The following is a 91956-nucleotide window of genomic DNA, read 5'->3' as shown; positions in this document are numbered from 1 at the left end:
GTGGGAGAGTAGGACACCGCCGGACTTAACTTAGAAACACCAGGAAAGCCATCCCTCACGGGATGGCTTTCCTGCGTTAACCCGAAGGTCTTGAGGGTCGGTTGGGAGGAGGTCTAAACTCCGGCGGGGCGACGGAACACTCGCTCCTCAGCTGAAACATTCGGTTGTTCCGGTAAGCTCCGCGAAAAGCGTGCGGAGCCCGCCGCAAAACCCCGAAAACTCGTCACCCCGCGAATATCCCGACGCCACGCCCGCCACCCGAACAATAAGGGCCACGCGCAGTGTGCGTGGCCCGCTGTCACTAAGAATTAAGCGGTGGCAGCACGTTTACTTTTTCGAAAAATCATTCGGTGTGAGGCTGGCGATGCGATGCGCATGAGCGTGGAGCGTGTCCTCGTCGATGTGTAATCCGCTGTCCGTAAAGCGCTGATGTAGAGCGTTTAGAACGAGCGCCTCGTCATGACCCGCCAGGTCGGCTTCTTGTTGCATCAGAATCCCTGCCGCCTTGGCGTCATCCGGTTGGGAATGTTGGTCTTGAACGGGTTCGTCTTGGGTTTCGTTTTCGTGGGTCATTCTGTCTTCTCCTCTTTGGACTGGAGCATTGGGTTTGCGCGCGTCAAAGACTGGACGATCTAGGCGCGACGTTCATCAGCCTGTAGACAAACCACGGTAGTCCTTGAATTCGCGACTGGCCAGTGTGCTGCGCCGGCCGGAGCGCTCCTGGTGGTCTCATCGTGGCGGGGAGGCACGTACCGATAGCTGAAATAGCCGGCGTTTCGCTGGCGTCGAGTCATTCGCTCGAGGAGTCGTGGCGGGTAGAGCTCTTCTGGGTCGCAGCAGTACTCACAGCGTGGAAGGCATGGTTTACGCGCCCGCCATCACCGCCAGCGCATGAAACGAACACGGCCGCCCACCCTTGCGGTTGGAACGGCCGGTTCAGTCGGTTAGCTCAGCGGAAAAGATTACTCGGCACGAGCCACAAAGCGCACCGCCATAGCCTTGTAGCCGGGGGTGTTTGATTCCCGCGCCACAAGCTCGCGGTGCATCAACGCGTTGGCCTCGGGGAAGTACGCCGCCGCACAGCCGCGCGGAGTCGGGTAGAACACGAGACGAAAGTCATCCGCGCGGCGCTCGGCGCCTTGGAAGGTACTAATCACGTCGACCGGCGCACGATCGGAAAACCCCATCTGCGCTGCATCCTCGGCGTTGATGAGAATCACCCGGCGACCGTTGGAGATACCGCGGTAGCGGTCGTCGAGGCCGTAGAACGTCGTGTTGTACTGGTCGTGGCTGCGCATGGTCTGCAAGATCAGGTGGCCGACCGGCGGGGTGAGATATTCCAGCGGGCTCACCGTGAAGCGGGCCAGGCCAATGTCGGTCTTGAAGCTACGGGTATCGCGCGGTGGGTTCGGCAATACAAAGCCGTTTTTGGTCTTGAGCCGGGCGTTGAAGTTGGCGAAACCTGGCAGCACCCGGGAGATGTGGTCACGGATGACGTCGTAGTCCTCGGCCATAGCCTTCCAGTCGATGACGTGGTCGGCGCCGAGGGTGGCGTTAGCCATGCGAGCGATGATCACAGGTTCGGCCAGCATGTGCTCAGAGACCGGCTTCAGGCGCCCCTGGGTGGTGCGCACAACGGACATGGAGTCTTCGACGCTGAGCACCTGACGGCCACCAGGATGTTTGTCGTCCGTGTCCGTTCGGCCAAGGGTCGGCAAAATCAATGAGGTCAGGCCGTGGCGGACGTGCGACCGGTTGGGCTTGGTCGACACGCTCACTGTCAGGCCTACGCGCTGCATCGCTGCTTCGAGTAGATCGGTGTCCGAGCACGCCAACGCGAAGTTTCCGCCCATGGAGATGAAGACGTCAACATTGTTCTTCTCGAACGCGTCCACGGTGTCGACTGAGTCGAGGCCATGTTCGCGTGGAGATTCAATTGAGAATTCTTTGTCGAGGGCCGCGAGCATTGGTTCCTGCGGCTTCTCCCAGACGCCCATAGTGCGGTCGCCCTGCACATTGGAGTGCCCCCGCACTGGGCACGCTCCAGCGCCGGGCTTGCCGAAATTCCCTTGGAGCAGGAGCAGATTGATGATCTCCTTGAGCGTGTTTACCGAGTGCGGCTGCTGCGTAAGGCCGAGCGCCCAGCAGATGATGGTGGCTTTGGAAGCGACCAGCATCTGGGCGACGGTCGCGATTTGCAGACGGGAAAGACCGGTGGCAGCTTCGGTCTGCTCCCAGTCGATAGTCTTGCGGGCGGCCCGGTAAGCGTCGATCCCATCGGTGTTCTCGGCGATGAAAGCGTGATCCACGACCGAGCCCGGAACGCGCTCTTCTTCCTCAAGCAGGAGATGCCCCAGTGCCTGGAACAGGGCCAGGTCGGCCCCGACCTTGATCTGCAGAAATTCGTCGGCGAGGTTCGTGCCGGTTCCGATCAGCCCGGTGGGGGTCTGCGGGTCCTTGAAGTTGAACAGACCGGCTTCGGGGAGGGGGTTCACGGCGACGATTTTTCCGCCATTATCCTTGCATGCGGCCAATGCCGAGAGCATGCGGGGATGGTTTGTGCCGGGGTTCTGTCCGACAACGAAGATGAGCTCGGCCTGGTGGATATCGTCAAGCGACACCGTGCCCTTGCCGATACCGATCGTGGGGTTCAGCGCCGACCCAGAGGATTCATGGCACATGTTTGAACAGTCCGGCAGGTTGTTGGTGCCAATCGACCGGGCAAAGAGCTGGTACATGAACGCTGACTCGTTCGCCGTGCGACCCGAGGTGTAGAACACCGTGCGCTGCGGAGTGCTTTCGCGAATTTTCTGCCCGACGAGCTCGAAGGCGTCGTCCCAGCTGATTTGAGAATAGTGCGTGTCACCGGGACGGATGACCACAGGGTGCGTGATACGGCCTTGGTTGCCCAGCCAGTACTCGGTCTTGGTCGCCAGCTCCTCGACGGAATGCTCCGCCCAGAAATCGGGACCCACCGTGCGCGTGGTGCTCTCCTCGGCCACGGCCTTGGCACCGTTCTCGCAGAATTCCGCTGTCTTGCGGTGCCCCTGGGATTCCGGCCACGCGCATCCAGGGCAGTCGGTCCCGTCACGTTGATTGAGTCGAAGCAAGGAGCGGGCTGTGCGGGACAGTCCGGCCTGAGCGATGCCGCGGTCCAGCGCCACCACGACGGCTTCGACGCCCGCTGCGTGAGTTCTGGGTTTCTTGACGATGAGATTAGCTTCGTTGATGTCTTTTACCGGTGCTGCACGTTTCATACTTCTATCCTGCCCCCAAAAAATAATCGCCGAAACAATGAAACCCCGTGAAAAAAGATTTTCGACGATATGGACATACATTGTTTTCGGACATCTGTTATTTAAAAGAGCTTTCCGCGTCACAGAGTGCGCATGATAGGGCCGCATATCCTGCGGGCCTGCTAATTTCTTTACCTGGATCGGAGCAGATCGGGATCGACAGTGGTGGGCGCTGCCGGGACCCGCCTGCGGCCTAGGGGATTCGGGCGCGTGACTATCTGCAGACATAGTGAAAATGGTTCTTGTCTCCTTCAGGTCGGGACCGAACATTTGCGAAGCTCTCAGTTAGGTGATAAGACTAAAAAGGTGAGTGGGTAACGACTCGACGAAAAGTCGCCTGCTTAGCGTAACGATTCGTTACTCGTGAAAGAAGCCGTCTGAGAGCGGCTGAACACCTATAGCGTCCTAAATGTCACGCTGGCCATTGGTGTCCCGAAATCCGCGTCTGGAGCTTAACTCCTACGCCACGACTTCTTGTGGCGCCCGCCGCCAGACCGATGCCGGCCGCCGTATTGGCTCCAGTCTCCTGCGCCGCAGAACTGGCGACGCCAGAAGAAACGTTGGCGGGAATGTAGTTGCGGTCGCGGTTGCGCAGAGCCGGGCTAGTGATGGGCCGTGCGCCATAAGTGTTCTCATGGGGGACTTATTCAAAACCATCAGAAGGGTAGAACTATGTATTCATCAGCCACTGTGATCGGTGCAACGACAAAAAAACCGACGGCGGGACGGTGGGGGATTGTGATCGCAGCGCTGTTGCTGCAGTTCTCGATTGGCGCCGTCTACGCGTGGAGTGTGTTCAGCTCAGCGTTGCAAAGCCCGGACGCTATGGGGCTCACCAATCCGGAAGCCTCTCTGCCGTTTACCGTGACAATTGGCATGATTTTCATCGGCAGCTACATTGGTGGGAGGATCCAGGACAAGAAGGGGCCGCGGCCGGTGGCGCTTAGCGGCGGCATCATCTACGGTTTCGGATGCATCCTTGCGTCGTTTGCTCTCTCGCATGACAACACCCAGCTGTGGCTCCTGATCCTCGGCTACGGAGTCATCAGCGGGTTCGGCCTCGGCTTGGCGTACATCGTGCCGATTGCAATGTTGCAGAAGTGGTTCCCCGACAAGCGCGGTCTCATTACCGGACTCGCGGTCGCCGGCTTCGGATTTGGTGCGGTCCTGACCGCGCCCATCGCCCAGTGGCTGATCGCCATGACTCCGACGGAACCAAACCGAGCTTTTCTGCCTCTCGGTATCAGTTACCTCGTGCTCGCGCTGATTGGCGCGGCGTTTTTCCGTAACCCACCAGCCGGATACACGGTGCCGGGGTGGGTGTCTGCGTCAACAGGCAAGGCGCACGACAGCTACAAGCAGTTCACCGAAAAAGAGGCCCTACGGACACCGCAGTGGTACTTTCTGGCGGCAATTCTCACCCTTAACGTCACCGTCGGTATTGCGTTGGTCGCCCAGGCCAACTCGAGTGCGATCGACATCGCCGGTTATAGCATCGGTGGTGCTGCAGCGCTCGTCGGAGTGCTGGCGCTGTTCAATGGAGGTGGCCGTGTCTTTTGGGCGTGGGTTTCTGGGAAGACCGGTCGGATGACGACATTCGGTCTGATGCTCGGCTTGCAGGGTGTCTGTTTGCTGGTCATCCCCCACGCCAGCAACGCCGTGCTGTTCTTCGTCCTCGCCGCCATCGTCTACCTTTGCTTCGGGGGCGGGTTCGGCACGATGCCTGCAACGGCGGGCGACTTCTTCGGAGTCAAACACGCTGGTGCGATCTACGGACTCATGATCATCGGGTGGAGCCTCGGCGGGATCATCGGCTCGCCAATCATCGCCGCCCTTATCGGCGCGGACAAGGACTACACGCTGGGCTACACCGTCATGGGCATTATTGCCCTGATGTCGGTGATCGTCCCCATCATCACTAAAATGCCGCGACCAAAGGGTGACGCGTTGAAGTCACCCGCCGGAAGCGCGGTAGACGAACTACCGAGGGTTGTCAGCTAAAAGGAGTGAAGAGTGGCAGTGGTGTCGGGCACACCCGGCACCACTGCCACTCTGTCGCGCAAGATCAGGCGCATCGTTTGCCGGAGACCCATTGCAGGGCACCCAGAATGGCGACGCCTGTTCCGGCCATGCCGACAAACATGCCGATGAGCATCCAGAACAGCAGCGGCTCCAGTCCGCCAACTGTCACGTCGGCCCGCACGATCGTGCCGATAAGAAAACCCAGGATCGGCGTGAACAAGCCGATGAACGATCCAACGAGCATCAGTCGGATGCACCGGGTGCGGTGCGCGGTCGAGCCGGTGCGGTTCTTCTCCCGCAGGACCTCACTCATGAGTAACTCCCTTCCGGAACGGGAACGGCAACCGGCGGGGAGGCCGGTGCCGCCGCGGGCGCCGGGACACTGCCGGCAGTCGGCAGAGACCCGGTGGCCGCCTGCTTGTCGAGCCACCGCGGGATCTTATTCAGGAACGGCCCGATGATATCCATCGGCAGCGGGAAGACCACCGTGGAGTTATGGTCGGCTCCGAGCTCGAGCAGCGTCTGCAAATAGCGCAGCTGCAACGACGCCGGGTTGCGGCTGAGGATCTCGGCTGCTTGACCGAGTTCCTCCGAGGCCTGCAACTCACCGTGTGCGTTGATGATCTTCGCGCGACGCTCCCGCTCGGCTTCTGCCTCGCGGGCCATCGCCCGCTGCATCGCCTGCGGGATCTCCACATCCTTGATCTCGACGACCTTGACCTGAACGCCCCACGGTTCGGTCTGGGCGTTGATGTTGCGGGCGAGATCCTCGTTGAGATCGGCGCGGTGCGCCAGCAGGGTGTCGAGGTCGGCACGCCCGACGACGGACCGCAGTGTGGTCTGCGCCATCTGCGAGGTAGCAACAGCGTGGTTTTCCACTCCCATCACCGACCGAACCGGGTCGGTGACCTGGAACAGCACGACCGCATTAACCCGGGCGGGTACGTTGTCCTTGGTGATGACGTCCTGCGGCGGAATCGTGAGCGTCACGATGCGCAGATCGACGCGGACCATGGTGTCGATCCCGAGGAAGACGATCTGCACTCCGGGCTGGCGAATTGGACGCAACCGCCCAAATCGAAAAGTGACGCCCCGTTCGTATTCCTGCAAGACCTTGAACGAGGCCGCGAACCAGATCAATACCAGGCCGAGCACGATCAGGAGCACAATCAGCCACGCCATCAGCGATTTTTCTCTCGGGTCCCGGCGGTGGCCGCGCCGGGTAGGCCGGGGTCGGCTTCCGCTTCCCGTTCGGTCCAGTGGGTGGAATACGGTGAATGCACGGTGTCTCCTGTCGTTTTGGCGGGGCCGGGAACCTGTCTCGGACCGGTTTTTCTGATGTTGCCGTAGCCGCGGGCGACTTCCCTGAGGCGGCCGGCTTCCCGAGTGGCGACACTCTCGTCGAGACCTTCGTGGCGCAGGTGTGCGGGAAACCCGGCCGGGCTGCGCCGCAGGTGCGACCAGAGCGGCCAGCTACACACGGCGATGGTGACAGCTGCCGCCCCCAGGATCACGAGTTCAACCCCGGTGCGCTGTTGCAGCATCGTGGCTAGCGGCCAGACCAGGCCGAGTACTACCACGACGCAGGCGATTCCCCGGTGGAATCGCTCCGCCTCCGAACTCGGCCAGGGGTCGATGTTGCGGGCAACCTGACGGCCGGTGTCCGAGGTCGTGCAGGTGTCTTTCACCGGGCACGGATTGCACACGGTCGCACTAGCCTGATAGCGCGTCACCCGGTTGTCCGGGTCGAAGGAGATCGGCCACAGCCACTGGTCTTCCGAGCATTTCCAGGCGTCGTGGTCTTCGTGGTAGGTGAAGCCCCCCGACCGCGCGGCGGTCGTCTTGGTAGCGGTCCGCCGCGCGAGAAGGTCGAGGATGTGCGCCACCATCAGCAGAAATCCGCCGTAGGTGAGCGCGAACCAGACCTCCGAATCGATGGCCCCCATCAGGAGCCGTCCACCGGGCGGGTACCATCGTCGGTGTTTGATTCGGTGGCCGATCGGTTGTCCGAGGCGTATCCGCTCGTGCTTCCGGCCGGGGACCCGTCTTCGATCGTCGGTTCGGCACGGTACGCCGAGACGGATGCCGCCGGCTGCGCTTCCACAAACAGCGCCTCCATGGGTACATCCTGGGTACTGCCCTTGATGCGGTAGCGCACGCCGAGCCATGCGATCCAAACAAACGGCATAACACCGCCGACGATGAAGAGTACGTCACCGGGCAACCGCAGCCACTCAAGCACGGCATTACCGGGTTCGGTGATGAAGTTCAGGCTGCGCGCCTCGAAGTACCCGTCGTTGATGGAATGCCACAGTTGAATGACACCGAGCGGCAGCAGGGTCGCGAACGTCATCCACGCCAGCCCGAGGTTGAGGCACCAGAACGACAATTTTGCCAGCCGATCGGGCCAGCGGTTCGCTGGAATCAGATAACGCAAGGCGAACAGAGCCAAGCCGACCCCGAGCATCCCGTAGACACCCATCATGGCGGCATGGGCATGGTTGGCCGTGAGGGCCGTACCGATCTCGTAGTACGAAATGATCGGCAAATTGATCAGGAATCCAAAAATCCCCGCGCCGAGGAAGTTCCAGAACCCGACCGCCACGAGGAACATGACCGCCCAGCGGTGAGGGAACGGGGCCGAGCTGCGGGACTCCTGCCGCGACCCGAGCTGCAGAAAACTCCACGCCTCGATGGTCAGGAAGGTCAGCGGAATCACTTCGAGGGCGGAAAAGAACGCCCCCAGCGCCATGTGCTCTACCGGGGTTCCCGAGAAATACAGGTGATGCATGGTGCCAAGGATTCCGCCGGCGGAGTAGAGAATAACGTCGAGCAGAATGATCTGCATAGCAATTTTGTGCCGTACGACGCCGAGCATCACGAAGATGTACGCGACCATGACGGTCGTGAACAATTCCAGGAAGTCCTCAACCCAGAGATGCACGACCCAGAAACGCCAGAATTCAGCCACGCTGAGGTGCACCTCGGTGCCGGCCAGCATACCCACCGCGTAGAACGCGGGAATCGCGAGGCCCGAATAGAAAAACAGCCATGGCAAGTTGAAACGGTGCTCTGACTTGAGCCGAGCCCGAATACCACGGTAGATAATCACGATCCACAGCGTCAGGCCAACAACGAGCATCCCCTGCCACACCTTCGGCAGGTCAATGTACTCCCACTGCATACCCCAGAAGATCGAGTCCTTAGCCGCTTCGACACCGAAAACACTCATCGCCTCGCCGACGAAGGAGCCCGCGATAACGACAGCGAGCGCGCCAAGCAACCCATAGGCAAGCCAGTGCTGGCGCTTCGGTTCGCGCCCGGAGATGTATGGCGCGAGAAAAATACCAGCGGCGAGGAACGACGCGGCCGTCCACAACAACGAGAGCTGCACATGCCAGGTGCGCGCAAGATTGAACGGCAGAATCTGCGCGAGGTCGATACCGAAGAAGCTGGATAGGTCGGCCCGGTAGTGCTCGATGGCAGCCCCGAGAAACGCCTGAGCGAGGAACATCAGTGCGACGACAAAGAAGAACCAGGCTGTGGCGGACTGCGCCGGGGTCACCTTCACCTCGCCCGGCTGCCGGAATGACAACGCTGGGGTCTCTTCCCCGTGCTGCCAGCCCATTTTCTTGCTCCACCGACCGTACAAGCCAAAAAGCGCGCCGAGGGCGACCAGCAGGGATATCAGCGAGAGCGCACTCCAGACGATGATGTCGGCGGTGGGCGCATTGTCAACGAGCGGTTCCGCTGGCCAGTTATTCGAGTAGGAATAGTCGTGTCCCGGCCGTTCGGCAGCGGATGCCCAGGCCGTCCAAGCAAAGAAAGCCGTGAGCTCGTGCACCTCCGCCGGGTCGGTGATGACGTTGGGAATGAGCCCGTATTGCGTGGTCGGAGAACCGAAATACTCAGCGTAGTGCTGAGTGATGTCCTCAAAGGCGGCGATCTGCAGGTCGGTAAAGATCAGGTCACCCGAGGTGGCGTCGTAGCGGTTGGTGCGCATCATCTCGACCAGTTCGCCCTGCGGGTCCTGCACACCCGAAGCGGTGAGGGCCTCCAGCACGAACTCGGCCGAGCGACGCAGATAGTCGGCGGTGTAATCCGGTCCCAGGTACCCGCCGTGACCCATGATCGAGCCGTACTGCTGCAGTCCGCGACCGGCGAACGTCTGCTGCCCATCAGTGATCTCAGCGCCCGTGAAAACAACCTCACCCTGCGAGTCGACCACCTGTTTCGGCTGGGGCATCGAATCGGTGTAGGTCCTCAATGCGAGAAAACCCATGACGGCAAAACCAAAGACCATCACCAAGGCCACCCCCTGGATCCACCCCTTGGAGACCATCAACTCAGATCGCACCTGTTTTGCTTTTGCTCGAATTCGAACCACGCGGGGAACCTTCCCTCTTGCCTCACGGCTCCCCAGACGGGTCATAGCCGTGCTTTGAGGCTAGTGGAAATAAAAGAATCAAATTGCTTTTTAATGGGTTTCGCTTCGGATCGGCCGTTACAAATAGCTGACGACCTGAATCTGAAGTTCCGCATACGCGTGCGCAATCCCATCGGCGCGGTCCGCCGTCAACGGGCCCGCTCTTCCCAAAAAAGCCTTCCCAGCCAGCTAGCACGTCGAGGCGGCGCTGATCGATGCCCGCCGCGCTGCCCGCAGGTATAGGACGTTTGCGCGTTCGCGTTGGTATCCACTCGGTTGCCGCGCACGGCTAGATTTTCGTCAGTGCCTCGCCCTTATGCATCGCGACATGGTCGGTCGTGTCGCTCGTGATCTCGTACTGCGGATCATCAAGACTGCAACGGCGAATGCGGCCTTTGAATTTTACGTCCTTCGTATGAATCTTCGTGATGGTGCCGTGCACATGACCGACCTCGGAGTTCCAGCGCACGTGATCGTCGACTGAGAATTTTTTCATCATAGGTGTACCTTCCGCTGCCACACTGTTGCCGAATCTCTCCACCATATTCGCAGCACTCCGTCGACCCGATCTGGATTTGTCCCCTTATCGATCACTCTTCCGGTGGGTACCAGACGCGATCACCATCGACCTTGGCAAAGCTGGTCAGGGTGTGCGGCTTGGTCGAGGTCAGGCTCATGATGTCGGCAACCTGAAAGCCCCGAGCCAACAACGCGTCCCCGATCAGTGATCGGTGACAACGCCAGGGCACGGCCTCAGCACACATGACCGCCACAGTCTGCGTCCTCGCCAGCGCCATCAACTCGTCGATACCGGCAACGAACTCGGGCGTTTGCATGTAGTCCGCATAGTTGCGAAAGCTTTTGTTGCGCCACGCTCCGTTGATAGATTCTTCGGACGCCGGGGTGTGCCGTAATCCGCCAAGCTTGGAGAGTCGTTGATAATCGATAGCTGCTTTCGGCATGCTCACGGTAAGTTCGTGCTCCCCAAATTGTGGGTTGTGACGAGACCCCGGAACGGTGCGCACGTCGATGAGTCGTTCGATGCTCCGGGCTTTCAACATTCCAACGAACTCATCAATGGGGTGAGTCGAGTGCCCGATCGTGTACACACAGGTTCCAGCCATGCTCCCATTGAACCGCACGTGCGGAAGCGTGACGCCGTCGCTAACCTGATCAGTGACGAAGCTTCCTCGCTCCAGCCCGCCGGTTCACACGAGCCAGGCGCGGATATCCCTGATAACACCGCTGCCCAAGGGAGTTCTTGAACGAACGGAGAAAGCATGCAACCGATCCCGCATCGTTTCGACCATTCGCGCGCGATTGAAACTGCCGGGGATGGTGGTGTCCCACTGACAGTGTCAGTGCCAGCCAGCGTGGCACGGGCTGGAGTCATCGTGCTTCACGAAATCTGGGGCCTCTCCACGCCAGTTGCCGATCTCGTCGTCCGCCTGGCCGATTGCGGTTACATCACCGCAGCGCCGCACCTTTACCACCGCATCGCAGACCCCGTCGTCACCAGTGGGAAATTCGCACAAGCCCGCCGATACCACAACACCCTCACGAGAGCGGGGCTCATACTTGACATCGAGAGCGCAAAGGCCTGGATTCGTGCCCAGGGAGCACAGAAAATAGCGGTAATTGGGTTCTCCATGGGAGGCACCCTCGCCTTGTGGGCGGCAGCAACATTGCATATCGATGCCGCAGTCACCTTCTACGGCGGCAACTTGGCTTCTCCGCGCTGGCCTGGTGTCCTCAGCGGAATCGATGCGGCACGCGTGCTCAAAGCACCTTGGCTAGGCATATATGCCGGCCAAGACGCCAGTACCCCCGCCCGTGACATTCAACGGATGCGCGAAGTCCTAACCAACAGCGCCACGCAATCCGCGGTGATGGTTTATCCCAAAGTCCGCCACGGCTTCGCCCTGGACCCGGACCTTCCGCGCCACGCCGCAGACGAGGCAGCAGACGCATTCGAGCAAACAGCCCTTTTCCTGAAAACCCATTTACACCAGGCCAACCATCCATTTCCGTAAAGACCGCCACAATCGTCGATACCCGGGGCGTGACATGGGGACGGATGCCTCGGCCTGGACGTCATCCGTCATATGGGGTTAGAGCAGATCGGCGTGGTGGGCGGCGGCCACGTTGGGGTGGGCGCGTAGGCGGTAGCGCAGTGCGTTGTCACCATAGGCGGTTTCGAGAATGGGACTGTTGGTTGGGTCGGCGGAGAGCCCGCGAGCCTCACGAGACAGGCTCTCGTCGAGCTGCAGCCGCGGCATGACGGTGTCCAGTGCGGGGTTGAAGAAGAACGGCACGGAGATGCGGTCGGATCCGTCTTTAGGGGAGAAGACGCGGTGCAGGGTGGCTTTGAGATAGCCATCCGTTGCCAGTTCCAGCATTTCGCCGATATTCACGACGAAGGCACCGTCGAGCGGGGGAGCATCGATCCACTCACCGTCGTGCTCGACTTGCAGACCGTCCTTGTTCGGTTCGACGAGCAGCAGCGTGAGAACTCCGCCGTCGCGGTGCTCGCCCACACCCTGGGCACGTTCAGGCTGACCGGGATAGCGCACGATCTTGGTCAAGAGAAAGGGGTTTTCGGCGAAAGCGGCGTCGAAGACGTTCTCGGGGCTGCCGAGGGCGAGCGCCCAGGCGCGCAGCAGGCGAAGCGCGATGCGGCTCAGCTCCTCATTCCAGCGTAGGGCGACGGTCTTCAGCTCGGGCAAGGACTCCGGCCAAAGGTTCGGGCCCTCGAGGCGCCAATAATCTGGAGTTCCAGCGGCGCGGGGCACGGGCTCGCGGTCTACCCCGATGTCGATCTGCTCGCGCCAATCGACGGCGTTGGCGGTGAGCTCCCCGCCGACGCGGGTATAACCGCGAAACTGCGGACTGTGGATGTTTTCCAACTTGAGTTTCTGCTCGGCTGGCAGATCAAAGAACTCGCGCGACACGGCGAGGAGCTCCTTCCTGAGCTGCGGGTCGACACCGTGGCCGGTCAGATAGAAGAACCCGACCTCGTGGGTGACACGCAGGAGTTCAGCGCGGAATGCCGTAGCTTCGGCCTCGCCAGCGTCGAGTTGAGAGAAATCAAGGATTGGAAGTGAAAGCGCCATGATTTAAGTTTGACACCGAGCAGGCCACGCCGCGAATTGACTAAATGCCACCGGCGAATTTCTACGCCATCCCCACGAGCGGGGCGGGAGGTACGGAGAACCTGGTTCATGTCGAATCGTCGAAAGAGCGGCCGATGATCCTGGCCAGATCACGCACTCCGTGCGGTCCGTACTGTCGAATTAGCGATTCGGGAAGCCGTGGGGGAGGCCGGTCAGGACCGGGGCGAGGCGAGCCAAACGTTCGCGCTCGAGGAGGAGAGCGGTGTATTCACGTTCTCGGCGCACGGCGGCGACTCCAATGAGGAAGAGTTCAGCCGGGACATCGGGTAGTGGGGAGACGAACGGAGTGGCCTCCGCAGCCAGGGTCTGGGCCAGACGTTCGCGGGTCAGCGGGGTCAGGTGAGGTGACTGCCGCAGGAACTGGGCCACGCGCCGCGCGAGCTGGTCGGGCAGCCTGGCGATATCGACGGTCTGCGACCACGGCAGCAGTGATTCAGGCAGCGTTCGCGGGACCTCTTTGTTGCGCGGGACGCGCTCGTGCTGGCTGTACGTGCCAGCCAGGAGGTCGCCGAGGCGCTTCGATCGGCCGTTGAGCAGGGCCGTAATGGCGGCGAGACCACCAACGGTCATGATGATCTCGAGCACGCCCGTCAGGGCTCGAATGAATGCATGGCGCAGGGAGATTGCTCCGCCGTCGTCGCGCACGATGCGAGCGCCGATGGCGAGTTTGCCGAGAGATCGACCGTGCGTCAGGGTTTCGACCAGCACCGGCACGATCAGAACGGAGAAAACGAGGGCCGCAACCGAGATGGCCTGAGTGAGCGCGGTGTCGGTAAAAACCGCGACGGTCATAAAGAAGGCCAAGAGCAGGTACAGGGCGAGATACGCGATCGTATCGATGATCGAGCCGGCAGCGCGCAGAATGACGCTGGCAGGGCGCACGTCGAGCGCGACTGCCTCGCCGGTTACGAGCTCGTCGTCGCGAGTCAGATCGCTGTAGCGGTCGGCACGATCGGTCGTGTTCATGTCTACTATTGAACCAGATGGATCTCGACGCTTACACGGCTGCGCATCGCGCCGACTGGGACCGCCTGACCGAGCTCGGGGCCCGGCGGGCGCTGAACGGTGCCGAAGCTGACGAACTCATCGAGCGCTATCAGGCCGGTGCCACCCAGCTGTCAGCGATCAAGTCGACTGCCGGGTCTACTCTCGAAGGCGACCGGCTGTCAGTTGGCCTCTCTCGCGCCCGGCTGCGTTTCACGGGGGTGAGTGCCAATGTGTTGGCGCAAATTCCGCGATTTTTCGTTGCCCAGCTGCCTGCAGCCCTCTTTCGGCTGCGTTGGCTCACCCTCGCGGTCGCCGCGGTCACCTTCTTGGTCGCGGGCCTGTACGCGGTGTGGGCGTACAACAATCCAGACGTGCTCGCGAATCTGGGAACGGAGGCCCAACTCGCGCAGCTGGCCAACGAGGACTTCGTCGGCTACTACTCGGCGAACCCTGCGGCGTCATTCACCGGATTTGTCTGGACGAACAACGCCTGGATCGCCGCGCAGTGCATCGCCTTTGGCATTACCGGGGTCTACGTGCCGTTCATTATTCTTCAAAACGCCGTGAGCATCGGCACCACAGCGGCGATCATGTTCGCCTACGACAAGGGCGACGTATTCTTTCTCTACATCGCTCCGCACGGGCTGCTCGAACTCACCGCCATCTTCGTGGCAGCGGCCGGCGGGCTGCTCATCTTCTGGGCCTGGATCGCCCCCGGTGCCCGCACCCGCGGGCAGGCACTCGCCGAAGACGGCCGCGCGCTGTTCACGGTGGCAATCGGCCTGGTCTTCGTACTGTTGGTCTCGGGCATCATCGAGGGATTCGTCACCTCGCAGCCGTGGCCATGGCCGATCAAGATCGGTATCGGAGCCATCGCGCTTGGCGCATTCCTGACGTACATGATCGTGCTCGGCGGCCGCGCCACTCGCGCTGGTGAAACCGGCGACCTGAGCGAATTTGAGGCCGGAAGCAGCCGAATCTACGCAGCCTGACGCCCGGACTGCCGAGATCTGACACGGTCATCTCTGGCGCCCCACGGGATCGACCAATGGGACTGATTCTGACACAGACGATTCTTTGCAGCAGTCGGGACGTCAGAGCCGGCCGGCAGCCTTCAGGGCGATGTAACGGTCGGCCAGGGCCGGCGGGAGCTGCTCTGGCGAGGCGGTGACAACATCCGCTCCCAGTCGACGGATAGCGGCCGACACGCGAGCCACGTCGAGCAGGGCCCGTTCCGCCGCCGCCGCCCGGTAAATCTCGTCACGACCGCCGCGGGTGGCTGCGGCGAGCACGGTGGCGGGGTCGAGCACGGAGGCCACGACTACCGTGTGCCGTTTGGTGAGCTGGGGCAGCACCGACAGCAGCCCGGTCGACGCGCCCGCGGCGTCGACCGAGGTGAGCACCACGACCAGGGCATGCTGGCTGGTGATGGACCGCACCTGCCCGGGAACGGCGGCCCAGTCCATCTCGATGAGCTCCGGCTCGATCAGGGCCATCGAATCGACCATCTGCGAGAGCAGAGCGGCCCCGCTGGCACCCTGCACCCGGCCGCGCACCCGGCGATCGAACGCGAGAAAGTCCACCCGGTCGCCGGCAACCGAGGTGAGCGCGGCGAGCAGCAGGGAAGCCTCGAAGGCGGTGTCGAGGCGCGGCTCGTTATCGACCCGCGCCGCCGAGGTTCGACCGGTGTCGAGCAGAATGACGACGCGGCGATCGCGCTCCGGTCGCCAGGTGCGCACCATCACATCGTTGCGCCGGGCAGTGGCGCGCCAGTCGATCGAGCGTACGTCGTCGCCGCGCACGTATTCGCGCAACGAATCGAACTCGGTGCCTTGCCCGCGCACCATCACGCTCGTGCGTCCGTCGAGCTCCTTGAGTCGCGTAATTCTCGAGGGCAGGTGTTTACGGGCGTGAAAGGGAGGCAATACGCGGATGCGCCCCGGCGCGTTCAGCGTGGCCTGGCGGTTCCACAAGCCGAGCGGCCCGCGCGAGCGCACCGTCACCTGTTCGACCCGTCGTTCCCCGCGCCGAAACGGGGTGAGCGTGAGCGAGACGAGCCGCCGTTCCCGGGATGGGATCACAACCCGGCTGCGATTGTGTCCGGCGCCCGCCGACGGTTGCCAGGCATCCCGCACCACGCCGACCAGGCGGCGGCGTCCGGTGTTGGTGAGGTACAGCTCGCTCGTGACGGATTCCCCGAGTCGAACCCGGGCGGGCAGCATCCGTTCGACCGTCACGGCACGCGGAGACGCCGCCAACACGAGGTCAAGGGCGCCAAGCACGAACACCACGAGCAGCCAGAGAAGGAGAACGCCCGTGGCGGCCACGGTATCGAGCCCGAACAGCACGACAGGCACCACGCCGAGGGCGAGGAGAAGAACGAACCGTCCGCTGAGCGTCATCGTTAGATCGGAACCTGAACCTGCTGCAGCACGCCGCGCAGGATGGCATCCACCGAGACACCCTCGAGTTCGGCCTCCGGGCGCAGCTGCAGGCGGTGTCGCCAGACCGGCAACGCCATGGCCTGTACATGATCGGGCGTGATCGAGTCGTAGCCGCTCAGCCAGGCCCAGGCCTTGGTGGCGGCGAGCAGCGCGGTTGTTCCGCGGGGACTGACACCGAGCTTGACCGAGGGACTCGTGCGCGTAGCGCGGGCCAGGTCGACGATGTAGGCGAGCACATCCGCACTCGAACCGACCCGCGACACTGCGGCCTGCGCCGCGGCGAGTTCAACCGCGCCGAGCACCGCGCTCACACCGGCGCCCGCCAGGTCGCGCGGGTTGAAACCGGCGGCGTGCCGGCGCAGCACCTCGATCTCGTCAACCCGCTGGGGGACGTCGAGCACGAGCTTGAGCAGAAACCGGTCCAGCTGCGCCTCCGGCAGCGTATAGGTGCCCTCGTACTCGATCGGGTTCATGGTCGCCGCCACGATGAACGGCTCCGGCAGCGTGAGCGATTCGCCGTCAACGCTCACCTGCCGTTCCTCCATGGCCTCAAGCAGCGCGGACTGCGTCTTCGGCGGCGTGCGGTTGATCTCGTCGGCAAGCATGATGTTGGTGAACACCGGACCCTGCCGGAACTCGAATTCCCCCGCGCGGGCATCGTAGATGAGCGACCCGGTCACGTCCCCTGGCATCAGGTCGGGCGTGAACTGGATGCGCTTAGTGTCAAGGCTCAGCGCGTGGCTGAGCGTGCGCACCAGCAGCGTTTTAGCCACCCCCGGCACACCCTCGAGCAGCACGTGGCCGCGCGCGAGCAGCGCGATGATCAGCCCGGTCACTGCGCCGTCCTGCCCGACGACCGCCTTGCCGACCTCGGAGCGTACCCGGTTGAGCGCGGCCCGCAGCGCTGCGGCATCCTCTGCGGTTGAGGGCGCCACGGCAGCGAGCGAGTCAGCGGGCGTGATGGGGGTGGCAGGAGTGGTCATGGGTCCATTCTTTCGGCTGGAGGGGGTGATGATTCACCAGAAACGGATGCCGACGCCCGAGCAGCCGGCGCGGACCCGGGTTGCACGGCCTGACCGGTCGCGTGTTCGAGAGCCTGCAAAGCGTCCGAGAGCGCCATCAACTGCGCGTCGGATTCAGGAATCGCGCCCACCAACACGCGCCGCACCTCGTCGGGAGCGCGACCGGTGAAATGGGCGACCGATCCGATGACCTCGTCCAGATGTGCGAGGCGGCCGAGGCCCACAGCCAGGGCGAGTCGCTGCACAGCGCCGACCCGCAGGGCGTCCAGCGCCCTCAGCCTGGCATTGCTGCGCGCGTACAACCGGGCTCGACCCTCCATTGTCTCGCTCGCTTTCACCGTGACCGGCAGGTTCTCGGCCACGAGCGGTCCGAACCGCGCAGCCCGCCAGAACGCGGCGGCGACGGCGACGAGCATGAGCAGAACGAGCACGGGAGTGACCCAGCCGGGTGTCAACTCGGCCAGTGACGGGGGCCCGGTTCGGGGCAGATCGGCCAGGGTCGGCAGGTACCAGACCAGCGAGTCGCTCAGCCCTAACAGCCCCAGCGCGAGCGCTGCATTGCCGTAGTGCGCGATGTTCTCATTATTGAATAGGTCTGCGTCAGGCACGAGGGAGATGATCCCACCGGTCGAGTCGTTCTGCACCTGAACCAGCGAGAAGGTAGTGGTCCCGCTGGCAAAACATCCGGTGAGGAGCGGATTCCCAGCATCGGGCGGAATGGACAGCGTGTCCCCGCCCGGCGTGAGTTCCTCGGCTCGATTCGCGGCCGGCACCGAGCAGTCAGCGGTGAGAGTGTCGGATTCGGACACGCCACCGAAGCCGACCGTCGGGGCCAGCGCCTGAAGGGCTAGAAAATCCGGTGCCACGACAACGGTGTGCGCGGCGAGGTCACCCAGTTCGCCCAGCTGGGACTGGTCGAGGTAGCTGTTCTCGTCATACAGGAACACGGTTGAATCCGTTCCGACCGCGGCCCGCACCTCGGCCAGGGAACTGGCGAGCGTCACGGTGACGCCCTGCTGGCGAAGTACCTCGACGAGCGCCATTGAGCCGGCCGGAGAGACGTTGTCCCCGGCGAGGGCCCGGCCAGCAGCCTGAGTACCGCCGGACACGAGCACGGCGACAATCGCGATGGCCAGGATCCCGGCAGCGGCGATGACCCAGAACGAGGAGCGACCCAGCAACGCGCGCAGGGTCGGGGTCGCCACGGTCGTGCCGCCGGCAGCGCCGACGGCAGCACCGGACAAGAGAGCAGGCGCATCCGTTTGGGAGCCGAGCGTTGCGCTCATGACCGACCCGCCTCGGCCAGTGGGGCGAGCGTGGCGGGCGCCGCAGCCCGCAATTCGGCCTCGAGGGCGGCGAGGGCACGGTAGTCGGGCTCGAGACCGACCTGTTCGAGGTAGCGTACCCGGTCGAAGGTGTCCGCAGCGAGGGCCAGTGCCCGGCCGAAGGCCGGAAACGCCAGCTGAGCGCGGGCAGCGAAATCATGCGCGGTCGTGCCGGGCGTGACCGAGAGTACCGTGCGTTCAGCCAGGCCGCGGGCCAGGGCGCGAAAAACTTCCTCGCAGGCCAGGCTCCAGTCGCCGCGACTGGCCGCTGCGTCGGCTGCCGTGCGCATCTCGGAGCTGCTGCGCTGGTCAATTGTGCCGAACAGGTCGGGAGCTGCCCGGCGTCGTCGGGCCAGCCTGGGGGCGCCGAACAACAGCCAGCCCGCCACGAGCGCCGTAAGCGCCAGCACGACCGCGACAATCGGCAGCCAGTCTTTCAGGTTGCCGTCGCCGTTGACCGTTAGCGACTGGAGCCAGTCCAGGAATGCCTGAGATGCCCGGTCGAACCAGGTCGGCCTGGCTGCAGCGTACGGGGCTTTGGCGAGTTCCTCACGCAGCCACTGGCGTGCCTCTGGCGCGTCGGGAACAACGGGAACATCACGCGACATGCCCAGCGTGACGCGGTCAACTAGTGATCCGAGTTGTGCCACGCCCAGCGCGGTCATGCCGCCGGATACCCGGTGCTGGCAGCGGTCGGTGTTAGGTACGGGTCGGGCACGTCGCCGCCCTGCGCCGCCGATTCCACGTAGCGGGCCAGCTCAAGGTCGAGGCCCTCCTTGCGCATGCGCAGGTCGAGGTAGATCAGCGCTATCGCCGCCGATTGCACGACGGCCGCCACCGCGGCCACCGGAATAGCGATGATCAGGGTGAGAGCGGTGATGATATAGGTCGTCTCCTCGCTGAGCGTCCCGTTCGGATCGATCAGCATCGCGCCGAGACCCAGGAGCAGTGACACGGGCGTGGTGACGATCTGGGTGATCACCTGCACGATCAGACCGATCAGCAGCAGCACGCCCAGGGTTCGCCAGAAGTAGCCGCGAGTGAGTGACCACGACCGAACAACGGATGCCCGCACGCTGAGCTTCTCCAGCACGATCAGGCTTGGGACGACACTGGTTTTGGTGTACAGGAACGCGCTCGCGGCTGCGAGCATCAGGCCGCCGAAGATGCCGACCAGAACGCCAGCCACGAAGCCGGCGGTACCGCCGACGCTGATCAGCAGCACGACGAAGGCGGCTATCACGGCCACGCCAATGAACAGTGCCACGGTCAGCAGCGCGGTCCACAGCACCAGCGGCCAGAGGCGGGTTGCCGCTGTGCGCCACAGCGCGCCGAGCCGCAGCTTTTCACCGAGGGTGGCGCGGGCCACTTCGACCACGATGACGGCCTGCAGCAGGGTCGAAGCGATGAGTGACAGGGCGATGGGAATGATGGCGGACAGCGCGCCGGCCAGTACCGAGCCGGCAGTGACGGCATCCTTCTGGTCGAGCGGGGCGCTGTCGATGCGGTCGATGGCCCAGAATGTGACCAGCCCGACGATCAACACGGTGACGAGCATGATCGCGGCCTGAACGATCAGAGCGCTGCCAAAGGTTGCCTTCGGATTGCGACGCAAAACCTGGAACGATGCGCCGAGCAGGGTGCCAAATCCGATCGGTCGCAGCGGAATCAAACCTGGCTTGGGCGGCGGCGTCCAGCCCTGCCCAGGGGCACTGCCCGGGTACGGACTGGCATACGGTCCGGTCTGGTTCGGCGCGTCCTGACCGGGCGCGACGGGTGGGACGAACTCTCCGTAACGCGGCGGAACGGGGGCGTCGGGGGCTTGCCAGGGGTCTGTCACCATTCAATGCTGGCACAGGTGGATGGAGAAATGCGCTCGCAGGCACTCTGTCAGCAGGCTCAGCTACTCTTATGCCAGACTTTGCCCTACTCATCGGGCAATCTGCTGAGCGAACGACATCAGAACACTCGTGACTTAGGTTCTGGAAAGAGACCCATGACTGCACGCATTTTGGTTATCGATGACGATACCGCCCTGTCCGAGATGATCGGCATCGTTTTGCACGGCGAGGGCTTCACTCCGGGTTTTTGTGCCGATGGATCGCTCGCCCTCGAGACGTTTCGTGTCGAGAAGCCTGACCTGGTCTTGCTTGACCTCATGCTGCCCGGCCTCGACGGCATCGAAGTGTGCCGGCTGATCCGCGCAGAATCGGGGGTGCCGATCATCATGCTCACCGCCCGGTCTGACACCACCGACGTGGTCAAGGGGCTCGAGTCCGGTGCCGACGACTACATGGTTAAGCCGTTCAACCCCAAGGAACTCGTCGCCCGCATTCGCACCCGCTTGCGCCCGCCCGCCGCCGATGGTGCGCTAGCCCTGCACATCGGTGACCTCGTGGTGAACGCGGTCGGCCACGAAGTCACCCGCGGAACGACCGCGATCAATCTCACGCCGCTTGAATTCGACCTGCTGCTGGCCCTCGCCTCCAAACCCCAGCAGGTCTTCACCCGCGAAATGTTGCTTGAGCAGGTCTGGGGCTACCACTATAAGGCCGATACCCGGCTCGTAAACGTGCACGTGCAGCGGCTGCGCGCGAAGGTCGAGCACGATCCCGACAATCCCAAGATCGTCATGACGGTACGCGGCGTCGGCTATCGCGCCGGTACGGTCAGCTAGAGACCCCCGACCACAGATGTCCTCCCGGCGACACCCGCTGAATCGGTCTCCCGAGCCGTGCCACAGCTGACCTACTGGAGCAGGCCGCGTAACTGGCCGAGGCTCGTGCGCGCGTCGTGGCGTTCGTCCCTGCAATTTCGTACCGTGACGGTTTCGGTCGCGCTTTCCGGGCTGGCCATTCTGATCGTAGGGGTGTACATGTCGGTCAGCATCGGTAATGACCTGTTTCAATCACGGCTGAGCCAGGTCTTGCTCGAATCAGACCGTGCAACCAGTGCCGCGCAAAGCCTCTTCGATTCCTCCGATGCCACCGACCGGGTGCAGGTTCAGAACTTGCTCAGTTCGGCCCGTACCTCGATCTCCGCTGCCTCGTCGAGCCGACTGGTCGCAGTGCTGCGGGTACCTGGCCAGGAGCCGTCGACCGTCGCGCCGCTCGATTCGTCGACGTTTGGGCAATCGACCGGCGTGGTCGGCGCCGACCTGCGCACCGAGGTGCAGGCGAACGACGGTGATCAGTTTTGGCAATCCGTCACCCTGACCGGTGACGCGGCCACGACCATGCCCGGCATCGTGGTCGGGTCGCAGATCACGGTTCCTGTGGCCGGCCGTTACGAGCTGTACATTGCCTATAGTCTGCAGGATTCCGAAGCGACGCTGCTCTTCGTGCAGCAGACGCTCGGGGTGGCTGGTGTCGCACTCGTGTTGCTGATCGGGGCCGTATCGTGGATCGTCGTGCGGTTTGTCGTCACGCCATTGCGGGTGGCCGCCGAAACGAGCCAGAAACTTGCCTCCGGCGACCTTGAAGTGCGCATACCCGAGAAGGGCGAAGACGTCATCGCCACGCTTGCCCGCTCGTTCAACGGCATGGCCGACAGCTTGCAGAGCCAGATTCGTGAGCTCGCCGACCTGTCCGAGGTGCAGCAACGTTTTGTGTCGGATGTATCACACGAATTGCGAACGCCGCTCACGACCATCCGCTTGGCCGGCGATGTGCTGTACGACCAGCGAGCGACTTTTCCGCCAGCCACCGGTCGCACCGCTGAGCTGCTGCACACTCAGGTGGAACGCTTTGAGTTGCTGCTCAGCGACCTGCTCGAAATCAGCCGGTACGACGCCGGCTCGGTAGAACTCGAGAGTGAACCGACGAACCTCGTCTATCTCGCCGAAGACGCCATCGATAGTCTGAGGTCACTGGCCGAGTCCAAGGGGAGTGACTTGCGGCTGGTAGCGCCGGGCGGGTACCTCAACGCCGACGTTGATCCGCGGCGCATTCGGCGGGTTCTGCACAACCTCATTGGCAACGCCATCGAACACGGTGAGGGAAAACCCGTCATGGTGTCCGTCGACAGCGATGCGAACGCGGTTGCGCTCGCCGTGCGTGACTACGGTCTCGGCATGACCCAGGCCGAGGTCGCGCACGTGTTCGACCGGTTTTGGCGTGCGGATCCGTCTCGCCAACGCACGATCGGAGGCACCGGACTCGGACTGGCCATCTCGCGCGAAGACGCGAGCGTGCACAACGGCTGGCTACAGGTCTGGTCGAGTCCAGGAGAGGGATCGTGTTTTCGGCTGACCCTGCCGCGCACGGCCGGAGCCATGCTCGAATCGTCCCCGATCCCATTGCCACCCGACGACGCCACGGCCGCGCTGGGCGAGATTGGGCATGTTCCAGGGATGGGCGGAGGTCAGCATGACTGATCGCAAAGCGCGCGGTTCAGCCTGGCGGGTCGTTTCGGCACTGTTCGTGTCAGTCAGTCTCGCCGTTGGGCTCGGTGGCTGCACCGGTATCCCTCGCGACGGTGTGGTGCACGCCGGCAATGACATCGCGCCGGACGATAATCCAGCCCCGGTTTTTTTGCCGGCGCTACCGCAGAAGGACGCCTCGCCGGAGTCTATTCTGCGCGGCTTCATCGACGCGTCGTCCAGCCCGGAGAACAACTACGACATCGCCCGCCAGTTTCTGGCTCCGGCGTTTCAGTCCATTTGGGATCCCACCGTAGGCGTCACCGTCGATAACGGTTCTGGGCGTACCCTGACCGTCATCGACGACGCCACCACCACCCTCGTGGCGGTCACACCGATCGCCGAAGTGGACCAGTCGGGGGAATACCGCGAGGTCGACGCGAGCCCGGTACCGTTGCGCTACGAATTTGCGCAGATCGGCGGCCAGTGGCGCATTAGTGCGGCCCCCGACGGTACGGTGATCGACGAAAACACCTTCAATGATGTTTTCAGCGCCCAGCCGGTCTACTTTTATGACCCTGGATTTCGGTTTTTGGTGCCGGACCTGCGCTGGTTTCCGCGCGGCGCATCCGCTCCGACGAAACTGGTCAACGCGGTCTTGAGCGGACCGAGCGCCTGGTTGACCGGCGCCGTGGCCACGGCCTTTCCCGAAGGCTCCGAGCTCACCGCCGACGCCGTGCAGGTCGTCGGGCGTCAGGCCATGGTCGATCTGAACAGCGAAGCCCTCAATGCCGATCGGCAGACCCTTCAACGCATGAAGGCGCAGCTGGTGGCGAGTCTGCCGAGGGGCCTGACAGTTGAAATCACCATTGACCAGAACTCCCAGTCCATCACTGCTCTGGAATCAGGAGCCCCGCTCGTGGACCCACGGGTGGATGCCCGGGCGCTCGTGCTGCGCGGTGACGAGTTCGGATTTCTCGCCGCGACCGGGCAGAGCATCACTGCGCTGGATGGGCTCTCCGACACTATCGCCCAGCTTGCTCCAACCGCTGTGACGCTCGCATCGGGCCAGGCATCGGCGGCCGTACTCGCCCGCGACGGCGTCTACGTCGTCCGGGCCGGCGACGACCCCAAGCTGCTCGACGCGCGGGCGGGGCTGCTCGCACCATCGATCGACAACGACCGCTTTGTCTGGTCGGTGCCGGCAAACGATCCGAGTGCACTCGTTGTCTACAGCCCCACCGGGGAAGCAACCTTGCTGCCGACGCCCTGGCCAGAGGCCACGTCGATCGCGGCACTGAAAGTGTCCCGAGACGGCTCTCGACTGATCGCACTCCTCGGCACCGGTGCCGAGACCCGATTCGTCATCGCTTCCATCATTCGCACCGGCGCAGTGCCGACCGGAATCGGTGCGCCCGTACTGCTGGCGTCGGGCGGCGGAGTCGGGCGCGACGCGACCTGGATCGATGAGTTGACCGTCGCCTCGCTCAGCACGCTGCCCAGCGGCGAAGCCCGCATCGTCGTGCAACAGATTGGTGGCGTCAGTACCATCCTCGAATCCTCCCTGAGCAGTCGCTTCATTGTCGGCAGCAACTCGGTGCGCGATCTGCGAGCCCTCACCGACACGGGCAGCCTCGAGGTGCAACGTGGAGCGGGCTGGCAGGCTCGCATCGATAAAGTCACCCTGCTGGCCACCCAGCAAGGCCTCGGCGGCTAAGCAACCGCCCACTCCTCCCCAGGAGGCTCCGAGGCGCGCTCATCCACCGCTGGCGAGTTCGGGTCGGCCCCGCCGGTATCCGGCGGCACACTGAGGCCATGAGCCGTCAACTGCGCGATCGTCTGGCCGCCGCGGGCCGGGATGCCTGGGCAACCGTGCTGCCGACCGAGTGCAGCGGCTGTGGTGTCGTGGACCGTGCTTTGTGCGCCGCCTGCCGGCGGGCGCTGGCGCCTTGCGTGCACCCGGTCGCCCGTGACGACGCCGTCATCTGGGCGGCACTCACCTACGAGGGTGCTGCCCGCCACGCGATCGCCGCTTACAAAGACGGCGGCCGAACGGATGCTGCCGCCGCGCTTGCGGCGCCGCTGCGAGCGGCCATCGTGGCCGCGCTGGCCGCCGTGCCCGCTGGCCGTGACGGTCGTGATGCTGTGCGTTCTGACTCCGGCCGCGGAATCCAGCTCGTGACCATCCCGTCGTCTCGTCGGGCCTGGCGTGTTCGGGGCTACCACCCGGTCGACGCCCTCCTGCACCGCGCCGGCCTGCACCCGTTTCCGGCGCTCGCGCAGCGCATCGAGGCCCTCGACCAGGTAGGCCTCGGCCGGGCGGCGCGGGCCGCGAACAAAAGCAACAGCCTCGTCGCCAGGCGTCCGCTCGACGGGGTGCTGGTGATCCTCGTCGACGACATCGTGACGACGGGAGCGACCCTGCTCGAGGCACGGCGCGCCGTGTTCGCTGCTGGCGGCATCGTCGTCGGCCTCGCGGCACTGGCAGAAACACGCCGTCTGATGCCCCCGTAGCCGCAGTCTGGGAAAACTGATCGACCAATATTGTGACTTATCTGACTCTCACGGCTACGGTGGAGTCAAAGGCGCGCAATGATCGCCCAGTTTGAGGGCGGTCCGTCAAACTGGAGGTCGTCATGGAAACTAACATCGTCGGACGCAACCTTGGGATCACTGATCGCTTCCGGGATTACGCGACCGAGAAGGCCGAGAAAATTGCCGTTCTCGCCGACAAGGCCCTCGCGCTCGAGATCAAGGTCAGTCGCCACCACGAGAAGAACGGCGCGGCCGTCGGTAACGACCGGGTCGAACTCACCCTGATCGGCAAGGGGCCGTTGGTGCGGGCCGAAGCAGACGGATCCGACAAGTACGCCGCTTTCGACGTGGCGCTGGGTCGTCTGCTTGAGCGCGTTCGCCGTGCCAAGGATCGCAAGAAGGTGCACCGCGGCGGCGCCCACCGGCCCACCTCGCTGCACGAGGCGTCCGCGGTCGGCTTCAGCGTCATCGACATCACACCGGCCAACCCCGAGACGCTCGAGCGGGTGCGCACCGGTGCGATCCCCATCGTGCAGGTGGATGCCCCCGAAGCCTCCGCCGAGGAGGAATACTGCCCCGTCGTCATCCGTCGTAAGGTCTTCGCGGCGGCTCCCATGTCCGTCGATGATGCCCTGTATTTCATGGAGTTGGTCGGCCACGATTTCTACCTGTTCCAGGACATCGAAACCAAGCGTCCCAGTGTGGTTTACCGCCGCAAGGGCTGGGACTACGGAGTCATCGAACTCGACGGTTCGGCCAGTGAGCTGCAGGAGACTGTGCCCGCTACCAGCGGGCGTGCCAACTGACCAACTAGCATTGCCTTAGCCGCCGACCAGGTCGGTGCTCTGGCATCTGCCAGACGAGAGGCGCAGGCTTGTGCTGCGGCAGTCCGATTGGGCTGTCGCAGCGCGTGCCTGCACCGTTTGACTAGTGGAGTACATTCGTGGCGTCAATTCTTGAAAAGGTTCTTCGCGTTGGTGAAGGTCGCGTTCTGCGCCGCCTGGAAAACTACGCGAAAGCCATCAACGCGCTGGAAGAAGACTTCCACGAGCTCACCGACGAGGAGCTCAAAAACGAGACCGTCACCCTGCGGGAACGGTACTCCAACGGAGAATCGCTCGATGATCTGCTGCCCGAGGCCTTCGCCGCCGTGCGTGAGGCGAGCACCCGCACCCTGGGGCTGCGCCACTTCGACGTGCAATTGATGGGTGGCGCCGCTCTTCATTTGGGCAACATTGCCGAGATGAAGACCGGTGAGGGCAAGACCCTGGTCGCCACCACTGCGGCCTACCTCAACGCGATCAGTAGCCGCGGTGTGCACGTCATCACGGTCAACGACTACCTCGCGAGCTACCAGAGCGAGCTCATGGGCCGCGTTTTCCGTGCCCTCGGTATGACAACCGGATGCATCGTCTCCGGTCAGACTCCGGCGCAGCGGCGCGAAATGTATGCCGCTGACATCACCTATGGCACCAACAACGAGTTCGGTTTTGACTACCTGCGCGACAACATGGCGTGGCAGGCCAGCGATATGGTGCAGCGCGGGCACTACTTCGCCATCGTCGACGAAGTCGACTCGATCCTCATCGACGAGGCTCGGACCCCGCTGATCATCTCCGGGCCGGCATCGGGTGAAGCGAACCGCTGGTTCAACGAGTTTGCGAGCCTGGCCAAGCGCCTCATCGCCGACGAGGACTTCGAGGTCGATGAGAAGAAGCGCACCATCGGTGTACTCGAACCCGGCATCGAAAAGGTCGAGGACTACCTCGGCATCGACAACCTCTATGAATCGGCCAACACGCCGCTGATCTCTTTTTTGAACAACGCCATCAAAGCGAATTCTTTGTTCAAGAAGGACAAGGATTATGTCGTCATGAACGGCGAGGTGCTCATCGTCGACGAGCACACTGGCCGTATCCTCATGGGACGCCGCTACAACGAGGGCATCCACCAAGCGATCGAGGCCAAAGAGGGCGTCGCGGTGAAAGCCGAGAACCAGACCCTCGCCACCGTCACCCTGCAGAACTACTTCCGCCTGTACTCGAAGATCTCCGGCATGACGGGTACGGCCGAGACCGAAGCCGCTGAGTTCATGAGCACCTACAAGCTCGGCGTCGTGGCCATTCCCACCAACAAGCCGATGCAGCGCATCGACCAGTCCGACCTGATCTACAAGAATGAAGAGTCCAAGTTTCGTCAGGTCGTTGAAGACATCGCCCAGCGCCACGAAGCCGGACAGCCGGTTCTGGTCGGCACGACCAGCGTCGAGAAGAGCGAATACCTGTCCCGGCTGCTCGCCAAGATGGGTGTGCGCCACGAGGTCCTCAACGCCAAGAACCACGCCCGTGAAGCGGCGATCGTCGCGCAGGCCGGTCGGCTGGGCTCGGTGACCGTCGCCACCAACATGGCCGGTCGTGGCACCGACGTGATGCTCGGTGGTAACGCCGAGTTCCTCGCTGTCGCCGAGATGAACGCGAAGGGCCTCAGCCCGGTAGAAACCCCCGACGAGTATGAACTCGCCTGGGACGACGTGTTCAACGCTGTCAAGGCCGACGTTAGCGAAGAGGCTGAGAAGGTCATCGCCGCCGGCGGTCTGTATGTGCTCGGTACCGAACGGCACGAATCACGCCGCATCGACAACCAGCTGCGCGGACGGAGCGGACGTCAGGGCGACCCGGGCGAGAGCCGGTTCTACCTTTCGCTCACCGACGACCTCATGCGCCTGTTCAACGCCGGTGCAGCCGAAGCCCTGATGGGCCGCCAGGGCGTGCCAGACGACATGGCGATCGAATCCAAGGTGGTCAGCCGCGCCATCCGCAGCGCGCAGTCACAGGTCGAGGGTCGTAACGCCGAGATTCGCAAGAACGTGCTCAAGTACGACGACGTTCTCAACCGTCAACGTGAGGCCATCTACGGCGATCGTCGCCACATCCTCGAAGGTGACGACCTGCACGAACGCACCCAGACTTTCCTCACCAACGTCATAGACGAGGTGCTCGACGTGCACGCTGGCGACGGCAACGGTGACGACTGGGACTTCGACGCGATGTGGACCGAACTGGGGACCCTCTACCCGGTGGGACTGACCATCGACGAGGTCGTTTCTGAGGCCGGCGACAGGGGCAAAATCAATCGCGATTTCATGCGCCGGGAGATTCTTTCCGACGCCAAGCTCGCCTACTCACGTCGTGAAGACTCCCTCGGGGCCCCAGCGATGCGTGAACTGGAACGCCGCGTGGTGCTTTCGGTGATCGACCGCCGCTGGCGCGACCACCTCTATGAGATGGACTACCTGAAAGATGGAATTGGGCTGCGTGCGATGGCGCAGCGCGACCCTCTGGTCGAATACCAGCGCGAGGGTTTCGCGATGTTCCAGCAGATGATGGGCCAGATTCGCGAGGAGACCGTTGGGTTCCTATTCAACCTCGACGTTGAGGTGACTGCCGGCGCTGGTGTCGTCGACGGGCCGGCTATCGCGGCAAAGGGACTCAGCCCGGCGGACTCATCCGACGAGAAGCTCAGCTACACCGCGCCGAGCGATTCCGGCGGAGTCGAGGTGCGCAATCAGCGCGGCCAGATTCAGCAGGCTGCCACTGATCGGGCCAGGCGCACGGCGACGGTCGCGGCGAGCGATAATGAGTCGGCAGATGCGGCTGGCCCGCCCCAGCGCGGAGCGTTTGGGCAGAAAGCCGAGGGTGCCGCCCCGGTGAACCGCGCCGAGCGCCGCGCCCAGGGCAAGAAGACGATCTAGTCCCGGCGAACGGCGACAACGCACGCCCAGTCGTGGCGTGCGTTGTCCTGGGGCGTGCTGCGCATTCGTCTGCCGGCGGTGCTGCCCGTACGTCACATGACTACGAGAACAGTGGCGCGCCAGCGCTGATCCAGGCCCTCCAACTGCACCGAGACGACGTGCGCTCGGCGTTTGTCGTACACCAGGATCACTGCGTTGAAACCGCCGGTGTCGGTTGGCCAGGTCTTGACATGGTCGATCCACAACCGTGGCCGTTCAGCGTCGATTCCTGTGATTGCTCTGGCGCGAGCAGCGATCGACACACGCACTCGCAGACGAGCGTAGACGTCGTCGGTGACCCAGCGCGCCAGTTGCTCGAGGTCCCTGGCTCCGGCGATGACTTCGACAGCCCGCAAGGCCAGGGCGCGCAGGACCTTCTCCGCTTCGGGCCGGTGCGACTGTCCAATCGGCTGTGAGCTGACTCCGCGTGCATCGATGCGGGCCTCCAAGGGGGGCACCTGCGCGCTGGAAGCGCCGGAACCAGATGACGTCATTGTTCCTCCTGATATCAAACGTGCAACTCTTGTGGCGCAAAACCTAATCAGCTTGATTACCGCGCTGTCTAGCGCTTAAAGAGCCTGTGCACAACGCGAGCGAGATCGTCCGGGGTCGGCTACTTTCGACGTGTGCGCTGGGACGATTTGTTTAATGACCTCGAAGGGCAACTCGAACGCGAGCTGCACTCCGAAGCTACTGACCTACGCCTGCAGGAAGAACGTGCGCGGTTGGACAAGCTCTCCCTGCGCACGCGATTGAGTAACGTGGTGCGGTCGGTCGGCCTCGGTGGCACGCTGCAGCTGCGCATCGTGCTGGTCTCCGGTGAAACTATCGCGGTTCGTCCGACGGCACTCGGTCGCGACTGGCTCGCGGCCGATTTACCGGGCGCCGGGAACGGTCGAGTTCAGTGTGTGATCCCTCTCTCGGCTATCGCCGGTGTGGTACTCAGCGACGAGCAGAATCTGGCCTCGATCGCGGTCGAGTCTGAATCCACCGGAAAGCTAATCGACCGCGTCGGATTCCCCTTTGTGCTCCGGGACCTGTGCCGGCGGCGGCGCAGCGTAGAGCTCGAGACCCGCGGTGGTGTCCTGGCCGGCACCATCGACCGCGTCGCGCGTGACCACCTCGATCTGGCGGTGCATCCGCTCGGAACGCTGCGCCGCGCGCCGGAAGTTTTGCATTATCGTCTCGTGCCGTTATGGCAAATTCACGTCATCCGGCTCGGATAGATGTGGATAACTTTTCCATGATTTTCCGCGGTCGGGCACGACAGTGCCCAACGCACCATCAGAAGCGCTACAGACAAGCGAGGTAACGGATGAAAACAACGCGTCCCACACGTACGCGCCGCCGGTTCTGGGTCGATCCCCGATTTGTTATCGGGCTGGTGCTGGTCGCTGCGTCGATCGCGGGAGTCGGCGCGATCGTCGCCGGCAGTGATCGCACCACGGCGGTCTACACCGCACGGCACACACTGACCGTCGGAGACCAGCTCAGGTCGGCCGACCTCGTGGAGAGCCGGGTGCAGCTCGGCGGCACGGCCGACCTGTATCTTGTGCCGGCGGCCGACCTCCAGCGCGGTCTGCTTGTCACCCAGACCATTCTGGCCGGCGAACTCGTGGCACGGTCCGCGGTCGGACAAGCGTTGGGAAGGGACGTGACCAGTGTCGTCGTTGATATCCCCGGAAGGCTGGCTGCGTCCATCGTGGCGGGCTCCGTCGTCGATATCTGGTCGGCGCGGGCAACCGGGCCCAGCGAATACGCTCCGCCGACGATTCTGGTGGGGCAGGCCGTTGTCGTACGTATCGTCGAACCGACCGGCATCATCGCGGCCGACAACGGTCAATCCGTCGAGATGCTCGTGCCCAAGGCCAGTGTGGGTGCGGTGCTGGAAGCGATCATGAACGGTGATGCCCTCGCGATCGTGCCCGTGAACACCCCGGTGGTGCCCTGATGGCCAGGCTCGCGCTCGTGCTGGACCGAGCGACCGAGCAGCAGATGCTGGCTGAGATCGTGGATTGTGGGCACAGCGTTGTCACGCGCGTTGATACCGCCCGGGAGTTCCTCGAGACGCTCTCGCATGGGCAGCCGCACGTCGTCGTCGTCAGCGGTCGCCGGGAATCCTTGACCGGCCAGCTGATCGCCGCGTGCGACGAGCGCGGCATCCGGGTCGTCGCCCTGACCGCGACCGAACAGGAGCGGCGACACGCGGCCACGCTCGGCCTGTACGAAACGGTCGCGATACCCTGCGACTGGTCGGAGATCGAAGACCTGCTCGTGTCGGGCGTTGTCGTTCCGTTGCGGGTGGGGGAACGGCATTTCACCGGCGGCGCGCTCAACACCGGCTCGGTGATCGCGGTGTGGGGCCCGTGCGGCGCCCCAGGGCGCACCACGCTCGCCATCAACATCGCGGCGGAAATCGCGGCAGCTGGCCACACTGTCGTGCTGGCCGACGTCGACACCTACAGCGCCTCGATCGCCCCGAGCCTTGGCATGCTCGATGAAGCACCGGGCTTCGCTGCCGCGTGCCGGCTGGCTGGCAGCGACAGCCTCAACCAGTCCGAGCTTGAACGCATCGCGCAACGCTACAACTCGCCCAAGGGAGCATTCTGGGTGCTTACCGGCCTCGGCAGGCCGTCGCGTTGGCCGGAACTGTCGACCGAACGGGTCACCCGCACCATCGACGCGTTACGCCACTGGGTGGACTACGTGGTGGTGGATACCGGGTTCAGTTTGGAAAGCGATGAAGAACTGACCAGTGACGTGTTGGCACCAAGGCGGAACGCCGCCACCGTCACTGCCCTGCGCGCGGCCGACCACGTCGTCGCCTGCGGGCTGGCGGACCCGGTGGGGATGGCCCGGTTTCTTCGTGCCTGGAGCGATCTCACCGAGGTGATCGGCGCCAGTACGGTCAGCGTTGTGATGAATCAGGTGCGGGCGAGTGCTGTCGGGCTGAATCCGCGGGCACAGGTCACGTCAATGCTGTTGCGTTTCGGCGGCATAGAATCATCGATTCTGGTGCCGCACGACCAGGGTGCCCTGGACGCGGCGGTATTGACCGGCCGAACCCTGCGGGACGCGAGCCCGAAGTCTCCGGCGCGCGTGAGCATCCGTCGTTTTGTTTTGGAGGACCTGATCGTTCTTGCTGCCACGGAATCCACGCGGATGCCGCGGCGCGTCAAGTGGCGGGCACGAAAGGCAGCCCCGGTCATGTGAGGCCACGGCGATGTGAACCCACGGTTACACCTAGGCTATGGAGAGTGTCGACGCTCAGTGATCTCGTACTTGCCCAGGGCCGCAGCAGCGCGGAAGACGTGGACTGGCTGCATATGCTGGTCGCGGACGGCCAGCTGCTGGCCGACCTCGCGTTCGCGGATATCGTCGTGTGGGTTCCGACGACCTCCGACAGTTTCGTCGCGGTAGCGCACGCGCGTCCATCGAGCGCGGCCACCCTGTTTTATCGGGACTTCGTAGGCCAGCACATCAAGGCGGAGTGGCGCAACCAGGTCACTGAAGCCTTCGAGACCGCGAAGATCGTCGACCGCAATGCGCCGGCCTGGTTCGAGGAGACTCCCACCCGCGTGCGGGCCATTCCGGTGCTGCGCCGGCTGAGCACGAGCGGGTCCGAAGTGACGGCTGCCCCGGTGGCGGTGCTCACCCGCCACACCAACCTGAGTGAGGCGCGCACGCCGAGCCGTCAGGAATTGACCTTCAATGACTGCGCGAACGACCTTTTCGCTATGATCGCCTCCGGCGACTTTCCCGATCTCGGGGCGCCGACCGGTCCGCGCCGCGGCGCGCCGCGCGCGTCCGACGGCCTGCTGCGTCTTGACGTCGACGGCCTGACCACCTTTGCCAGCCCAAATGCGCTTTCCGCGTTCAACCGCATGGGTTTCGCCGAAGAGCTCGAGGGGGAGTCGCTCGCCGAGGTCACCACGAGCCTGCTCACCGGCACCGCCGTCGTCGATGAGTCGCTGCCCCTGGTCGTCACCGGGCGGGCGCCGTGGCGCACCGATATCGAGGCGCGCGGGGTGACGGTGTCGCTCCGCGCGATTCCCATTCGCAATCGCGGAGAACGCGTTGGTGCAATCATCTTGTCCCGCGACGTCAGCGAGCTGCGCCACCAGGAACGTGAGCTCATCACCAAGGATGCGACCATCCGGGAGATCCACCACCGGGTTAAGAACAACCTGCAGACCGTGGCCTCCCTGCTGCGCATCCAGGCGAGGCGCACCCAGTCCGACCGGGCGCGCGAGGCACTGACCCAAGCGATGCGGAGGGTTGCCGCCATCGCCGTTGTGCACGACACCCTGTCGGAGGGGCTCAGCCAGATCGTCGACTTCGACGCCGTCTTTGAACGGGTATTGCTGTTGACGGTGGAGGTGGCATCCGCTCACAATACGACCGTGCACCCGAAGTCCTTCGGCAGCTTTGGCACCCTGCCAAGCGCCTATGCGACGCCGCTCGCGCTCGTGTTGACGGAGCTTGTCACCAACGCGGTCGAGCACGGACTCGCCGGACGTGAGGGCGAAGTGTCGATCGAGGCGCAGCGCAGCGACGAGACCCTCACCGTCATGGTGCGCGATACCGGTGCTGGCCTACCGGAGGGCAAGGTGGGCTCCGGCCTCGGCACGCAGATTGTGCGCACACTCATTCAGGGCGAACTTGGTGGCACCATCGACTGGCACACCATGATGGGTAGCGGTACCGAGGTGACGATCGAGATCCCCCTGCGGTTCATGCAGGAAGGCTAGTCCCCGCCTCTTTTGGGATGGGGCCCGGGCCCGAACCGCGAGACCAGTTTATAGACTGGGCCCGCGGCCATAAGTTGGGCCCGGGCCCGGGCCCGGGCCCGGGTGCGGGTGCGGATGCGCGCGGTCGCATGGCCTGCTGGCGGGCACAAAAAAACGAGCCAGCGGCCGCCGGGAGTACCGGACGGCCGTAGGCTCGCGTTCTGGGTTGCGCTGGCTACTAGGAAGCGCGGCGGGCGCGTGCAGCGCGACGTTTGAGTGCGCGGCGCTCGTCTTCGCTCAGACCGCCCCAGACTCCCGAGTCCTGGCCGGTTTCGAGTGCGTACTGGAGGCACACCTCGGTGACGTTGCATCGAGCACACACTGATTTTGCCTTCTCGATCTGGTCCACTGCGGGTCCAGTGTTGCCGACCGGAAAGAAAAGTTCCGGGTCAGCGGTGAGGCAGGCAGCTTTATCGCGCCAGTCCATAGGGATGCTCCTTTTATTACATGGGTGCACGGCCGAGTGGCCAGAGTTGCAGGGGTGATGGCCGGTTGCAGGAAAGTGGAATCTGCGCGATAACCGCGTCGAAACAGCTCACGTCCCTGTGAGCGTCAACCGGGCCTCAAATATCGTCCCATAATAGAGGTATCAAATCAATAGTTCTGTATGGTTTTTCGCTGTGAACAGCGACTCTGGTGCGCGGCGCCCAGCCCGGATCGACCTCCGGGCTATTCGGCGTACCCCCTTATTGGGGGTACTGATCGCACTCCTCGCCCTGGAAGCCCTCGCCGTGTGGGCATTAAGCGCCTGGTGGGTGCTCGAACTGCTCATCGCCACGCCGAACTCGGTGGGAGCCTCGCTCGCCCTGTTGGCCCTCATCGTTGTCGCTGCCCTGTGGGTCAGTGCGATCACGGTCGGCGCTCTCCGTCGGCGTCCGTGGATTCGCGGCGCTGCAGTTACGTGGCAGCTCGTACTGGTCATGATCGCGATCGGTTGTTTTCAAGGGATCTACGCTCGGCCTGACGTCGGCTGGGCACTCCTGTTGCCGTCCATCATCGTGCTCATACTGGTGTTCAACCCGCGTGTCGTCGCCGCGACGAGCCACGAACCCAAGCCCGAAGCCGACTGAGCGGCGCTGTGCGGGCCGTGAAGACCCGATCAGGCCGCACCCGACTAGTCGATGCCGAGCTTCTTGCGTAGGCTCGCTACGTGGCCCGTGGCCTTGACGTTGTACAGGGCGTGGGTGATGATTCCGGCCTCATCAAGCACGAGCGTCGACCGCAGCACGCCGGTCACGATCTTGCCGTACAGGTTTTTCTCCCCATAGGCCCCATAGGCGCGGTGCACGGCGAGGTCGGTGTCGCTGAGCAGTGGAAAGTTCACCGCGTCGTGCTCCTGAAACTTCTTAAGCTTGGCCGGAGCGTCTTTCGAGAGTCCGAGTACCTGGTAGCCAGCCGATTTGAGCGATCCGAGGTTGTCGCGAAAATCGCAGGCCTGGGTCGTGCACCCGGGGGTCATCGCGGCCGGGTAAAAATAGACTACGACCTTGCTGCCCGCGAAGTCGGCCAACGAAACGGATGCCCCGTCCTGGTCGGTCAGGGTGAACTGGGGGGCCGTGTCGCCGACTGCAAGGCGTGCTGAATTCGTCATCCTTCCATCGTAACTGCGCCGGCGATACGAGCTCAGCGAGCGGGCGCGAAGGTGGCGAGAAGGCGCTGCAGGGAGTCCAGACGCACCCGGCCGGTCTCGCCGAGTTCATGAGCCTCGACAGCCTCGATGATGGCGCAGTCCGGCGAGTTCGGCAGGTGCGTGCAGCCGCGCGGGCAGCGCTCGGCGATCGTTGCGAGATCTGTGAAGGCCTTGAGGATGTTGTCGGTGTTGATGTGCCCAAGGCCGAAGGACCGCACACCGGGAGTGTCAATGACCCAGCCGCGGCCGGCATCCGTTTGAAGGCGCAGCGACACGGTCGACGACGAGGTATGGCGGCCACGCCCGGTGACGGTGTTGACGACGCCGATAGCCCGGTTGGTGCCCGGTACCAGCGCGTTTACGAGAGTGGACTTGCCGACTCCGGAGTGCCCGACGAAGACGGTGTCGTGGCCGACCAGCGCCGCCGAGATCGCTTCGATCGGCATGCCGCCCTCGCCGCTTTGAAACACGGGCAAGTCGAGGCCGGCGAAATTGGCCAGGAATACTGAGGGGTCGGCCAGGTCGGTCTTGGTGACGCACAGGATGGGCTTCACGCCGGCGTCAAAGGCCGCGACCAGATACCGATCCACCAAGCGGATGCGCGGTTGGGGGTTGGCTGCAGCGACCACGATCAGCATTTGATCGGCATTGGCCACGATCACGCGCTCGACGGCGTCGGTGTCGTCGGCGCTGCGCCGCAGCAGGGTGCCCCGCGGCACGATTCGTACGATGCGCGCCAGGCTGCCTTCGGCCCCGGTTGTGTCGCCGACGATGTCGACCCGGTCGCCGTTGACGACGGCCTGCTTGCGCAGTTCGCTGGCCCTGGCGGTCGTAATGCGCCGCTCGGTGGGCAGGTTTTCATCGAGCATGACCGTGTAACGGCCGCGGTCGACCGAGAGAATGCGCCCGGTCAGGGCGTCCTCATGGCTTGGACGGGTCTTGGAGCGGGGTTTACTGCCCTTGCGGCCGGGACGCACGTGGACGCTGGACTCGTCGAACTCGGGTTCGTCGTCGTCGGCGGAGGCCCACCAGGTGTCGCCGGGATCTCCGGCGAGGTCGGCGTAATCCGTGTCGGCGTTATCCGTGGACGCTGCGTCGGTGACCACATGCTCGCTGATCCGATCCAGATCGTCGCCCTCGCCCAGGGAACTCTGGTTACCCGTCACGGGCATCTACAGCGCCGCTACGGTGATCATCGCATGCCACAGCTCGGGAAACTGGGGGAGGGTTTTTGCGGTGGTGCCGATATTCTCCACGTCGACGCCGGGTACCGCGAGACCGATCAACGCGCCGGCTGTCGCCATGCGGTGGTCGTCATAACTCAGCCACTGGCCGCCGTGCAGGGGAGCCGGCTCGATCTGCAGGCCATCGGGCAGCTCGGTGACTTTTCCGCCGAGCCGATTGATCTCGGTAGCCAGCGCGGCGAGGCGGTCGGTCTCGTGGTTGCGAATGTGCCCGATTCCGGTGATCGTGCTCGGCGTCTCGGCCAGGGCAGCGAGGGCGACGAGGGTGCAGGCGAGCTCGCCGCCGCTCGAAAGGTCCAGGTTGACGCCGAGAATGCGCTGGCCGCCGGTGGCGGTGAGGCGATCGCCAACGCGGGTGACCGTCGCGCCGAATAGTGGCAACAACTGCTCGAGGTCGGCGCCTACCTGAGTGGTCGTCTGCGGCCAGCCGGTGATGCTGACGCTGCCGCCGGCTACGAGCGCGGCGCAGAGGAACGGTGCGGCGTTGGAAAGATCGGGCTCGATGTCGACCGTACGACCCGCGAGAAGACCGGGTTCGATGATCCATTCGCCGACGTTCGGCGTGGCCACGATGACCCCGCGAGCGCGCAGTACCTCGATGGTCATCTCGATGTGCGGCAGGCTGGGCAGCCGTTCACCGGAGTGGGTGAGGTGCAGCCCCTGGTCGAACCGTGCCCCGGCCAGCAGCAGGCCGGAGACGAACTGGCTGGACGTGCCCGCGTCGATGGTGGTTGCGCCTCCAGTCACCGCTCCGCGGCCGTGAACGGTGAAGGGCAAAGTGCGTTTGCCATCGTCGTTGATGTCACCGCCGAGGTCGCGCAGCGCGCCAATGATGGGACCCATGGGGCGACGGCGGGCACCGACATCGCCGTCGAACGTGGTCGGGCCGAGGGCGAGGGCGGCCAGCGGCGGCAGAAAACGCATGACGGTGCCGGCCAGGCCGCAGTCGATCGTGGTGGAACCAAGCAGTTCCTCGGGCGGGGTCACCAACAGGTCGGAGCCGAACGCGCCGGCGCCGGCCACCGCCTCGATCGTGGCGCCGAGCTGGCGGAGCGCATCGACCATGAGGTCGCTGTCGCGGGAGTGCAGCGGCGACCGCAACAGGGATGGTTCGCTGGCCAAAGCGGATGCGACGAGCTCCCGGTTGGTCAACGATTTCGAGCCCGGCAAGGCCAGCACAGCCTGCAATGGCGCGTCCGTGCTCGGCGCCGGCCACCAGACCTCTTCCTCGGTCGGTGAATTGTCGCCGTACGGATCGAACTCCGGCTTGGAATATCTCGAGATCAGCATCGGTTATCAGAATAGTCGGTGATAACAATATGAGGGAGATCCGTAACGGTGTCAGTGCTTCTGGAGCGACCCCTGGCCGTAGGTAACGGCTTAGAATCATTCGTGATGACTTCAGACACGCCCGCGAACTCGGAAGACCTTTCGAGTAGCGACCCAGAACTCACGACACTGCACCCGACCAAGGCCGAACTGCGCGAGCAGAACCGCGGACTGTTCGAGGAGCAGGCGTTGCCTTTTCTCGATCAGCTGTATGCGGCGGCCATGCGCATGACGCGCAACCCGTCGGATGCGCAGGACCTCGTGCAGGAAACCTTTGTGAAGGCCTTCGCCGCCTTCGCGCAGTACGAGCAGGGAACCAACCTCAAGGCGTGGCTATACCGCATACTCACCAACACCTTCATCAATGCGTACCGCAAGAAGCAGCGTGAGCCCTACCAGGGCACGATTGATGAGTTGGAAGACTGGCAGCTCGGCGGCGCGGAATCGACCACCGCTATGTCGGGGCGTTCGGCCGAGGCCGAGGCTATCGACCATCTGCCAGACAGCGCCGTCAAAGACGCCCTGCAATCCATTCCCGAAGACTTCAGACTCGCCGTGTACTTCGCCGACGTCGAAGGGTTCTCTTACCAGGAGATCGCCGAAATCATGAAAACCCCCATCGGTACCGTAATGAGTCGCCTGCACCGTGGCCGGCGACTCCTGCGCGAGCTGTTGGCTGGCTACGCGGCCGAACGCGGGCTAGGCATGGGCCAGAACCAGAAAACATCCAGGAGCACAGAAAAATGACCGATTGTGGTTGCGAGAAGGCCAAGGCCGAACTCGAAGAATACCTGCACAACGAACTCCGCAAGAATGATGCGGCCGATATTCGGGAGCATCTCGCTAGTTGCCCTGACTGCAGCAGCGAACACCTGGTTGGACGCACCATGACCGAGGTCATGCAGCGTGCCTGCAAGGAAACCGCCCCCGAAGACCTGCGCGATCAGGTTTTGTTAAAACTGCGCTCCCTGCAAGCGTCGCACTAGACAAGATTCCGGCGACGGTTCGACCTGTCCGAGCAGGAACGCGGCACCCGTCGCATCCGATACCCAAGCGAAGGTTCCAAAGTTGGAATCCCACGGTTCTCGCAGTTGTCGCGACCGCGCGGGCCCGCAAATCCAATCGCCCCGCAGACAGCAATGGAGGGTGACTCTCGTCACCCTCCATTGCTACAGCGTTGCTGTGATCGTTAGAGAGTCAGAGCGTCGCGCTGCAGCTTGGCCTGCTCGATTGCGTGGCGCTTAGCCGATCCAGCGGCCGGTGACGCCGATGCTGGACGGGAGAACAAGCGCATGGCGCGCGGGCCGAGTTTGCTGGTCTCCAGGTAGAAGAACGGCCAGGCTCCCTGGTTCTCTGGTTCGTCCTGCACCCAGGCCAGTTCGGCGTTCGGGTACTGGGCGGCTACGTCCTTGAGTTCCACGGCGGGCAGTGGGTAGTACTGCTCAACGCGCACGAGGGCGATCTGGGGGTTGGGGTTCTTCTCGAGCTCGTTCAGCAGGTCGTAGTAGATCTTGCCGGCCATGAACAAAACGCGCTTGACGGCGTTCTTGTCGGCGAGACGGGCATCATCGATGACCGTCTCGAACTTACCGCTGGTCAGCTCGGCCACGGCGCTCGTCGCGCCGCGCAGGCGCAGCATCGACTTGGGCGTGAACACGATCAATGGACGGCGTGGACGCATGTACGCCTGGCGGCGCAGCAGGTGGAAGTACGATGCGGGCGTCGACGGGCGCGCCACGGTCATGTTTCCTTCGGCACACAGCTGCAGGAACCGTTCGATGCGAGCCGACGAGTGGTCGGGGCCCTGGCCCTCGTAGCCGTGCGGCAGCAGCAGCACAACGGATGACCGCTGCCCCCACTTCTGCTCGGCGGACGAGACGAACTGGTCGATGATGGTTTGCGCCCCATTGGCGAAGTCACCGAACTGGGCTTCCCAGAGCACGAGGGCGTCAGCGCGTTCCACCGAGTAGCCGTACTCGAAGCCCATGGCAGCGTATTCGCTCAGCAGGGAGTCGTAGATCCAGAATCGGGCCTGGTTGTCCTTGAGGTTGGCCAGTGGCAGCCATTCCTGGCCGTTCACCCGGTCGTGCAGAACGGCGTGACGCTGCACGAACGTGCCGCGGCGGGCATCCTGCCCGGCGAAACGCACCGGGGTGCCCTCCACCAGCAGCGAGCCAAGCGCGAGCAGCTCGCCGAAGCTCCAGTCGATGTTGCCGTTGCGGCTCATGTCGAGACGCTTCTGCAACAACTGCTGCAGCTTGTTGTGCACCGTGAAACCGACCGGCTTGTTGTTGAACGCGTCACCGATCAGGTGAATGACGCTCTCTGGAACACCGGTCGTCTCTGGCTCGCCAGCGGCGTCTTCGCGGTCCTGTGCCTCAGCTTCAGCCTTCGCCGTGGCCGCCATCTCCGCGGTGATGATCGGAATCGACGCGGTCTGTGCCGCGTGCGTTTCGAGGAAGGCGCGTTCGAGGCGGTCCTGGAAGTCGCGGTGGGCGGCTTCGTATTCGTCGACGGTGATATCGCCACGGCCGACGAGCGCCTCGGTGTAGAGCTTGCGCACGCTGCGCTTGGCTTCGACCAGGTTGTACATCAGCGGCTGGGTCATCGAGGGGTCGTCGCCCTCGTTGTGTCCACGACGGCGGTAGCAGATGAGGTCGACGACGACATCCTTCTTGAACTCCTGGCGGTAGGCGAAGGCGAGCTCGCCGGCACGCACCACTGCCTCGGGGTCGTCCCCGTTGACGTGGAAGATTGGCGCCTGGATGGTCTTGGCGACGTCGGTGGCGTAGACGCTGGTGCGGGCATCTTGCGGCAGGGTCGTGAAACCGAGCTGGTTGTTGACCACGATGTGCACGGTTCCGCCGGTACGGTAGCCGCGCAGCTGGGACATCTGCAGGGTTTCGAAAACGACGCCCTGGCCGGCCATTGCGGCGTCGCCGTGGATGAGGATGGGCAGGGTGGAGAAGGTGCCGATCGGCTTGCGGTCCTGCTTGGCGCGCACGATGCCCTCGAGCACGCCGTCGCCGGCTTCGAGGTGTGACGGGTTTGCGGCCAGTGAGACCGGAATCTCGGCGCCGTCTTCACCGCGGTACAGGCCCGTGGTACCGAGGTGGTACTTCACGTCACCGGAACCATGCACGGTGCGGGGGTCTTGCGTTCCCTCGAACTCGCGGAAGATCTCGCCGTAGGTCTTGCCGGCGATGTTAGTGAGCACGTTCAGGCGCCCACGGTGGGCCATGCCGATCGCGACCTCGTCGAGGCCCTGCTCCGCAGCGCCCTGCAGGATGGTGTCTAGCAGCGGAATGGTGCACTCGCCGCCCTCGAGGCTGAAACGTTTCTGGCCGACGTACTTGGTCTGCAGGAACGTTTCGAAAGCCTCGGCCTCGTTGAGCTTGCCCAGGATACGCATCTGCTCGTGGTGGGTGGGCTTGACGTAGGACTTCTCGATTTTTTCCTGCACCCACTTGCGTTGGGCCGGGTCTTGAATGTGCATATACTCGATGCCCGTGGTGCGGCAGTACGAGTCGCGCAGCACACCGAGAATGTCGCGCAGCAGCATCTGGCGCTTAGCTCCGAAACCGCCGGTCACGAACGACCGGTCGAGGTCCCAGAAGGTGAGCCCGTGGGTTGCGATGTCGAGGTCGGGGTGACTGCGCTGCGAGTACTCGAGCGGGTCGATATCGGCCATCAGGTGGCCCCGCACGCGGAACGAGTTGATGAGTTCCTGCACACGTGCGGTCTTGTCGACGGCGGTCGTGAGATCGACGCTGATGTCCGGTGCCCAGTGGATGGGATCGTATGGAATGCGCAGGGCCGAGAAGATCTCCTCGTAGAAGTTGTGCTGGCCGATCAGAAGCTCGTGCACGATCTTGAGGAATTCGCCCGAACCGGCGCCCTGGATAACCCGGTGGTCGTAGGTGCTGGTGAGGGTGATGGTCTTGGAAATGGCCAGGCCGGTGAGGGTCTTGACGCTCGAACCCTGAAATTCGGCCGGGTAGTCGAGGGCGCCCGCGCCAATGATGCAGCCCTGGCCCTTCATGAGGCGGGGTACCGAGTGCACGGTGCCGATGCCACCTGGGTTGGTCAGCGAGAGGGTCGCTCCGGCGAAATCATCGGCGGTGAGCTTGTTCTTGCGTGCGCGGGTGACAAGGTCTTCGTAGGCGGCGAGGTACTCACCGAAGGTCATTGTGTCGGCGCGCTTGATCGCCGGAACGAGCAGGGCGCGGGTGCCGTCGGGCTTGGGCATATCGATGGCCAGTCCCATGCCGACGTGGGCAGGGGCAACGACTGACGGCTTGCCGTCGACCTCGTCGTAGTAGACGTTCTGGCTCGGGAACATCTTGAGGGCGCGAATGAGCGCCCAACCGATCAGGTGGGTAAAGGAGACCTTGCCACCACGAGCCCGCTTCATGTGGTTGTTCATGACGATGCGGTTGTCGATGAGGAGCTTGGCCGGAATGGTGCGCACGCTGGTGGCCGTCGGCACGGTCAGGCTGGTGACCATGTTGGTCGCAAGAGACTTCGCCATGCCGCGCAGCGGCGAGACCTGATCTTGTTTGACCGGCTCGGAAGCATTGACGACGATGGCCTGCGGGCTTGTCACGGGGGCGTCGGCGGGAACCGGGGCCGGCTTGGGTGCACTCGAGGTGGTGCGGGCCGTCGGCTGGTTCTCGGTCACCGGAGCCGGCGCTGCGGCCCCGGGAGCGGTCTGCGCGACCGGTGCTGCGGGAGCGGTCGGGGCGGCTGGCGCTGCGGCGGCGGGAGCGGTCTGCGCGGCGGCCTCTGGTGCCACAGCGGTATCTGCCGGGGTGTTCGCGGTCTGGTGGTAGCTCTCGAGCACCGGCCACCACGATTCATCCACCGACTGCTTGTCGATCAAGTATCGTTCGTACAATTCGTCAACGAGCCACTCGTTTGCTCCGAATTCGCCTGACGTTGTCTCGTCAGAAGCTCCACCGGTTACCTGGCTTGACACCGTGGGATCGCCCACTCTCTGCTTTGAATTTGGATGCCCTCGGCGGGGTCAATCGCCGGGTCAATCTGCGCTTTCATTGAGCCTGCCGCTGACGATGTCGACCGCCAGGTCAGTCTGCCCGTCTAGCCTAATCCCATCCCGCGCCGCCATAAACACCCCACCGAACGGCTAGCGTTCTTGGTATGCAGTTCTATGGAACGACACCCAGCCACGATCTGACCTTCTCCGACGTATTTTTGGTGCCCGGCCAATCGGCCGTCACCAGCCGTTTAGATGTCTCGCTGGCCCCCGGTGACGGCACCGGCGCCACGATACCCATCGTGTCGGCGAATATGAACTCGGTCACCGGGCCTCGTCTGGCGGCCTCGCTCGCCCGACGTGGCGGGCTGGGGGTGCTGCCGCAGGACATGCACCTGCAAGACCTGGACGCAGCCATCCGCTGGGTAAAGGACCAGTCGGTTCGTTTCGACACGCCCTTCGTGTTCGGCCCCGACGACACCGTCGAGCTCGCACGTCAGCAGGTTCCGGCCGTTCCCGGGCAGGGAATAGTGATCCACTCCGGTGCCGGTGACTACCTCGGCTGCATCGTCGCCAGCCGGCTGGCGACAGCTCTGCCCGACGCTCGCCTGGGTGATCTGCTGCACGGTGACCTGACCGCGCTCGACGCCGATGATGTGGACGGGCCGCGCCGGGCTTTCGACCTGATGACCGCGGCCGACATCGACTTCGCTCCGGTACTGCACCACGGCGTCGTGGTTGGCACCCTCAGTCGCAAGAGCGCCCTGCGCTCCACGCTGTACCAGCCCACGCTCGACGCCCACGGACGGCTCAAGGTTGCTGCGGCGATCGGCATCAACGGTGACGTCGCGGCCAAGGCCCGCGCGCTCGCCGACGCTGGCGTCGATATTCTGGTGATCGACACCGCGCACGGGCATCAGGATGGCATGCTGCGCGCGCTCGGCATCGTCGCCGACCTGAACCTCGGGCTGCCGATCGTGGCCGGCAACGTCGTGACCAAGGACGCCGTGCGTGATCTGGTCGGTGCGGGCGCGACCATCGTCAAGGTCGGAGTCGGTCCCGGGGCAATGTGTACCACCCGCATGATGACCGCCGTCGGCCGGCCCCAGTTCTCGGCCGTGCTCGAAACCGCCGCCGCCGCCCGCGAGCTCGGCGCTCACGTCTGGGCAGATGGTGGGGTGCGCTACCCGCGCGACGTAGCGCTGGCGCTGGCCGCTGGCGCAGCATCCGTCATGATCGGCTCTTGGTTCGCGGGGACCACCGAAGCGCCAGGCACGCTAAATGTGGATGCCCGCGGCGCGGTCTACAAGGAAAGCTGGGGAATGGCGTCGACCAAGGCCGTTCAGGCGCGGTTCGAGCGCCTCGACGCCTACGACCTCGCTCGTAAGACCCTGTTTGCCGAGGGAATCTCGAGCTCGAAGATCTACCTCGATCCGCTGCGACCGTCGATCGAGGACCTGCTCGACATGATCACGTCGGGGGTGCGCTCCTCATTCACCTACGCCGGAGCCACCACCGTCGCGGACTTTCACGAGAAAGCGCTCGTGGGTATTCAGTCGGCCGCCGGCTATGAGGAGGGTAAGGCACTGCCGGTGTCCTGGTAGGACCGGTCTAGCAATGGTCGGCAGGCGCTGCCGGACGTGCTGGTACAGCGCTGGTAGCGCTGGCGGTATTTCGCGGGGCGGTATCCACTTGGCTGCCCGGTGCGCGGGCAGGTGCGCCCGGTATACTCGGCTGAATAATGGATGACCCTCCCACCGCTGAACCCTCGTCCCACAAACCCTCGCCCGTAGTCGCTGTCGGTGAATTCCTTGTCTGAGCTGATCATGCTCGGAGTCGGCCTCATCCTCACCGTCGGAACGGGCCTTTTCGTCGCCAGTGAGTTCGCCCTGGTGAATCTCGACCGCGCCGACCTCGAAGCGCGCCGCGACCGCGGGGAGACCCGCCTCGCCCTGACCATCTCCGCTCTGAAAATCACCTCGACGCACCTGTCGAGCGCACAGCTGGGTATCACCCTGACCACCCTGCTCACCGGTTACACGATCGAACCCGCCCTGTCGTCGCTGCTGCGCGGACCGCTCACCTCGATGGGCCTGCCCGTCGACCTCGTGCCGGTGTTCGGCACCACGATCGCCATCGTGACGGCGACCCTCGTGTCGATGGTCATTGGTGAGCTGGTTCCGAAGAACTTCGCGCTGGCCCTGCCCATTCAGACCGCACGGCTGGTGATTCCGTTCCAGACCGTGTTCACGACCGTTTTCAAACCGGCGGTGCTGGTGCTCAATAACAGCGCCAACGGCCTGCTGCGCTTTATCGGCATCGAACCGAAGGAAGAGCTTTCCGGCGCCCGCACAGCCGAGGAACTCTCCTCTCTCGTGCGCCGTTCGGCCAGCGCCGGACTGCTGGAAAAAGATACCGCCACGTTGCTGCACCGCACGCTGCTGTTTTCCGGGCATACGGCATCCGACGTGATGACGCCGCGTCCGCGCGTGGCGAGCATCCACCGCACAGATTCGGCGCAGGCGGTCATCGACCTCACACGATCCACCGGTTATTCACGATTTCCGGTTGTCGACGAGAGTGTCGACGACGTCGTTGGCATCGTGCACGTCAAGCAGGCGGTGGCTGTGCCGCGCCAGCGGCGAGCGGATGTTCCGGTGTCGGCCCTGCAGACCGACCCGGTGCGCGTGCCCGAAACCATGAAGCTCGACGATCTGCTCGGTGAGCTGCGCGGCCGCGGCTACCAGATGGCCATTGTCGTCGACGAGTACGGCGGAACCGCCGGCGTCGTCACCCTGGAAGACCTGGTCGAGGAATTGGTCGGCGAGGTGGCCGACGAGCACGACCGGGCCCGCGCCGGCGTCGTGCGCTCGCCCAACTCACTGACTTTTCCCGGTATGCTGCGGCCCGATGAACTGCTGGAGCGCACGGGCGTCGTCGTGCCGGAGCAGGGCCCGTACGAGACCGTGGCCGGTTTTGTCATGAGCGATCTGGGCCGGCTGCCGGTGATCGGTGATCGGGTACCGGTGCGCGACGGCTTCCTCACCGTTGAGCGGCTGGAGGGACGCCGGATCGACCGGCTGCGCTTCACTCCGGAGGCCGTGCCCGAAGCCGTATTGGCCGTTGAAACCAAGTCCGATCGAAAGAAGGTGAGCGACAAATGAGCGACTGGGCCGGACTTGCCTGGTTGGTTGTGCTTCTCGCCGCCAACGCCTTCTTCGTCGGGGCGGAATTCGCCGTCATCTCGGCCCGCCGCTCCCAGATCGAACCGCTCGCCGAGGCCGGAAAACGCAGCGCCAAAACTGCGCTGTGGGCGATGGAACATGCGACGCTCATGCTCGCGACCTCCCAGCTGGGGATCACGGTGTGCTCGCTGCTCATTTTGAACGTCTCGGAGCCGGCGATCCACCATCTGCTCGAGGTGCCGCTGGGTCTGACCGGACTGCCGGAGGCCTACATCGGCACGATCGCCTTCATCGTGGCGCTGCTGCTGGTCTCGTACCTGCACGTCGTGTTTGGCGAGATGGTTCCGAAGAACCTGTCGTTTTCGGTGCCAGACCGGGCTGTGCTGCTGCTCGCGCCGCCGCTGGTGTTCGTCGCCCGCGTTTTCAAGCCGCTGATCGTCGGCCTCAACGCCTGCGCCAATGGAGTATTGCGCCTGTTCGGAGTGCAGCCAAAGAACGAGGCGACGAGCGCCTACACCCTGGACGAAGTGGCGACGATCGTCACCCAGTCCACCCGTGAGGGTGTGTTGAGCGACGGAACCGGTGCGCTCAGCGCGACGTTCGAGTTCACCAACCTCAAGGTGCGCGACGTGGCTGTCGGCCTCGGCAAGCTGGTCAGCTTGCCGGAGTCGGCCACGCCAGCCGACGTGGAGAAAGCCGTGACCCGCCACGGCTTCTCCCGCTACGTGCTCGCCGATGCCGACGGCTACCTCACCGGCTACGTGCACCTGAAAGATGTGCTCGACCTCGATGTGCCCTGGGCCTCGGCCAGTGCCGCAACGTTGGCAGCGCCCGACAGCTACGCGGGGCGGATCCCCGCCAAGCGCATCCGTGCCTTGATTTCGATCTTCGAAGACACCGACCTCGAAGACGCCCTCGCCACCATGCGTCGTTCGGGCGCCCACCTCGCGCGGTCGTTCACCGCCGAGGGTGAGACCACCGGGGTGCTTTTTCTCGAGGACATCATCGAGGAACTCGTCGGCGAAGTGCAGGACGCCACCCGTCGCGACTAGCCGTATCCGACAACGCCCGACAACGCTCGACACCGGTCGCGCCCTCGATTTGTAAAGCTCACTGTACGTATCGCTAACTTTACGTAAAGCAAGCTTTACTAGTGCGTTCAGGGAAGAGGGATTATGCGAACCATGCGTCCGGGCTTTATTTACGGAATTATCGTCGTCCTCGTGGCGCTGGGACTTCTTATTTCAGCACTGATCGGTGATCAGGCTGGCGGCGAAAGTGTGGTCGCCTGGTTAGCCATCCCAGTGGTCGTCGCGGCAGGCACGAGTGCTTATCTGCTGCGACGCGCGCGGGAGCGCCAATCCGGGGCAGGGGCGCGTGATGGTATCGAGGTAAGCCTGGCCCGCGGGGCCCAGGCCGGAGTATTCTTTGATGCGGTCCTCGGTGGGGTAACGGTTAGCGTCGTTCTCCCCATCGTCGACGTGACGCTCAGTGCCTCGGTCGCCCTCATGCTGTTCAGTATTGCGCTGGTCTGTGATTTTTGGATCCGGTACCTGATATTGAGGATTCGCAATGGATCGTAGAGTGGCCGAAAGAAGGTTGGCAACCTCGCTCACCCAGCTGCAGCTCGCGGCACTGGTCGGAGTGTCCCGCCAGACCATCATCTCCATCGAGCGGGGCAAATTCTCGCCCTCTGTGCTTCTGGCAATTAAGATTGCCCGTGAGCTGAATACGAGTGTTGAGCTGCTTTTCGCTCCCAGTGACCAGGGGTTCCCAACGACGCTGTGAGGGACTTCCGCGAATGCGAAAGTCCCTCACAGCGCGCCAAAGCGGCGAGGGCTACGCGGTTATACGCATTCGGTGGAACCGAACTGCTGCGCCCAAACGCGCATGGTTCCGTCGCACACTCCGTGTGCGACCAGGGCCGCCGTGGCACACGGCGATCGGTTTCGACACCGACGATATCGAGGCTGAGGTCACCGTTTTGCGCGGCCTTGGCGTCACGTTCGAGGACTACGATTTTCCGGGATTGAAGACCGAGAACGGCATCGCGACAACCAGCGAGGATCGCGCGGCGTGATTCAAGGACACCGAGGGCAACATCATCTGCGTGTCACAGACCAGCCGGGTGGAGGGGCTTTCGCGGCGCGAGCGGGAAGGGTTGCAATCCGCCAACTGATGCCCGCCAGGGCGGCTGCCGACCCGGCGGGGCGGGTGGCGGCATCCGTCTGCGCAGATCTCGAAAACGACCTATCGTGGGGGCATGGTGAATTCCGGCGGCTGGCTTGAATGGGAGGCCGAACAGGCCCGCGACTGGATCTCCCGGCCCCAGGCCGGCGACGACAAATATTCCCGTGGCGTGCTCGGCGTGCGTACCGGTTCCAAGGACTACCCGGGCGCCGCGGTACTCGGTGTCGACGCGGCAGTGCGCACCGGCCTCGGAATGGTGCGCTACCTCGGCCCGCGCCGCGCCGCCAACCTCGTGCTCCAGCGCCGGCCCGAAATAGTCACCGTGCCCGGCTGGGTGCAGGCCTGGCTCCTCGGCTCCGGCATCAATGCCGCCACAAGAACGGATGCCGTCAGCACGGCCCTGGCGGAAGCCCTCGCCGAGGGACTGCCCACCGTTCTCGACGCGGGCGCCCTCGACCTGGTGGCGCGGGCCATCGGCCCGACGGTGATCACCCCGCACGCCAGCGAACTGGCCACGATGCTCGCGGATGAGGCCAAACCCGGCTCCGCCTCGCAGATCACCGCAAACGCGGGGGAGTGGGCTATTCGCGCTGCCCGCCTGTTCGACGTCACGGTGCTGCTGAAGGGCGCCGTCACCCACATCGCCTCGCCGTCGGGCGCCCGCCTGACCGTGTCGACCGGACCGGCCTGGCTGGCCACGGCCGGGTCGGGCGACGTGCTCGGCGGCATCCTCGGTGCGCTCCTGGCCACCCATTCCGACCAACTCGAAACGGATGCCGCCTCCCTCGCCCCGCTCGCAGCCACCGCAGCGCTGCTGCACGCCAACGCTGCGATTCTCGCCTCGGCCGGCGGTCCGATCGCGGCCCTCGACATAGCGGATGCTGTACCGCGGGCGGTCGTCGCCCTGCTCGAACACGGGATCGACCCCGGTCAGCGTGCAACCGGCTAGAACAGCACAGGATGCGCTCGGTTGTGCGAAAGTAAAGCGTGCGAATTCACGACGAGACCCGCAGTGCTGCACGAACGCGGCCGGTGCTGCGGCATTCGCTCGCCACGCTGTGGTCGGCTTTCGCGCTCGTGCATGTGCTGCTGATCCTGCTGGCCCTGTTCGGCGCCGGGTACGCGCTCGGGGACGTCGAGATCGTCTACCGCGGCTGGGCCGCGAACGCGGCCGCGGGCAGCATCGTGGGAGTCACCGACAATTTCGTCTACCCGATTCTCGCACTCGTGCCGATTCTGGGTGCGTTCGCCTTCGGTGGACCGGCCTACCTCACAACCTGGCTCGTGCTCGTGAGCGGGCTGAACGCGGCGGCGTTCTGGGTACTCGTGCGCTCGCGCCGGACCGTGGCCTGGTGGTGGCTGGCCTTCCTGGCGATGCTCGGCCCTATCGCGCTATTGCGAATCGACGCGGTCACGGTGCCGCTGTGCATCGTCTCCCTGCTCTGGCTGCGCCGCCGTCCATTCTGGGGCACGGCACTGCTCACGATCGCGACCTGGATCAAGATCTGGCCGGTCGCCGCGCTCGCCGCCCTGTTCGTGGCGTCGAAACGCCGGTGGCGGATGCTCCTGCTCGCCGCCGCGATGTCCGCGGCGGTTATCGGGGTTGCGGGGGCGTTCAGCCTGAGCCGGGGCAGCGGCATTCACGTGCTGAGTTTCGTGGCTGAACAGGCGGACCGGGGGATCCAGATTGAATCGCCCGTTGCCGTGCCCTGGCTCTGGCAGATCGCCCTGCACGTTCCGGGGAGTTTTATCTACTACGACCGCGAGATCCTCACGTTTCAGGTCATCGGTGCTGGCGCCACAGCAATGAGCGCCCTGATGACCCCGCTGTTGGCCCTGGCCGCCGCAGCAGTGCTGCTGCTCGGGCTACGCGCCCAGCGCCGGGGAGCGGACACTTTCGCTGTACTACCGGCGCTGACGCTCGCGCTGACGGTGACCCTGATCGCATTCAACAAAGTGGGTTCGCCGCAATTCATCAGCTGGCTGGCCGCACCGATCATTCTCGGACTCGTTCTGAACGGCCGCGTCTGGCGCACCCCCGCGCTGCTCGGCCTCGCGCTCGCCGCGCTCACCCAACTGGTCTACCCGTACCTCTATGACTGGGTGCTGTCGGCCCATCCGCTCATGGTGCTCGTGCTGACCGTGCGCAACCTGCTCGAGTTCGTGCTGCTCGGCTGGGCGCTCCGGGCACTGTACCGACCGACGTCAGGAGCGTTCTTGTGAGTGCCAGACTGCGTGCGACGCCAGCCGCCGGTGCCGGCTCAGAGCCCACGGCACCACAGCCGGCGCGGCACACTTTTTCGGCCACGCTCGTCGCCACCCGGTTGGCGGTCGATCCCGCAACGGGTCTGACCAACGCGTCGGTCGAGAACCGGCAGCAGGAATACGGGCCGAATCTTCTCGCCGAGCCGAAAAAGGTACCGGCCTGGCGCAAAGTCATTCGTTTACTGGCAGAGAAGATGACGCTGGTGCTGGTGATCGCCGCGGTGGTCAGCGCCGTCGTTTCGCGGGAATGGGAGACACCCGTCGTCATCCTGGCCGTGATCATTCTAAACACGGCTTTAAATTACCTACAGGAACGACGGGCCGAAAACAGCCTTCAGGCGCTACGCACCATGTCGGCAGGGACAGCCGTGGTTCGACGAAACGGCACCGAGCTGGAGGTTCCCCGGGGGGCACTGGTGCCAGGGGACATCGTTCTACTCGATGCCGGGGACTCCATTCCGGCCGACGGCCGCATCGTGGAAGAGTCACGGTTGCAGGTGGCCGAGGCCACGCTGACCGGAGAATCAGAACCCGTCGCCAAGTCGACCACGCCACTTTCGGCCGAGAACCTGCCGCTTGGTGATCGCGACAATATGCTCTTCATGAATACCGAAGTCACCCGTGGCCGGGCGACCATGATCGTTACCGCTACAGGTATGCGCACGGAAGTCGGTGCCATTGCGGCGTTGATCAGTGAGGTCAAGCGCGAACGCACTCCACTCCAACGACGCATCGACCAGTTGGCCAAACTACTGACGCTGGTGGCCCTGATCGTAGTCTCGGTTGTCTTCGTACTGGGCGTGGTGCGCGGGCAGTCGTGGTCCGACCTGCTGATCACCTCGGTGTCCCTGGCGGTAGCAACTATTCCCGAGGGACTCACGGCGGTCGTCGCTTTCACCCTGGCGATGGGTGCCGCGCGCCTGGCTGGGCGGGGGGCCATTCTCAAGCAGCTCTCGGCGGTGGAAACCCTCGGCAGCGTCACCCATATCGCCACGGACAAGACCGGTACGCTGACCATGAACGAGATGACGGCGCACCATTTGCACATTCCTGGACACGACTTTCAGGTCACCGGAACGGGCTACTCGACGTCCGGAAAAATCCTGGTCCCGGAGACCCTGCCGGTACCGGATTTGACCGAAGCGCTATTGACGATGGCGCTGTGCAACGATGCCGTCATCGATGACGGTCTCCTCGTGGGAGATCCGACGGAGGGCGCGCTGGTTGTGCTGGCCGAGAAAGGCGGTCTCGATGTCGCCGGCGCGCGGCGAGATTACCCGCGAGTGGCGGAGATCCCGTTCGACTCGGAGTACAAATACATGGCCACCTTTCACCGGCTGGCGGCGAATTCGAACCCGTCCGCGTCGGTGCCGGTCTACCGATGTCTGGCCAAGGGGGCGCCGGTCGCGGTGATGCAGTTGACCGACTCGGTGCTCACCGCTGACGGTATCCAGCCGCTGACCGAGGAACATCGCCAGCGTATCCACGATGCCATCCAGAATCTGGCTGGAGACGGCCTGCGCACGCTCATGATCGCTGGGCGGCGCCTGAATACGGCACTTCCGGACGACGAGAAATCCTTACAGGCGCTGGTCACCGGTTTGACGATCTACGCGATCGTGGGAATCGTCGATCCGGCCCGCGCCGAAGCTGCCCCGGCCATCGCGGAGGCCCGCGGAGCCGGCATCAGTGTGCACATGATCACAGGGGACCACCTGGTCACTGCTTCGGCCATTGCGAAGGACCTGGGCATCCCCGGCGACGCCGCGTCCGGCCCCGAGCTGGACGAACTGGACGACGGCGAGCTCGGCCGACGTGCTGCCGGGTATGGCGTGCTAGCCCGGGTCACCCCCGCGCACAAGATCCGAATGGTCAAGGCTCTGCAAAGAGGGGGCCATGTCGTGGCCATGACCGGGGATGGTGTCAACGATGCTCCAGCGTTGAAACAGGCCGACATCGGAATCGCCATGGGCATAACCGGTACAGATGTGTCCAAGGCCGCCGCGAATATGATCCTCACCGACGACAACTTCGCCACCATCGTGGCTGCGGTGCGGGAAGGCCGCGGAATCTATGCCAACATCCTGAAGTTCGTGAGATTCCAGCTCACCACGGCCTGGGGATTCGTGCTCATCTTCCTGGTCGCCGGTGTCACCGGGCTGGCCGGCGGTGCGCCGTTCACCGCGCTGCAGATCCTCTGGGTCAACATCATCATGGACGGACCGCCCGCCCTCGCGCTTGGCGTGGACCCAGCCGAACCGGGCACAATGAAGCACCAGCCTCGCCCGGCCAATGAACGGCTGTTGACCCGAGCCCGACTCCTTCGAATCCTCGGGCTGGGCATCGTGATGGCCGGCGGCACCCTCGCCGTACTCATCCTGGCTCCGATGTTGTTCCCTGACAGCGCCGATGATGCCGCATTTGCCAGCACCCTGGCGTTCACCACGTTCGTTTTCTATCAGGTGTTCAACCTGCTCAACGTGCGGTCCGACACCCACTCCGTCTTCTCCATCCAGACCTTGACGAACCGAAGCATCTGGGTGGCACTGGTTGCTGTCATCATCCTGCAGGTCTGCGTCGTGCAGCTCGAGGTTCTGCAGGGGCTCTTCGACACCACCGGGCTGACCGCGCCTCAGTGGGGGATGGCCGTGCTGGTGGGATCCTCCGCCCTGTGGGTGGAGGAAATCGGTAAGGCCATCATGCGGGCTCTCGACCGCCGCCGGCTCGGCCAGCCCAATAGAACGTCTCACCAGTCCAGCTCAGATCACCACAATTAGGGAGCCACCATGCTCGTAGCATTTTCTGTCGCACCGTCCGTCGCCGCCGACTCGCAGGGATCGGTGCATGACGCGGTCGCTGCTGCCGTGCGCATCGTGCGGGACTCCGGCCTGCCCAACCACACCGACTCCATGTTCACCACGATCGAGGGCGACTGGGACGAAGTCTTCGCCGTCATCAAGGCGGCGACCGAGGCGGTGGGCGCCTTCGGGTCGCGCGTCTCCCTCGTGTTAAAGGCCGACATCCGCCCTGGCCACACCGGTGAGCTCACCGGCAAGCTCGAGCGCCTGGAGACCGCCCTCGACACGTAGACCTCCCGTGCGGGTGGGTGGGGGCTTAGGCTTATTACATGCCCCTCTCTGCTGACGGGTCGACGCGGCTGTCGTCGACCCGTATTCGTCTTGCCCTGCTCGCCCTGGCCCTGGGTGGATTCGGTATCGGTGCGACCGAATTCGTGGCCATGGGTCTGCTGCCGAACCTCGCCGCAGATCTGCTGCCGGGACTCTATGCCAGCGCACCGAATGCCGCCAATGCGCAGGCTGGCTGGCTCATATCGGCCTACGCCCTCGGTGTCGTCGTCGGCGCGCCGACGATCGCCGCTGCAGCCGCCCGCTGGCCGCGCAAACAATTGTTGCTTGGCCTGTTGACCGCGTTCACCCTCGGCACCATTGCATCAGCCCTGCTGCCCACCTTCGAGACCGTGCTGGCTGCTCGCTTCGTGGCCGGACTGCCGCACGGGGCGTACTTCGGCATCGCCTCGCTCGTCGCCGCGCATCTGATGGGCCCGGGCAAGCGTGCTCGCGGCATCGCGATCGTGCTCAGCGGCCTGACCATCTCCAACGTCATCGGGGTGCCCACGATCACCTGGATCGGCCAGATGAGCGGATGGCGCGTCGCCTACCTCGTTGTCGCCGCTATTTTCGCGCTCACCTTCGTGGCCGTTGCCGTTTTCGTGCCGTTCCAAGCCGGCAACCCGAAAGCCACCATGCGCGCCGAGCTGCGGGCGTTTGGCAAATTGCAGGTCTGGATCACCCTGTCGATCGGTGCGATCGGTTTCGGCGGCTTGTTCGCCGTCTATACCTACGTGGCTCCCCTCGTTATCGAGATCACCGGACTATCCGCAGCAGCGGTGCCGCTCATCCTGGTGGTCGTCGGCCTCGGCATGACGGCCGGCAACTTCGCCGGGGGAGCCATGGCCGACTGGAGCGTGCGCCGTACCCTGTACATCTCGTTCGGTGTGCTCATCCTGGCGCTCGTCACCCTCGGCCTGTCGGCTCAGTTCTTGGCCGGGCTGCTGGTGGGGATGTTCCTGGTCGGCGCTGCGGCATCCGCTTTGTCGCCGACCATTCAGGCCCGGCTGATGGACGTGGCGCACGAAAGCCAGTCGCTCGCGGCGGCGCTCAATCATTCCTCGCTGAACGTGGGCAACGCACTCGGCGCGGCATTCGGCGGTGTGGCCATCGCTGCGGGGCTCGGGTATCTCGCCCCGGTGTGGATCGGGGTTGGGCTCAGTGCGTTCGGCGTGCTGCTGACCGTGTTGACCTTCAGCATCGACCGCCGCCGCCGCCACCGTGGCCACCACGTGCCGTACGGAACCCAGCTGATCCCCGTCGTCCGGCAGCACTCACGCACCTGACCGCCAGCATCGAATTGTTGGCCGGTCAGTGGTGAAAGGGATGCTGCGCGTTTAGTCCGTCTGCAGCAGGATGCCGTCGTGGATGGCGCGCTTGCGCAGCGCGACCTTGGTGCCCACGTCGTAACCGGCCAGGCGATACTTCTCGCGAATGCGCTTGAGGTAGCTCTTGGCGGTCTCCTCAGAGATGCCGAGCTGGTAAGCGACAGCCTTCACCGGCTCGCCGGCGCCGTAGAGCGCCATGACGCGGCGTTCCTGCGCGCTGAGGCGGGGACCTTCGACGTTCTCGGTGGAGTTGAGTGCATAGTCGAGCTCGGCCGAGATATACGACTTGCCGTTGTAGGCTGCGCGAATGGCGTCGACGATCATGCTCGCTTCTTCGCTCTTGACCAGGTAGCCCAGTGCGCCGGCGGCGAGCGCTTCGCGCACGAGGGCCGGCTCGGAATAGGTGCTCATGAGCACCGTCTTCACCCCGGTCGTCTTGAGCGTGGAAATCTTCAGGGACACCGGAATGTTGTCCTTGAGGTCGAGGTCGAGCAGTACGACATCCACCGGAAACTCGAGGTGAGTCAGCAACTCGGGCCAGGTGGTCACCGCCGCTACCATCTCGATGTCGTCAGCTGCGCTTCGGATCCACTCGGTGAGTGCGCCTAAGAGCATCCTGTGGTCATCGACCAAGGCCAATCGGATGGGACGGTCTGTCGTCGTCATTTTTTGCCTCCTACTATCTGCACCATAGCGGCAAACTGCCCCACATTAGGCATCTGCCGGATTGTCTACGCTGCACTCGATGTCTACCTTCAGACTACCGGCGCGATTTGAATCCACATGGGGTCCAACGGCCCTGATTGCCTGCCAAGTTTCTGGATCGACACGCCGCCTGGACACCCCCGTTGTGGTCAATTCGATCGGAAAACGCACCTTGTGGTGCGGGCCCACCCCATGTGTGGGGGTAATTGGCCCAAGGCGGAGCGAAATGGATGCCCCTGACCGCGCCGTGTCCCCGATGAGGAGCCAAATCGTCAGCAGCAGCCCATCGCGTTGCGGCGGAGAGAGCAGTCCGGCCAGGCCGGCGGGATCGCTGAGTGCGACAACCGGGCCGAGAAATTCACTCTCGGTGATGGCATGGTGCAGCCACGTTTCGGTGCGCCCCTCGATCAGGTGCAGTCGAAGCTGCGTGGCCAGGGAAGCGGCCGTCGCCGCCGCCGACGGCGCGAGTGGCAGCGCGGTGCGGCCCTGGGCTACGTCGTCGAGCAGGGTCTCGGCGTCGAGATCCAGCCGGGCCAACTGCTCAGAGGCGAGCATCCCGACCGCGAATCGCGGCTGGGAGACCGTACTCTGCACCAGCACGAGGTCGAGTTCGCGCTGCACCATGCGCCGAAAGGCCTGCACAATACTCGCACCGACCAGCGGGGGCGCGACCGCGAGGGCGATGGAGAGAATGTCGGGGCCGAGGGTGAGCAGGTCCGGGCGCGACTTGAACAGTGTCGCTGCGCTCATGAACAGACCGAGGGCCACCACAGCCATGGTGATTTCGCCGGTTTCGCGCAGCGTCACGATCGACAGGAGGAAAGCGCCGACGGCGGGCGCCGCTGTGGGAAAGTCTCCCGTGCCGGCCGCGCCCCAGGATCCGGCCAGATCGAGTGCCACCACGATCGCGCAGGTTCCAAGGGCTGCCAGGAACAGCCAGAGCGGCAACCGGGGCCCCAGCTTGTGCACCGCGATATTCACGATTACCGCGGTGGCCAGCAGAATGACCCAGGCCAGAATACTGAGCACCGGCACCCGCGCGGGGTCCCACCCAATGATCAACCGCACGAGCAGGAACGCGGCGATAAACGCCCCGCTCACGGTCATGCCGATACCGAGGTGACGGGCGCCTAAACCGTTTTGGTCCGACCGAAAGACGGTGATGCGGCCGTCACCGCGCAGAATGGTGCGTGGAAAACGCAGGGGCAGCAGGTCAGCTCGGGTGCGCCGGTCAGCGGATGCCGGTGGCCAGCTGCGTTCGGAGGACCCGCCGAGCAAACGCAAACCGACACCGCGTGCCCGCGGGTGGGTTGCAATGGGCGCGGTGTCGTTGAACTGGCTCATTTCGGAACCTCCAGCACCACAGTGGTTCCGGCCCCTGGCGACGAGAATAGGCGAGCATTGCCTCCGATATCCCGAAGCCGGGCAATGACCGATTCAGCAACGCCGAGCCGCTCAGAACCCACCTGGCCGAGGTCGAAGCCGACCCCGGTATCGGTGACCATCGCGCGAACGGTGCTGTCGTCATCCGTTATCGTCACGTCTGCGTGGTCGACACCGGAGTGACGGCGCACGTTTTCGAGGCATTCCGAGAGGGCCAGGAGAAAGGAATCCAGAACAGTACTGTGCAGCTGCACCTGGCCGCTGCCGTGCCAGTTGACGGTGAGCCCCAGGCGCTCAAAGCGCTGGCGCACCGCGTCCAGGGTATCGCCGAGAGTGAGCACCGACGCCGATTCCAGGCTATAGACCCCGGAACGACGCGGCGTCGGCAGCCCGCCGAGGCGCAGCTGGCGCAGCAGCCGCGCGTCATCTCCTGCCTGTTTTTGCAGTGCAATCGGGCTCACCCCGACACCGGAGTGGGCGAGCAGGGTCAGCGTAGCGAGCACCGTGTCGTGCAACAGGCGGGCATCCTGGCGGCGCTGGGCCTCCAGCTCGCTCGCATGCCGCTCGGCCCGGTGGGCGCGGCCGATCGCGGCGATGCGATGCATAACCCGGGGCACGCTCTGTGCGATCCACCAGGAGGCGAGGGTGAACGCCAGCCACATGCTCACCGTCAGCGCCAGAAGCACCGTGCGGTCGGGCGCATCGACCGTCACCGCGGCCACGCTGGTGACGGTCAGCACGAAACATGCCACGAGCAACAACAACCGGCGCGGGCTGGTGAGCAGCACCGAAGCGACAGCGCACATCGGCGCGGTGGAGACCATGCCGATGACGCTTTCCTCGATCAAATTCAGCGGAACACCGGGATGGCTCGTGAAACCCACAATGAGAATGATCGCTTCCCCGCTGAGAACGGTCAGAACAGCCCAGCGCAGCGCCCCGGTGCTTCCGAGCAGGTATTGGCCAGCGGCCATCAGCAGCACGAGCACGACACATCCGAGGCGTGCGTCGGCCTCCAGGCCGCCAGGAACCAGCACGCACGCCAGCGTTGTTGCCGAACCAACGAGCCCGCCTGCCTGCACCGCTCTGCGCAGGAGACGGTCGCGCTCCTTGACGATGCGTTGCATGGGTGCCTGTCCGGTTGGAGATGAACGTGTTCTATCAGCACCATACCGGGCGACGCACGCGTGGTTCCGACTTAGTGCAACACCCGCTGAATCTGGGCTCCAATTGCCTCATTCTCAATGAGAAAGCCATCGTGACCATAGCCGGATTTTAGAACCACCGCGGTGGGTCCATCGATATTGTTGGTCAGGTGCGCAGCGATCGTGCGCTGGCCATCGACCGGAAAGAGCCGGTCGCTGTCGATTCCGACAACGACCGAGCGGGCGCTGACCCGGCCGAGGGCGGCCGCGACGCCGCCGCGTCCGCGTCCGACATCGTGGGAGTTCATTGCTTCGACCAACACGATGTAGCTGTTGGCGTCAAAACGCCGAGTGAATTTATTACCGTGAAAGTCGAGGTACGACTCCACGGCGAAGCGGCCGTTGGCGCCGAGCGGACTGATGCCGCTCTGCCAGCCCCGCGCGAAACGAGCGTTCAGCTCGGCCGGGCTTCGATAGTTGAGCAGGGCCATTCTGCGGGCGAGGGCCAGCCCGCGCGTCGGGCCATCGCCATCAGCTTCGTCGTAATAGTCGCCGGCACGAAACGCCGGGTCGGTGCGAATAGCCTCGATCTGCACCGAATTGAGCGCGATCTGGTCTGCGGTCGTTATTGGGGGCGCGGCCAAAATGATGAGGCGTTCAACCCGGTCGGGGGTCTCGATCGCCCATTCGAGCGCGTGCATGCCGCCCATCGAACCGCCGATGACGGCCGCCCAGCGATCGATACCGATCCGGTCGCTGAACACTCGCTGTGCGCTCACCTGGTCGCGAATAGTCAGATAGGGAAAGCGGATGCCCCACTCCAGCCCGTCGGGTGCAAGCGAGGCCGGGCCGGTGCTGCCCTGGCAGCCGCCGAGCATATTCGGCGCCACCACGAACCACCGATCGGTGTCGATGGCCAGGCCAGGTCCGACGATGCCATCCCACCAGCCACCCGTTTCCTGGCCTGGACCGGGGGTGCCGGCCAGGTGGCTGTCGCCGGTGAGGGCGTGCAGCACGAGCACAGCGTTGTCGCCGGTCTGGCTCAACGTGCCCCAGGTTTCATAGGCGAGGCGGACCGCTGGCAGGCTGCCCCCGGCCTCGAAGCTGAGGGGGCCGAGGTTTAGGAATTGGCGGTGGCCGACCGGGTCACCGTCACGCCAGGCACCGGTAGCCGGAGGCTTGCCAAGCACCGAGCGCGCCTGGGCTTCAGTGATGAAGCTCGACGGGACCGTGTCTGCTGACGATTGCCATTCCATACTCGTCCATTCTGTCGGTCGAATGAACAGCCCGGGCGTATGTTACGTCGTACGCCCGGGCGAAGAGAGCCCGTCAGGCGTCGGCGCGGTGGTGCTTGACGATGGCGCGAGCTGCCTCGAAGCCGGACTCAAGGTCGGCCTTGAGGTCGACGACGTTCTCGATGCCGACGGACAGACGCACCAGGCCGGGCGTGACTCCGGCGGTCAGCTGCTGCTCAGGGGTCAGCTGGGAGTGCGTGGTGGAGGCCGGGTGAATGACCAGGGAACGCACATCACCGATGTTGGCGAGATGGCTGAACAGGCTCAGGTTGTCGACGAGAGCGCGGCCGGCCGCGACACCGCCTTTGAGTTCGAACGAGAGCACTGCTCCGACGCCGAGTGGGGCGTACTTGTTGGCGTTGGAATACCAGGGGCTCGACGGAAGCCCGGCATAGTTCACCGAGGCAATGTCGTCGTGGTTGTCGAGCCACTCGGCGATGTCCTGGGCATTCTGCACGTGTCGCTCGATGCGCAGGCTGAGCGTCTCGATGCCCTGGATGAGCTGCCAGGCGCTCGCCGGGGCGATGGCGCTTCCGAGGTCGCGGAGCAGCTGCACCCGGGCCTTGATGATGTAGGCGATGCCGTCGCCGACCGCTGTGGTGTAGCTGGCCCCGTGGTACGAGGGGTCCGGTTCGGTCAGGCCGGGGAACTTCTCCACGTTCTTCGACCACTCGAACGTGCCGCCGTCGACGAGTACTCCGCCGATGATGGTGCCGTGGCCGCCAAGAAACTTCGTGGCCGAGTGCACGATAATGTCGGCGCCGTGCTCAAACGGACGAATCAGGTACGGGGTGGCGATGGTGTTGTCGACGATCAGCGGAATGCCAGCGGCGTGGGCGACATCCGCTACCAGAGTGATGTCGAGCACGTTGATGCGTGGGTTGCCGATGGTCTCGGCGAAAAACAGCTTGGTGTTCGGGCGCACCGCGCGCTTCCACTCGTCCGCGTCATCCTGGTCTTCGACAAAAGTGGTTTCGATGCCGAGTTTGGCCAGGGTGTACTTAAACAGGTTGTACGTGCCGCCGTAGATCGAGCTCGACGACACGATGTGGTCGCCGGCCTGCGCAATGTTCAACACCGCAAAAGTGGATGCCGACTGGCCGCTGGACAGCAGCAGCGCCGCGGTTCCGCCCTCGAGCGCGGCGACGCGCTCTTCAACGACGGCCTGCGTGGGGTTCTGGATGCGGGTGTAGATGTTACCGAACTCGGCCAGCGCAAACAGATTCTGGGCGTGCTCGGCGCTGTTGAACACGTATGACGTGGTCTGGTAGATCGGGGTGGCCCGCGCGTTGGTGGTCGGGTCCGGGTGCGCTCCGGTGTGAACCTGTTTGGTCTCAAACTTCCACGATGAAGAATTGTCGGTCACGATAGCCTCCGCGTCATCGAGCGCGGACTCTCCAGCGCTCTGGCCCGAGCCTAAAGAGGCTCGAATGGCCGTGCAAGGGCGGGCGAAACAGAACGTCATGTTGCGTGAGCGCCTACTTGCGATCGCGATGCGGCAACACGATCGTGCCGGTCGGAGTCGTCGCTGTTGCCCGGAACAGCCACCGTGCTTTTGGCTGGACCAGGGGCTGAACCAGCCGTCGAACGACGGACAGTGACAGTACGATCGACGTGACCACGCTCAGCACGATCATGCCCGGCAACACCCACGCGGGCTGTGGGCCGTCCAGCACACCAGTCTCGCGGAGCGGGTACAGCACAAAGGTGTGCAGCAGATAGATGTACATGGTCGCCGCGCCAAGCTCGGTGAACCAGGTCGTGCGCCGCGGAATCAGCATAAGGAACGCCACGATGAGCGCAAATGCGAGCAGCATGACGGCCAAACGGAGGCTGCCGGCCCACCACGCGGAATAGTCAAACGTCGTATACGCCTCGTCATAGAGCAGGAATCGGCGCACCTGGAGGGTGCGGAGAGTTTCGATGTTCAGCGCGATCAACAGATACAACAGGGCGAACAATCCGATCGCCCCGGCACGCCAGCGCCAGACCAGGCCGGCGCGGAGCTCAAGCCAGGTCTCGGTCAGCAACCACTGGCGCATTTTCCAGCCGAAAACGAAGAACGGCAGCAGCCCGAGGGTGCGGGACAGGGTGAACGTGCCGTCGATATTGGGCAGGTAACCGGCCCCTATCGAGATAAGAATGCTGATGATAAGGGGATAGCGCAGGAAAACGAGGTACGGGAGGGCAATTCGCCACATCAATAAAGCGAGCAGAAACCACAGCGTCCAACTCGCTGTGGAATAGTCCAGCACGAACTTGCCGCCGAGGATCCAGCGCACCACCGTCCAAATCGTTTCGAAGATGAGGTACGGAAAGACGATGTCGGTGAGCAGCCGGTGCATCTGCCGAGCATCTGGCGGTCCCGATTTGGCGAAGTAGCCGCTCACAGCCACGAAAACCGGCACGTGGAAGGCGTAGATGAACAGATAAAGCGCATAGGCGACATCCGCCTCGCCGATGAGTTTGAGAATCGCATGGCCGACCAGTACGAGGGTGACCGCGACCCAGCGCGCGTTGTCCCAGAGGGGTACGCGACGCTTCTGCGCTTGAGTGGCGGTCTCCAGTGCGCTCATTGGTACCATTCTCCCGCCACAATGGAGAAATGAGTACTCGACGCGTGGTTGTGACCGGAGCAAGTTCAGGAATTGGAGCGGCGACGGCGCGCCTGTTCCGTGAGCATGGTTGGAATGTGGTGGGGGTCGCGCGGCGTGCCGACCGCCTCAAAACCCTGCAAGCCGAAACGGGAGCGGATGTCTTCACCGCCGACCTCACGGTACAGGCGGATGTCGACGCCTTGCGCAACTACCTCGCCGCCAGCGGCCCGGTGCACGCCCTGGTCAATAATGCCGGCGGCGCCAAGGGTCTTGACTCGGTCGAGAGCGGCAGCATCGAAGACTGGGCCTGGATGTTTGAGATCAACGTGCTCGCCGTCAAGCGGGTGACCACGGCCATCCTGCCACTGCTGCGCGCCGGCATCGACTCCGGGGCCGGATCGGCAGACATCGTGACCGTGACCTCGATTGCTGGACACGTGGCCTACCTCGGCGGTGGCGGCTACAACGCGGCCAAGTTCGCCGCGCACGCCATGACCGAAGTGCTGCGCCTTGAACTCTCCGGCGAGCCGATTCGGGTGATTGAGATCGCGCCGGGCATGGTCAAAACGGATGAATTCGGTCTGGTTCGCTTCGACGGTGACGCCGACAAGGCCTTCGCCGCCTACGACAACGTGCCAGACCCGCTCTCGGCCGAGGACATCGCCGAGACCATCGTCGCGAGCGTTGAGCGGCCGGCGCACGTGAATCTCGACCTGATCGTGATCAAGCCGGTCGCCCAGGCTGCTCCGACCCGCATCGCCCGTGGCGAGCTGAAGGTGCGCGAGGAGTAGGGCTTCGGGCTTCGGTCTTCTCGGCGCGGCCGCAGCTTGTCGGTGCGGCCCGCGGCGTCGGCGTCATCCGCTCCTCGCTCAAACATTGAGGGTTTGCGGGGACCACCGCGAAAAGCGTGCGGCGGCCCCCGCAAACCCTCAAAACTCGCAACCCCGCGGAAAACCCGTCGTCGCCGCTTCGTCTTGGCAGTGGCCTTCTCGTTGCCCACGCTTCGGGCAGTTGCTCGCGCGGGAGCTGCGCCAGTGCGCGGGAGTTCGTGTACGGGGGTGGTGCTGGCCGGGCTCGCTGCGCGGGTTTTGCGCCAGTGCGCGGCCGCTGTGGCCTGGCCCGAACTCCCGCGTACCTCGCCGCGCGGGAGCTGCGCCAGTGCGCGGGAGTTCCGCCTCCCGCGCAGCGGCGCAACTCCCGCGCACCCCGAAGTGGCGGCGCGCGGGAAGACACGCACAGAAGACGGGCCGGACAGGATGAAGATCCTGGCCGGCCCGTTCGTTGTAGCGGGCTAGTGCTCGACGGCCTTTTCGGCGCCGTGACCGGTGAGCGAGCGCACTGCCATCTCGGCGGCGAGCTTCGGGTTCTCCTTCACCGTGCTGGTGACCGATCCGAGCCAGCCCAGGAAGAATCCAAGCGGGATCGAGATAATGCCGGGGTTGCTGAGCGGGAAGATCGCGAAGTCCACAGCCTCACCGAACATCGAGGTGGGTGTGCCCGAGAACACCGGCGAGAAGATGATCAGGAGAACGGCCGAGGACAGTCCGCCGTACATGCTCCAGACCGCGCCCCGGGTCGTGAAACGACGCCAGAACAGGGAGTAGAGAATGGTCGGCAGGTTGGCGCTCGCCGCGACCGCAAAGGCCAGGGCTACCAGGAAGGCGATGTTCTGCCCCTGCACGCCGATACCGCCGGCGATGGCCAGGATTCCGATGACGACGACGGTGCGACGGGCGACCTTGACCTCGTCGTCGGGGTTGCCCTTGCCCTTCTTGATGACGGAGCCATAGATATCGTGCGCGAAGCTCGTGGCCGCCGTGATCGTGATGCCGGCCACGACGGCCAGGATCGTCGCGAAGGCAATGGCCGAGATGAAGCCGAGCAGCAGCGGTCCGCCGAGGGCGAGCGCGAGCAGGGGAGCTGCCGAATTCACTCCGCCGGGTGCGGCCTCGATGGTTTCCGCACCGACGAGCGACGCGGCACCGAAGCCGAGCACCAGGGTGAAGATGTAGAACGCGCCGATGAGCCAGATGGCCCAGACCACCGAGCGTCGAGCTTCCTTCGCGGTCGGGACCGTGTAGAAGCGCATGAGCACGTGCGGCAGGCCGGCGGTGCCGAGCACCAGGGCGAGGGCGAGCGAGATGAAGTCGAGCGGGTTGGCGCCGTACTTCAGGCCCGGCGCCAGGATGTCGGCGCCGGCAGCGGAGACCGCGACCGCGCTGTCGAGCAGGCTCGACAGGCTGAAGCCGTTGATTGCGAGTACCCAGACAGTCATGGCGAACGCACCGATGATGAGCAGGAATGCCTTGACGATCTGCACCCAGGTGGTGCCCTTCATGCCTCCCACGAGTACGTAGACGATCATCAGGCCGCCGACGACGGTGACCACGATGGACTGGCCGAGCTTGTCGTTGATACCGAGGAGCAGTGAGACGAGTCCGCCGGCACCAGCCATCTGGGCGAGCAGGTAGAAGAAGCAGACGGCCAGGGTGGTCGTGGCTGCTGCCATGCGAACGGGGCCCTGCTTCAGCCGGAAGGAGAGCACGTCGGCCATGGTGAACTTGGCCGTGTTGCGCATCAGCTCGGCCACCAGCAGCAGGGCGACGAGCCACGCAACGAGGAATCCGATGGAGTACATGAAACCGTCGTAGCCGGTGACGGCGATCGCGCCGACGATACCGAGGAACGATGCCGCCGAGAGGTAGTCGCCGGCAATGGCGAAGCCGTTCTGCGGTCCGGTGAAGGAGCGGCCGCCCGCGTAGTAGTCTGCGGCGGTCTTGTTGTTGCGTCCCGAACGGATCACGATGATCAGCGTCACCGCCACGAAGGCGAGGAAGATCGAGATGTTCAGTACCGGGTTGTTCTCGACCGGCTTGACCGTTTCGGCCAGAATCTGCAAAGCGTTCATCGCTGTTCCATCCGCTCAAGTTCGCCGCGCAGCTCTTCGGTCAGGGGATCGATTTTGCGGTTGGCGAAGGTCACATAGCTCATCGTGATGACGAAGGTGGTGACGAACTGCCCGAGGCCGAGGAGCAGACCGATGTTGATGCTGCCAAACACCGGCGTCGCCATGAAGTCGCGCAAATACGCTGCGGCGAGAACGTAGGCGATGTACCAGACCAGGAAGAAGATCGAGAGCGGCACGACGAAGCGATTGCGGGTCTTCTTCATGTGCAGGAACTGTGGCGTCTTCTCGTACGCCTCGTAATCGATGGTGGACTTCGGTGGGGCGTCTTTCACTGCTTCACTCATGGGGCTTCCTTGCCTCAGGGACGGAAAATGCGGGTCTGGGAACAAACGTGGTGCGCGGGGGAGAGGAATGTTCGTGACCGGGTTAGGAAACGGATGCTGACAGCGCCCGTTTCAGATCGTCGAGGACGGTGGGGTCTTCGATGGTGGGCGGGACGGAATACTCCTCTCCATCGACGATTTGCCGAATGGTCTTGCGAAGAATCTTGCCCGACCGCGTTTTGGGCAGTCGGTCGAGTATGGTGACGTCGCGAAAGGCTGCGACCGGCCCGACGTGCTCCCGAACGAGGGCGACAAGTTCTGCGGCGAGTACGTCGTGATCGATAGTACTGCCCGCTTTGAGGGTGACGAAACCAGCGGCACGCTGGCCTTTGAGCGGGTCGTGCACGCCGAGTACTGCGCACTCGGCGACAGCCGGGTGCAGTGTGAGGACCTCTTCGAGGGAACCGGTGGAGAGCCGGTGCCCGGCAACGTTGATGACGTCGTCGGTGCGACCCATAACGAACAGGTAGCCGTCGGTGTCGAAATGGCCGGAGTCACCCGTGGCGTAGTAGCCGGGGAAAGCGGACAGGTAGGAACTGTTGAAGCGTTCCTCGCTGCCCCAGACCCCGAGAAGTGTGCCTGGTGGCAGCGGAAGTCGGATGGCGATGTTGCCGTCCTTACCGATCTTCTCGATCGGCCGGCCCTTGGAATCGAGGATGGCGATGTCGTACCCGGGCACCGGAACGGTGGCAGAGCCCGGCTTCGTCGGCAACTCCTCGATACCAAGCAGGTTGGCGCAGATCGCCCACCCGGTCTCGGTCTGCCACCAGTGATCGACGACCGGGCAGTGCAACCCGTCGTTGGCCCAGTGAAAGGTTTCGGGGTCGAGGCGTTCCCCCGCCAGAAACAGGCTGGTCAGGCTGGACACGTCGTGGTTCTTCAGCTCCAGCAGGTCGGGGTCCACGCGACGGATGGCTCGAATGGCGGTGGGCGCCGTGAACAGCACCTTCACTTTGTAGTCGTCGACGACACGCCAGAAAGCCCCGGCGTCGGGGGTCCCGATGGGTTTGCCCTCGTAGATCACCGTGGTAGCGCCGGCCAGGAGTGGCGCATAGACGATGTAAGAGTGCCCGACCACCCAGCCAACATCGGAAGCGGCCCAATACACGTCGCCATATCCCACGTTGTAGACATTGCGCATCGACCAGTTCAGGGCGACAGCATGGCCGCCGGTGTCGCGAATGATGCCCTTGGGCTTCCCGGTCGTGCCTGAGGTGTAGAGAATGTACAGCGGATCCTCGGATCGCAAGGCGACCGGGTCGGCCGGCGCGGCCTTGGCCTCCTCGTCGGCCCAGTCCAGCCACACGGTATCCGTGGAACCGTCGTGGTACTCCTTGGCTGAGCCAGGAATGCTCTCTCGGTCCCGCACGATGACCGTGTGCACCGAGCCCTGGCTCAGGGCGATGGCCTTCTCTACGAGCGGCAGGTACTCAATGATGCGGCCGGGCTCAAGGCCACCGGATGCCGTGACGATGACCCTGGGACGGGCGTCATCAATGCGCACGGCGAGTTCCGTCGCGGCGAAACCGCCGAAGACCACGGAGTGCACCGCTCCGATGCGAGCGCAGGCGAGCATGGCGACGACGGCTTCGGGAATCATCGGCAGGTAAATGATGACCCGGTCGCCGGTGCCGACGCCATTGGCGCGAAGGGCGCCGGCGAATTTAGCGACCCGACCGAGCAGGTCGAGGTAGCTGAGCTGCACGCGGGTGCCGGTCATCGCGGAGTCGTAGATCAATGCTGTGTGCGCGCCGCGGCCGGCCAGAACGTGCCGGTCGAGAGCGTTGTAGCTGGTGTTGAGTGTCCCCCCGGGAAACCAACTTCCGGTTGCCGGGCCATCAAGGGCAAGGGCGCTCGTCGGCTGCGTGATCCAATCGATGCCGGCGGCAGCCTCCAGCCAGAAGTCTTCGGGTGACGAAATGCTGCGTCGCCAAGCCTCCCGGTAGCCCCCACCTGATTCGCCGATCATCTAAACCTTCTTCATCGAAGTTTCTCTGTATACAAAGAGTGGTTGAAGTATTGCATATAACCCGGCAATGTGGAATAGGATCACTCTTGTGTATACAGAAACCGCAATGTTGGGGTTAGACGCACCGCTGCGAGCCAGCGAGCGGGCGTACCGTCAGCTGCGCGGAGAGATTGTCAGTGGCCTCCTCGCCCCCGGAACGGCCCTGCTCGAAGTCGAACAGGCAGAGCGTATTGGCGTATCCCGCACTCCGCTGCGCGAAGCGGTAGCTCGATTGATCGCCGACGGTTTGGTCGTAGGACGCCGCGGTCGTGGCTTCGAGGTGACCGACATTTCCGTTGACAGTATCTCCGAACTGTACGAACTGCGCCAGGCCCTTGAGGTGCAGGCCATACGTCTGGCTGCCACCCGCCGCGATCCGGCACCGTTTCTGGCACTCCGCGATGCCTTTGTGACTGCTCCTGAGCTTCTGGACCAGGGCGATATCGGTGTGCGCCGCTACTACGTGCTCATCGACGAACTCGAAGACGCCCTCGATGCGGCCGTCGAAAATCCCTTTCTTGTCGGCGCCCTGCGCGCCGTTCGCACCCATCTGGCACGCATCCGTCGGCTGGCCCGCAGAAACCCGCTGCGGCTTCGTGCCGCAGCCGCCGAGCACCTGCTGATTATCGACGCCATTATTGCCGGCGACCCGTCGCTGGCAGCCCATGCCACCCATATTCATCTTCACCAAAGCCTCTTGAGCGTCCTCGCGGCGATCGATGAGGACTCGGCCAGTAGTCGATCAACGACTGCGGCCGACTAACGAAGGGATCCACAGTGCAGCTTCACCACGTTCGAGTTCACAAGAGCGACGAGAATCTGGCCCGCGAGGACCAGCTGGCCTGGAAGATCGCCGAGGTCGCAGCTGACCCCGCTGCAGTCTCCGGGGAAGTGACCGAGATGGTCATCAACCGCGTGATCGACAACGCCTCCGTTGCCGCGGCCAGCCTGACCCGTCGCCCGGTGATCGCTGCTCGCTCGCAGGCACTCGCACACCCGCGTTCCAACGGTGGCGACGGCGCGAGCGTGTTCGGGCTCGCACCGGCACGCCGGGTTTCCCCGGAGTGGGCCGCCTGGGCCAACGGCGTCGCCGTTCGCGAACTCGACTACCACGACACGTTTCTGGCCGCAGAGTACTCGCACCCGGGCGACAATATCCCACCGATCACGGCCGTTGCCCAGCACCTCGCAGCGTCGCGCGGCCTGACCGGCGGCGACCTGATTCGCGGCATCGCCACCGGCTATGAGATCCAGATCGACCTGGTGAAATCGATCAGCCTGCACGCGCACAAGATTGACCATGTTGCCCACCTCGGCCCGTCGGTCGCTGCCGGTATCGGAACCCTGCTCGGCCTCGACAAGGAGATCATCTTTCAGGCCGTCGGCCAGGCACTGCACACCACGACCGCCACTCGCCAGTCGCGGAAGGGCGAAATCTCCTCCTGGAAGGCCCACGCCCCGGCTTTCGCCGGCAAGATGGCCGTCGAAGCGGTCGACCGGGCGCTCCGCGGTGAGACCAGCCCGACTCCGATCTACGAGGGCGAGGACGGTGTCATCGCCTGGCTGCTCGACGGACCAGACGGCTCCTATGACGTCTCGCTGCCGGCCGCCGGCAGCATCAAGCGCGCTATTCTCGACAGTTACACCAAGGAGCACTCGGCCGAGTACCAGGCGCAGGCATGGATCGACCTCGCCCGCAGGCTGCACAACGAGCACCCCGAACTGCTCGTGGCCGGCGCGATTAAGAACATCGTCATCCACACCAGCCATCACACGCACTACGTAATCGGTTCTGGCGCCAACGACCCGCAGAAGTACGACCCGACCGCAAGCCGCGAAACCCTCGACCACTCCATTCCGTATATCTTCACGGTGGCCCTGCAGGACGGAACCTGGAACCACGTGGACTCCTACAGCCCCGAGCGTGCCGGCCGCCCCGATACCATCGCGCTGTGGAATACCGTCACCACGACCGAAGACAAGGAGTGGACGCGTCGTTACCACTCCCTCGATCCGGCCGAAAAGGCATTCGGCGGTCGCGTCGAAATCGAACTCACCAATGGAACCCGCCTGGTTGACGAGATCGCCGTCGCCGACGCGCATCCGCTCGGGGCTCGTCCCTTCGCTCGCGCGGAGTACATCAATAAGTTCCGCACGCTGGCCGCACCGGTGATGGAGGAATTCGAGATCGAACGCTTCCTCGCCCTGGCTCAGCGCTTACCGGAGCTTGGGGCTGCCGACCTCGGCGGCCTGACCATCGTGGCCAAGCCTGGACTGCTGTCCTCCCTCGCCACCCCGAAGGGAATCTTCTAATGCTGTACGCCGGCACGACCGCCGCTGACAAGCGCATTGCCTTGCGTGGGGGTCTGGCGAGCGGAAAGATTTTGCGTTACCCCGGCGCGTTCAACCCGCTCTCGGCCAAGCTGATCCAGCAGAAGGGTTTCGAGGGCGTCTACATCTCGGGCGCCGTGCTTTCGGCCGACCTGGGCCTGCCCGATATCGGCCTGACCACCCTCACCGAGGTGGCTGGCCGGTCGCAGCAGATCGCCCGCATGACCGACCTGCCGGCGATCGTCGATGCCGATACCGGATTTGGCGAGCCGATGAACGTGGCACGCACCATCCAAACCCTCGAAGACGCGGGACTTGCCGGCATGCACATCGAGGACCAGATTAACCCGAAACGCTGCGGGCATCTCGATGGCAAGCAGGTCGTGGACGCCGACACCGCGATCAAGCGCATCCGCGCCGCGGTCGATGCGCGGCGAGACGCGAACTTTCTCGTGATGGCGCGCACGGACATGCGTGCCGTTGACGGCTTGGATGCCGCCGTCACCAGGGCCAAGCAATTGCAGGATGCCGGGGCCGACGCGATCTTCCCGGAGGCGATGGGCAGCCTGGCCGAGTTCGAAACCATTCGGGCCGCCGTGTCGGTGCCGATCCTGGCGAACATGACCGAATTCGGCAAGGGCGAGCTGTACACCGTGCAGCAGCTCGAAGACGTCGGCATGAACCTGGTGATCTTTCCGGTGTCGCTGCTGCGCCTCGCGATGGGGTCCGCAGCGCGCGGACTCGACGCGATCGAGCAGCACGGCTCCCTCACTACGATGTTGCCCGAGATGCAGCACCGCGCCGACCTGTACGAATTGCTTGACTATGCGTCGTACAGTCAGTTCGATTCGGGTATTTTCGATTTCACCCTGAACCCACACATCCAGACGCCCAGCAGTTCGGCGCACGGTCTAAAGGAGCACAATGTCTGACCCCGAAACACCGGCACCACACGTCTATAAGGGTCTCACCGGCGTCGTCGTCGACACCACCGCGGTCTCCAAGGTCAACCCGGAGACCAACTCGCTGCTGTACCGGGGCTACCCGGTGCAAGAGCTCGCGGCCAAAAAGAGCTTCGAAGAGGTCGCCTACCTGCTCTGGCACGGGGAGCTTCCTGATGACCAGCAGCTCGCCGACTTCGAGGCCCTCGAGCGCTCGCTGCGCCACCTCAACCCGGTTGTCAAGCGCATCATCGATGAGCTGCCACTGACCGCGCACCCGATGGATGTCGTGCGCACCGCGGTGAGCGTCATCGGCGCGAGCGATCCGGAGGCCGAGGACCCCTCGCCGGATTCCGACCTCGCCAAATCGATTCGCCTGTTCGCCCAGCTGCCCGCGATCGTCTCCTACGACCAGCGTCGCCGCCACGGTCAGGATCTCGTCGAACCCCGCGACGATCTCGGCTACTCCGCGAACTTTCTGCACATGACCTTCGGCGAGGTGCCGGAACTCGTCGTTGTCAACGCCTTCGACGTGTCGATGATTCTCTACGCTGAGCACTCGTTCAACGCATCCACGTTCACCGCGCGGGTCATCACCTCGACCCTGTCCGATTTGTACTCGGCCGTGACCGGTGCGGTCGGAGCGCTCAAGGGAGCCCTGCACGGCGGCGCCAACGAAGCCGTCATGCATACCTTCGCCGAGATCGGCCTCGAAGCCGGCTCGGCCGCGCGGGCAGAACCGTGGCTCGAGCAGGCGCTGGCCGCCAAGCGCAAGATCATGGGCTTCGGACACCGCGTCTACAAGAGCGGCGACTCGCGCGTGCCGACCATGCGGGCCTCGCTCGTCACCCTGGTGGACCATTACCAGAAGCCGGAACTGCTCGAACTCTACGAAGCCCTCGAGACGGCGATGACCACGCGCAAGGCCATCCTGCCCAACCTCGACTACCCCTCGGGTCCGGCGTACCACCTGATGGGATTTGACACCCTCACCTTCACGCCGATTTTCGTCGCGGCGCGAATCACCGGGTGGACGGCTCACATCCTGGAGCAGAAGAAGAGTAACGCGCTCATTCGACCGCTGTCGGCCTATAACGGGGTCGATCAGCGGCAGGTGCCGTAGCGGTTCTTTCGTAAGCGGATGCTGCGCGGCCGGCTGTGCGCGCTGCATCCGCTCTGTGCAGCCTGGATCGTCGCTAGCATTGACGGATGACACTTGATGCCCAGGATGCCCCAACTCCGCCCGTGATCGACCGTGAAATTCTGCAGTGGACTGACTTCGCTGCGGCGTCGCGCGAGTTGGCGACCCGCGTGCGGGCGAGCGGTTTTCACCCGGATGTCGTGATTGCCATCGCCCGCGGCGGACTGCTGCTGGCCGGCGCCGTGTCGTATGCGCTTGGCACGAAGAACTGCGGCAGCATCAACGTGGAGTTCTACACGGGCATCGACGAACGACTGCCAGAACCCGTGCTGTCGGCCCCGATGCTCGACGCTCCGGCCCTCGCCGGTAAGCGGGTTTTGCTCGTCGACGACGTCTCCGACTCCGGACACACCCTCGCCCTGGTGCTGCGCCTGCTCGGGGAGACGGCTATGGAGGTGCGCACCGCGACCCTCTATACCAAGCCGCGCACGGTTCACGTGCCTGATTTCACCTGGCGCGAGACCGATAAGTGGATCGTGTTCCCCTGGTCGGCGCTGCCGCCGGTTGCGAGCGCCCCCGCCAGCATCGCGCCGGAAGCGCTCGCCGCCGCGACGGCCGAGGTCGCCGCGTGAGCGTACATCTGGTCGGCGGAGGGGGCGACCCCGCGCACGACGCCGAAATCTTCAGAACGTTTATCTCCGAGGTCACGGCGCAGGCCTCCCTGGCCAGCCGCGACGAACCGATTGTCGCGATCGTCACCGTGGGTCCTGGCAGCGCGCATGCCGAGGAACTGGCCGAGTCGCTCGGCGACACCGTACAGACCCGCCGGAGCACGCTCACTCCGGGTGATACCGCAGCCCTCACGGCGATTTCCGCCGTCGACGGCATCATCATCGGCGGCGGGGTGACGCCCGACTACCTCGCGGCCGTGCTGCCGATTGCCGGCGAGATTCGCCGCCAGGTGTCCAGCGGCGTGCCCTACCTCGGTTTTTCGGCCGGCGCGATGATCGCCTCCGAACGCGCCCTGATCGGGGGCTGGCGCATCGGCAGTGTCGAGGTTACGCCCGAACACGTCTCGGAGGGCCTCGATGAAATCACCCTGGCCCAGGGGATCGGCCTGCTCGATGTCACGGTCGATGTGCATGCTGCCCAGTCCGGCAGCCTGTCCCGGCTGATTGCGGCGACGGAGGCTGGCCTGATCGACGGCGGCCTCGCCATTGACGAGAACACCGTGCTCGTAGTCGGTGAGGGCGCCCTCCGCGTGCTCGGAGCCGGCAGCGTCTGGAATGTTAGCCAGGCCGACGGTGGCGTGCTCGTGAGCACCATCGGCGCCTGACCGGCTCGTGAACCTCGATGCGCTCGCGGCGACCGGGCAGATCGACCCCGGCTGGGCAAGAGCGCTCGCTCCCGTGGCCGACGACCTGGCCCGGGTGGGTGATTTCCTCACGAGCGAACGGGCGGCCGGCCACACGGTGTTACCCGCGCCCGAGCACCTGCTGCGCGCGTTTCGGCAACCGTTCGATGCCGTGCGGGTGCTCATCGTCGGCCAGGATCCGTACCCCACGCCGGGGCATCCGATCGGTTTGGCCTTCGCCGTCAACTCCGACGTGCGGCCGGTGCCGCGGAGCCTTGGCAACATCTACACCGAGCTTGAGGCCGATTTGGGCTTGCAGCGCCCGGAGCATGGCGACCTCTCGGCGTGGTCCGATCAGGGGGTATTGCTGCTCAACCGGGTGCTCAGCGTTCGGGCCGGGGTGGCCGGATCGCATCGCCGCCGCGGCTGGGAAAGCGTGACCGACCAGGCGATCCGTGCGCTCGTCGAGCGACAGCATCCGCTCGTCGCGATCTTGTGGGGCAAGGATGCCGGCGCGCTTCGGCCGTTGCTCGGCGACACTCCCGTCATTGAATCCGCGCACCCGAGCCCCCTTTCAGCCCGCCGCGGCTTTGTCGGTTCCCGCCCATTCAGTGGCGCCAACCGGCTGCTCACCGTGCAGGGAGCGGCACCGGTGCAGTGGGCTCTTCCGGTAATCTGGAACCAATCAGAAAGGGGAGTGCCGGGTGCTTGAGGAAGAATACGAGCCTCGTCGTCGGCTGCCCCGCCACCTGCGGCCGGACGTGGCTCCCGAGACGCCATTCGAATACACGATGCGCGAGGTTCGAGCAGCGGATCTGCCGCACATACGCGAGATTTACAACTACTACGTCGCCAACAGCACCGTGACCTTTGATGAAGATGCCATGACGCTCGCCGAGTGGCGCGACAAGTTCTACTATCTGAACAAACAGGGCATGCCGTTCATCGTTGCCGTCTCTCCGGCCGGTCAGATTCTCGGTTATGCCCTGGTCAGCCCATGGAAACAGAAGAAGGCCTACCGGTTCACGGTAGAGAACTCGATCTACCTCGGCGCGGCGTCGACGGGTAAGGGTCTCGGCCGCGAGCTGCTTGGCGAGCTGATCACACGGTCTAAAGCTGCCGGCCTGAAGGAGATCATCGCCGTCATCGCCGACCAGGGAGCGGATGCCTCGATCAAGCTGCACCGCGATTTCGGCTTCGACGAGATCGGCCGCATGGGCAAGGTCGGGTTTAAGTTTGAGCGCTGGCTCGGCACGATCCTGCTGCAAAAAAGCCTGAAGTAGACCGGTCGCGGGTGCGTGCGTGCCCAGCGAGCTATGCCGCCACTGCCGACGAATGCCCGGGCGCTCCAGGACCTTCTGACGTTGACTACTGTTCGACGTCGACCCATTCGTGGCCGAGGGGTTCCAGCTGCGCGGTTCCGGCCGTCACCCGGGCGACGATCGCGGCGAGCCGTGCGGCGTCGTCATCGGCAATCTTCAGCACCGCGTCGAGCCCATAATCCGTGCCCAGGATGAGCACTCCGCGCTGGCGCAACTCGGCCTCGATGCGACCGGCATCCGCGTGGGGCAGGGCGAGCGTGAACAGTTCCCGGCGCTCGCGCTCCACCACCAGCCCTAAAGACTGGGCCGTGTCGATCGCCGTGAGAACGGCCTCCGAGTACGCGCGCACCAGGCCGCCAGCACCGAGAAGGGTGCCACCGAAGTAGCGGGTGACAACGGCGACGCAGTCGACGAAACCTCGCCCGGACAGGGCTTCGAGCATGGGCCGCCCCGCAGTACCCGACGGTTCGCCGTCGTCATTGGAACGACGCACCTGATCGGGAGCTCCGAAGGAGCCGAGTACGAATGCCGAGCAGTGGTGGCGAGCACCCCAGTGCGCCTTTCGTGCGTCATCGACGGCAGCGCGCGCGGCATCCTCGGTCTCGGTTCTGACCAGGCGGCACAGAAATCGCGATCGCTTCACTTCGATCTCAGCGTCAACACGGCTGCCGACGCCGCCGTGCAAAGTGAGATCGGGCATGCGTCCAGTCTCGCGCATCCGCGCGGTGCCCCGTGCAGCAGAAGAACCGCCCGGGTCGCAGGGAGCGATCGTCGGTATCGCTAGCGGGTGACGCGTGGCGTGTTCATCCGCCCGACGGCGTTCAGCACGGCACGCCTCGGGTAGATGCCGGCCACGCGGGCGAGCAGCGCATTGCGGGCACCGACCAACACGACCGACGGCGTCACCGACCGGTCGAGGGCGGCGAAGGAGGCACGCATGACCTCGTCGACGGTCAGCGGTGAGCCCAGCTTACGACTGCTGGTCTGGGCGACCTCGAAGAACTCGGTATCGGCGGGGCCCGGGCAGATCGCGGTCACCTTGAGGCCGCTCGCCCGGGTTTCGTAGCTGACCGCCTCGGTGTAGCTGAGCACGTAGGCCTTCGTCGCTCCGTAGACCGCCATCCGCGGCACCGGTTGGAACGCTGCTGTGCTCGCCAGATTTACGAGCGCCGCGGTGTGCGGATGCAGCGAGGCCGTCTCGACCAGATCGGGCAGGAATGCATGGGTCAGCGCGGTCAGCGCGTGCACGTTGAGGGCGACCTGCTCCGTTTCCCGGTCCTGGTCGGAGTCGAGTACGGTGCCGAAGGTACCGAAGCCGGCGTTGTTGACGAGAGTGCCCAGGCTGATCGCCCGCTCGCGCAGGTCGGAGACCAGCTCGGGGACGGCATCCGCTCTGGTGAGATCAAGCGGAATCACGGTGGAGACGGTGCCGTATTTCTCGGCCAGGTCGACCGCGAGCGCCTCCAGGCGCGCCTGCCGACGGGCGACCAGCACGAGATCCGCGCCGCGCTGGGCAAGCTCGTGCGCGTACCCGACGCCGAGTCCGCTCGACGCTCCGGTGATGAGCGCGGTGGTGCCGATGGGATTGTACAAAGCGCGGGCCATGACAAGAGGGTAGCCTCCCTGATCGTGCATGACCAGCGGTGGCTCGTCGCCGGGCCCGGTCGAACTAGGCTCGGATCATGGCTGATCCACACGAAATGACCGCCCTGGAACAATGGCAGGCCCTGCAGCGACGCGAGATCAGCCCGAGCGAGCTGACAGAGCACTACCTGGCCCGCATCGAGAAATTCAATCCAGCGCTCGGTGCCTTCGTCACCGTGACCGCGGATGCTGCTCGCGCCCGGGCTCGCTTCGTCGAAGAGCGGATGCCCAGCACCGCGCCGCTCTGGGGCCTCCCGTTCGCCGACAAAGACCTGCACCTGCGTGCCGGGGTGCACACCGGGTTCGGGTCGCGCCTGTTCGCCGACTATCTGCCCGATCGGTCCGACGACCTGGTGCAGGCGCTCGATGATGCCGGGGGAGTCAGCCTCGGTAAAACCAACACGCCCGAATTCGGGCTCACCTCCTACACCGAAAGCCTCGCCTCACCGCCCGCCCGTACCCCGTGGAACCTCGCGCTCGGTGCCGGCGGATCCAGCGGCGGCGCCGCCGTCGCGGTCGCCGCCCGGCTGCTGCCGTTCGCGCCGGGCTCCGACGGAGGCGGGTCCATCCGCATTCCTGCGGCCGCCTGCGGCCTCGTCGGCCTCAAGCCCAGCCGCGGTCGGGTGCCCGCCGCCTCTGGCATCGATAAGCTCGGCGGCCTCCCTGTTGGCGGCCCACTCGCCCGCACGGTAGCGGATGCCGCCCTCCTGCTCGACGCCATGATCGCGCCCCGAGACGGTCGCCCCGACCACTACTACGCACTGCGGGCCCCCGGCGATGAGATGCCGCTGCTGGCAGCCGCCGTGCGCGGCGAGGGCCGATTTCAGCTCGGCGTCATGACGACCTCGGCCTGGGACAACGACTATTCCATCGAAATCGCCCCCGAAGCGCAGGAGGCGCTCGACCTGGCCGTCGCCGGATTCGCCGCGCTGCACCACGGCCTCGAAGAGACGGCGCTTGTGCCCGACCCGAGCTACGGGCCGGCGTTTCGCACCATCTGGCAGGCAGGCGCGGCGAGCATCCCGGCCGAGACCGAGGCCGAGATCGCCCTGCTCGAACCGTTGACCCAGTGGCTGCTTACCCGGGGCCGAAACCTCAGTGCGCGCGACCTCGCTGAAGCGCTCGCCGCGCTGACCGCGTTTGAGCGTTCCTTCATTCAGCAACTGTCGAAATTCGATGCCGTGTTGACCCCGGCCATGGCCATGACCCCGCGGCCGGTCGGATGGTACGATGCGCACGACGCCGAGGCGAACTTCGCCCAGCAGGTGCAGTACACGCCGTTCACCTCGATGATCAACGTGAGCGGACTGCCGGCGATCGTGCTCCCGGTGCACCAGACCGAGAACGGCGTGCCGATGGGGGTGCAGCTCATCGGCCGGCCTGGTGGCGAGGCCACGCTGCTCGCACTCGGCGCGCAGCTGGAGCGGCGCATCCGCTGGCAGGATCGAGTACCGCCCGAGCCGGCGTAGAGCGTCTGGCAAGGCCCGCTACTGGCGCGTCGCCACCGGGTTGGACGGCCACCAGAACCGGTCATCGACCAAGAAAACCAGCGCCGGCACGAGCACGGTGCGCACGACCAGGGTATCAAGCAACACACCGATGCAGACGATCACGCCGATCTGGGTGAGGGCAACGACGGGCAGCACCCCGAGCACGGCGAAAACGGCCGCAATCAGAATGCCGGCGCTCGTGATCACGGCACCGGTCGAGGAGAGCGCCCGCACCATGCCCTCGCGGGTACCGTAGCGCCGCGCCTCTTCGCGGGCGCGCGTCGTCAGGAAAATGTTGTAATCAACTCCGAGCGCCACCAGGAACAGGAACGCAAACAAAACGACGTTGGTGTCGAATGCGGCAAATCCGAGCAGGTTCTGAAAGATCAGATTGGAGGCGCCCAGGCTGGCGAAGAAGGTGGCGAGCACCGTGGCGATGAGCAGAACCGGTGCCACGAGCGAGCGCAGTAACAGCGCCAGGATCAGAAAGACGATGCCGAGGATCAGCGGCAGTATCAGGCGCTGATCGCGCTCGGCGCTGGTCTTCGTGTCGAGGGCCGTGGCATCGCTGCCACCGACCAGCGATTGCGCAACGGCGTCGGGGGCATCCGCTAAATCGGTGCGCAGTGCGGCGATGGTCGCAAACGTTGCGTCGCTGCCCGGTTCACTGTCGAGAGTGACGTCGATGCGGGTCAGGCCGCCGGCGTTCTCACCGGCCACCGCCGCAGAAACTCCGGGGGTTGCCAGAGCGACCGCCACCGTGTCAGCGGATGCCGCCTCCGGCGTCAACACGACGGTCTGGCTGGTCAGTCCCGCCGAAAACGACGCGTCCACGATGCGCTGCGCAACGACCGACTCCGGGTTGCCGAGCAGCTGGTCGGCCTGGGACAGCCCGACCGCGGCGCCGTTCAGCCCGAATGCGAGAGAGCCGATCGCCAGAACGGAGACGACCGTGATGATCACCGGGTGTTTGGACACGCCCCGGCCGAGGTGTGTCCAGAATCCGGTGCGCGCCGACGAGCCCTGAGCCTGCACGCGCGGAATGAACGGCCAGAACAGTCCGCGCCCGCACACCACGAGGGCCGACGGCAGAACGAGCAGGGCGAACAGGATGGCGATGATCACGCCGATGGCGCACGCAATACCGAGGGCCCGGTTGCCGGCGAGTTCCGCGAACATCAGGGTGAGGAGGCTCAGCGCTACCGTGCCACCGCTGGCCGCGATTGCCGGGCCGGCGCTCGTCACTGCGGTGCGCATCGCGACGTTGCGATTTTCGGTGTGCAGCAGTTCTTCGCGGTAACGCGCAACGAGCAGCAGGGCGTAGTTGGTGCCGGCACCGAACACGAGCACGGAGAGAATTCCCGAGATCGAGGCATCGAGGGCGAAACCGAGCGGTTCGGCCAGCGCGCCAGCCACCTTGCCGGCCAGGCCGTCAGCGAGGCCGACCACGACGAGAGGCACGATCCACAGCACCGGGCTGCGATAGGTCACGATGAGCAGCACCGCGACGACGATCACGGTCACCAGCAGCAGGCGAAAGTCGGCTCCGGCGAAGGCGTTGGTGATGTCGGCCTGAAAACCCACCGGCCCGGTGACATAAGCGGTCAGTCCGCCCGGTAGCGCGGTCGACGCCGTAGCGCGGATACCGGTGGCCGCCTTCTCAATATCGGCCGTCGTCCCGAGGGCCTCCAGAGGTATTACGCTCAGCGCTGCCTGACCGTCGTCGCTGAACTGCGGCGTTGCTGCGCGCGGGGCGATCGATGCGGCACCGAGATTCGCAGCTGCGGCGGTGATAGCCGTCTTGTCGGCCGTGGTCAGGTCGGCGCCGTCCCTGGACCAGACCACGATCGCGGCGGTCTGGTCGGCGGAAGGAAACGTGGTGAGCAGCTCGGTGACCCGGGCGGCCTGGCTGCTTTCCGGCAAGCCTGCGGCCGGAAAATCTGCGGAGTCATTGGCCGGAAGCAAGGTGAACAGCAAACCGACGGCCACGATTGTGCCGAGCAATACCGCCCAAGCGGTGCGTCTGCCGGAGATGAAGCGGGTGATCGCGAGCACTATTCCTCCCAGAATGTCACTGATCGCTATCCTAGCTAGCTAAATTATCCTGGAATTGTTTTGATTTACTCAAAACAAAATGCTACGGTCGAAGCATGACGATATCCAATCTGAGCGACGGCGAGGGGCTGCGCCTAGCCGCAGCCGACGCCGGGTTGCTCGAGGGCGGTATCCGCTCGGCTGGTCTCAAGGTGACCGCGCCGCGTCTGGCCGTATTGCGGGCCCTCACCGACCGGCCGCACTCAACAGCCGACGCCCTGTTCGGCGTGGTGCGCGCAGACCTGCCGGGCACCTCACTCCAGGCGGTCTACGGAGTGCTGGCGTCGTTTACCTCTGCCGGGCTCGTACGCAAGATTGAACCGGCCGGCTCACCCGCGCTGTTCGAACGCCGGGTTGGAGACAATCACCACCACATCGTCTGCACCCACTGCGGCGTCGTTCACGACGTGGACTGCGCCGTCGGTCACGCGCCCTGCCTCACCCCAGCGGATGCCCTCGGCTTCGACGTGCGCGCCGCCGAGGTCATCTACTGGGGCCTCTGCGCACAGTGCCAGGCCGAAAGCGCCCTCCCCTAACCTTTTCCGTCAACGTCGCGTTGCTGATCCACACTCAAGGAGCACTATGACTATCAAGCCCACTACCGACCAGACGGGAACGCCCGTCGCCAGCGATGCGCACTCCCTCACCGTCGGCGCCGACGGTGTGACCGCACTGCACGACCGTTATTTGGTCGAGAAGCTGGCCCAGTTCAACCGCGAGCGCATTCCGGAGCGCATCGTGCACGCCAAGGGCGGCGGAGCGCACGGCGAGTTCGTCGTCACCGGTGACGTCTCGAAGTACACCCGCGCTGCCATGTTCCAGCCGGGCACGGCGACCCCGACCCTGCAGCGTTTCTCGAGTGTCGCCGGCGAGCAGGGCAGCCCGGACACCTGGCGGGACGTGCGCGGCTTCTCGGTCAAGTTCTACACGACCGAGGGTAACTACGACATCGTCGGCAATAACACCCCGGTGTTCTTCATCCGTGACGGCATCAAGTTTCCTGACTTCATCCACTCGCAGAAGCGGCTTCCGGGCTCGGGCCTGCGCGATCCCAACATGCAGTGGGACTTCTGGACCCTGTCTCCGGAGTCGGCGCACCAGGTCACCTACCTCATGGGCGACCGCGGCCTGCCGCGCTCCTGGCGCGAAATGCCCGGCTTCGGCTCGCACACCTACCAGTGGATTAACGCCGCTGGCGCGCGTTTCTGGGTGAAGTACCACTTTGAATCCAACCAGGGCAACGTCGAGATGGAAGGGTCAGAGGCCGAACTCCTCGCCGGAGCGGATGCTGACTACTACCGTCGCGACCTCTTCGACGCCATCGCCACCGGCAACTTGCCCTCGTGGAACGTCTCCGTGCAGGTTATGCCTTACGAGCAGGGCAACACCTACCGGTTCAACCCGTTCGACGTGACCAAGGTCTGGCCGCACGCCGACTTCCCGCTGATCCCCGTCGGTACGCACACCCTGAACCGCAACCCGGAGAACTTCTTCGCCGAGATCGAGCAGGCGGCGTTCTCGCCGGCCAACCTCGTTCCCGGAATCGCGGCGAGCCCGGACAAGATGCTCATGGCGCGCATCTTCTCTTATCCAGACGCCCAGCGCTACCGCGTCGGCACCAACTATGCGCAGCTGCCGATCAACGCTCCCAAGAGCCCGGTCAACAACTACTCGCAGGATGGCGCGCAGCGTCACTACTTCAACGCTCCGACCGAACCGAACTATGCGCCCAACTCCCTCGGCGGGCCGGTCGCCGACCCCGCCGCTGCTGGTGAGGGGTCTTGGGAGAGCGATGGCGAGCTGCTGCGCTCCGCCGCGACCCTGCGCAGCGAGGATAGCGATTTCGGCCAGGCCGGAACGCTGTACCGGGAGGTCTACGACGACGCCGCCAAGGCGCGGTTCCTCGACACCATCACCGGTGCCATCAGCGGAGTGACCCGTCCAGAGGTGACCGAGCGGGCCATTTGGTACTGGACCAGCGTTGACGCCGACCTCGGTACCAAGCTGCGCGCGAACCTCGCCGTCTTCGCCGAGGCTGCAGCGGTCGACGCCGCGTACGTCGCCGGCGAGTAGTCGCCCCGCACGAATAGAAACCGCCCGGCCTGCTTGCAGGCCGGGCGGTTTCTATGCTCTTTCGGCTCGCGAGGGTCGCAATCGACCGTTGGCGGGGTAGGGAGGCCGTTCGGCGACCTCTCACACGGCGGATGGGCCCGGTTCAGAGGCATGACCGCGGCGGTGCGTTCAGCCGTTGCCCTAGCGCAGGTAGCCACCCTTTTTTAGGCCAGCTTCGATCTCAAAACGATTCTTCAACGGATTGCGCCCGGCGACCGCGTACAACAGCGGAAAGACCATGCCGAAACGTTGCCACTGCCGTTTGTGCACGGCTTCGTGCTCGAGGACAGCGCCTGTGACGTTCTGGTTGGTGAGGTAGCAGCCGCCAACGCAGGAACCGCCGCGACCGAAGGTCCACGGTGGCATTCCGCGAAACACGAACAAGCCTGCCCTCTTCTCGACCCGCCCAGTGCTCCAGATCGACCCCCAGACCAGCCCGACTGCGGTGGCGTAGAGGTAGCCAGCCCGGCTGACCGGCGAATCAAAGAGGATGCGACGCATGCCTTACCGTGAAGCCTCGTCGGTGAACCCCGGGCGTCCGTAGGCTTCGAGCAGGCGAAGCCACACCTCGCTCAGGGTCGGGAAGCTCGGCACGGCATGCCACAAGCGGTTGATGGGGACTTCGCCGACAATCGCGACCGTGGCCGAGTGCAGCAATTCGGCGACGTCTTGCCCAACAAAGGTGACGCCGAGGAGAATCTCCCGGTCGAGGTCGACGATCGCCCGGGCCTTGCCGACGTAGCCGACCGCGAGGACCGAGGCGCCGCCGAGGTTGGCGAGGTCGTAATCCAGTATGCGGATGCGATACCCCGCCTTCACGGCGGACGCGGCGGTCAGTCCCACCGAGGCAACCTCCGGGTCGGTAAAGGTCACCTGCGGAACGGCGGCGTGGTCGGCCGTCGCCACGTGCGCCCCCCACGGCGCATCATCGACGGGGCTGCCGGCCGCGCGGGTCACGATCGCGTCGCCGGCCGCGCGGGCCTGGTATTTGCCCTGGTGCGTGAGGAGTGCCCGGTGGTTGACGTCGCCGGTGGCGTAGAGCCAGTCGCCGCCCAGCGCGGGGGAGTCGCCCTGCACGAGCAATGTGTCGTCTACGACGAGCCAGTCACCCGTGTCGAGGCCGACCGTGTCGAGGCCGAGGTCGTGGGTGCGCGCGGTGCGCCCGATGGCCACGAGAACCTCGTCGGCCGCGACGGAGGTGCCGTCATCGAGAGTGAGCGTGACTGTACCGTTTTCATCGCGGTGCGCTTTCGTGGTGGACGGACCGACGAGCACGGTCACCCCATTCTCCTCGAGCGCGGCGGTGATGAGTTCGCCGGCAAAGGGTTCCTGACCGCCGAGCAGTGGGCTGCGGGCGATCACGGTCACCGTCGAGCCGAGCGAGGCGTAGGCAGCAGCCATCTCGGCTGCCACGACGCCGCCGCCGATCACGGCGAGACGCTCGGGAATTTGCTGGGCGCTCGTCGCATCGCGGCTGGTCCAGGGCTCGATCTCTTTCAGACCGTCAATGTCGGGCAGCAATGCCGCCGACCCGGTGCTGACGACGACCGCATGGGTGGCGGTCAGAACGGTCACCGCGCCATCCGCAGCGGTCACGGTGACCTCTTTAGCGCCCGTGAGGCGGGCATGGCCGCGCACGAGGCCGATGCCGGCCGACTCAAGCCATTTTGCCTGGCCGTCGTCCTTCCAGTTGCTGGCAATGGAGTCGCGCTGCTGGAGGGCGGCGCGCACGTCGATGCTGCCGGTGACGGCCTCGGCGGCGCCCGGAACCCGGCGGGCCGCGGCGAGGGCGGCGCCGCTGCGCAGCAGCGCTTTCGACGGCATGCAGGCCCAGTACGAACACTCGCCGCCCACCAGATCGCTCTCGACGACGACCGTGCGTAGTCCGCCCTGGGCGGTGCGGTCGGCAACGTTCTCCCCGACGGCGCCGCCGCCGATCACGATGACGTCGTAGATCTGATTCGACATTGATTCTCCTTGATTCGGGGCGTACCGGCCTGGCAACAAAGAACTGGTCACGGCTGCTCGGGCTGGTGGTCGCTGGGCCGGGACTCGGAGAGCTTGGATCTGAGCAGCCTACCCTGACGTTCTTACTCAGTGGGTGAGTTTGTTTGGCACGCTGACGCCTGCCGCAAACTCTTCAAATGCCATTCAAAGCCAGCTAATGTGTCGGCATGCCAGCCCAACCGATATCTCCCGATGCGCAACGCCAGCGCGCTGTTGTCGTATACAACTCCATTAAGGTCGATTTGGATGCGTTGAAAGCTATCGTCGCGCGGGTGGAAGCGGAAAACGACTGGGATCAGACCATCTGGCTGTCAACGAGCGAGGATGATCCAGGGCAGGGTCGCGCGGCGGAAGCGCTCGAGTCGGGCGCTGCAGTAGTCATCGTTGCCGGCGGCGATGGCACGGTTCGCGCCGTCGCCGAGGGCCTCAAGGACGACTCCATTGCCATGGCGCTGATTCCGTCTGGAACCGGAAACCTTCTGGCGCGAAATCTTGACCTGAGTCTGGATGACGTTGAGCTCTCCGTACACACCGCCTTCACGGGTGTCGACCGCAAGATCGACCTGGGCCTGATCGCGATCACGCGTGCAGACGGCGCTAAGACGAGTCACGTCTTCCTCGTCATGGCCGGGCTGGGGCTGGACTCGAAAATGTTGGCGAACACCGATGACGACCTGAAGAAGAAGGCCGGTTGGCTCGCCTACGTCACGGCTCTCGCCACGACTCTGCGCGACAAAAATGAGCTGAGGTTTCGGTACTCGCTCAATCGTGGCCCTTTTCGTGCCACCCGGGCGCACACCATTATTATCGCCAATTGCGGATCCCTCCCCTCGAACATCGTGCTGCTGCCCGACGCTGCCGTCGATGACGGGCAGTTCGACGTCGCGCTGCTTCGACCGGAGGGATTCGTGGGCTGGGTGCAAATTTTCGTTAAGGTCATTTGGGAAAACGGAGTTCTCCGACGCACGAAGGCCGGTCGGGCTCTCATGACCAAGGAAGTCAGCGCGCTGCGTTATGTGCGGGCCGAAGAACTCAGCGTTCGACTCGAACGAGCGGAACAGATCGAACTCGACGGCGACGGTTTTGGGGAAGCGAGGGGGTTCGACGTTCAGGTGCTGCCGTCCGGCCTGACCATCAAGTTTCCACCGACCGCATGACGACTCCGGCATCCCCGCGACTGGCCCCGAAGACCGGTCGGATACGAATTGACGGATACGAATTCGGCGTTCAGTACTCACCGGAGCCGTCAGTAGCGGTCACCGCGCCCGTGTTCGTAATCGTGCACGGCACTGGAACCTCACACCGGTATTCCATTCCACTGCACCGCGCGATCGCCGCCAGGCGTGGCACCTATTCGTTGGATTTGCCCGGTTTTGGCGGGATGAGTCAACCGCGACATCGGTTCTGGGTCGAAAACTACGCACAGCAAGGGCGGGCTCATCGGAAAATTTGTGATGATCGGGCTCGACGCCGACTCGCGCATTGCCGGAATGATCGCCGTAGCTGCCCCCTTCTCCGGTTCGAGCTACGCAAAATATATGCTTCCGCCGAGCCTGCGGCCCTTTGCTGCGAGCAACGAACACATCACCGAACTGAATGAAAACACCGAAGCGAACGGCACGATTGCCTCCATCTTTGCTCGGTTCGACCCGCATATTCCAGAGGGAAGTGTTTCACCCGGTTCGAAAAACATGGGGGCCCAGGCCCCGTGCAGACCTGTCGGGCGGGGGCGCTAGCGGCCGAGGAACACAGCGGGAGTTCGGGTTAGGAACGACTGCATTCCGATCCGGGAGTCCTCGGTCGCCACCAGGCGGGCGAGAGCCGGCTGCAGTCCTGCTTCAGCGGATGCCGGACCGCTCCGCTGGGCCAGTCGCGCATTGGCCAGGGTGGCTTGGATGGCGAGTGGGGCCTGGGTGGCGATCTTCTCAGCGAGCTCGAGCGCCCGGTCGAACTGGGCGCCGTCGGGCACGATTTCCTGCACGAGGCCCAAGCGGCGCGCTTCGGCGGCATCGAACAGGTCACCGGTGAGCAGCCAGCGCATGGCGTTGCCCCAGCCGGCCGCGCGCGGAAATCGAATCGTCGCGCCCCCGAACGGCAGAATACCCCTGGCGACCTCGATCTGACCGAACCGGGTCGATTCGGCGGCGATCACGATGTCGCTCGCGAGCATCAGCTCGATGCCGAGGGTCAGGCAGGTCCCCTGCACAGCGATGACGACCGGTTTGCTGAGGGATTGGCCATCCACTTGCCACGGGTTGATGCCGCCCTCAGGCACCATTTCGAGCCCGTTCGGGCCGAGCCGTGGGCCGATATCGGCGAGGTCGAGTCCGGCTGTAAAATGCTCCCCGACCGCGTGGACCAGTCCGACGCGCAGTTCGGGGTCGCGGTCAAGCTCACCGTAGGCGAGTGCGAGTTGCTGCAGCAGCGAGAAATCGGCGGCATTGCGTTTCTCGGGCCGGTTAAACCCGATCAGCAGAATATGGCCGCGACGCTCGGTGAGAATGCGGGGCTGGTCGGTCATGGGGGCCTCCATCGGCTGGGGTGAATTCGTGCATTTGGTCTGACTAGTTGTCCGGGTGGTCCCGCGCACGCGCGTAACTCCTGCAATTCGCGTGGGAGTCACCGGGAGTTGCCCGGAACGACGCGGGTGTGTTGCTGGCCGGCCAGAATTTGCAGGAGTTATGCGGCATCTATGGCCTTTCCCGCTGACTCAGTCCGGTCACCCGGCTAGCCCACGCCGGCTCAGCGGGTCAGCGCGCCGATAATGCGCAGAATGCTCGGCAGATCGTCGGTCGCCGCCGCGGGGGAGGCGGGAGCGAACCCGGTGATGGTCGCGCCGGCGAGGGTGAAGTTGGCGCGCAGGGCGGTGATCGCGCCGCCGAGGTCGGTCACGCTCAGCCCGAACGGAATGAGATCGCTCAGTCCATCGAGCGCCGACGGATCGAGCACGTCCAGGTCGATGTGCACGAAAACGTGGGTGGCGCCGATTGCAGCAACCGCAGCGATGAGCGCGGCCGGGTCGGCTAGCTCGGAACACGACACACTGACCAGGCCGCGCTGGTTCAGCAGCTCGTCCTCGGCATCGTCGACGTCACGAATGCCGGCGAGAACGACGTTCTGCAGCTGCACGCTGCTCGCGACGGCCAGGTCAAGTTCGGCCGGCCCCTCGCCGCTGATCGCGCGCAAGACCATGCCGCAAAATCCGCCAGACGGCGAGGATTTTGGCGTGTGCAGGTCGGGGTGGGCGTCAAACCACACGACGGCCAGATCGCCCGGATGCGTGCGCGCCGCGTGTTCCACCGCGGCCAGCGCGATGCCGCAGTCACCACCGATCGAGAGTGCCCAGTCGGTGGTGTCCTCTAAGATCCTGGTGTGGCGCTCGCGCACCACTTGAATCGCTGAGAACCGGTGCACCCCGGTATCGAGCGCATCTCCGGCTTCGACCGGCACGTCGACCAGGCGCGTGGCTGAGAAAGGAAGGTCGCCCTGGATGGCCGCCGCCCCGTCGACCAAACGCATTGCGCGCGGAGAAATTGAACCCTGCCATTGCGGCACTACAACGAAGGTGGGAGCCATACCTCAGTATGGCCCAGTGACCGGGCAGGTCAGCATCCGCTTCGCCAGCAGCGAATTTCCAGCAGCGAATTTCCAGCAGCGAATTTCTCGCAGCGACTCGGCGAAGCGGACACTCAGACTGGTCGACGCGGTAATCCATTGTGACAGCCGGGCCCGGTCCGCGACGGCCGAGTGCCCGTCTAGCTCTCGATGGCGGCGGTGTTGCCGGCTTTCAGAGCGGCGAGGCGGGCATCCACTTCGGTGAGTTCGCCGAGGTCGTCGAGGCTTTCGAACTGGGCATCGAGGCTGGAGGCGGCGAGTTCCTGGGCACCGCGCACGCGGGCTTCCTCGCGGCGAATCTTGTCTTCAAAGCGGTTGACCTCGCTGGTCGGGTCCATCATGTCGATGCTCTTGACGGCGTCCATCACCTGCGCCTGCGCCTTGGCGGTCTTGGAGCGCGCGATCAGTTCAGCGCGCTTGTTGGTGAGCTGCACCAGCTTCTCTTTCATGGCGTTCAGGCCGGTCTTGAGCTGGTTGACGACGGCGGTCTGAGCCTGAATCTGCGGCTCGGCGGTCTTCGCTTCTTTTTCAGAGGTCAGCTGCCGACCCAGCGCGACCTTGGCGAGGTTGTCGAATTTGTCGGCGTCGGCAGCATTGCCAACCATCCGCAGCTCGTCGGCCTTGCGGCTCGCAGCGAGGGCCTTGTCGCCCCACTCCACGGCGGCTTCCTGGTCTTCGCGGTGGTCGTCTTCGAGCAGGCGCAGGTTGCCGATGGTCTCGGCAATCGCGCTCTCGGCATCGGAGATGCTGCTCGAGAAGTCGCGCACCATCTGGTCGAGCATTTTGGCCGGGTCTTCCGCCGAGTCCAGGATGGCGTTGATGTTCGCCTTCGCGAGCTGGGAGATACGGCCGAAGATGGACTGCTTAGTCATTCGGAGGTCCTTTCACAAAGAGTGACCCTGGCCGACGGATTCCGCCAGGAAAGTGCGTGTCTGTTGCAAAGTTTAGGGTGACCGGCAGACGCGAGTCTGGGAACCTTCCAAAATTTGCCCGGAGCGCGATGTTGCCCCGTGTTACAGGACCGCTCGCACACCACGCGCGTGCCGCCCAAAATGGAACGAACGCGGCCCTGGTACAGCGCAGCGCAATCGACACCGACGGGAGCCCCGCATGAATGAAGAACTCACGAACCGCATGCTCGTCGTCGTCGAGGTCACGACCGCGCGTCCTGACCGGCCCGCGTACCACGCCAAGGTGCAGGTGCTCAATTCACGCGTCGTTGCTGAGGCCAAGGCAGCCGGCTGGTCTGTTACCCGCGTCGCAGCCGCCGACGTCACACCCGCCGATCTGTCGCACCTGACAGCGGATGCCGACGCCCTCGTGATCGTCGGCGGCGAAGATATCACCCCCAGCTATTACGGCGGCACAATCGGTTACGAGGGTGAGACGGCACATTTTGCCACGGCCGATGAGGGCCAGATCGCCCTCGTGCAGCGTGCGCTCGCGCTCGGTACGCCGCTTTTGGGCATTTGCCGCGGCCTGCAGATCATCAACGTCGCCCTCGGCGGCACTCTTGTGCAGCACATCGACGACGGTATCCACAAGAACATCGACGTGCCGATCGACCAGATCCTCTCCACCCACGACGTCACACTGGCCGCCGGTAGCACGCTCGCGTGGAGCCTTGGCCGGGTCGACATCTCGGTGCAGAGCGCCCACCACCAGATCGTCGACCGCTTGGGCGCTGGACTTCTGGCCGCTGCCCACGCCCCCGACGGCCTGATCGAAGCCCTCGAACACGAGAGCGCGCCGATCGTTGGGGTGCAGTGGCACCCCGAAGCGCCCGATTCCCCGGCCGACCAGCTCTCCCTGCTCCTGGCCGGTCTAACGGCTCAGCACGACGCCCGGGTGCGGGTCGAGGCCCCAGTCACGAGCGCGCTCGCCGCCTAGACCGGCTAGAGAACGGCGGCGTCACAGGTGGCATCGAGGGCCGCCGCGAGATCTGCCACCAGATCGGCGGTGTCTTCGAGGCCCACCGAGAAGCGCAGGTGCCCGAACTCGCGGAACGGTGCCGGGTAGGCCGCGACGCGCGGCCCGGAGTTGTCGACGTGCACAATGAGCGACTCATCGTGCCCGAGTGACACGGCCGAGGTGATCACGCGCAGGTTCGCGACAAACCGGTTCTGCGTGGCCTTGTCGCCAGTGACGGCGAAGGCGAGCACCCCACCGAAACCGTTCGGCAGCTGCCGCAGGGCCACGGCGTGCTGCGGATGCGAGGCCAACCCCGGGTAGGCGACGTACGCGACCCGCGGGTCGGCCTCGAGGAAGCGGGCTATGGCGAGCGCGGACTCGCAGTGCTGCCGGATGCGCAACGGGAGCGTAACCGAGCCGCGCATGATCAGCCAGGCGTTGAACGGACTGATCACACCGCCCACGTCTACCATCGCGTCAAGCTTGATTCGCCGAATCAGCGCCGCGCTGCCCATGACGGCGCCACCCATTGCGTCACCGTGACCGTTGATGTACTTCGTCAACGAGTGCACGACGAGGTCGGCTCCGTGCTCCAGGGGACGAAACAGCGGCGGCGGCGTGAACGTGTTGTCGATAGACAACAGCGCGCCGGCATCGTGCGCGATCCTCGCGACGCCCGCGACATCCGTCACCGCGGTCGTGGGGTTGCCGACCGTCTCAATATGAATCAGACGCGTCGTAGAGCGGATGGCGGCCCGCACCGCAGCCAGATCCGTCGCGTCCACAAAGGTGGCCTCGATTCCGTATTTGTTCGGCAAAAGCTCGGTGAAGAGCCGATAGGAGGCCTCGTACGTGACGTTGGCGACGACGACGTGGTCGCCGGACTTGAGCAGCGTGAAGAACACGGCGTGCAGGGCGGCGACACCGCTGGCCAAGACGACGGCGTCTTCGGCGCGCTCGAGCACGGCGAGCTTGTGTTGCAGGCCCTGCTGATTTGTACCGGTGTTGCGGGTGTAGAGACCGGGCGTCGCGCCCGACCAGCTCATCGTGGACGGGTCGTCGGGCAGTGCGTAGGAGTTGGCCATCACGATCGGTGTGCGGAGCGCCCCTGATCCGACATCGATCGCGTTGCCCGCGTGCACCGACTGGGTCTGAAAGCCCAGCGTGGCCGGATCGTGCTTGTTCGGCCGTGGTGCCGGGTTCGAGGCGGGGGTCGGTTCGGTGCGAGAGGTCATTCCTCCACGCTAGACCCGCCGCAGCATCCGCCATTGAACGTTACGCGTCAGGGGGTGAACGCGGGCCGGTGCCGACTACGAAAAAGCCCCGGCACTTCTCGCCTGGGGGGAGGTGAGAACTATGCCGGGGCCAATCGTTGGAGTGGGGGAACTCCGTGTGTAACGGTACGTGGGATGGCCTGAGAAGAGGCTGATAAAAATGGAACGCCCAGTCTACCCCGGTTGTGCGATCGGCAACTCCCGGTCGTTCGGTTTGTTATGCATCCGTTGTAACCATGGTCTGAACGAGGCATCGTGCTCGGTCCGCACGTCGGTGGGCGGGCAGCGTTAAACCAGATGAGACGGTGCCGTCCCCGACGCTCCGGGGGCGCCGCCTCGTCTGGTGATCGATGGTATCGATCGAGGGATCAAAAAGTCGGATCAGGCGGCCTGGTGTTTGTCGGCGCCAACCTCGGTCGTAGAGTGCGCCCAGGCGAGCAGATCTGCCTGCGCTCGTCGACGGCTCGCGGCCGTCTGTTTGGGGGGTACGGGGACGTTCATTCGGGAGCCGGGGCAATCCTTGGTCGAGTTGGCCAGCGAGTGATAGGTCGCAAATCTGGTATCCGACGTGATCCACACCATTTGCTGGCATTCTGGGCACTCTGTCTGCAACATTTTCATGATTGTCCGTCCCATCGCCGACTCAGGTAATCGGTTCGATAGCTTCAATCTAGTGGGGATAGACAGGTCAATGTCCTCCCCATAGGTGGGGACAGAAAAATACCCGAAACGGTGGTATTTTGCTGCAGGGTCAGCGACCGGCCGCGTATCCCTGGGCACCGCGGGCGTTCGCCGCCGCCCTCAGCAGCCCGCTCTGCGGGTCCCGGGTGA

Annotated in this window: 82 protein-coding genes (1 of these 82 running past the window's edge); 42 read left to right on the top strand and 40 right to left on the bottom strand. The window is 64.5% G+C overall.

Annotated features, from left to right (window positions below; genetic code table 11):
• Positions 1 to 327: 327 nt before the first annotated feature.
• Together CXY70_RS15300 and CXY70_RS15295 are read right to left on the bottom strand one after the other, a co-directional pair.
• Positions 328 to 573: a hypothetical protein gene (locus tag CXY70_RS15300; RefSeq protein ID WP_104193178.1), complete on the bottom strand. Its 246-nt coding sequence runs from the start codon at positions 571 to 573 to the stop codon at positions 328 to 330.
• 389 nt (positions 574 to 962) lie between these two features.
• Positions 963 to 3257, bottom strand: a complete 2295-nt coding sequence (locus tag CXY70_RS15295) for an FdhF/YdeP family oxidoreductase (RefSeq protein ID WP_104193177.1) — start codon at positions 3255 to 3257, stop codon at positions 963 to 965.
• 711 nt (positions 3258 to 3968) lie between these two features.
• Between CXY70_RS15295 and CXY70_RS15290 the strand changes: the two genes are divergently transcribed.
• Positions 3969 to 5297, top strand: a complete 1329-nt coding sequence (locus CXY70_RS15290; protein WP_104193176.1) for an OFA family MFS transporter — start codon at positions 3969 to 3971, stop codon at positions 5295 to 5297.
• 64 nt (positions 5298 to 5361) lie between these two features.
• On the opposite strand, the gene CXY70_RS15285 is transcribed toward CXY70_RS15290, so the two are convergent.
• The 6 genes from CXY70_RS15285 to CXY70_RS15260 all read right to left on the bottom strand — a co-directional run bounded on the left by CXY70_RS15285 (position 5362) and on the right by CXY70_RS15260 (position 10868).
• The gene (locus CXY70_RS15285; RefSeq protein WP_104193175.1) at positions 5362 to 5631 is read right to left on the bottom strand and encodes a hypothetical protein; all 270 of its coding nucleotides are present in this window, start codon (positions 5629 to 5631) and stop codon (positions 5362 to 5364) included.
• Positions 5628 to 6500: a slipin family protein gene (locus CXY70_RS15280; RefSeq protein WP_104193174.1), complete on the bottom strand. Its 873-nt coding sequence runs from the start codon at positions 6498 to 6500 to the stop codon at positions 5628 to 5630. Before CXY70_RS15280 ends, CXY70_RS15285 begins: the two co-directional genes overlap by 4 nt.
• The gene (locus tag CXY70_RS15275) at positions 6500 to 7264 is read right to left on the bottom strand and encodes a hypothetical protein (RefSeq protein WP_104193173.1); all 765 of its coding nucleotides are present in this window, start codon (positions 7262 to 7264) and stop codon (positions 6500 to 6502) included. The genes CXY70_RS15280 and CXY70_RS15275 overlap by 1 nt, the downstream gene beginning before the upstream one ends.
• Positions 7264 to 9675: a nitric-oxide reductase large subunit gene (locus CXY70_RS15270; RefSeq protein WP_233205958.1), complete on the bottom strand. Its 2412-nt coding sequence runs from the start codon at positions 9673 to 9675 to the stop codon at positions 7264 to 7266. Before CXY70_RS15270 ends, CXY70_RS15275 begins: the two co-directional genes overlap by 1 nt.
• A gap of 358 nt (positions 9676 to 10033) precedes the next feature.
• A complete protein-coding gene (locus CXY70_RS15265; protein WP_104193171.1) occupies positions 10034 to 10243 on the bottom strand; it encodes a DUF2945 domain-containing protein in 210 nt (69 codons plus the stop codon).
• A gap of 91 nt (positions 10244 to 10334) precedes the next feature.
• Positions 10335 to 10868, bottom strand: coding sequence for a DUF488 family protein (locus tag CXY70_RS15260; RefSeq protein ID WP_104193170.1), 534 nt, complete (start codon positions 10866 to 10868; stop codon positions 10335 to 10337).
• Positions 10869 to 11024: 156 nt separating this feature from the next.
• Between CXY70_RS15260 and CXY70_RS15255 the strand changes: the two genes are divergently transcribed.
• Positions 11025 to 11777, top strand: coding sequence for a dienelactone hydrolase family protein (locus CXY70_RS15255; protein WP_104193169.1), 753 nt, complete (start codon positions 11025 to 11027; stop codon positions 11775 to 11777).
• A 78-nt stretch (positions 11778 to 11855) separates the two neighbouring features.
• On the opposite strand, the gene CXY70_RS15250 is transcribed toward CXY70_RS15255, so the two are convergent.
• Positions 11856 to 12857 (bottom strand): 2-oxoglutarate and iron-dependent oxygenase domain-containing protein, encoded by a 1002-nt coding sequence (locus CXY70_RS15250; RefSeq protein WP_104193168.1) that lies wholly within the window; start codon positions 12855 to 12857, stop codon positions 11856 to 11858.
• 180 nt (positions 12858 to 13037) lie between these two features.
• Positions 13038 to 13883 carry an RDD family protein gene (locus tag CXY70_RS15245; protein WP_104193167.1) on the bottom strand — a complete coding sequence of 282 codons (846 nt, stop codon included), beginning with the start codon at positions 13881 to 13883 and terminating at the stop codon, positions 13038 to 13040.
• Between the two features lie 17 nt (positions 13884 to 13900).
• Here CXY70_RS15245 and CXY70_RS15240 point away from each other — a divergent pair, with 17 nt between their 5' ends.
• The gene (locus CXY70_RS15240; protein WP_104193166.1) at positions 13901 to 14896 is read left to right on the top strand and encodes a stage II sporulation protein M; all 996 of its coding nucleotides are present in this window, start codon (positions 13901 to 13903) and stop codon (positions 14894 to 14896) included.
• Positions 14897 to 14998: 102 nt separating this feature from the next.
• On the opposite strand, the gene CXY70_RS15235 is transcribed toward CXY70_RS15240, so the two are convergent.
• Genes CXY70_RS15235 through CXY70_RS15215 form a run of 5 tightly spaced genes read right to left on the bottom strand, consistent with a single transcriptional unit; the run spans position 14999 to position 20535 of the window.
• The gene (locus CXY70_RS15235) at positions 14999 to 16306 is read right to left on the bottom strand and encodes a DUF58 domain-containing protein (protein ID WP_104193165.1); all 1308 of its coding nucleotides are present in this window, start codon (positions 16304 to 16306) and stop codon (positions 14999 to 15001) included.
• A gap of 2 nt (positions 16307 to 16308) precedes the next feature.
• A complete protein-coding gene (locus tag CXY70_RS15230) occupies positions 16309 to 17331 on the bottom strand; it encodes a MoxR family ATPase (RefSeq protein WP_104193164.1) in 1023 nt (340 codons plus the stop codon).
• Positions 17328 to 18656 (bottom strand): DUF4350 domain-containing protein, encoded by a 1329-nt coding sequence (locus CXY70_RS15225; protein ID WP_104193163.1) that lies wholly within the window; start codon positions 18654 to 18656, stop codon positions 17328 to 17330. Before CXY70_RS15225 ends, CXY70_RS15230 begins: the two co-directional genes overlap by 4 nt.
• Positions 18653 to 19360 (bottom strand): DUF4129 domain-containing protein, encoded by a 708-nt coding sequence (locus tag CXY70_RS15220; RefSeq protein ID WP_104193162.1) that lies wholly within the window; start codon positions 19358 to 19360, stop codon positions 18653 to 18655. The genes CXY70_RS15225 and CXY70_RS15220 overlap by 4 nt, the downstream gene beginning before the upstream one ends.
• A complete protein-coding gene (locus CXY70_RS15215; RefSeq protein WP_146066150.1) occupies positions 19357 to 20535 on the bottom strand; it encodes a hypothetical protein in 1179 nt (392 codons plus the stop codon). The genes CXY70_RS15220 and CXY70_RS15215 overlap by 4 nt, the downstream gene beginning before the upstream one ends.
• 156 nt (positions 20536 to 20691) lie before the next feature.
• Here CXY70_RS15215 and mtrA point away from each other — a divergent pair, with 156 nt between their 5' ends.
• The 6 genes from mtrA (at position 20692) to secA (ending at position 29341) form a co-directional block, all read left to right on the top strand.
• Positions 20692 to 21372: an MtrAB system response regulator MtrA gene (mtrA, locus tag CXY70_RS15210; protein WP_104193160.1), complete on the top strand. Its 681-nt coding sequence runs from the start codon at positions 20692 to 20694 to the stop codon at positions 21370 to 21372.
• Positions 21373 to 21429: 57 nt separating this feature from the next.
• Positions 21430 to 23070, top strand: coding sequence for an MtrAB system histidine kinase MtrB (gene mtrB, locus CXY70_RS15205; protein WP_199183455.1), 1641 nt, complete (start codon positions 21430 to 21432; stop codon positions 23068 to 23070).
• Positions 23063 to 24772 (top strand): LpqB family beta-propeller domain-containing protein, encoded by a 1710-nt coding sequence (locus CXY70_RS15200; protein WP_158250993.1) that lies wholly within the window; start codon positions 23063 to 23065, stop codon positions 24770 to 24772. The genes mtrB and CXY70_RS15200 overlap by 8 nt, the downstream gene beginning before the upstream one ends.
• 98 nt (positions 24773 to 24870) lie before the next feature.
• Positions 24871 to 25569 (top strand): ComF family protein, encoded by a 699-nt coding sequence (locus CXY70_RS15195; protein WP_104193158.1) that lies wholly within the window; start codon positions 24871 to 24873, stop codon positions 25567 to 25569.
• Positions 25570 to 25691: 122 nt separating this feature from the next.
• Positions 25692 to 26396 (top strand): ribosome hibernation-promoting factor, HPF/YfiA family, encoded by a 705-nt coding sequence (gene hpf, locus CXY70_RS15190; protein ID WP_104193157.1) that lies wholly within the window; start codon positions 25692 to 25694, stop codon positions 26394 to 26396.
• Between the two features lie 137 nt (positions 26397 to 26533).
• Entirely contained in the window at positions 26534 to 29341 is a 2808-nt protein-coding gene (gene secA, locus CXY70_RS15185) for a preprotein translocase subunit SecA (protein ID WP_104193156.1), read from the top strand.
• A 92-nt stretch (positions 29342 to 29433) separates the two neighbouring features.
• On the opposite strand, the gene CXY70_RS15180 is transcribed toward secA, so the two are convergent.
• The gene (locus tag CXY70_RS15180) at positions 29434 to 29874 is read right to left on the bottom strand and encodes an Rv3235 family protein (protein ID WP_104193155.1); all 441 of its coding nucleotides are present in this window, start codon (positions 29872 to 29874) and stop codon (positions 29434 to 29436) included.
• Between the two features lie 132 nt (positions 29875 to 30006).
• Between CXY70_RS15180 and CXY70_RS15175 the strand changes: the two genes are divergently transcribed.
• The 4 genes from CXY70_RS15175 to CXY70_RS15160 all read left to right on the top strand — a co-directional run bounded on the left by CXY70_RS15175 (position 30007) and on the right by CXY70_RS15160 (position 34131).
• Positions 30007 to 30606, top strand: a complete 600-nt coding sequence (locus tag CXY70_RS15175; RefSeq protein ID WP_104193154.1) for a hypothetical protein — start codon at positions 30007 to 30009, stop codon at positions 30604 to 30606.
• An 89-nt stretch (positions 30607 to 30695) separates the two neighbouring features.
• Entirely contained in the window at positions 30696 to 31331 is a 636-nt protein-coding gene (locus CXY70_RS15170; protein WP_104193153.1) for a hypothetical protein, read from the top strand.
• Entirely contained in the window at positions 31331 to 32593 is a 1263-nt protein-coding gene (locus CXY70_RS15165) for a regulator (protein WP_104193152.1), read from the top strand. Before CXY70_RS15170 ends, CXY70_RS15165 begins: the two co-directional genes overlap by 1 nt.
• A gap of 44 nt (positions 32594 to 32637) precedes the next feature.
• Positions 32638 to 34131, top strand: coding sequence for a sensor histidine kinase (locus tag CXY70_RS15160; protein ID WP_104193151.1), 1494 nt, complete (start codon positions 32638 to 32640; stop codon positions 34129 to 34131).
• A gap of 217 nt (positions 34132 to 34348) precedes the next feature.
• On the opposite strand, the gene CXY70_RS15155 is transcribed toward CXY70_RS15160, so the two are convergent.
• On the bottom strand, positions 34349 to 34597 hold the full coding sequence (locus tag CXY70_RS15155) for a WhiB family transcriptional regulator (protein WP_035837005.1): 249 nt from the start codon (positions 34595 to 34597) through the stop codon (positions 34349 to 34351).
• A gap of 193 nt (positions 34598 to 34790) precedes the next feature.
• Here CXY70_RS15155 and CXY70_RS15150 point away from each other — a divergent pair, with 193 nt between their 5' ends.
• The gene (locus tag CXY70_RS15150; RefSeq protein ID WP_146066149.1) at positions 34791 to 35240 is read left to right on the top strand and encodes a hypothetical protein; all 450 of its coding nucleotides are present in this window, start codon (positions 34791 to 34793) and stop codon (positions 35238 to 35240) included.
• A 44-nt stretch (positions 35241 to 35284) separates the two neighbouring features.
• On the opposite strand, the gene bcp is transcribed toward CXY70_RS15150, so the two are convergent.
• The 3 genes from bcp to aroA are packed head-to-tail and all read right to left on the bottom strand — an operon-like array spanning position 35285 to position 38334.
• Entirely contained in the window at positions 35285 to 35761 is a 477-nt protein-coding gene (gene bcp, locus CXY70_RS15145; RefSeq protein WP_104193149.1) for a thioredoxin-dependent thiol peroxidase, read from the bottom strand.
• Positions 35762 to 35793: 32 nt separating this feature from the next.
• On the bottom strand, positions 35794 to 36972 hold the full coding sequence (gene rsgA / locus CXY70_RS15140) for a ribosome small subunit-dependent GTPase A (protein WP_104193148.1): 1179 nt from the start codon (positions 36970 to 36972) through the stop codon (positions 35794 to 35796).
• Positions 36973 to 38334 (bottom strand): 3-phosphoshikimate 1-carboxyvinyltransferase, encoded by a 1362-nt coding sequence (aroA, locus tag CXY70_RS15135; protein WP_104193147.1) that lies wholly within the window; start codon positions 38332 to 38334, stop codon positions 36973 to 36975.
• 105 nt (positions 38335 to 38439) lie between these two features.
• Here aroA and CXY70_RS15130 point away from each other — a divergent pair, with 105 nt between their 5' ends.
• Both CXY70_RS15130 and CXY70_RS15125 read left to right on the top strand, forming a co-directional pair.
• Positions 38440 to 39120 (top strand): sigma-70 family RNA polymerase sigma factor, encoded by a 681-nt coding sequence (locus CXY70_RS15130; protein ID WP_104193146.1) that lies wholly within the window; start codon positions 38440 to 38442, stop codon positions 39118 to 39120.
• Complete coding sequence (locus CXY70_RS15125) at positions 39117 to 39359, top strand: zf-HC2 domain-containing protein (protein WP_104193145.1); 243 nt, start codon at positions 39117 to 39119, stop codon at positions 39357 to 39359. Before CXY70_RS15130 ends, CXY70_RS15125 begins: the two co-directional genes overlap by 4 nt.
• Before the next feature lie 203 nt (positions 39360 to 39562).
• Here CXY70_RS15125 and CXY70_RS15120 read toward each other — a convergent pair whose 3' ends face one another.
• Complete coding sequence (locus tag CXY70_RS15120; RefSeq protein WP_104193216.1) at positions 39563 to 43351, bottom strand: multifunctional oxoglutarate decarboxylase/oxoglutarate dehydrogenase thiamine pyrophosphate-binding subunit/dihydrolipoyllysine-residue succinyltransferase subunit; 3789 nt, start codon at positions 43349 to 43351, stop codon at positions 39563 to 39565.
• A 182-nt stretch (positions 43352 to 43533) separates the two neighbouring features.
• Between CXY70_RS15120 and CXY70_RS15115 the strand changes: the two genes are divergently transcribed.
• The 11 genes from CXY70_RS15115 (at position 43534) to CXY70_RS15070 (ending at position 55423) form a co-directional block, all read left to right on the top strand.
• Positions 43534 to 44973 carry a GuaB1 family IMP dehydrogenase-related protein gene (locus CXY70_RS15115; protein WP_104193144.1) on the top strand — a complete coding sequence of 480 codons (1440 nt, stop codon included), beginning with the start codon at positions 43534 to 43536 and terminating at the stop codon, positions 44971 to 44973.
• A 222-nt stretch (positions 44974 to 45195) separates the two neighbouring features.
• Positions 45196 to 46533, top strand: a complete 1338-nt coding sequence (locus tag CXY70_RS15110; RefSeq protein ID WP_104193215.1) for a hemolysin family protein — start codon at positions 45196 to 45198, stop codon at positions 46531 to 46533.
• A complete protein-coding gene (locus CXY70_RS15105) occupies positions 46530 to 47606 on the top strand; it encodes a hemolysin family protein (protein ID WP_104193143.1) in 1077 nt (358 codons plus the stop codon). The genes CXY70_RS15110 and CXY70_RS15105 overlap by 4 nt, the downstream gene beginning before the upstream one ends.
• Before the next feature lie 123 nt (positions 47607 to 47729).
• A complete protein-coding gene (locus CXY70_RS15100) occupies positions 47730 to 48137 on the top strand; it encodes a hypothetical protein (protein ID WP_104193142.1) in 408 nt (135 codons plus the stop codon).
• Complete coding sequence (locus CXY70_RS15095; RefSeq protein ID WP_104193141.1) at positions 48127 to 48342, top strand: helix-turn-helix transcriptional regulator; 216 nt, start codon at positions 48127 to 48129, stop codon at positions 48340 to 48342. Before CXY70_RS15100 ends, CXY70_RS15095 begins: the two co-directional genes overlap by 11 nt.
• 13 nt (positions 48343 to 48355) lie before the next feature.
• Positions 48356 to 48634 (top strand): hypothetical protein, encoded by a 279-nt coding sequence (locus tag CXY70_RS17620; protein ID WP_146066148.1) that lies wholly within the window; start codon positions 48356 to 48358, stop codon positions 48632 to 48634.
• 183 nt (positions 48635 to 48817) lie between these two features.
• Entirely contained in the window at positions 48818 to 49693 is an 876-nt protein-coding gene (locus CXY70_RS15090) for an ADP/ATP-dependent (S)-NAD(P)H-hydrate dehydratase (RefSeq protein WP_104193140.1), read from the top strand.
• A gap of 38 nt (positions 49694 to 49731) precedes the next feature.
• Positions 49732 to 50967, top strand: coding sequence for a glycosyltransferase 87 family protein (locus tag CXY70_RS15085; RefSeq protein ID WP_104193139.1), 1236 nt, complete (start codon positions 49732 to 49734; stop codon positions 50965 to 50967).
• On the top strand, positions 50964 to 53786 hold the full coding sequence (locus tag CXY70_RS15080) for a cation-transporting P-type ATPase (protein ID WP_233205957.1): 2823 nt from the start codon (positions 50964 to 50966) through the stop codon (positions 53784 to 53786). The genes CXY70_RS15085 and CXY70_RS15080 overlap by 4 nt, the downstream gene beginning before the upstream one ends.
• 9 nt (positions 53787 to 53795) lie before the next feature.
• A complete protein-coding gene (locus tag CXY70_RS15075) occupies positions 53796 to 54098 on the top strand; it encodes a thiamine-binding protein (protein ID WP_104193138.1) in 303 nt (100 codons plus the stop codon).
• Between the two features lie 38 nt (positions 54099 to 54136).
• Positions 54137 to 55423, top strand: a complete 1287-nt coding sequence (locus CXY70_RS15070) for an MFS transporter (protein ID WP_104193137.1) — start codon at positions 54137 to 54139, stop codon at positions 55421 to 55423.
• 51 nt (positions 55424 to 55474) lie between these two features.
• On the opposite strand, the gene CXY70_RS15065 is transcribed toward CXY70_RS15070, so the two are convergent.
• The 6 genes from CXY70_RS15065 to CXY70_RS15040 form a co-directional block, all read right to left on the bottom strand.
• Positions 55475 to 56131: a response regulator transcription factor gene (locus CXY70_RS15065; RefSeq protein WP_104193136.1), complete on the bottom strand. Its 657-nt coding sequence runs from the start codon at positions 56129 to 56131 to the stop codon at positions 55475 to 55477.
• Positions 56132 to 56176: 45 nt separating this feature from the next.
• Entirely contained in the window at positions 56177 to 57514 is a 1338-nt protein-coding gene (locus CXY70_RS15060) for a hypothetical protein (RefSeq protein ID WP_104193135.1), read from the bottom strand.
• Positions 57511 to 58680 carry a sensor histidine kinase gene (locus CXY70_RS15055; protein WP_104193134.1) on the bottom strand — a complete coding sequence of 390 codons (1170 nt, stop codon included), beginning with the start codon at positions 58678 to 58680 and terminating at the stop codon, positions 57511 to 57513. The genes CXY70_RS15060 and CXY70_RS15055 overlap by 4 nt, the downstream gene beginning before the upstream one ends.
• 71 nt (positions 58681 to 58751) lie before the next feature.
• Positions 58752 to 59954, bottom strand: a complete 1203-nt coding sequence (locus tag CXY70_RS15050; RefSeq protein WP_104193133.1) for a homoserine O-acetyltransferase — start codon at positions 59952 to 59954, stop codon at positions 58752 to 58754.
• Positions 59955 to 60027: 73 nt separating this feature from the next.
• Positions 60028 to 61359 (bottom strand): bifunctional o-acetylhomoserine/o-acetylserine sulfhydrylase, encoded by a 1332-nt coding sequence (locus CXY70_RS15045; protein WP_233205956.1) that lies wholly within the window; start codon positions 61357 to 61359, stop codon positions 60028 to 60030.
• 112 nt (positions 61360 to 61471) lie between these two features.
• The gene (locus tag CXY70_RS15040; RefSeq protein WP_158250992.1) at positions 61472 to 62569 is read right to left on the bottom strand and encodes an acyltransferase family protein; all 1098 of its coding nucleotides are present in this window, start codon (positions 62567 to 62569) and stop codon (positions 61472 to 61474) included.
• A 29-nt stretch (positions 62570 to 62598) separates the two neighbouring features.
• On the opposite strand from CXY70_RS15040, the gene CXY70_RS15035 reads away from it, so the two are divergent.
• Complete coding sequence (locus tag CXY70_RS15035) at positions 62599 to 63381, top strand: SDR family NAD(P)-dependent oxidoreductase (RefSeq protein ID WP_199183454.1); 783 nt, start codon at positions 62599 to 62601, stop codon at positions 63379 to 63381.
• Positions 63382 to 63881: 500 nt separating this feature from the next.
• Here CXY70_RS15035 and CXY70_RS15030 read toward each other — a convergent pair whose 3' ends face one another.
• From CXY70_RS15030 to CXY70_RS15020, 3 genes are all read right to left on the bottom strand, one after another.
• Positions 63882 to 65498, bottom strand: a complete 1617-nt coding sequence (locus CXY70_RS15030; RefSeq protein ID WP_104193129.1) for a cation acetate symporter — start codon at positions 65496 to 65498, stop codon at positions 63882 to 63884.
• Complete coding sequence (locus tag CXY70_RS15025; RefSeq protein ID WP_104193128.1) at positions 65495 to 65842, bottom strand: DUF485 domain-containing protein; 348 nt, start codon at positions 65840 to 65842, stop codon at positions 65495 to 65497. The genes CXY70_RS15030 and CXY70_RS15025 overlap by 4 nt, the downstream gene beginning before the upstream one ends.
• An 82-nt stretch (positions 65843 to 65924) precedes the next feature.
• On the bottom strand, positions 65925 to 67850 hold the full coding sequence (locus tag CXY70_RS15020; RefSeq protein ID WP_104193127.1) for an AMP-binding protein: 1926 nt from the start codon (positions 67848 to 67850) through the stop codon (positions 65925 to 65927).
• A 106-nt stretch (positions 67851 to 67956) separates the two neighbouring features.
• Between CXY70_RS15020 and CXY70_RS15015 the strand changes: the two genes are divergently transcribed.
• The 8 genes from CXY70_RS15015 to CXY70_RS14980 all read left to right on the top strand — a co-directional run bounded on the left by CXY70_RS15015 (position 67957) and on the right by CXY70_RS14980 (position 74939).
• Positions 67957 to 68652 (top strand): GntR family transcriptional regulator, encoded by a 696-nt coding sequence (locus tag CXY70_RS15015; protein ID WP_369852700.1) that lies wholly within the window; start codon positions 67957 to 67959, stop codon positions 68650 to 68652.
• A 14-nt stretch (positions 68653 to 68666) separates the two neighbouring features.
• Positions 68667 to 70202 carry an MmgE/PrpD family protein gene (locus CXY70_RS15010; RefSeq protein WP_104193126.1) on the top strand — a complete coding sequence of 512 codons (1536 nt, stop codon included), beginning with the start codon at positions 68667 to 68669 and terminating at the stop codon, positions 70200 to 70202.
• On the top strand, positions 70202 to 71152 hold the full coding sequence (prpB, locus tag CXY70_RS15005) for a methylisocitrate lyase (RefSeq protein ID WP_104193125.1): 951 nt from the start codon (positions 70202 to 70204) through the stop codon (positions 71150 to 71152). Before CXY70_RS15010 ends, prpB begins: the two co-directional genes overlap by 1 nt.
• The gene (locus CXY70_RS15000; protein ID WP_104193124.1) at positions 71145 to 72284 is read left to right on the top strand and encodes a bifunctional 2-methylcitrate synthase/citrate synthase; all 1140 of its coding nucleotides are present in this window, start codon (positions 71145 to 71147) and stop codon (positions 72282 to 72284) included. Before prpB ends, CXY70_RS15000 begins: the two co-directional genes overlap by 8 nt.
• Positions 72285 to 72370: 86 nt before the next feature.
• The gene (locus tag CXY70_RS14995) at positions 72371 to 72934 is read left to right on the top strand and encodes a phosphoribosyltransferase (protein WP_104193123.1); all 564 of its coding nucleotides are present in this window, start codon (positions 72371 to 72373) and stop codon (positions 72932 to 72934) included.
• Positions 72931 to 73638 carry a Type 1 glutamine amidotransferase-like domain-containing protein gene (locus CXY70_RS14990; RefSeq protein WP_104193122.1) on the top strand — a complete coding sequence of 236 codons (708 nt, stop codon included), beginning with the start codon at positions 72931 to 72933 and terminating at the stop codon, positions 73636 to 73638. The genes CXY70_RS14995 and CXY70_RS14990 overlap by 4 nt, the downstream gene beginning before the upstream one ends.
• Positions 73639 to 73645: 7 nt before the next feature.
• Positions 73646 to 74368: a uracil-DNA glycosylase gene (locus tag CXY70_RS14985; RefSeq protein ID WP_104193121.1), complete on the top strand. Its 723-nt coding sequence runs from the start codon at positions 73646 to 73648 to the stop codon at positions 74366 to 74368.
• The gene (locus CXY70_RS14980) at positions 74361 to 74939 is read left to right on the top strand and encodes a GNAT family N-acetyltransferase (RefSeq protein WP_174844556.1); all 579 of its coding nucleotides are present in this window, start codon (positions 74361 to 74363) and stop codon (positions 74937 to 74939) included. The genes CXY70_RS14985 and CXY70_RS14980 overlap by 8 nt, the downstream gene beginning before the upstream one ends.
• Before the next feature lie 85 nt (positions 74940 to 75024).
• Here CXY70_RS14980 and CXY70_RS14975 read toward each other — a convergent pair whose 3' ends face one another.
• Both CXY70_RS14975 and CXY70_RS14970 read right to left on the bottom strand, forming a co-directional pair.
• Positions 75025 to 75678: a YigZ family protein gene (locus CXY70_RS14975; RefSeq protein ID WP_104193120.1), complete on the bottom strand. Its 654-nt coding sequence runs from the start codon at positions 75676 to 75678 to the stop codon at positions 75025 to 75027.
• 80 nt (positions 75679 to 75758) lie between these two features.
• Positions 75759 to 76583: an SDR family oxidoreductase gene (locus CXY70_RS14970; RefSeq protein ID WP_104193119.1), complete on the bottom strand. Its 825-nt coding sequence runs from the start codon at positions 76581 to 76583 to the stop codon at positions 75759 to 75761.
• A gap of 77 nt (positions 76584 to 76660) precedes the next feature.
• Here CXY70_RS14970 and CXY70_RS14965 point away from each other — a divergent pair, with 77 nt between their 5' ends.
• Positions 76661 to 78091 (top strand): amidase, encoded by a 1431-nt coding sequence (locus CXY70_RS14965; RefSeq protein ID WP_104193118.1) that lies wholly within the window; start codon positions 76661 to 76663, stop codon positions 78089 to 78091.
• A gap of 18 nt (positions 78092 to 78109) precedes the next feature.
• Here CXY70_RS14965 and CXY70_RS14960 read toward each other — a convergent pair whose 3' ends face one another.
• Complete coding sequence (locus CXY70_RS14960) at positions 78110 to 80167, bottom strand: MMPL family transporter (protein WP_104193117.1); 2058 nt, start codon at positions 80165 to 80167, stop codon at positions 78110 to 78112.
• A gap of 95 nt (positions 80168 to 80262) precedes the next feature.
• Between CXY70_RS14960 and CXY70_RS14955 the strand changes: the two genes are divergently transcribed.
• Positions 80263 to 80742 carry a Fur family transcriptional regulator gene (locus tag CXY70_RS14955; protein WP_104193116.1) on the top strand — a complete coding sequence of 160 codons (480 nt, stop codon included), beginning with the start codon at positions 80263 to 80265 and terminating at the stop codon, positions 80740 to 80742.
• A 46-nt stretch (positions 80743 to 80788) separates the two neighbouring features.
• Positions 80789 to 82279, top strand: a complete 1491-nt coding sequence (locus CXY70_RS14950; RefSeq protein ID WP_104193115.1) for a catalase — start codon at positions 80789 to 80791, stop codon at positions 82277 to 82279.
• A 180-nt stretch (positions 82280 to 82459) separates the two neighbouring features.
• Here the strand turns inward: CXY70_RS14950 and CXY70_RS14945 are convergent, their stop codons facing one another.
• Positions 82460 to 82819 (bottom strand): Fe-S oxidoreductase, encoded by a 360-nt coding sequence (locus CXY70_RS14945; protein WP_104193114.1) that lies wholly within the window; start codon positions 82817 to 82819, stop codon positions 82460 to 82462.
• 3 nt (positions 82820 to 82822) lie between these two features.
• Positions 82823 to 84286 (bottom strand): NAD(P)/FAD-dependent oxidoreductase, encoded by a 1464-nt coding sequence (locus CXY70_RS14940; RefSeq protein ID WP_104193113.1) that lies wholly within the window; start codon positions 84284 to 84286, stop codon positions 82823 to 82825.
• Between the two features lie 206 nt (positions 84287 to 84492).
• Here CXY70_RS14940 and CXY70_RS14935 point away from each other — a divergent pair, with 206 nt between their 5' ends.
• Together CXY70_RS14935 and CXY70_RS14930 are read left to right on the top strand one after the other, a co-directional pair.
• Entirely contained in the window at positions 84493 to 85482 is a 990-nt protein-coding gene (locus CXY70_RS14935) for a diacylglycerol kinase family protein (RefSeq protein WP_104193112.1), read from the top strand.
• A gap of 297 nt (positions 85483 to 85779) precedes the next feature.
• Positions 85780 to 86061, top strand: a complete 282-nt coding sequence (locus CXY70_RS14930; protein ID WP_104193111.1) for a hypothetical protein — start codon at positions 85780 to 85782, stop codon at positions 86059 to 86061.
• Here the strand turns inward: CXY70_RS14930 and CXY70_RS14925 are convergent.
• From CXY70_RS14925 to CXY70_RS14915, 3 genes are all read right to left on the bottom strand, one after another.
• Positions 86058 to 86846, bottom strand: a complete 789-nt coding sequence (locus tag CXY70_RS14925) for a crotonase/enoyl-CoA hydratase family protein (RefSeq protein WP_104193110.1) — start codon at positions 86844 to 86846, stop codon at positions 86058 to 86060. The genes CXY70_RS14930 and CXY70_RS14925 overlap by 4 nt on opposite strands.
• Positions 86847 to 87067: 221 nt before the next feature.
• A complete protein-coding gene (locus CXY70_RS14920) occupies positions 87068 to 87901 on the bottom strand; it encodes an arginase family protein (protein WP_104193109.1) in 834 nt (277 codons plus the stop codon).
• Between the two features lie 179 nt (positions 87902 to 88080).
• Positions 88081 to 88812: a PspA/IM30 family protein gene (locus CXY70_RS14915; protein ID WP_104193108.1), complete on the bottom strand. Its 732-nt coding sequence runs from the start codon at positions 88810 to 88812 to the stop codon at positions 88081 to 88083.
• 238 nt (positions 88813 to 89050) lie between these two features.
• Between CXY70_RS14915 and CXY70_RS14910 the strand changes: the two genes are divergently transcribed.
• The gene (locus CXY70_RS14910) at positions 89051 to 89830 is read left to right on the top strand and encodes a gamma-glutamyl-gamma-aminobutyrate hydrolase family protein (protein ID WP_104193107.1); all 780 of its coding nucleotides are present in this window, start codon (positions 89051 to 89053) and stop codon (positions 89828 to 89830) included.
• A 5-nt stretch (positions 89831 to 89835) separates the two neighbouring features.
• Here the strand turns inward: CXY70_RS14910 and CXY70_RS14905 are convergent, their stop codons facing one another.
• Positions 89836 to 91086, bottom strand: a complete 1251-nt coding sequence (locus CXY70_RS14905; RefSeq protein ID WP_104193106.1) for a PLP-dependent aspartate aminotransferase family protein — start codon at positions 91084 to 91086, stop codon at positions 89836 to 89838.
• Between the two features lie 790 nt (positions 91087 to 91876).
• Positions 91877 to 91956: the 3' portion of a gamma-glutamyltransferase family protein gene (locus CXY70_RS14895; RefSeq protein WP_104193104.1), read on the bottom strand. It continues 1792 nt past the right edge of the window; the window shows 80 of its 1872 coding nt (coding positions 1793-1872); the start codon falls outside the window, past its right edge; its stop codon occupies positions 91877 to 91879.

The sequence above is a fragment of the Cryobacterium sp. Y82 genome (genome assembly GCF_002929495.1).
Lineage (GTDB): Bacteria > Actinomycetota > Actinomycetes > Actinomycetales > Microbacteriaceae > Cryobacterium > Cryobacterium serini.
The sequence above is the reverse complement of the archived record's forward strand: the minus strand, read 5'-3'. Positions and strand labels throughout refer to the sequence as shown.

Bases quoted from the DNA above. Each gene is read 5' to 3' on its own strand.
- CXY70_RS15300 (WP_104193178.1), bottom strand. From the start codon at position 573: ATGACCCACGAAAACGAAACCCAAGACGAACCCGTTCAAGACCAACAT.
- CXY70_RS15295 (WP_104193177.1), bottom strand. From the start codon at position 3,257: ATGAAACGTGCAGCACCGGTAAAAGACATCAACGAAGCTAATCTCATC.
- CXY70_RS15290 (WP_104193176.1), top strand. From the start codon at position 3,969: ATGTATTCATCAGCCACTGTGATCGGTGCAACGACAAAAAAACCGACG.
- CXY70_RS15285 (WP_104193175.1), bottom strand. From the start codon at position 5,631: ATGAGTGAGGTCCTGCGGGAGAAGAACCGCACCGGCTCGACCGCGCAC.
- CXY70_RS15280 (WP_104193174.1), bottom strand. From the start codon at position 6,500: ATGGCGTGGCTGATTGTGCTCCTGATCGTGCTCGGCCTGGTATTGATC.
- CXY70_RS15275 (WP_104193173.1), bottom strand. From the start codon at position 7,264: ATGGGGGCCATCGATTCGGAGGTCTGGTTCGCGCTCACCTACGGCGGA.
- CXY70_RS15265 (WP_104193171.1), bottom strand. From the start codon at position 10,243: ATGATGAAAAAATTCTCAGTCGACGATCACGTGCGCTGGAACTCCGAG.
- CXY70_RS15260 (WP_104193170.1), bottom strand. From the start codon at position 10,868: ATGGCTGGAACCTGTGTGTACACGATCGGGCACTCGACTCACCCCATT.
- CXY70_RS15255 (WP_104193169.1), top strand. From the start codon at position 11,025: ATGCAACCGATCCCGCATCGTTTCGACCATTCGCGCGCGATTGAAACT.
- CXY70_RS15250 (WP_104193168.1), bottom strand. From the start codon at position 12,857: ATGGCGCTTTCACTTCCAATCCTTGATTTCTCTCAACTCGACGCTGGC.
- CXY70_RS15245 (WP_104193167.1), bottom strand. From the start codon at position 13,883: ATGAACACGACCGATCGTGCCGACCGCTACAGCGATCTGACTCGCGAC.
- CXY70_RS15240 (WP_104193166.1), top strand. From the start codon at position 13,901: ATGGATCTCGACGCTTACACGGCTGCGCATCGCGCCGACTGGGACCGC.
- CXY70_RS15235 (WP_104193165.1), bottom strand. From the start codon at position 16,306: ATGACGCTCAGCGGACGGTTCGTTCTTCTCCTCGCCCTCGGCGTGGTG.
- CXY70_RS15230 (WP_104193164.1), bottom strand. From the start codon at position 17,331: ATGACCACTCCTGCCACCCCCATCACGCCCGCTGACTCGCTCGCTGCC.
- CXY70_RS15225 (WP_104193163.1), bottom strand. From the start codon at position 18,656: ATGAGCGCAACGCTCGGCTCCCAAACGGATGCGCCTGCTCTCTTGTCC.
- CXY70_RS15220 (WP_104193162.1), bottom strand. From the start codon at position 19,360: ATGACCGCGCTGGGCGTGGCACAACTCGGATCACTAGTTGACCGCGTC.
- mtrA (WP_104193160.1), top strand. From the start codon at position 20,692: ATGACTGCACGCATTTTGGTTATCGATGACGATACCGCCCTGTCCGAG.
- CXY70_RS15200 (WP_158250993.1), top strand. From the start codon at position 23,063: ATGACTGATCGCAAAGCGCGCGGTTCAGCCTGGCGGGTCGTTTCGGCA.
- CXY70_RS15195 (WP_104193158.1), top strand. From the start codon at position 24,871: ATGAGCCGTCAACTGCGCGATCGTCTGGCCGCCGCGGGCCGGGATGCC.
- hpf (WP_104193157.1), top strand. From the start codon at position 25,692: ATGGAAACTAACATCGTCGGACGCAACCTTGGGATCACTGATCGCTTC.
- CXY70_RS15180 (WP_104193155.1), bottom strand. From the start codon at position 29,874: ATGACGTCATCTGGTTCCGGCGCTTCCAGCGCGCAGGTGCCCCCCTTG.
- CXY70_RS15170 (WP_104193153.1), top strand. From the start codon at position 30,696: ATGAAAACAACGCGTCCCACACGTACGCGCCGCCGGTTCTGGGTCGAT.
- CXY70_RS15165 (WP_104193152.1), top strand. From the start codon at position 31,331: ATGGCCAGGCTCGCGCTCGTGCTGGACCGAGCGACCGAGCAGCAGATG.
- CXY70_RS15155 (WP_035837005.1), bottom strand. From the start codon at position 34,597: ATGGACTGGCGCGATAAAGCTGCCTGCCTCACCGCTGACCCGGAACTT.
- bcp (WP_104193149.1), bottom strand. From the start codon at position 35,761: ATGACGAATTCAGCACGCCTTGCAGTCGGCGACACGGCCCCCCAGTTC.
- rsgA (WP_104193148.1), bottom strand. From the start codon at position 36,972: ATGCCCGTGACGGGTAACCAGAGTTCCCTGGGCGAGGGCGACGATCTG.
- aroA (WP_104193147.1), bottom strand. From the start codon at position 38,334: ATGCTGATCTCGAGATATTCCAAGCCGGAGTTCGATCCGTACGGCGAC.
- CXY70_RS15130 (WP_104193146.1), top strand. From the start codon at position 38,440: ATGACTTCAGACACGCCCGCGAACTCGGAAGACCTTTCGAGTAGCGAC.
- CXY70_RS15125 (WP_104193145.1), top strand. From the start codon at position 39,117: ATGACCGATTGTGGTTGCGAGAAGGCCAAGGCCGAACTCGAAGAATAC.
- CXY70_RS15115 (WP_104193144.1), top strand. From the start codon at position 43,534: ATGCAGTTCTATGGAACGACACCCAGCCACGATCTGACCTTCTCCGAC.
- CXY70_RS15110 (WP_104193215.1), top strand. From the start codon at position 45,196: ATGCTCGGAGTCGGCCTCATCCTCACCGTCGGAACGGGCCTTTTCGTC.
- CXY70_RS15105 (WP_104193143.1), top strand. From the start codon at position 46,530: ATGAGCGACTGGGCCGGACTTGCCTGGTTGGTTGTGCTTCTCGCCGCC.
- CXY70_RS15100 (WP_104193142.1), top strand. From the start codon at position 47,730: ATGCGAACCATGCGTCCGGGCTTTATTTACGGAATTATCGTCGTCCTC.
- CXY70_RS15095 (WP_104193141.1), top strand. From the start codon at position 48,127: ATGGATCGTAGAGTGGCCGAAAGAAGGTTGGCAACCTCGCTCACCCAG.
- CXY70_RS17620 (WP_146066148.1), top strand. From the start codon at position 48,356: ATGCGAAAGTCCCTCACAGCGCGCCAAAGCGGCGAGGGCTACGCGGTT.
- CXY70_RS15090 (WP_104193140.1), top strand. From the start codon at position 48,818: ATGGTGAATTCCGGCGGCTGGCTTGAATGGGAGGCCGAACAGGCCCGC.
- CXY70_RS15075 (WP_104193138.1), top strand. From the start codon at position 53,796: ATGCTCGTAGCATTTTCTGTCGCACCGTCCGTCGCCGCCGACTCGCAG.
- CXY70_RS15070 (WP_104193137.1), top strand. From the start codon at position 54,137: ATGCCCCTCTCTGCTGACGGGTCGACGCGGCTGTCGTCGACCCGTATT.
- CXY70_RS15065 (WP_104193136.1), bottom strand. From the start codon at position 56,131: ATGACGACGACAGACCGTCCCATCCGATTGGCCTTGGTCGATGACCAC.
- CXY70_RS15060 (WP_104193135.1), bottom strand. From the start codon at position 57,514: ATGAGCCAGTTCAACGACACCGCGCCCATTGCAACCCACCCGCGGGCA.
- CXY70_RS15055 (WP_104193134.1), bottom strand. From the start codon at position 58,680: ATGCAACGCATCGTCAAGGAGCGCGACCGTCTCCTGCGCAGAGCGGTG.
- CXY70_RS15050 (WP_104193133.1), bottom strand. From the start codon at position 59,954: ATGGAATGGCAATCGTCAGCAGACACGGTCCCGTCGAGCTTCATCACT.
- CXY70_RS15040 (WP_158250992.1), bottom strand. From the start codon at position 62,569: ATGAGCGCACTGGAGACCGCCACTCAAGCGCAGAAGCGTCGCGTACCC.
- CXY70_RS15035 (WP_199183454.1), top strand. From the start codon at position 62,599: ATGAGTACTCGACGCGTGGTTGTGACCGGAGCAAGTTCAGGAATTGGA.
- CXY70_RS15030 (WP_104193129.1), bottom strand. From the start codon at position 65,498: ATGAACGCTTTGCAGATTCTGGCCGAAACGGTCAAGCCGGTCGAGAAC.
- CXY70_RS15025 (WP_104193128.1), bottom strand. From the start codon at position 65,842: ATGAGTGAAGCAGTGAAAGACGCCCCACCGAAGTCCACCATCGATTAC.
- CXY70_RS15020 (WP_104193127.1), bottom strand. From the start codon at position 67,850: ATGATCGGCGAATCAGGTGGGGGCTACCGGGAGGCTTGGCGACGCAGC.
- CXY70_RS15015 (WP_369852700.1), top strand. From the start codon at position 67,957: ATGTTGGGGTTAGACGCACCGCTGCGAGCCAGCGAGCGGGCGTACCGT.
- prpB (WP_104193125.1), top strand. From the start codon at position 70,202: ATGCTGTACGCCGGCACGACCGCCGCTGACAAGCGCATTGCCTTGCGT.
- CXY70_RS15000 (WP_104193124.1), top strand. From the start codon at position 71,145: ATGTCTGACCCCGAAACACCGGCACCACACGTCTATAAGGGTCTCACC.
- CXY70_RS14995 (WP_104193123.1), top strand. From the start codon at position 72,371: ATGACACTTGATGCCCAGGATGCCCCAACTCCGCCCGTGATCGACCGT.
- CXY70_RS14975 (WP_104193120.1), bottom strand. From the start codon at position 75,678: ATGCCCGATCTCACTTTGCACGGCGGCGTCGGCAGCCGTGTTGACGCT.
- CXY70_RS14970 (WP_104193119.1), bottom strand. From the start codon at position 76,583: ATGGCCCGCGCTTTGTACAATCCCATCGGCACCACCGCGCTCATCACC.
- CXY70_RS14965 (WP_104193118.1), top strand. From the start codon at position 76,661: ATGGCTGATCCACACGAAATGACCGCCCTGGAACAATGGCAGGCCCTG.
- CXY70_RS14955 (WP_104193116.1), top strand. From the start codon at position 80,263: ATGACGATATCCAATCTGAGCGACGGCGAGGGGCTGCGCCTAGCCGCA.
- CXY70_RS14950 (WP_104193115.1), top strand. From the start codon at position 80,789: ATGACTATCAAGCCCACTACCGACCAGACGGGAACGCCCGTCGCCAGC.
- CXY70_RS14945 (WP_104193114.1), bottom strand. From the start codon at position 82,819: ATGCGTCGCATCCTCTTTGATTCGCCGGTCAGCCGGGCTGGCTACCTC.
- CXY70_RS14940 (WP_104193113.1), bottom strand. From the start codon at position 84,286: ATGTCGAATCAGATCTACGACGTCATCGTGATCGGCGGCGGCGCCGTC.
- CXY70_RS14935 (WP_104193112.1), top strand. From the start codon at position 84,493: ATGCCAGCCCAACCGATATCTCCCGATGCGCAACGCCAGCGCGCTGTT.
- CXY70_RS14930 (WP_104193111.1), top strand. From the start codon at position 85,780: ATGATCGGGCTCGACGCCGACTCGCGCATTGCCGGAATGATCGCCGTA.
- CXY70_RS14925 (WP_104193110.1), bottom strand. From the start codon at position 86,846: ATGACCGACCAGCCCCGCATTCTCACCGAGCGTCGCGGCCATATTCTG.
- CXY70_RS14920 (WP_104193109.1), bottom strand. From the start codon at position 87,901: ATGGCTCCCACCTTCGTTGTAGTGCCGCAATGGCAGGGTTCAATTTCT.
- CXY70_RS14915 (WP_104193108.1), bottom strand. From the start codon at position 88,812: ATGACTAAGCAGTCCATCTTCGGCCGTATCTCCCAGCTCGCGAAGGCG.
- CXY70_RS14910 (WP_104193107.1), top strand. From the start codon at position 89,051: ATGAATGAAGAACTCACGAACCGCATGCTCGTCGTCGTCGAGGTCACG.
- CXY70_RS14905 (WP_104193106.1), bottom strand. From the start codon at position 91,086: ATGACCTCTCGCACCGAACCGACCCCCGCCTCGAACCCGGCACCACGG.